Genomic DNA, 87,324 nt, shown 5'->3' with positions numbered 1-87,324 from the left:
TGCCAGCGCTGTCGGAGACAGTGTCGCTCTCGGCGCCGAGCACATATGTGTCGTTGCCGGCGCCGCCGTTCAGCATATCCTTGCCAGTTCCGCCGTCGAGGATGTCGTCTCCGTCGCCCCCGTAGAAACGATCAACCCCTTTGCCTCCGGCGAAGGTGTCTGCCTTGGTCCCGCCTGTCACGGTATTCCCGACTGCGGATGTCGTTACATGAATGCCGCGCTCACCTTCTAAGGCATCCGAAAAATCGATACTCCCGCTGCCTGAAACAATGACGCTTACCGTTTCTGTCTTGCCAATTGACCAGGTTATGATTCGCTCAAAACTGGAAAACTGAGCCGCGGTAGCAGTGATAGTGTCACCGTTGGTCTCGACTGCTTCTACGCCAGTAATCGAAAGGTTTGACATGTTTCCGTAGGCGAAAAGCGTGTCCCATCCGGTGCCGCCGATAACGGTGCTGGCTCGACCATTCGTAACGTCAAGCATTAGGTAATCGTCGCCGGCACCTCCGTTGAGGGTGTCGTTACCGTTCCAGGAAGTTATCTCGTCGTTTCCAGTGTCGCCGTTGAGGATGTCGTTATACGCGCCAAAGCTATCGTCTTCGATCGCGTCGTCTCCGCCACCCCCATTGAGAACGTCGGCACCCATGTTCCCGTACAGCTGGTCGTTCTGGTCTCCAGCGGTGATCGTGTTGCCTGCACTGGATGCGTGGATGTTAACCGGCCGGATTCCGCCAAGTGCTTTCGTCAAATCTACAGAGCCGGCCCCGGAAAGCCGCACGTTGGAGCCGTAGGTCTCCCAGTCGGCAAGCGGGATTGCGCCGAGCCACTCCAAATCAGACAACTGTTCAACAGTCAGTGTTATAGTTGTGCTGAAACCGGTCGCCAAAACCTCGATGCTTGAAATAGACACCCGGCTCACGTCGCCACTTGCGATCCATAAGTCGCGACCCTGGCCTCCATTCAATCTTGTGTTAGTCCCGCTATGGAATGTGTCGTCACCGTCGCCCCCATTCAACGTGTCGACTTCCGATGAGAGCGTCGTGCTGGAATAGAGCGTGTCATTTCCTTTCCCACCGTTCAGAATATCCGAGGCGCTGCCGCCATAGAGGATATCATCCTTATCACCGGCGGTGACGGTGTTGCCGTCAGCGGACGCATAGATCACAACTGCTCGAACACCCTCCAGCTGTAGGCTCAAATCCACCGTGCCTGAGCTAGCGATTTCGAGTGAAACCGAGTCGTTCAGATTTGCGGCTAGGTCGTATGTAACGATGCGATCGTATGAAGAGAACTGCGACGCAGTAAGCGAAATTTGTTCATTGAACGTTTCTAATGTGCGCGTCATCGCGGCTGCCCATCACTTGAATCTTAACAACAAATAATAATACCAGCACGTTCTCTGATACAATCGCAGCACATACACGAGCCGAACCCCTCCGCCTTGTCGTTGGACAAGGTTGTGGTAAGGGTGCGTATCTCAGTGGAAGGTCTCGAAGTCCAGCGCCCGCCCGGGACGCCACAACCTGACACGTCCGGACTGCAAGTCAAGGAGGCATGGAAGCAGCTTGTTAGGGTCTGCGCGAAACGACGCAGCTCGCTGTAATACGAGCGCGTTCTGATCTCAGGATAGTCAACCCAAATGGTGACTTTGAATAAGCGATCAGGACTTCCGTTTAAGGGCCTTCAGAGAGGCGTGTTGCCCTCTAACGGCTATTTTCTCTCGTGATTACAGCCAAAAAAAAGCGCCCCCCGCGATATCGCGGAGAGCGCTTTTGGGGAAAAACTGCTGATTAGCAGTTGGTGCCCTGGACGGTTGTGCCGGTGTTGTTCGGGAGGTTGCCCGAGTTGGCTGCGTCACCTGGCTGGCCGCCGTTGTTGCACTTCTTGCTGCCTTCGCCCATCGTGCTGCTGCTCGGCATGGTGCTGTTGGTAGCTGTCGAATCGACGGTGCCGGAAGCTGCTGGCTTCGGCGGGATGTTGCCACCTTCGCCTGCGGTGTTCTGCTGTACATTGCTGCGGTCTGCGGCGGTGCCGGACGTTGCCGTCTGGGCCATAGCCGACGTTGCGAGACCAGCGGAAAGGATCGTTACTGCGAGAAGCTTCATCATTATGGTGTTTCCTTGTATTCCCTACGGTGACTTAACCCGATGGCGGGCAAAAGGTTTCCTCACATTAGCAAAAGATCTGCATGCGGGCGGGCCGTGGGTTTTTGATGATTGGCAGCTTCGTCGGTTCGGTTGCGTCATTCGGGAGCACGGTTGCCGGCAACTTCTAGGCCACTCGCTAGCGACTGGTGGGCCACGAGGCGGCTGGGGGCGTTCTTGCATGGTCGGTTCGCTTCGTTCGCCATGCCGTAGCCCCGCTCTGTGGATAACCGCATCTCGGGCGAATTCCGGCTTTTGTCACCCCAGCAATTTTCTTGACCTTCGGCTTCAATTATAAGCAGCCTGCAGTTCAGGACCGCATGGGAGGCGAGACGGTTGCAGACGATTTTTAGCATCGGTATCGATGCGCTCGCCTATGGCATGATCCTGTTCGTGATTTCGATCGGGCTTTCAGTGACGATGGGGCTGATGCGGGTGGTCAATCTCGCCCACGGCGCCTTCGCGATGATCGGCGGCTATGTCGCTTCCTATATTTCGCGGGATCTCGGCCTCGGCTATGCGCCGGCCATTCTTGCAGCCGTGGTCGCCACGATCGTGATTGCGGTGCCGATCGAGCGGTTTCTCTATCGGCGCATCTATGGCGCGCCTGAATTGACGCAGGTGCTGATGACGATCGGCATCACCTTTTGCATCATCGGGCTTGCCAATTACCTGATGGGGCCGACGCTGAAGACCATTCCGCTTTCGGATGTGCTGCAGCAGCCGGTCGATCTCGGTTTCCGCAGCATTTCCGCGCATCGTCTGTTTGCAATCTTCTGCGGTCTTGCCGTGGCACTTTGCCTGTGGCTTGCAATCGAGAAGACCGGTTTCGGCATCAGGTTGCGGGCCTCGGTCGACAATGCGGCGATGGCCTCAGCGCTCGGGGTTCGCACGGAAATCATCTATGCGGTCAGCTTTGCGGTCGCGGTCGGTCTTGCGGCCTTCGGCGGCGTGGTCGGGGCCGAATTGCTGCCGGTCGAACCCTATTATGCGCTGCGCTATCTGGTCACTTTCCTGGTCGTCGTTTCCGTCGGCGGGGCAGGCTCGATCGGGGGCACGCTGCTGGCCTGCCTGCTGCTCGGCGCGGTCGATACGACGGGCCGCTATCTGCTGCCGGAGTTCGGCGAGTTCTTCTTCTACCTGGCAGTGATCGCCATCATCTGCGTGTTTCCGAACGGCCTCATGAAGGGGGCGAAATAGGATGGCGAGTGCTGTGAGTTCAAGGGATATGGGCGCGATGCGCCGACGGCGTTCGCTGATGCGTGATGTCGTGGGGTTCGGCGTGATCGTCCTTGCTGCGGCGATCGGCTATTTTGCCTTTCCAGATAATCTGGCGCTTCTGACGCGGATCATCGCCGTGGCGCTGCTCGTGCTTTCGCTTGATCTCGTCACCGGCTATTGCGGCGTGGCTACACTTGGCCATGCGGCGCTGTTTGGCAGTGGCGCCTATGCGGCCGGCATTCTCTCTGCCCATTACGGCATCAACGATCCGCTGCTGATGACTCTTGCGGGTCTTGTCGGCGGAACGCTTGCCGGGCTGCTCTCGGGGCTTGTCATGCTGCGTGCCCATGGGCTGCCGCAGCTCGTTCTGTCGATCGCGCTTATTCATCTGTTTCACGAGCTTGCCAACAAGATGTCGTCCTTTACCGGCGGCAGCGACGGTCTTTCGGGGATCGCGCCGGATCCGATCTTCGGCCGTTTCGAATTCGATCTGTTCGGCAATACGGCCTATGTTTTCGCGGTCGTGATGCTGCTCGTCGTGTTCGTTCTCCTGCGCATCCTCGTGCGGTCGCCGTTCGGCATGCTGTGCCGCGGTCTCAAGGAGGATCCGCTGCGGATCCGGGCGATGGGCGCCTCGCCGAAGCGGGCGATCGTCAAGATGTATGGCATTTCCGGCGCTGTCGCGGGGCTGGGCGGCGCGCTAAACGCCATCTCCACGCAGGTGGTCGGGCTCGATACGCTGTCGTTTACCCAGTCGGCGGAAGCGCTGGTCATGCTGGCACTCGGCGGCACGGGATCGCTGTTCGGCGCCCTTGCCGGCACCGTCGCCTTCATGATGTTCCAGGACTATGTCTCGTCAGTCAATCCGTTCCACTGGCTCACCATGGTCGGCGCGCTTTTGATTGCCGTGGTTCTGTTTGCGCCGAAGGGCATCTACGGAACGGTGGCGGCGTTTCTTGAAAAACGGCGGGAGGGACGGCCATGACCGCAGCTGTCGGAAACCCCGTGTTCGAAGTCGTCGCCCTCAAAAAGTCGTTCGGCGGGCTGGTGGTCACGAACGATGTGTCGCTGTCCATGGCGGCGGGCGATCGGGTGGCGTTGATCGGCCCGAACGGTGCCGGCAAGACGACCTTCGTCAATCTGGTGACGGGAACGCTAGCCCCAAGTTCCGGTGAGGTGCGGCTGGGTGGCGAGGTGATCACGGGGCTCGATGCAAGCGCTCGCGTCAAACGCGGGCTGGTGCGGTCCTTCCAGGTGACACGGCTGTTTCAGGATATGACGGCGGCCGAGCATCTGGGCCTTGCGGTCCTGCAGCGGGAAGGGCGGTCCGGCCGCATCTTCGGCAATTTCCTGACCATGCCTGACGTGATGCAGGAGGTGGAGCACCGTCTCGAGACGTTGCGGCTGACCGCCCTCATGCACCGCAAGGTCCGTGAGATCGCCTATGGTCAGCAGCGTCTTCTGGAAATCGCCATCGCGCTCGCCTTGAAGCCGAAAGTGCTGCTACTCGACGAACCTGCGGCCGGCGTGCCGCAGAGCGATGTCGGGCTGATCGAGCAGGCTCTCGACGAATTGCCGGCCGATCTGGCAGTGCTGATGATCGAGCATGACATGGATCTCGTCTTCCGGTTTGCCAAAAAGGTCGTGGTGCTTGCCGCAGGAGCCGTGATCTTCGACGGCGCGCCGGGCGACGCCACACGCGATCCCCGCGTCAGGGAAGCCTATCTGGGGAGCTATGCCGATGCCGGCCGCGTCGCTTGAGATCGAAAACCTGTCGGCGGGCTACGGCCCGACCAGGGTGCTGGAAGACATTACCATCACGGTTCCGGCCGGGCGGCGGCTGGCCGTTCTCGGCCGCAACGGCATGGGCAAGACGACGCTCCTTGCAAGCCTTGCCGGGCAGACCCGTCGTTACGGCGGACGGATTGCGCTTGACGGTGCCGATATCAGCACTGCCGCGAGCGCCGATCGGGCCCGTGCGGGACTTGGCTATGTGCCGCAGGAACGCTGTGTATTCCCGAGCCTGACGGTGGAGGAAAACCTGTTCGTCGGCTTGAAGGCGCGCCCGAAGGATGCGATCGAGGAGGCCTATGCCATGTTTCCGCGGCTGAAGGAGCGGCGCAGCAATCTGGGCAACCAGCTTTCCGGCGGCGAGCAGCAGATGCTGACGACGGCCCGCACCATTCTCGGCCGTCCCTCCGTGTTGCTTCTCGACGAACCGCTGGAGGGACTCGCCCCCGTCATCTGCGAGGAACTGATGATTGCATTCGCGGCACTTGCGACCTCAGGCGACATGACCATCCTTCTGGTGGAGCAGCGGATCCAGAGCGCGCTGGATTTCGCGGAAGATGTCATCATTCTGGAGCGCGGGCGCATTGCCTGGAGCGGCACGCCGGATGCGCTTTCCAAGGATCAGCAGACGGTGGACCGTCTGCTCGGTGTCGGCGGTCTGCATTGATGGACAGCCCGGCGCGGCTCGCCAGTTTGGCGATGTATGTCGGGCCGCCAGCGGTTGCACAGGCGACCGATGCGCTGTGGGCGTTTGTTGCCCGTAGGCTGACCGATGCCGGCATGGCCGGGGTTCCCGACAGGCTCGACCGATCGATCTCCCATGACGATGCCTGGCCGCTGCCGGATCTGCTGTTGTCGCAGACCTGCGGCTACCCTTACGTCAGCAGTCTGCGCGGAAACGTGCGGCTGGTGGCGACGCCCTGCTATGACTATCCCGGTTGCAGCGGGCCGGATATGTGCAGCTTCGTGATCGTTCGGAGGGATGCGGGGATATCCTCGCTTGAAGATCTGCGCGGGCGGACGGCGGCGATCAACAGTCCCGACAGCAATTCGGGCGCCAACCTGTTTCGCGCGGTGATCGCCCTGATTGCGCGCGGACCGCTCTTCTTCGGTAAGGTGATCGAGACTGGTGGGCATGCCGCCAGCATAGCTGCGGTTGCCGAGGGCAGGGCGGATTGCGCTGCGATAGACTGCATCACGTACGGTCATGTGGCGCGGTTCGCGCCTGACGATCTGGCTGATATCGTCGTGGTGGCAGAGACCCCATCCGGCCCCGGCCTGCCGTTGATCACCCGTGCATCTGCGTCCGATGACGAGGTGGCGCTTTTGCGAGAAGCGCTTGAGGCCGCCCTTGTCGAACCGTCGCTTGCGGATGTGCGTGACGTGCTGGCACTGTCCGGTTTCGCGGTTCTCGACGATTCCCGTTACGAGAGGCTGCTCGAGCTTGAGCGGCAGGCCGAAGCGCTTGGCTATCCTGCCGTCGCCTGACACATCGACGCCGCTGCCGGGACTTTGCCTTATCCCTTGAGACGCCTATCGTAGCGCCTTCGCCAACCCCGGCCTTTCAAGGGACGCTGCCCGTGACGATCCTTCTCGACAAGGCAATGACATGGCGCGATGTCGCGCGCGTGGCGGAGGGTGAGGATCTCTCTCTTTCGCAAGGGGCTTGGGACCGAATTGCTTATGCCCGCCGCATCGTTGAAGCGTTGGTAGAAAGCGGCGCGAGGGCGTATGGCATCACGACGGGTGTCGGCGCGCTGTCCGATACGGTCGTCGATCGCGACGCACAGAGCCGGCTTTCGCGCAATATCGTCATGAGCCATGCCTGCGGCGTCGGTCCGCTGCTTGCCCGGCGCGAGGTGCGGGCGGTGATCGCAGCGCAGATCGAGAATTTCGCCCATGGGCATTCGGGCGTGCGCCCTGACATCGTTCGATACCTGTGCAGGTTTCTGGAGGCCGATTGCGTTCCGGATATGCCGTCGAAGGGCTCGGCCGGGTATCTCATCCACAACGCCCATACGGCACTGGTGCTGATCGGTGAGGGGCATGCGTCCGTGGCGGGCGAGCGGATGACCGGGCGCGCGGCGCTTGCCGCAATCGGGCTCGAACCGCTGGTGCTCGGCGCCAAGGAGGGCCTCAGCCTCGTGAACGGCACCGCCTGCTCGACCGGGCTTGCCTGCGTGGCGCTCGCACGCGCCGATCGGTTGCTCGACTGGGCCGATGCGATTGCCGCTGTGACGCTGGAGGCTGCCGGTTGCCAGATGGCCGCTTTCGACGAGGATGTGTTGGCGCTGAGGCCTTCGGCCGGCATCGCTATGGTCGGAGCGGCATTGCGGTCGCGTCTTCAGGGAAGCGGTATCATCGCGGCCGCGGTCGGGCGTCGAACACAGGATGCGCTCAGTCTTCGCGCCATACCGCATGCGCATGGCGCCGCCCGCGACGTGTTTGCCCACGCGTGCGGAATTGTCGATCAGGAGCTTGCCTCCGTCACCGACAACCCTGCAATTGCCGGCACGCCGGGTGCGCCGCTCGTCTGGTCCGAAGCCCATGCGGTGGCGCCGGCGCTCGGGCATGCCGCCGATGCGCTTGCGAGTGCCATTGCCCAGGTTGCGGCCATGAGCGAACGTCGCATTGACCGGCTGGTCAATCCGCTGGTAAGCGGCCTGCCGCCGTTTCTTGCGACCGATGCGGGCAGCCATTCCGGCTTCATGATCGCGCAATACACGGCAGCAGCACTCGTCAACGACAACCGGCGGATGGCCGCGCCCGCCGCAACCGATGGCGGTCTGACCTCGGGGCTTCAGGAGGATTTCCTGGCGCATCCGACCGCGGCGGCCAACAAGCTGCTCGCCATACTCGACAATGCCGAACAGGTGCTTGCGATCGAACTGATGGCGGGCGTCCAGGCCCAGGACATTCTCAGCGCTACCGCATCTCCCGCAAACGGCACCCTAGATGTCCACGATATGGTGCGGCAGCATGTGGCCATCTACGCGGACGATCGCCCGCTGGGGCGCGATATGGAGGTGCTGCGCCAACTGATCGCCGGCAATCCGCCGCCGCCTGCTTGACCTCCCTCGCGCATCTTATAGTATGAGTTAGGTCATCATGTATGATGACATTGTGATAGGAAGCTGTCCTGGGGAGGATCAATGCTGAAGAGACTTTTGCTGACCGGCGCCGCCGGCGGGCTTGCGCGCGGAATTCGTCCGCTGCTGAGCGAGCTTGCAGAAGAAGTGGTGCTGTCGGATCTCACCGACATCGATGATCCCGGTGCGAACCAGCGTTTCGTGCGCTGCGATCTGTCCGATGCCGCAGCCGTCGCCAAACTGGTTGAAGGCGTCGACGGTATCATCCATCTCGGCGGTGTTTCGATCGAAAAACCGTTCGACATGATCCTGCAGGCCAATATCGTCGGCCTCTACAATCTGTATGAAGCCGCCCGCCACAGCGGCAAGCCGCGCATCGTATTTGCCAGTTCCAACCATGTCGTCGGCTATTACAGACGCGACGAATTCATCGACAACAGCGTCGCACCGAAGCCGGACTCGCTCTATGGTGTTTCCAAAGTGTTCGGCGAGGCGGTTGCCAGCATGTACTGGCAGAAGTTCGCCCAGGAGACGCTGTCGATGCGGATCGGATCCTGCTTCGACAAGCCGCTCACCCGACGTATGCTCGCGACATGGCTGAGCTACCAGGATTTCATTTCGCTTTGCGGGCGGGCCTTCTCCGCTCCACGGCTTGGCCATACGGTGGTCTACGGCGCTTCGGCAAACGACGAACAATGGTGGGACAACGGCAACGCGTCCTTCCTTGGCTGGAGACCGCAGGACACATCCGCCAAATGGCGCGTGGAAGTGGAGGCGGCGGCGGTTGACGATCCGGCCGATCCCGCGGTCATTTATCAAGGCGGTGCATTCACCACGGCCGGGCATCCGGACGATATCTGAGATAGGAATTTTGTAATGACGATCTACCAGAACCTGATTGCCGGCGAATGGGTCGGCTCGGATGCGTCCGAGAATATCAGCCCGTCCGACACGAAAGATGTCGTGGGGCTTTATGCAAGGGGGAGTGCCGAGGATACCAAGACCGCGATCGCGGCCGCCAAGGCTGCGTTTCCCGCATGGTCGCGTTCCGGCATTCTCGAGCGGCACGCGATCCTGAAAAAGACCGCGGACGAGATCCTTGCCCGCAAGGAAGAGCTCGGCAAGCTGCTGGCGCGCGAAGAAGGAAAGATCCTTCCCGAGGCGATCGGCGAAGTGACGCGCGCGGCGCAGATCTTCGATTTCTTCGCGGGCGAAGCGCTGCGCCTGACCGGCGAGATCGTGCCGTCGGCACGGCCGGGCATCACCGTCGAGATTACCCGCGAACCGCTCGGCGTCATCGGCATCATCACGCCGTGGAATTTTCCGATCGCCATTCCGGCGTGGAAGATCGCGCCGGCGCTTTGCTACGGCAACACGGTCGTGTTCAAGCCAGCCGAACTCGTGCCGGGCTGCGCCTGGGCGATCGTCGATATTCTCCACCGCGCCGGCCTGCCGAAGGGCGTGCTCAACCTGGTGATGGGAAGCGGCTCGGTGGTCGGTCAGGCCATGCTCGACAGCCGGGATCTCGGCGGTATCACGTTCACAGGCTCGACCGGCACCGGCAAGCGGGTGGCGCTTGCCTCGATCGAGCATAACCGCAAGTTCCAGCTGGAAATGGGCGGCAAGAACCCGATGGTGGTGCTTGACGATGCCGATCTTTCGGTCGCCGTGGAAGCCGCTGCCAATTCCGGCTTCTTCTCCACCGGCCAGCGCTGCACGGCATCGTCGCGGCTGATCGTGACGGAAGGTATTCACGACAGGTTCGTGGCTGCCATGACCGACAAGCTGAAGTCACTGACCGTTGACAACGCACTGAAGGCCGGCACGCATATCGGTCCCGTCGTCGACGAGAGGCAGCTCAAGCAGGATACCGACTACATCGAGATCGGCAAAAGCGAAGGCGCCAAGCTTGCCTTCGGCGGCGAGGTGGTGTCCCGCGATACTCCCGGCTTCTATCTTCAGCCGACGATGTTTACCGAAGCGACCAACCAGATGCGCATCAGCCAGGAAGAGATTTTCGGACCGGTCGTGTCGGTCATCCGGGTCAAGGATTACGACGAGGCGCTCTCCGTTGCCAACGATACCCCGTTCGGCCTTTCCGCCGGCATCGCGACGACCAGCCTGAAGCATGCGACGCATTTCAAGCGGAACTCCGAAGCCGGGATGGTGATGGTCAACCTGCCGACGGCGGGCGTCGACTTCCACGTTCCGTTCGGTGGCCGCAAGGCTTCGTCGTTCGGTTCACGCGAACAAGGCAAGTATGCAGCGGAATTCTTCACGATCGTGAAGACGGCCTATACGCTGCCGTAACCAGAACTTTGGCCCCGGCGTAGCGGATGTTACGCCGGGTCCAATCACCGTGATCCTCTGCAGCAGTCGGCCGCAATTGGCAGGGATTGATGCACGCGCTTAAACTTGATAACCAAAGCCAAGTTTAATGTGCCACGGTGACTTCATGACCTTCCAGCCTCGGATGCGAAACCAGATCGAAGGTTTTTCGGTCATCGGCGGCATGCGTCGGCGGCACTGGAATGGGATCACTGCAGATCTGTGGGATGTGGAATGCGGTCCGCATGCGGGTGGCTACTATGTAGCGCAGGATCCGCGGCTTTTCATCCTGCTGGAGCACCGGGGTGGCGGACGGCCGTCGGTGAAATGCAGTCCGCGGGCGGGTGGCTCGCCGCAGGACAGCTGCGAGAGCCCGATCTCCTATATCCCGGCCGAAATGGATCTCTGGGTCGACATCGAAGACGTCCAGTATGTGCGGCACCTCGACATTCATTTCGATGCGGATGGTTTGCGGCGCAGGCTGATGGACGAACTCGATCCGCGGCGTCTGACCGAGCCGCATCTTCTGTTTGCCGATCCGCGCGTGATGTCGCTGGCGCAGCTGATCGCGACGGAAGTTGCCAGTCCGGACCCGCTCCATGATCTCTACGGCGATGGCCTGACGGTCGCGCTGCTCGTCGATGTGCTGAAGATCGCCAAGCTGTCGGACGCTCGCAAGCGCAGCACGCTTGCCCCGTGGCAGTTGCGGCGCGCCGTGGAATTCATCGAGGCCAATTGCCTTCGCAGCATTCGGCTGCAGGAGATCGCGACCCTGACGGGGTTGTCGCAATCGCATTTCAGCCACTCGTTCAAGGCGTCGACCGGGTTTGCACCGCACGAGTGGCAGATGAATGCCCGTCTCGACCGTGCCAAGCAGATGCTGATTTCCGGCGCCCGGCCGTTGACGGAAGTTGCGGTGGAGAGCGGCTTTGCCGATCACGCGCATTTCAGCCGCGTGTTCCGCAAGCATGTGGGCACCACGCCGTCGAAATGGAAAAAGTCACACTCGATTTGAATCGGCGGTGACGAGGTTCCGTTGGCGAACTTTGCCCAAGATCGTTCAAATATCGCGGATGCGGGCAAGCGAGGGCGTTTAATTTGAGTTAAACACTCATCTATTGTGCCAGTAGTATGGCGGGCGTGAGTGGGGCGAATATGAGTGGAATTTTGGGGAAGAACAAGGTGAAGGCGGCGCTTGGGGCAGGGGTTGCCCTAATGGCGCTCAGCGCATCGTTTAGCGCGCGGGCGCAGGTGCAGAGCGAGGGGACAACGCTTGCACCAATCGTGATCGAGGGCCAAGGAACGGAAGGCGGCGGTACCGGCCCTGTTGAGGGTTACGTTGCCAAGCAGACGACCACGGGTTCCAAGACCGATACGCCGATCAATGAAATTCCGCAGTCCGTATCCGTCGTCGGACGCGAGGAGCTGGAGGACCGCGGCGTCGTCGATAAGGTCGATCAGGCGCTTCTCTATACGCCCGGCGTCTTTGCGCAGCCTTACGGTTCGGATCCCGATACCGACTGGATTTATGTGCGCGGCTTCAACGCTTCGCAGACGGGTCTCTTCTACGACAATCTGGCTCTGACCAGCCACGCCTTCGGCAATTTCCAGATCGATCCGTTCCTGCTGGAGCGCGTGGAGGTTCTCAAAGGCCCGGCATCGGTTCTGCTCGGGGGCGCCAATGCCGGCGGTGTCGTGAACCTGGTGCGCAAGCGCCCCACGGACGAGCCCTATTTCTACACCGAGCTCGGAGTGGACAGCAACGGCAGCGGTTATGCAGGCTTCGACTTCTCGGACAAGGCGCTCGGCAGCGATGTCGTCAGCTACCGCTTCACGGGCAAGCTTTCCGGCGGCCAGGGCTATTCGGATGAGCAGGATGATATCCGCGGCGTGTTCATGCCGCAGATCACATTCCAGCCGACCGACACGACCAGCCTCAATGTCTGGGCCTCCGTCAGCAAGCTCGATCAGACCCATACGTCCAACGGTCTGCTGCCCTATACCGGCACGGTGGAAAACAATCCCGTGTTCGGCAAGCTTGACCGAGACGTGTTTGTCGGCGACCCCGATTTCGATATCGGTCGCTCGACGCAGGCAATGGTCGGCTACGAGTTCGAGCATGAGTTCGATAGCGGCTGGAAGTTCACGCAGAACCTGCGCTACGCGCATCTCGACAAGCGCGAACGTCAGATCTACGCGTTCGACTTCCTCTCGCAAACCGATGGTCTGGTGCTGACCTACGCCGATGACGTGCGCTCGTCGGCCGACTCGTTCAATGTCGACAACCGCTTGGAGAACGAGTTCGAGCTTGGCGGCGCCAGCCACAAGGTCATGGTCGGCGTGGATTATCGCTATTACCGTCTCGATAACGACCAGCTGGCGACAGCGTTCGGAGCTTATCCGCCGCAATACGATCCGCTCAACCCGAGCAACGACCTGCCGAACCCGACGCTCGTGCCGTCGACGCATCAGATCTACACGATCAATCAGGTCGGTGCTTATGTGCAGGACCAGATCAAGTTTGGCGGAGGCTGGGTCGCCACCCTCAACGGTCGCTTCGATTATCTCGAAAGTGACGTTGACGACCGCCTCGGCACCGGTGATGCCGAGCTGAACGATACCGCCTGGAGCGGCCGTGCGGGTATCGCCTACGAATTCGAAAACGGTATGACGCCCTATGCGAGCGTCGCCACCTTCTTTAGCCCACTTGTCGGCACCGGTGCGGATGGCGCGCTGAAGCCCGAAGAAGGCGAGCAGTACGAGGCTGGCGTCAAGTACGAGCCGACCTGGCTCGACGGAAGTCTGACGGCGTCGGTGTTCCAGATCGACAAGCAGAACTATACGGTCAGTGTCCCGGCCATCGGTGACCGTCAGCTCGGCGAAGTCCGCTCACGCGGTGTTGAACTCGAAGGCAAGTTCAATCTGGATCGCAACTGGAAGCTCATCGCCGCCGCCTCCTACACGGATCTCGAGTTCACCGAAAACCCTGGCGATTCCTCGCTGGAGGGCAATACGCCGGCGGTGGTGCCGAACGCGCAGACATCGCTCTGGCTTGACTACACGGTTACGGACGGACCGCTCGCAGGCGTGGGTCTCGGGGCCGGTGTGCGCTACCGCGGCAAGTCCTGGGCTGACGACGCCAATACGCTTCGCGTGGAGGATGCGACCGTGTTCGATGCGGGTATCCGTTATGAAAAGAACGACTGGAAGGCTGCGCTCAACGTGACCAACCTGTTCGACAAGGAATATGTCGCGGGCTGCAACACGATGTATTTCTGCGGCTACGGCGAAGCGCGTACGCTGACCTTGAAGGTGAGCAAGGTCTGGTAACTTGACAGCGCCGGTAAAGTTTAGCAGGAAGGCCCTACGGGGCCTTTCTATTCGACCGGCTCATGAGACTGTTGACGAACGGGTGAGCGCAGAGGAGCGCGACGGGAATGTTGATGGACAGGTTTACGCTTTCCGGCCAGGCAATTCCGGTCGACCCGGAGCGCATGCTGTGCGAAATCTGCGAACATTTCGTCGAGCATAGCGAGGTCAAGCGCGACGGCGACCACGTCAATCTCGCAAGCGAGGTTGGCGAAGCCAATATCCGCAAGCAGGGCGGCTGCCTTTCGATCGATATTTCCTGCCCGTCGGCGCAGCTGCTGCAACTGGTGCGCAGCTCGATTGCCGAGCATCTCTTCATGTTTGCCGGCGAAGAGCCGCTGGAACTGAACTGGCATGACGAAGCGGTCCTGACGCCAATCCCGGGCCTTACCGAAATTCGCGTCGTTGCCGCGCGGCATGTAACGCCGCATATGCGCCGCCTGACGCTTGCCTGCGACGACGTTGCCCGGTTCGTCGGCGCCGACTACCACATTCGCCTGCTGATCCCGAAGAAGGGCCGCAAGCCCGTCTGGCCGGTTACCCGTGCGGATGGTCGCCTCGGCTGGCTGAACGGCGAAGACGAAATGGTGATCCGCATCTACACGATCCGCAGCGTCGATGTGGTCCGCGGCGAGATGGATATCGACTTCGTTCTACACGAAAGCGACGGCCGGCCCATGCCGGGTGCCGAGTTCGGCCGCCATGCCGAGCCGGGCGATGTCGCAGGTCTGCTGGGACCGGGCGGCGGCGGTTTGCCGGATGCCCGGCACATGATCCTTGCCGGCGACGATACGGCCTTGCCGGCGATTTCCCGAATCCTCGCCGAAGCGCCAGCCGATGCACGGCTGCAGGTGTTTATCGAGGTCGACGACGTTGCCGATCAGTTGCCACTCTGCTCCAGCGCATCTGTCGAGATCACTTGGCTGCATCGCAAGGGCATTGCGCCTGGCAAAGCCGGCATTCTTGGCCCGGTCGTTCTTCCCGTCATCGAGCAGGCCGGGGCTGAAGCCTTTATCTGGATCGGCTGCGAGAAGTCCGAAGCTCGGCCGATCCGCAACCATCTGAAGTCCCGCGGCCACGACAAGAAGCGCATGTGCGTGATCGGATACTGGGGCGAGAACAAGCACTGAGAGCGATTGCCGTGGGGCAAAGGCCCTAATCGTCGCGTGCGAGCGGCAACACGGTTGACGCCGGCAGGGCGAAGCAGATAGGACGCGATCGTTCCCTTTTAGGGAACAGTGCGGAGAGGTGGCCGAGTGGTCGAAGGCGCTCCCCTGCTAAGGGAGTATACCCGGAAGGGTATCGTGGGTTCGAATCCCATCTTCTCCGCCACTATCACAATGATATCAGTACCTTACATCCAAAAAAATAGCTTGGCCTAAGTTCTGGCATAACTGTGGAAAACCGCCCTGCGTTAACAGGGCGGCTCTGATTTCGATCGCTACGCTTTCGGCGCCGCGATCCGGCTGCACCCCCTTTCGGGCACTGTAGGTGTGGTAATGCAGCACAGTTGGCTGGTGAGGCCAGTTTGTAGTGGTGAGCACGGTCAGATTCGAACTGACCTTATCCAGCTACCGTAGTCGGGATAGAAGGCCCGAACGGATACGTGCCCGAAACTTTAATTCCATGTGACCGCACGGCTCTTGAACGGCTCATAGGATGGCATCCCCTTGCGTTCCCGGACTTCGTTCAGCCATTGCGTCGAGAGCTTGTCGAGCAGGTCTGAAAGTTCCTGCATACGGTCAGCGATCAACTCGCTAGTGCACTGCAAAGCCTCGCCAAGGTGGGTGTGCTCGTGCTGGCCGGCGGCAAGAGCCAAGAGGTCAACTGACTTGCGAAGATTGTGAAGCTCGATCGAGACCTGTTCGACGCCCTGAGGGCCTTCTGTGAAATTGAGGTTCATTCGCCCGACTCCTTGCTGTCGATAAGCTCATACGTCGCGTTACGAAGTGCGGCAGCTGCGTCAGCCACGCCGCCAAGGATGCGGCAAGCTGCGTTCACCTTGTCGCGTGGTAGGTGCCCCTCCTGCCGAAGCTTCACCAAAATTCCCGAAATGTATTCGAGCGCAATGTCTGCACTGTCCGCCATCTCGTTGGCAGGCTCCTCTAATGCCGCGATGACAGCATTGCGTGGGATCATGCGGTCCTGGTGTCTTGCCGTCTGCTGCATTGCGGCTGCTCCGTTGCTTGCTTTCGATGGATGCAAGTTGAACGAAGGACGAAACCAAGTCAACAGAAAATCGTTCTAACATATTGATTTTGTTTGACAAATTTGTAAGATTTGTCAAGATCAACCTCTTAGCCGTACTTAGCGATCAGGGCCGCCATCTCGTCCTTAGCCACGCCGCCGCCGCCGCCGCCTGCTGGTGCACCGTGGGCGAGGTTCCAACCTGCAATGACGCGTTCCCACTCCCAAACCGTGAGCGCGTCCACCTCGGCTGGCTTCAAGCCAATGGAGAACGCGGACTCGTAAACGTCGCCACGATCGAACTTTGAGGAAGAGCCGGCCGCCGATGTCGTGCCAGTGTTTTTCGAGTTGGCCCATGATGCGATGGAGGCGTCGAGGCATGCTCTGCGAATATCCTCGATGTCGTGCAATCGAAGGCCAGCGACCAGCTTGTGAGCGTCTAGCGGATCCATGCCGCCGCCGACGACCAAATGCTTGATGACGGCACGGATCTCTTTCAGGGTGAAGCTGCCGACTTGGATCCGTTTCATCGCATCGCCAATTCCGCCTTCGACCTCTTCCTCAACTCCGAAGCATGCGCCGACTGTGAGGCGAAGGGCGACGGGTTGCCCGCCGACCTCCCTGATTATGAGCCCGTGCATGGTCAACCCTTCCGCTTACTGAACTGGCCTTGCATCGTCCCGAAGCCGCCTCGCTCCTGTTTCTTATTGTATTGACCAAGGCCGTCACTGACACCTTGCTGAACTAGGGCCTGGATATGAGCGTCACCGCTGGCGCCGCTGATTTGCACCTGCAGAACGCCTGGCTGGTTGCCCTGGCTTGCCGGTGCCGAACGAGTGATTCCCTCGGCTGTTGGCACGCGGGGAACGATCCGGCCCGACACGGTAGGGACGAATAGCTCTGCTCGTTTCTCGCCGACCACATAGGGCTTACCGGCCGTGACGGGGTCACCGTTCTCTCGCTTTGCCACGCCTCCGAAGATTGAACTGATGAGGCTGCCGAAGACCCCGCCAGAATTGCCACCAGGGCCGCTGCCACCGCCAAAGAGTGAGTTCAACGCACTATCAAGCATCTTATCAGCGATGCTCGACAGGGCCCCCTTGAGAGCGTCTGCTGCCGTCTTGCCTCGGATGAGGTCGGAGACGAAACCCTTTGCAATGCCGCCAGCCGCTTGGCTGAAGTTTGCGGCGGCCTCTTTCGCTGCTTCCTGCGAGTCGGCGAGCGATCGTGTCCGCGTCTCCGCCTCTGCCATGTCCGCGGCCAGTTGCTTAAGGGCGCCGGTCTGTTCCGGGTTAAGCGTGACGCCGGCCTGGCGCGCCTCGTTTAGAAGCTGCTGCTCATAACGAAGGCGTGCCGCGGCCTGTGTGGTCATGTCGAGCGCGGACGCCTCTATGCCCTGTTCCGCAACGAAGTCGCGAGCCTTTGCGATGATGTCATCGTATGACTTGCCGCGTTCTTCGAGCTCTGCGGTCTTGTCGGCCATGTCCTTGCCGCGAGCCGATGCGTCCTCGATGTGCCAGTTCTCATTCGAGAGCGGGAAGGACAGCCCGTATTTAGAGGCGTTTTGGTGCGCCCAATCTTTCGCCGCGGACGAGCCATAGCCAAGGTCTGCAGCGTTGCCGGCGTTGTGCTGAGACTTGCCTGGAGGTGCTACCCATTTGCGAGCCTCCGCAACGCTGCCGTACTTGGCAAGGGCTTGCTGCCAGAGTTCCGCCTGGCGCTCGTTCGACCGAAAGCCGCTGTTGATTTTCAGCTGGCCGGCGAGTTCCTTTGGGAGATCTGCGAACATTTTCTCAAGCTTGCCCTCGAAGCTAGAGGACATACCGCTAACGTGGGAGGCATCCTTGCCAGCCGCCAGGAAGCTGGAGAGATCAGCCTTGCCCGTTGACGTCGACGTGCTGCCAAAGCCGCCAGGGGGTGCCACCGGGGGCGTCCATGTCCGCTCTGCCGACCGCGTCATGGTCTGGATACGATCGTGCAGAACGTCGACGATTTTGGCTTCTTCTTCTGCCAGCTGGCGAAGCTGTTCGTCTATCTTTCGCCTAGCCATTGTTTCGGTCTGAGGCGTCTGAATCTTCTGATTTTCAAGATCAATGCGACGAAGGCCAAGAGCTTTCTGCCGGTTGTCGAGCGTGCGAGACTGTTGGTTCTGGAAGTCTCGAAACCCGTCGATAAACTCCGACAGTGAGTCCGCTGCCGAGACGATCGCAGACTTGAGGGCCGTGCCAACGGTTGTCGCGATAGTATTAAACTTGCGGTCGATCTCCTCGGCCCGCTTGATGAGCTCCTCGTCCATGACGATGCCGAGATCGTTCGCGGCTTTGATCTGCGCTCTGATACCTGCCTCGCCTTGGCCTATCAGCTTGACGAATTGCTCGCCACCCGTGCCGCCGAATACCTCATCTGCGATGCGGATCTGTGCGGCCTTGTCGAACGCCTTGAGCCTGCCGATGATCTCGGCAAAGAGGTCCGACGGGTTCTTGAGCTTCCTCGCCAGCGTCTCCGAGTCATAACCCAAGCGTTGAAACGCTTCCGCCGAACTGCCGGCGCCCGTCGAGATGAACTCATCGGCGCGCAAGTTCATTTCCTTGAGGCCGTCGGTGAGCGAGTCAACGCCGATGCGAGACTGTTCGGCCAGGTACTTGAGCTCTTGGAACGCCTTGACGTTGACGCCTGCGATCTTGGCCTGGTCGCCGACTTCGGCGATTCCTTTCGCAATCGAGCCAATCCCCGCGACGATGCCCGCAATACCACCGGCCGCGATACCACCGAGACCTAGCTTGCCGAGCGCGCCGTTAACTTTCGTCACGGCATTGGTGATGTTGCCTTCCATTGAGGTCGCGAGGCTCTTCGTTCGAGCCTCCATCACGCTAGACTGTTTGGCGACTGTGCCGGCCGCTTTCGCCATGCCCTTTTCGAGCTTGTCGATGCGGGCGATGACGTCGACGGAAAGTTTCTTTTCTTCGTTGGCCACGGTGGCCTCCTACACTGCAAAGAGGGAAAGGTCGGTGAGGTCCGCGTCATCGTAGGACGAGCGACCAGAGGCGCCTTGTGCCGCGCGAGCAACGCTCATGATTGCGGCGACGGCTAAATCGATACGGTCTGCAGCCCTTGCTTTGTTCGGGCGCCGGTTGTCGTTCTGATCCCGCATCATGACGGTGTTGCCAATGCACCAGCGAAGGGCCGGGGAATCGTGAACAAGTCGGCGGTTCAGAAACATGTCCTCGAATGTATCCACCGGCTTGGCGAAGTTCATCAAGGTCTGAGGAAATGCCGCGACCGGGATGCCGTCGTTCTCAAGGGACTCCATCATCTCTCTTGCCAAAGCGACGTCGAAGACAACTTCGCGCACGTCAAAAAGCTCGACCAGGTACCTGATGTACCCCTCGACGGTCGCATAATCGACGATGTCGCCGTCGCATACCGTCATCCATCCTTGCTCTGCCCATAGCGGGTAGGGCGCGGAGTCGTTGTCGGCGCGCTTGCGCAGCTGTGCTTCCGGGGTGAAACCCATGCAATGAACTGCGAATTTCTCGTCGTCCAATTCGATCGTGCAGACAACGCCGCTAAGGTCGATCCGCTTGGATAGGTCAACTGCGATGTGAGCCTTGCGTCCGCGCAAAGACTCCAAGTCGATCTCGCCGTGGCCTTCGTCCCATATGCCGAGATCCCATTCGGGGTTTGCCGCTCCATCGAGATAGATCGATAGGTGCAAGCGACGGAAAGACTCGCGCTCGCTAGGGCTGTGCTCGCACTTGTCACGGTATCGCTTCACCTTCTTGAGGTTGGGATAGCCGTAAGGCAGGCCTGGGTTTGTCGCCTCGAGCCAACCGTCGTCGCGCCAGTCGCAATCGGCTGGCGCTTCAAACAGTACAGGCAGGAATGTCTCGTCCTCTAGACGGCCATCCGTGATTTTCCGAGCGTGCTCGTACTTCGCCCAGAATGGGCCGAGCCTGCCGATGCCAGCCGTTGATGCGGATAGCAGCAGTGTATTTGGCGACTTGTTCAAGCCGGTTTCCACCGCCTCTAGCAGGTCGTCTTTCTTCTCGGCATGGCCTTCATCCCAAAAGGCGGCAACGTCCGTGCGCCCATGGGCATTCTTGGCGTCGGATGACAGCGCCTCATAAGCGATATCGAGCTTGCGGTACGTGATCCGCTTCTCTGTATCTTGGATCCGCACGGCCTCAAGTATCCGCGGAGTAGCGCGGCAAATGCCCGCCATCTCTTTGAAGGTCAAAGCGGCCTGTTCGCGGCTGTTCGCGATGCTGGCGATCGTGCTGCCTGGCACGCGCTCCGTGCCACACAAGAACAGCATGAGGCAGGCGGCCATCAAACTCGTCTTTCGGTTGCCACGTCCGACCATAAGGAACAGTTCATTCACGCGCCGCATGCCGTCAGGCAGTGTGTCACCGAACACGCGCAACACGATGCGCTCCTGCCAGGGCGACAGGTCGAAGGCATTGCCGGGAAGTCGAGACTTAGGATGCTTTAGAGCTTTGATGAATTTGACCGCGGCGGCGCCTTTGCCTGCCGGGTCGGGGATGGGCGAGTTGTCAAATATCCACGCCAAATTCGGAAGCTTCACTTCCACCAGGTGCGCCTCCGCTGTTCTTGGTTCGAGATGCTGGGGTAAGGCCAAGCTCCGCGGCTAGCCTGCGGCTCGCTTCGACGGCTTCCTTGACCAGTGTGGTTGCGGGGTGACGCTTCAGCTCACCGGTTGGTGACACGTAGGTGATGCCATCTTTGGCGATCATAGCCTCGGCTTGCCGCATGTTGGCGACGGCTAGGCAGTACGCCTCGACCGTGCCGAGTTCGTGTGAGGCGATCTTGCGACCGGCGACGAGCTGCGGAACGACGCGACGCCACTCTGTCTTGGCATAAGAGGGCAGCCATGCAGGTGGGTTAGGTACGGTGGAAAGCGCGCCCTCTAGCGCTGTAACGGCAGCCTTCCGCCCTCTCATGCTCCCACCGCCACGCAACGAAGCTCTAGCCCTCGGCGCCGGCCGATCTCTTTTATCTGCTTCAAGTTATAGACCAGCCCCTCGTGGTGCACCGTCATCGCGAGAGTGACGGCATCGACGAACCGAGTGCGAAAGATCCGCAACCGCTCTGTACTTGCGCCATAATTTCGCATGAACTCGTCCGTCGACTCTTCGATGATTTGAGCTCGAAGGGTGGCGAAGTCGGTCTCGACGCTGACGCCGTTCCCGTATTCGTCTTCGACATATTCGACTGACTTGACGACAATCGTCTCGTTCAACTTTCCAGCCTTCATGGTGTTACCTCTCTGGCGCGAACCATGAAGGTGACAACGCCGTGTGATAGCTCGCCGCTCGGGTCGCGAAGATATTTAGCATCATCGAAATTGAAGCTTAGGCGGAACCCATCTTGCGTGCCGGCCAGCTGGTAGAGCGCACGGCGAACCTCTCCAGCAATGGACTTGCAAGCAACGAAGCCGGTCTCTTTCGTCCATAGGTGAAGCGTCAGATAAACCTCCGACGAGATGAGGCAGTCCGCTTCATCGCCGACAACCTGCGCCTCGCCTATGATGACGCATGGAAAGCTCTCTGGCCGCTCGTTACGGTCGAAGATATTCAAGGCTGGCACGATCGATGTCAGCGCCGACCTGGCACGCATGGTGACAACGGCCAGGCGCTGCGCTGCGAGGGATGCTTCACTCATTTCCACGCGTCCTTTATGGCCTTGCTGATGGCGCCATCGATGCGACGGCGAACACGCTTCTTGAGGCTGTTGACTGACGGCCAAAAGAACGAGTTACGCGCCATCTCTCTGGTCCCGTATTCCTGATAAAGAGCAGCGTCGTTCTCGGTCTCGATGGTCACTGAGAGCGGCACGTCGCCCGTCTTGCGGTGAATGCTAGCGGCCAGTTCCCCGGTGTCATCTGGCGCCAGATACCGCATGCGACCGACGATCTCGTCTGCCCCTTTGACGACAGCCGGCGCGACCTTGGCCCGAACCTCCCGCGGAATGCGGTTGAACCTGGCGATAATGTCAGCTGCATCCTTATTCATTGCCATGCGTAACTCCTCCTGTTGCGGATGACGTCGTCGACGCTAGCCGGTGATAGCGCGATGCTAACGCCTGACACGGTCGACTCTCGGTTCTCGAATAGATGCGCGGCCTGTTGCTTGACGCCTTCGACTAGATCCGCCGGCACGTCGTCTGGGAACGTGACCTCGATCGAGTAGCCAAGAAAGGACTCAAGCCATGCCTGCGCTGCAGCGATCTTGCCTTCGATAAGGGTGTCATCGGCATCGTCAAGGACGCCAAGATGTTGCTTCATGTCGGCAACTGAGACGATAGCCATAGGATGAAATTCCCATTTGAGGATTATTGCGAATTGTGGGGCGCGGGTGGTAGGGGCTCTGTAGGCGAAAATTGACGACCTACCCGGGGATGTGGCACTGCTGACTCACGGACAGGAGATCGATATGGACAACGACCAGATCCTCAGCGCACTGAATTCCATCCTTGAAGATGTCGAGTCGTTTGAGGCGGACATCACGAACGGCGATCGCGACGATCAAAGACAGAGACAGACAGACGTCAGGCACATCAAGGATGAAGTGAAGCGTCTGATCAAACGGATCGAGCAAGACTAACGCTTGCCCCATGCCTGACTCTGGTCACGTGCCGTGCGTCTGCTATGACATGGGCCACACATTGCCCTGAGGTTGCCCTCTGCGAGCCTCAGGTGCGGTGCCTCGCGGATGCTCTTGATGTGGTCGACGTGCGTGGCCTTGGCACCGCATACGCAACACGTTGGATGCGCCTTGAGGAAGGCGTGCCTTAACCTCCACCAGTCCTTGTCATAGCCGCGGCTTTCAGGTGTGCCTCGCACCTCGTCGTTGCGCTTCTGGGTGGGAACTACTCGCGCCTGCTCATGCGGGCACTTCGCACCCTTTGGCACGCTGCACCCGCATGGTGTGATACGGTTGGCCACGTCAGGGCTTACCCGTGCGCTTAGGCTTGGCAGGCGTGGCTTCCTCGACGAACGAGACGAGACCACGCTCTTGCAGTTCCTTTGCCTCGTAGCGAGACACGGTGAAGGGCTCGCTCTTAGCGGTCTTTAGACCAGAGCCGTTGTCGAAGGTCCGTAACGCCTGGACGGTAATAGTGTCGCTCATTTCCATCTCCTTGAAAGAAGGGGAGCTGAAGCTCCCCATCGTTGTTAAGCGGATGCAAGCGTGCCGACGACGAACGCCTCAGGGCGATAGACGGCGAGGGCGATGCGTTCCTCCACGCGGACTGTCAGAAGATTCTTCTCCCAGTCATCGGCGTTCTCACTCGAGATTTCGACGCGGGCCTGCCAACGGTCGAAGACCTGGGCGGCGATACCGAAGGCTCCCGTGAGGAACGTGCCGGCAGCCATCGCAGTCGTTTCAACAACCGGAATGCCCCAAAGGTTCTTGCCGTTGTTGATGCTCGGGTTCGAAACGATATACCGGCCTTCGTTGTCCTTGGTCAGGTCGATCGCTGCCCAGTCCGACGGATGCAGGATGATGCCGTCCGCCTCATATTCGGCCAAGCGAACCTGCAGCATAGCCAACCGGATTCGGTCGATATATGTCGCGTCCTGCGGGACGAATGCAGGGGCGAATGCGCTTGCCTGTGGGACGATACCGGCGATGTTCTGGCCGGTGCCGGAACCGTTGAGCAGCTGGTTCTCTTCAACCGTCTTCAGGCCATAGCGGCCCATGACGTCGATCTGGGACGAAAGCGCGGGGCTATCTTCCATGATCTGCTTCGACGCCTTGAACAGATGCGCCAGCGTGCGAACCGGAGCTGATACAAGGTCGAAGGTGAGGTCGGAGTACGGCTTGGCCGCGCCTTCCGCGACTGTTGCCGCTGCATTGGTGAAGCCAGTCTGCTTGACGTACTCGATGCTGGCTGCATCGGTAGAGCCTGGCGCGATGAGGTCGCGGAGCGTCATACTGCGCTGTGGTGGTGCAACGATGCCCGCAACCCGCATTGCTGGGGCAAGCGACGTACCAGCAGAGCGGCCGGCGCCGACAGAGGCGTTGGCAGACGTGATTGCCTTCAGGTCGATGTGTGCACGTCCCTTGGCGCGAGAATCAACTAGCGCCTTGAAGCCGTCGCTCTCGACGAGCAGTTCGCCGGCAGACTTGTATTCATCGGCATCCACGTCGCTACCGCGATTGAGCTTCGCCTCGATGCCGTCGAGACGTTCGACCAGCTTCTTTTCAGTCTCGGCCTTAGCTTTGACTTCGCTTGTCAGAGTGTCGAGAGCGGTCTTGACCTCGGCGGCCGGGTCGTTGTCGTTGGCGGCGGCAGCGGATTTTGTTTCCAGAACGAAAGCCCGTGCGGAATTGGTGTTGGTCATTTGGAATCCTTCATGGTGGCGACGGCAGCGTTGAGGCTTGCGGCAATGTCGCGGAGGGTGTCTTGTTCGTAGTGCTTGACGGATGAGACCGTCGCGGAGGGCAGCATGGGGAAAGTGACCACGCTGATTTCATGAAGCTCGATCTCGTCGAGCAGACGAACGCCTTTTTCGCGATCGATACGGTGCTGTTTGGCGCGATATCCGATCGACATGGAGTCCAGCGCGCCAGCCTTCATCAGGGCATGCGTCTCGCGGCCTTTGACCGTCTCAAGGATAAGCTTGCCGCTGACTTTAAGGCCTTTGGCGTCCTCGATGATCTCGGTCCAGATACCGATAGGTTCTGACTGGTTGTGGTCGCGTAGCATCTTGACGCGCGCGGCCGACTTGACCTCCAGAGACTTTCTAAAGGCGCCTGGCTGAACGCTATCCGATCCGAGATCCACCTCGTTGAAAACGGATGCGTAACCGCTGAAGGCGCCATCGTCGCCGACGGCTTTGATGTCGATTTCGATAGGTGCGAGTGTTTTAGTCTGCATTTGAGACCTCCTGTTCGGGCTCGGCTGTTTCGATAACCGTGCCGTCGTCAGGCGCACCGAAAAGGGCAGCTGCGGAGACAGCTAGCGCGATCGGAAGCGTCTCGGTGACAGGATGACGGTCGAAGTATGCGCTGACGAGCCGGTGAGCGTCCGCTGGACTTGTGCCACCACCGATGAGACCGAGCCGGATGGTTTCGCGGAGCTCGACAACACGGAACTTGCCATCGCGGAGCCGGCCAAAATAACTCATCACTGAGCCAACGGTCGTCTCCAGTTCGATCAGTAGTCGCCATTGGTCGTCGACCAAATCGAACGTCTTCTCGCCGTCGCCGAAGAACTCGACAACTGCTGTCTTGCTTGCACTATGCGGCAACGGCAGACTCCTTTTGTGGTGGTGGGTTGTCGTTGGCCGGCTTGGCAACGTCGATGGCGGGGTTGGTGTAGGTGTCACCGCCTGGGTACGGAGGCAGATCAATCCACGTCCTTGCTTCGTTCGGGCTCATTGCCCTTGATGAAACGAAGCCAGAGATTGCCGTCGCTCTGGAGACGAGATCGGCGCGGGTCAGGTCGTCGCGGTCGAAGAGGATGCGGTGCGTCTTCTGTTCGTCTTTAGTGAGCAGTGCACGCGAAAGCCCGCCTTCGAGCGATTTCAGCCAAGGCTCAAGGCTGTAGGACAGGAACTCACGGCCCATCATCTCCACGTTGTTGAACTTGCCGCTCTCCAGATCGAACAACATCGATGGCGGAACGCGGAATGCTCGGCAGATCTCAATAATCTGGAAGCGGCGGTTCTCCAGATATTGTGCGTCTGTGGAGTTGAGCGCCATCTGGGCATACGTGGCGCCTTCATAGAGCACTGCTGTTTTCCCGGAATTCTGCGAGCCGCCGAATGCCGCCTTCCAACCCACCAACATCGCCTTGACGCCATCGGTGCCGAGCTTGTTCGGGGTCTGGATAACGCCGCCAGGTCGAGCTCCGTTGAGGAACAGGTTGGCGCCGTGGTTCTCCATCTCCCACGCAAAACCGATTGCCTTGCGAGCGAGCGTCACGGGACTCTTCGAGAATGCTCCGCGGATATGGATCACGTCCGCCGACTTGATGGTCTTGCCGGCGCGGGTGTACGTTGGCTTGCCATCGCCATCCGCTCGGTACGATACGGAGATGGCACCGTTGCCGTACTTCAGGATTTCGAACGGCTTGCCCTGGACTCGGTTAACCCACGCGAAGCCGCCCTGGTCGTTAGTCAGTGCCTCGACGATCAGGGCCCGGATCAGTTCGAAGCCAGAAGTCCACTCGTTGGCGCTCTTGTTGAGAAGAGACCAAGCGGGATGCTCTTCATCGTCTTCCCAGTTGTTTCCCTTGCGCCGCTGCACCTTGATGTCCAGCGTGGCGGCGGCTTCCGACAGAAGGCGGATTGCCGACTGAACGGCCGGCACCGTAAGAGCCTTTGTTGTCGACACTCCGCAGTCGCCAGGATCCCCGCCATTCCAAAAGTTCGACAGCCAGTCCTCGGGGTTAACCAGGCCGGATGTCACGACTTCCTTGACCTCCTCGACGGGTGCGGTCTTGCTGAACCAACCCATCAATTAGCCTCCTCAAGATAAACAACCGCAGCACGTTCGATCAGGCCGACCGCGAGCGATCGAAGAGGTAGGATGGCGCCGCTGTCGGTCGTGAAGTCCGGATCGTTGATGATCTCAAAGCCATGGGAACCGGCACCGTGCCGAATGACCAGCCGCTCACCGTTCGGCAATGCCTCGTCCATCGCGTCGGCAATGTCGCGGGCCTCGTGCATGGCGCTGCGTACCGGCACGCCAAACCGGGTCATCTCCCTGACGAGCAGGAAAAAGTAAGCGTCCTGGCAGGATAGAAAGACGCGGTTCGCTTTCTTGATGCCGGTGAAGTCATTGAAGGGTACGCGAGCGAGCCAGGTCCGCAGTGTCATTTCAGGAACGCCGATCAGGTCGGCAGCCTCTGACACGGCAAAGCTTGCCCGCCTCCAGAAGGAGGGCAGGTTCATCTTTTAATTGTCCTTGTTGATTGCCGAAAACGGCGTTGGGTAAAAAAGCAGCCGCCCGACGCAGCGGAGGAGCGCGCGTCGGGCGGAGATCTACCGCCTCAAAGGGGACTAAGGGCGGGATGGTATCGTCGCCAGTTCATCCGTGGTCGACAATATGAATCCGCCGCGGGGCGTGCCGTCGGTTAGCGGCACGTTTTCACGTCATGCGGCGAGCCGCGGCGAAACTGGGAATTTGTGTTCTCACCCATAGGTGATCTGAAACGGCGTGGGGGTCCGTCCCTATAATAAAGGTCCGAAATTAGCACCGCGAGTCCGTACTCACCCATTGGGGCGCTGAAACGGCGTGGAGGTCCGCCATGCGACGGGCCGCGGCGAAACTGGGAATTAGAAAAGGTCTCTCACCTATTACGCACCTGAAGCCGTTTGGGAGGCGCTAATAGGCTGTTCTGTAGACGTCAGCGCTGAAAGCTAAATCAAATCAACAGAATTGCGCGTTGGGACACGAAGCGTGTTTCGTACCCCCTCATATATATACTCTGCGAAAAGGGGCTTTTTGGCCATTTTTGCGTAAACCATTGATGTTGGCTCATTTTATCCAATGATTGCGGTGGCTAGAATTTGGAAACCGTATTCAGGTGAGGCCTGTCAACGGCGGTGGACAACCTGCCAAAAAGCGAATGCTTCCAGTCACTAAGGTTGTTCAGAGCCTGTGGATAACTTTTTTATCGCACGAAAAAGCGCAATGTTTTCTGTGTGAAAAGCTGTGGAAATCGCAGCTTCCTCTTTCGCCAAAGGCTGTCTGGTGCGAAAACAAAAAACGGCTCCAGACGAATCGGGAGCCGTTGTAGACGGTCTTAGGCGGTTAGGCTTGCCGCGAACGACTCACCTACCGCTACGGACGTAGTCTGAGCAACTCGTTTATAGCGCCACTTTCCCACTCACGCAAGCCAAACGGAACTTCGTATGGACGACCTCCGGATGGTCGTGGTGATCACGGCTGGCCTTTTATCTATCGTTGTCTCGCTACTAAAGCTTCGTGCTTATTTGCGGCGACGATGACCTTTGAAATCGGACGCGGCGGGTTGCCTGCCGCGTCTCTCTACGCCGCATCCCAGTTCACCGACTTCGGTCGTTTCTCTCGGAATGGCACATTGATGTCTTTGAATCGTGCTGCCGCCCTAGTCTCCGCCCTAAGTAGCTCGACCTTCTTTTCAAGGTAGCCGATGCGTGCCGCTGCAGCCCGAAGTTCCTCCTGCAGCGCCTCGGCCGCATGGATGGCGCAGCATGCAGCGGATAGCCTTCCTGCCGCCCATGCGCGCTGCTGGGCCGCTGTCCCATATGGCCCCGATACTCCGGCGTCCTCCAGTGTCTCGCCGTCCACGAGGCAACGTCGGGCGATATCGAGCAGGTCGAGAGAGTCGAGGCCGGCGTGAAACATTTGCGCACCAGATTCCACCCACCGTGCTGCCGCCTGGGTAACTTCCCACTCCCGGCTGCCGAAGGTGATGACGGGGAATGCCTGCCGGATGTTCTTTCGTGCTTGGGCGTTCATGCTGTCCTCCTTGATGGGTGGTTGTCGTTGGCGGCTAACTGTCCACCGTGGAAAGATGCCAGTCTCCTAAGCTCCGCGACGATTTCGGACTTCTCTTCAAAATACCTGTGCGGATCTCGATGCGAAGGTGCCAACCGCTGCAGCCGATCGGCTAGGTCATGGAGTTCTGAGGCGACGGTCATGCCGCTTGCTTTTCACGAAACACGGTACGCTCGACGATGGGATATATTTCGCCATCGCCATCTGCGTCCTCAATGATCACGATGAAGCGCATGACCTCGTCGTCGTCATCGTACACGCCGACAACCTGCACCGGGCGGCCTTCATCGTTAAATGCGTCGAACGGGCGTATTGCCATCATGCGCGCAGGACGCTTCTTCTCTGCGGCAGCAACACCGTCGCGGACTGCCTCTGACATCAGTGTATAATCAATTTCCATATCGGAAATTCCTCAGGCGGCGCGCGCATAGGAGATGGCAAGCCGCCTGTCGACGCGGATCTCCATCGGTTTGTATAGAATCTCGTCGGTGTCGGTTATCTCGCCCAGGTCGAGAACAGCCGCGAATCGCTCGATGAATCCCTTGCCGCGTTCCTCGACCTTCGGGTCAGGGTGGCGGAAAAAGAACGTATGGGTAAAGTCGACTGGATAATTTGCGCCGGGGTTCTCACACTGAAGCGTGAGGACCACCCGTTGCGTATGTTCGTCATCATTGTAGACTTCAGCGTCAACCACCTGGCCGCGCCACTTACCGAAAGGCGAGAACGGACCTACATCACTGATTGGCTCGTATCGGCCATCGTCATCCTCCTCGACGTACTCCGGCGGCTGGTTATCATTAACTGCAGCCAATTCCTTAGCAGCCTTAGGCTTGGCATTCGCCTTGGCTTTCGCGATTGCGGCTCCTTTGGAATCGCCATGCACGATAGGGAGGTCTTCAAGCCAGCGCTTGCCGGCCAGCCAGTTCGCTGGCTCTGGGATCCATTTCCGGTCAACGTCATGCTTGGCGTAGTGGGCAGCCCACTCTGCCGCCACTTCGATGATGATGTCAACGTCATAAAGGATCTTTGCCCATTCCGCCTCGGCCTTCTTGATTCCATGCTTGCGGGGCCAAACTTTCCAGAACTCTTCGAATCCGTCTCCGCCTCCCGATGCCGGTCCCGCTACGGTGCCCGCAAGGGCATCCGTGGGCGGCGCCACCGGCGCGGCTTCGAACTTCTTTCCCACTACATGTAAGCCCGCCTGTAGGCGGCTTTCAGTAGGTGGGGACTCCGTGAAGTATGCTTCACCACTAAGGGGGTCTAGAGGTGAGCCGTGGTTCACTACTGTGGTGAACTCTGCTTCACTACTAGAGTTATCACTCCTAGTGGTGGTGGCGTCTTCACCTCTAGCGAAATTCAGCCCGTACCGGGTGCCTCTGGTTCCAGCCCCCAACTCAAGAACCGATATGTATCCAGCCTCGATCAGGCGGCGAGTGGAATCGATAGTGGCGCGGCGCGTGAGGCCAGACATTGCGCCTAGCAGCGCGTGGCCGGCAAGGGCAGGAGCGTCGGCGTCATACTTGCTTCCGTAGCGGTCGCAGAGCGCCATTAGGACAGCTATGTCACCTGTGCTGAGCCGCTTGTTATCACGCGCTGCTGCACGGACCAGCTTCCACTTCTGGAGGAAGCGGGACTCTTTCTTTTCGTCGCTCATACTTGAGCCTCGCGGCCAGCGCGCCATTCTACGCCTCGCTGGAGGCACGGAACGTACATCGCCCGGCCTTCCTCGGTGCGTCCGACTTCCTTGATGAAGCCGTTGTCAATCGCGCCGCGGATGGTGTTCCACATCGTCTTCCTGCCGACGCCGTACTTGTCTGCCAGGGTGTTCGTGCGGAGGATGGCGAAGCCCTGCTCATGCCACTGGTCGAGCACAAGAGCAGGGATGCGGAAGCCGTTGCGGGTCTTAAGGCAGTACGCGCCGGCTGACACGTAATCGGTGTATAGGCGGTATGTGTCTTCTGTTATTTCTTCGGTCATCTCGATCCTTAGGAGAGAGGGCGCAGGGGAGCATTCCCGCCGACTGATGCCGGCGGGTTGATCGTTCGGATGGTGGTGGAGAGGGCGTTAGGTCTGGTTGAATTCCCAGATCGCGGTGTCGATCTCTCCAAGAGTAAGGTCAGCAAAAGCCTTACCTGCGGCCTCCCTTACGTCGGACTTGGAAATTCCCGCATCCGCTGCCTTCGTCAGAAAGACCAGAAGGTCAGACCTTCTGTCATCAGTGTGCGGGATGCTCAATCTCCATCCTGACTCCCCAGCGATCAGATGCAGGCGCGGGCTGGTGATGCCCGCTGCTTCGGCTTTATTCTTAAGGCGCAAAGCTGCTTCGGTATCGGTCATCATCGCTTCAAGCTTTTCAAAGTTGCTCATGCTCATGCCCTCCCTGCGATCCGAGAATCGATCCAAGCCTCAACCTCGGCACGCACAAAGGCGATGCGACGGACACCGAGTTCAACGGGTTTTGGAAACTGACCTTCCGCGGCCATGAGCGCTAGCAGTGACCGAGAGAGGCTGGTAGCGGCAGCGGCTTCCTTGGGGGATATGAGGCGCGGGCGGTTATCGTTGGCGGCTTGCATTTGTTCTCCTCCTATTTGTTGATGGGCGTTTTTCGGGGCGCTCTGAATTATCCTCCGCCCCGACAGAATTGGTAAGGTTTATTCGCATTGACGCTATTGAGCGCAGTAGCTTTCCCATTCGTTCATCAGCACTCGGCGCTTCTCCAGCGCGTCCGAACGGCGGTAGGCTGCCTCTGTTCTGTCCTTTAGAGTATGCGCTAGCGCGGCCTCGATGACATCACGAGCGTGGCCCGTTTCATCCCCTGCCCAATCTCGGAAACTGCTCCGAAGACCATGCAACGTCGCCTTTTTGTCACCTGAAGCTGATCTCAATGACTTAGTCATCGCGGTATCGCTGATCGCGGTCCCTTCTTTGCCCCCCTCAAATACCAGTGCGCCGGTTCGCGCCTCTAGCCTTGTCGTGAGGATCTCGACGGCTCGCTTGGTGAGCGGGACTCGATGTTCTTTCCCGGCCTTCATCCGTTCCGCGGGCACTATCCAGAGGCCAATCTCTAAGTCGAACTCGGACCAGACGGCGCGCCTTACCTCCCCCGATCGTGCCGCCGTGAGGCAGGCGAACTCTACAGCGCTAGCTGAGACGGACGACGACTGCTGAATCTTCGTCATCATTGCCGGCACGTCACGAAAGGCCAGCGCAGCATGATGCCCTCGACTCAACGTCTGCCGCTCGGAGAGGAGATGCTCGAGAGCACCTCGCCACACGGCCGGATTGTCGCCCTTGTACAAGCCGCGGGCCTTCGCGTGGTTGATCACACTGGCAATCCGCATCCTCGTGCGATTTGCGGTCTCAGGGATTGTTTCCCATATGGGCTGCAGGACCCTAAGAACGTCGTCGACTGTAATCGACGCAATAGGCTTGGAATGCAGATCCGCAGCATATGTCGTCAGGGTCATTGACCACTGGTCGCGATGCTTTGCGTTCCGGAACGATTTGATCTTCACCGCGATTGTGTCGTCCATCATGTCTTTGAACGTCACAACTTTCTTCGTGCGGTCAGCCTTCGGATCCTCGCCCCTAGCGCGAACTTCGCGGATTGCTTCCGCTTTCTGCCTAGCCAGCGCCAGAGAGACAGGCTTGGTTCCCGATCCGTAACCGCCGAGACCCATCTCTTTCCGCTTGCCGGCATCTATGTACACGAACAAGAACTGTTTGGATCCGCCTGGACGAACCCGAAGCCACAGCCCGTCGCCATCGCCGTAGATCCCCGGCTGATCTAAAGCCTTGCATGTCTTTTCGGTGAGCTTGTGTCGCGCCATCGCTGCCTCTCTGCCATAAGATCTGGCCTAAAGGTATTAGTGAGAATGGCAAACACCAACCCAAGATGTAGTGTTTTTATCGCTGTTGGCACTAATGCTTGTGAAACAGCGGACATCTTCTCCGCCATTATTTTCCCAGATCGTTTCGTCTCGACATCTTTTCTGGGAACTTTTGCACCTTCAGAAAGATAAGTCAGGAACCACCTCGCGACGTACCCGTTGATAGTCATTCACCTATCAAGAAGGATACCCCATGGCTCGCGATATTTCCTCCGACATCGATCGTCTGTCCGATCAGCTCGCCGACCTGCGTTCGGCTCTCATGAAACAGGCCAGCTCTTCGGCAAGCGAGGCATCCAGCTATCTCGCGCCGCGTGCCCGCCAGGTGGCGCGGCAGTTGCAGCACGGCAGCCATGACATTTCGGAGGTCGTACGCCGCAACCCGGGTACCGCAACCGGCGCACTCGTCGGCGCGCTTGCGATTGGAGCCGCAATCGGCTTCCTTCTGTACACTGCCGCTGAGCGCGATTAATTAGACCTGAAACAGGCGCATGGATTTCTTCCATGCGCCTGTTTTCACATTTGGACCTTAGGCTCAGGCCGACGGCTGTTTCGTCTTGCGCAGATACGGAAGAACCGTGTCGAACGATCCAAAGCGCGCAAGCGCATCCTCATTCGAAACCCCTGCCGTAATGATCACATCGTCGCCCTGCTGCCAGTTGGCGGGCGTTGCGACCTGATGCTTTGACGTCAGCTGGATCGAATCGATCGCCCTCAAGATTTCATTGAAATTGCGACCTGTTGTCATCGGGTAAGTGAGGATCAGTTTGATCTTCTTGTCTGGACCGATGACGTAGACGGAACGTACCGTCGCGTTGTCTGCAGGTGTGCGGCCCTCAGACGATGACCCGGCGCTTGCCGGCAGCATGTCATAAAGTTTCGCGACGTTGAGATCCTTGTCGCCGATCAACGGATAATCGACATCGTAGCCAGTTGCCGTGCGAATATCGTCCTTCCACTTGCCGTGGCTTTCGACAGGATCGACCGAGATGCCGACGATCTTGACGCCGCGCTTGGTGAATTCGCCTTCGAGCCCCGCCATCGTGCCGAGTTCGGTGGTGCAGACGGGCGTGAAGTTCTTGGGGTGGGAAAAGAGAACCGCCCAGCCATCGCCGATCCAGTTGTGGAATTCAATCGTGCCTTGGGTTGTTTCGGCAGTAAAGTCCGGGGCGATGTCGTTGATACGCAGGCTCATGATGAAGTCCTCCAGTGCTTTTCGCATTGTGATCGGTGACGGCGACATATCCGGTCGGGCGCCGCCTTTGGGCCACCTTAGATATTAGCGGTCGGCCCACTGAATACCACCACGTTTGTTCCAAATTGCGAGCGAGATGGGGCGAAAAGTTGCGCATCGAGTAACGATATCGAAGTCGCATTGCGCGGTCTGAGTTCGTCGCCGATGACCGGCATCTGAATGCAAATCAGCCCCGCATTCCTTTCGGAAGGCGAGGCTGACGGGAAATCCTTCGTCCGCAATTAGCGGATGATCTGGACGACCTTACGGGTCTGCGGATCGACGATCACGCGTTCCTCGTTGACGACCGTGTAGGAATATTCCGGCGCTTCTGGGATCTGCGAGAGAACGACGGTTTCAGGAACCGCCTGGCCGACCACGATGCGCTCCTTGACGACGACGCGTTCGGTTGGCATCGGCTGCTGCTCGACATAGGTGACGACGCGCTGCGGCGGCGGATCGATTGCGCTGCCGACGATCGCGCCAGCGACGCCACCAACGGCTGCGCCGACTGGTCCGCCGACGATTGCGCCGGTAACCGCGCCGCCTGCTGCACCATTAACCGTGCCCTGCTGCGCCATAGCGACCGGCGCAATGCCGATGCTGAGAAGGGTAGAAAGAACGAGGATCTTCGTTTTCATAACGTTTACCTTTCGATGCCTGCGACGGGACCGGCCCGGCAGTTTTATGTTCCGCCAGATGCAACGGTCGTTTTCGACCCGTTCTGGATGAGTATGGCGATGTCCTGATACCCAAAAGGATAATGTGTTCAGCGCCTTGCTACGACCTGACAATGGCCGAGCGGATGGTTCGTTCCAGCCATTGGGCTTCAGTCCTGTGCGGTATGGGACCAAAGGCTGAGACATGGCGGATCTCGCCGAAGAGACGGAAAAAACGGAACAATTCCGGCGGCCGGTGGATTTCAAATACTCAGTGCACCTGCGCAGGCGGGAGGCTGACACCTCATGTGGCAAGAGGCCGCTAAGACGGGCATTGCGCCGGTTGTCACGGCATATTTGAAGAGCCAACAGATGATCACACGCCGAGACATACTCACCGCCGTCACCACCGCAGCATTCGTCACGGTGTTTCTGCCTGCGCAGCTTCGTTTCGATGTGGCGTCGGATGGAATGCTGATCGGGATCGCCCAGGCACAGGCGCAAGGCAATGGCGGTGCAGGGTCTGGGGGCGGAGCCGGCGGTAATGGTGGCAAGGGAGGCTCGGGTCAGGGTGGCTCGGGGCAAGGTGGTTCTGGCTCGGGTGGCTCTGGTCCCGGTGGCTCTGGCCCAGGTGGTTCAGGCCCAGGTGGTTCAGGCCAAGGCGGGTCAGGGCAGGCCGGCGGCTCAGCGGGTGACGGCGCGGATGGCGGATCGAAGGGTGACGGGGGCAAGGGCGGCTCTGGTAGCGGTGCGCCGGGAGAGGGCAATCGCGGGGACGCGCAAAATGCCGGAACGTCGGGGACACCCTCGGATGCTCCGGCGAATGGAGCCGTGACTGATGGACCGCAGAACACCGGCACCCAAAAGGACAATGCGATCGGAACGACACCCGAGACACCGGACGTCTCGGCCGAAGGACGGAAGAAGACCTCTAAGAATTCGCGCTCGCTGTTTGTTCGTCATGCGAACGGAACCACTGAGCGGATCTCAGGCGATCGGTACGAGATGCGGGATTCACGGCAAAGACCGATCGTGAACCGCGAGGCCACACGATCGGACCGAAAGAGACTTGAGACGCTAAGCCGCTAACGGATACCGCACTAGGCTGCTCCGCCCGTCCGACTTTCGGTCGCGTCGCGAAGGGCCAGCGCTGCTTCGGTGCGGTTGGAGACTTTGAGTTTCGACAGAATGCGCGTCATGTGGTGCTTGACCGTCTTCTCATGCAGATCGAGCAGTTGCGCCACCCGCTTGTTGCTGAGACCCGATGCCACGAGGTTGAGGACTTCCTGTTCGCGATCCGTCAATTCCGCCATCAGATCCTGCTTGGCGGCATTTTCCCGTTCCTTTGCCATGCCGGCGAGAAGCCGGGCGGAGAGGCTAGGGGCCAGGTAGGGTTCTCCAGAGGCAACGGTGCGGACGACATCGGCCAGTTCGCGGGATCCGATGCCTTTCAGAACATAGCCTTTGGCTCCAAGCTTCAGGGCACCTGCAATGTCCTCGTTGGCTTCCGATACGGTCAGCATGACGATCTTGATAGGGGGCCAGGCCTCGACGGCGCCGGCAACGGCCTGCAGTCCGTTTCCGGGCATCGAGATATCCATCAGCATCACGTCGGGGCGTATATGCTCGACGATATGAAGCGCCTCGTCCTTAGAGCCACCTTCCGCCACGATCTCGAAACCCTCCATTTCAGAGAGGCTGCGGATCACTCCCTCGCGAAACAGCGGGTGATCGTCGATGACGGCTATTCTGGTTGGGGCTTTCATACATGCTCCGATTCATGAACGTTCAGCGACATTCTGACCGTTGTTCCACGAGAAGACGTCGCGAGATCAAAGGTTCCCCCGAGGCTTTCAATCCGCTCCCTGAGACCAGCGATCCCTAATCCTTCCGGCCTCATAGTGGATTTGTCGAAGCCGGGTCCATCGTCGCTTACCTCGACAATGATCATGTTGCTTTCGTAGGTTTGGGTGACTGTCTGGTTTGCGCCAGCGGCGTGCCTGTATCCGTTGTTCAACGCTTCCTGGACAAAGCGGTAGATACAGATCTTGGCGGAAGGAAGAAGCGGTCTGGCGGGCGATGCGATCTTGAGGTCAACGGTCGCCGCAGTCCGCTCGCGGTGAGCGCCAACGACCTTTTCGAGGATTTCCGGCACAGCTGCCGTTTCGATCTGCGGCAGGACAAGCCCGCTGCAGATGCTGCGGATCTCATCCATCGCTTCCTGCAGGCGCGCCTTGATTGCAGCAATCTCCGCTTCCCGGACATCGCGGGGAGCTTCCGGATCGACCAGGAGCGCGCTGTCGACGCGCAGCGCCGCGTAGGCGACAAGCTGGGCCGGACCGTCGTGCAGGTCGGCACCCAGCCGCCGCAGGTAGCCTTCGTTCAACGCTGTTGCGCGTTGCGACGCGCGCTGTGCACGGCTGTGCAAGGTCCTGTTCTGGGTCAGCAGGCTCTGCAGGTCCACCACCCGCTCCGTGAGGCTGCGCTGCTGCGCCTCAATCATCCGGCTGCCCTTGAAGACGATCGCCGACAAAAGCAGGAAGAACGTCGTCGTGACCCCGGCGACGGCCAGCCAGCTCTGAAGGCGCGCCTGCGACAGGCTTTGCTGGAAATCATCGGCGATTTCGTAGAATTCCGTGACCGCGATCACCTCGCCGGACCACGGCTGCAGAATCGGATTGTAGATTTCGAGAAGCGGCTTTCCGAAACTGCGCTGATCGAAACTTTCGGCATCATCGACATAGTCGAACTGTGCGACCATCTTGCCGGAAAAGGCTGCGGTCAGATCCTTGCCCGGCGGGAAACGTTTGCCCTGGATCGTTTTGTCCGTCGCATAGAGAACGGTGCCGTCTGCGCGCCAGAGCCTGAAGGAGACGACCTGCTTCCCGAGAGCGCCCTGACCGAAGGTTTCGTCGAGAACCCGGTTGGTCACGTCGTCGAGCGTGTCCGTTGTCTTGAGATCCGGCAGGATCGGCGCAATGATGCTATCGACATAGAGTGCGGTGGTGGCCGCAGAATTGCGTGTGACCGCGTCCTCGATGAGGTTCGTCACGAAGGCGCCGACCAGCAGCATTGCAACGATGGACACGATGCCGCCGGCAAACAGGAATTGCCGCGCCAGCGTCTGTTGGTTCCAGCGTTCCAAAATTCCTGTCTTCAGCAATGCCCCGGGGCCTCGATTGATCGAGCCATACCTATGGCAGCCGAAAGCAGGATCAATTGTGGCCGTGACGCGAAAGGAGCGATGATGCCTCCACAAGACATTCTTTGTGCACCTTCTTTGCCTTCACGTCTCTCCTGCCTATCTGTTGCAGCAATGAAACCGACAACAACGTCGTCGCCATCGCGGCTGATGATGCAAACCCGGAGACGATGCCGTGCTGCAACGCCTGAGAACGATCATTGCCGAGCGGTTCATGACGTTTGAGCCTCTTGGCCTGATCATGTTCTCACTCCTGGCCGGTAGCCTCTTCCTGTTCATCAGCCTGACCGGTATCGTGATCGATGGCGAAACGCACGAATTCGACGAACGGATCCTGCTTGCTCTGCGCCAGGCAGGCGACCCTTCGGTGCCCATCGGGCCCTACTGGCTGACCCATGCCGTTGGTGACATCACCGCGCTTGGCGGCATTACCGTGCTATCGCTTATGACCGTGCTTGCCACGATCTATCTTCTGCTCGCGGGTCGCCGCTCGATCGCCGTCTTCATGTTTCTATCCATTCTCGGCGGTTGGCTGCTCAGCAACCTTCTCAAGCTGGGCGTGGCGCGGCCAAGGCCGGACATCGTACCGCATCTCGTCAATGTCCACGACCTGAGCTTCCCGAGCGGGCATGCGATGCTTTCGGCGGTGACCTATCTCACCCTTGCGGCGCTGCTGTCACGTGCCGAACAATATCGCTCGACCCGCATCTTTTTCCTCGCGACCGGCATCCTGCTGACCCTGCTGGTCGGTCTCAGCCGCCTCTATCTGGGCGTTCACTATCCAACAGACGTGATGGCGGGGTGGTGTGCGGGTGCAGCCTGGGCTGCCGGCTGCTGGATTGTCGCGCGACGGTATATTTCGTCACGCGCATCTTGAATGAAACGACCGCGTCGGGAATGAGTGGGCAAACGAAAAGGCAATAGCGATGGCGGACATGCAACTCGACCAACTGTGCGACCTTATCCTGAAGACGGAGGAGGGAAAGTCTCGCTCGCTCATCGCGGTCGCTGGACCACCCGGAGCGGGGAAGTCGACACTGGCCGACATTCTGGCATCCAAGCTCTCCGGACGCGGGGAGACAGCCGAAGTCCTGCCGATGGATGGTTTTCACATGGACAACGGCATTCTCGAGGAGCGCGGATTGCTCGCCCGCAAGGGGGCGCCCAATACGTTCGACCTGCGCGGTTTTATCGATGTCGTCCAGGCCGTGAAAGCGGCCGAAGATGAAGTGCTCGTGCCCGTGTTCGACAGGTCGCGCGAACTGGCGATCGCTGCGGCACGGGTCGTCTCGCCACGCCATCGGTTCATCGTGATCGAGGGCAACTATCTTCTGCTGGGCGAGGGTGGCTGGGAGCGTCTTGCACCGCTGTTCGACTACCGGATCCTGCTCGCCCCGCCGGTCGAGGAGCTGCAACGGCGTCTGGAGGCGCGATGGACGTTCTACGGTCTGTCCGGCCAGGCCTTCGAAGACAAGATCCACGGAAACGACATGCCGAATGTTCGGTTGGTGCTGGAAAAATCGAAGGGCGCCGATCTGGTTCTCGAAAGACTGGATCTCGAAGCCGCACGATAAGTGCTCCCGGGGGGCTACACAGATCGACTTCGTGATCCAAATATAACATGGTAACGATCACAGAGGACGGGTGAAAACCAATGCGATCACCCAACACGCTGCTATCCCTGTTGTCCGAGGACGACTACTCGCACGCGGAACGCTGCATGGAGGAGCTCGAATTGCCACAGGGCATGCTCCTTTCCGGACCGGACGAAGTCGACCGATACTGCTATTTCCCCTATTCGGGGATTGGGTCGACCGTCGCGATCTCTGCGCGCGGCAAGCAGTCCGAGATCGGACTGTTCGGGCGGGAAGGCATGTCTCCCGCGTCGGCGATACTGGGATCCGATCGCAACCCGTACAAGGTCATCATGCAGGTTCCGGGGCACGGCGCACGCATTGAGGTCGGGCAGCTGGTTGACCTCATCTGGAGCAGGCCGGAGATACGCCGGGTCTTTTTCCGGTGGGCGCATGTTTCTTCGGTGCAGGTTGCTCTGACTGCGCTGACCAATGCCACCCAGACGATTGAGCAGCGTCTGGCCCGATGGATCCTGATGTGTCACGACCGCACGGGCAGCGACGAAGTCAACCTCACACACGAATTCCTGGCAATCATGCTTGCCGTCCGGCGTCCGAGTGTAACGACCTCGCTGCATGTGCTCGAAGGTCGGCAAATGATCCATTCGTATCGGGGAACGATTGTCGTGCGAGACCGTCCGGCGCTGGAGAAACTCGCAGCCGACTGCTATGGCGGAGGTGAGGTTGAATATCAGCGCGTGATGGAGATGTCAGCGTCAGTCTAAGCTCTGGCTGAAACCGCGGCGAGCTTCTGCTCGACGACGGAAACGACGAACGCTGGATCGGCCGGCTTGTCAATCCAGACGCCATCGCTGAAGAGTTCGTTTTCCCAGTCCTGCGGCTTTTCACTGCCCGAGTAGACCACGAATGGGATGCGAGCGTCATGCAACACTTGGATGACCGCATAGCAATCACCATCGGTCAGATGAAGATCAAGAATGACAATGCTCGGAACATTCTTCTGCAGCCATTCCAGCGCAGCTTGTTTCGAGCGCAGATTGATAACGTTATTCAGCCCAGCAGCCCCGAGCGCGTCCTCGATATCCAACGAAATGAGCGGCTGATCTTCAAGCAATAAAATCATATGTTTCGACAAACCAGTTCCAAAGGGTCACTGTGTTGAAAGCGCGGATTCGTTCTAATCAATTTGCTTCGGACTTTGTCCGTTGGTCTGATAGCGTACCGACGTTGGGAAGCGGGTTGTCTCGCTTATTTTATGGACATAGATGGAATCATTCTATTCAGGCGGAGATATCTCCATAGGCCGAGCAGGCTGGTCTCTGCCTTCAAGGGTTGGCGATGGGTTACATTCAGAAAGATACGGTCCGGAATTCGCTTCTCCGGCTGATGCCCCGAGAAAGCTTCGAAGCAATTGCGCCGCATCTCGAACATGTCGATCTTCCGCGTGGAACCGAGCTATCGGCTCCGAACGAAACGCCCCTGCACGCCTATTTCCCGGAATCCGGTATCGCCTCGATTGTGGCGAGGTCTCCGCAAGGGCAGCATGCGGAGATCGGAATTTTTGGTCGCGACGGAATGACCCCCACGGCGATGGTCCTTGACGCGGAATCGGACCCCTATTCGATCTTTATGCAAGTGGAGGGCCGTGGTTACCGTCTGGCCTCAGATCAGTTGAAGCTGGCTCTGAAGGATCGCGCCTGTCTCAACCTTCTGACGCGCTACAGCCAGGCCCTGTCGGTCCAGGGGGCCTACACGTCACTGTCCAACGCCGTCCATCACATCGACGAACGTCTGGCCCGGTGGATCCTGATGTGTCACGATCGGACCGACGGCGACGAGATCAGCCTTACCCACGAATTCCTCTCGATCATGTTGGCTGTCCGCCGACCGAGCGTGACGACGGCACTGCATCTGCTCGAAGGTCGCAAGCTGATCTACTCCGAGCGTGGCATGATCATCGTCAGAGACCGTAGCGCACTCGAGGATTTCGCCAAAGATGCCTACGGGGAATGCGAGCGGGAATACGAGCGTCTGATCGGACCCTTGAGGTAGAAGTCGACCTCAGTTTGTCGCAGCCGGCAGGGAGAACTCCCCAACCTTCGTTCCCTTGTAGTCGCGAACTTCAATCATTGGTGAGACGGAAGGACGACCCTGTCGCAACCGGTCGGCCATGATTTCGCGCGCAGACGCCTCGGCCTCAGCCAGGGCGCTTGGAAGATCCGGAAGATCGTTGCCTTCTTCGTCTTCGATCAAATCTTTGCCGTCACGAACGTGGAAATAAAATCGGGGCATGTGGGTACCTAGCGAGCTTTTTATTCATACCCGCGAGGCTCGCTTAGGTTCCAGATCCGTGTTCATGTCGGCAAAGACTGTACGGTTGCGTACATAGGCTCAGGCGCGCTCTTCCCAGAGCTTGGCCAGTTCAACGATCGTGTCGACCGCCTTTTCCATATCCTGGCTGCTGACCCATTCCAGCGGGGAGTGGAATGCATGGCCGCCGGCAAAGATGTTGGGGCAGGGCAGGCCCATGAAGGACAGCCTTGAACCGTCAGTGCCGCCGCGGATGCTGCCGCGCTTCGGCGTCAGACCGGCCCGCTTGATCGCTTCGATCGCATTCTCGACGATCTCAGGATGACGGTCGAGCACCAGCTTCATGTTGCGATACTGCTCGATGACGGTGAACGTGTAGGTCGAACCGGGATAGTCGTGCATGACGTCCTTGACGATATCCTCGAGCAACGTCTCCTTGGTCTTCAAACCCTCGTCGGCGAAGTCCCTGATGATCAGGCTGATCTTTGCCTTTTCCATGCTGCCGCTCAGATCCGTCGGATGGATGAAGCCGTCCCGGCCTTTCGTCGTTTCCGGCGCCATGTGTTTTGGCAGGCGATCGACGATGGCGCCGGCGATGCGGATCGCGTTCTCCATCTTTCCGTAGGCGAAACCGGGGTGGATCGCGACGCCGGTGATGGCGATCTCGACCGCGTCGGCAGAAAACGTCTCATCCTCGATCGTGCCGACTGTTTCGCCATCCAGCGTATAGCCAAAATCGGCGCCGAGTTTTTGAATGTCGACCTTTTCCACACCGCGCGCGATCTCTTCGTCGGGCGTGAACAGGAGGCGGATCGCGCCGTGCTTGATGTCGGGGTTGTCGATCAGGTATTTCGCGGCCGTGACGATTTCGGCAAGGCCCGCCTTGTCGTCGGCCCCGAGAAGCGTCGTGCCGTCGGAGGTGATGATGTCGTGGCCGATCTGGTTCTTCAGTTCCCTGTGCTCGCTCTCGCGGATCACACGGGTCTCACGGCCGGGAAGCGCGATATCGCCGCCCTGGTAGTTACGGATTACCTGCGGCTTGACATCGGTGCCGCTGAAGTCTGGTGCCGTATCCATATGCGCGCAGAAGCAGACGACGGGCACGTTGTTCTTACCCGTATTGGACGGCACCGTTGCATAGACATAGCCGTGTTCGTCGAGATGCGCGTCTGAGAGGCCGATCTCCAGCAGTTCTTCGACCAGAACACGGCCGAGCGTCAGCTGTTTCGAGGTCGATGGCTGGGTGGGTGAGGAGGCATCCGACTGGGTATCGATGACGACGTATCGGAGGAAGCGGTCGGTAACGGTATCGGTCATGAGCAAATATCCGGATCAAATCAAAGTCGGACTGTAGCCTGACATCTCCAAAATGCAAAAGGTCCCGTGCTGGACGGGACCTTTGATTTCAGGAGCGATGACTATCCGACTTGAACAGCCTCGGCCTACTTGAACAGAGCCGGCAGCCAGAGCGACAGGCCGGGGATATAGGTGACCAGCAGCAGCACGAAGATGCTGGCGCCAAAGAACGGCCAGATGGTCTTCATAGCTTCGCGGATGGTGATGCCGCCCACCGCGCAGCTGACGAAGAGCACGGTTCCGACCGGAGGCGTGTTCAGTCCGATACCGGCGTTGAGGATCATTACCACGCCGAAATGGACGGGATCGATGCCGAACGCCTTGACGACCGGCAGCAGGATCGGCGTTGCGATGATCACCATCGGCGCCATGTCCATGAACGTGCCAAGCACCAGCAGGATGATATTGATCATCAAGAGCACGATGATCGGATTGTCAGAGATGGCCGAGATCGCGGCGATGATCAGCGTCTGCACCTGCAGGAAAGCCATCAGCCAGCCGAACGAGGCAGCCATGCCGATCACCAGCAAGACCATTGCCGTGGTGCGGACAGCACCCATAACCGCTTCGACGAAACCATCCCAGTTCAGTTCGCGATAGACGATCATCGCGACAAGGAAGGCGTAGAGTACCGCGATGCAGGAGCTTTCCGTTGCCGTGAACACGCCCGAGCGGACACCGCCGAAAATGATGGCGATCAGGAGGATGCCCGGGAGCGACGCCAGGAAGTAGTAACCCACACGCCTGAAGCCGGGGAACGGGTCCGCCGGGTAACCGCGCTTGACGGCAACCCACCAGGCCGTGACCATCAAGGCGGCGGCGAGAAGCAGTCCGGGAATGATGCCCGCGGTGAAGAGATCGGCGACGGAGACATTGCCGCCGGCTGCGATCGAATAAAGGATCATGTTGTGCGACGGCGGGATCATCAGCGCGATGATCGCAGCATTTGCCGTCACGTTGACAGCATAATCCCGGTCATAGCCGCGAGCTGCCATCTGCGGGATCATCAGGCCGCCGACCGCCGAAGCGTCGGCCACCGCAGAACCGGAAATGCCACCGAACAGGGTCGAAGCGACCACGTTGACCTGGCCGAGGCCACCCCGCATGTGGCCAACCAGGCCGGCCGCAAAGCGGATCAGCCGAGTGGCGATACCGCCGCGTACCATCAGGTCGCCTGCGAAGATGAAGAACGGGATCGCCATCATGGCAAACACGTTCATGCCGGAATTCATCTGCTGGAAGACGACGATCGGGGGCAGGCCGATATAGAGCACTGTCGCGAAGGATGCGATGCCGAGGCAAAATGCGATCGGCATCCCGATGATCATCAGAAAGGTGAAGGCGCCGAAAAGAATAGTATAGGCCATTATGCGGCCTCCTGCACAAGTACGTCCGCTGCGATTTCCTCGCCGATCGCGACGTCGATGAAACGTTCGAGTGAAAAGATCGATATCATTGCGCCACCGACGATCATCGGAAAGAAATCCGTACCGCCAGGCCATCCGAGAACGGGGATGCGCGCCGTCCATGTCCCGATCGCCAGAAGCGACGAGTAATAGGCCATGCCGATGCCAAACAGCACGATCAGTCCGAGGCTGAGCAGGTCCATGGCCCGCTGGATGGCCGGCGGCATGATGTAGCGAACAACGTCGAGCCCGAGATGGACGCTTTCGCGAACACCGACCGCAGCGCCAAGCATGATGAACCAGGACATCAGATAGAGCGACAACGGCTCCGACCAGCTGGGACTATCGTTGAGAATATAACGGCTGAAAACCTGCCAGCCGACGATCAGGGTCATCGAGACCATGCCGATACCGGCGATCCACAATGATGATCGGCTGATCATGCTAAGAACAGGTCTTATCGCCTGCATGAAATTTCGCATTGTCCCGTCCTCCAAAGCCCGACACGTTCCCCGATGTCGGAAAAGCACAGCCGACCCCGGTGTGGCGGGGCCGGCCGATCAGGGCTGTCAGTTGACGGCCTGGATTTCTTCCAACAGGCTCTTCATCTTCGCGTCGGTCACGAACTTGTCGTAGACTGGCTTCATCGCGGCCGAGAACTCGTCCTTGTTGACGGTAATGACCTTGACGCCGCCGGCGCGGACCTTTTCTTCCGAAGACTTTTCGCGGGCAGCCCACAGTTCGCGCATCTTGACGACACTGTCCTTCGCGGCCTGGCGGATGACCTTCTGGTCATCGGGCGTCAGCTTGTCCCAGGAGACTTTCGACATGACCAGAATTTCCGGGTTCATCGAATGCTGGGTCAGCGAATAGTTCTTGGCGACCTCGTAATGACGGGCCGATTCGTAGGACGGCCAGTTGTTTTCAGCACCGTCGACAACGCCGGTTTCCAGCGACGAGTAGACTTCGCCCATCGGCATTGGCGTCGGGTTGGCACCGAAGGCCTGCATCATCGCGATCCAGAGGTCGGACTGCTGGACGCGGATCTTCATGCCCTTGAGGTCGGCCAGTTTTTCGACCGGCTTCTTGGTAGTGTAGAAGGAGCGCGCGCCGCTGTCGTAGTAGGCCAGACCGATCAGGCCGTGCGGTTCGAAGGCGGCAAGGATCTTGTCGCCGATCGGGCCGTCTACGACCTTATGCATGTGGTCGGTCGAGCGGAACAGGAAGGGCAGGCCAAGAACGACCGTCTCGGGGATGAGGTTGTTGAACGGCGCGGCATTGACGCGGTTCATGTCGATGACGCCGAAACGGGTCTGCTCGATCGTGTCCTTCTCGCCGCCGAGAACCGAGTTGTTCATCACCTGCACGCCGATGCGGCCGCTGGTGCGTTCCTTGACGAGGTCTCCCATGTATTTGACTGCTTCGACAGTCGGATAGCCATCAGGATGGATATCGGCAGAGCGCAGGGTGATATCCTGCGCGCGGACGCTGGTATGGGCCGTGGTGGTGGCCAGCGCCAGGCAAAATGCGAGCCCGAGGGCTTTCGTCAGTTTCATGTCTTCCTCCTCCAAAAAGCCGTCGCCTCCACGCGCCGGCGGTGATTAAATTTATTTGGTCGATGCACTCCAGTCCGGAAGGCCAAACAGCTGTTCCGGGTTCTTCACGAGCGCCAGCTCAAGCGCTCCTTCGTCCGCCAGCCAGCTTAGAACCGTGTCGGTCAACGCGACGTCGTCCGGATAGTCCTTCTGCTCGCGTGCAAGGTTGTGCGGCCAGTTGCTGCCCCAGACGATGCGTTCAGGCGCATAGGCTGCGATGTCGCGCGAGAAGGCCGCGACATCGGCATAATCAGGTGCGCCGGACTTCGAGGACTCGTAGACGCCTGCGAACTTGAACCAGCATCTGCCGATATCCATCAGTCGCTTCAGCGCTGCGATCTCCGGGCCCTCTGGCGTTGCGCCGGAGAAGAACTTGCCGTGATGGTCGAACACCCAGCGGCTCTTGAGTTTGGCAAGGCGTGGCTCATGCTCGAGGATATTGCTGCCGTCGAACTGGACTGCGAGCATCCAGCCGCGGGCGGCAGCCTTGGCGTCGAGTGCTTCGAGCGCCGAAAGGTCCACGGCACCGCCGGGCAGATCCATGATGCGCAGGCCGACGATACCGGCCTCAGCGAGCTGGTCGAGTTCGCCATCGGAGGCATCACCCGCGACTGCAGCGACGCCACGGGCAACACCGCCCATTTCCTTCAGGCAGGCGACCAGGTTGGTGTTGTCGCGCTGGTGGGCATTGCCCTGCGTGATTACGACACGATCGATGCCGAGCCATGCCATGAACTGGCGATACTGCTCCGCATCGGGGAGAGTTCCGACTGGCAGGCCTGGGCCGCCGGGCTGCGATGGGAAACCCGGCAGGTACATATGCATCTGCGAGTCGACTGCGCCCGCCGGCAGTTTGGTCGTTGGCGCGTCTCCGGAGAGCGGACGAACAAGCATCAGACGTCTCCCGACTTCGGTTCAGGCATTTTGAATTCCTTGAGCGCATCGCGGTTGATCTCGATCCCGAGACCAGGGCCATCGGGGATCTGCACCACGCCGTGCCGATGTTCGATCGGTGTTTTGATCACTGCCTGGCGGAAAGGGTTGTCGGTGCGGTCGAATTCGAGAATGGGTTCGATCGGATTGACACGAACCGGGCTCGGGATCATCGCCGCCATGAACTGCAGGGCGGCGGCGATATGGACGGCCGTGCCCCAGACATGCGGTACAACGCGGATACCATGGAGCGCTGCGAGATCGGCAACGCGCTTGGCTTCTGTAAACCCGCCGACGCCGGCAAGATCCGGCTGGAGAATGTCAACGGCGCGGGTTTCCACCGGCTCGCGCATGCCCCATCGGCTGTGCCACGTTTCACCGCCGGCAACCGGGATCGGCTGGCGGGCGCGGACTTCGCGGTAGGCGGAGAGTTGTTCCGGCACGACGGGCTCTTCGAACCAGTCGATATCGTATTGTGCCGCCGCGTTGCCGAGTTTGACGGCTTCGATGGTGTCATAGCCGTGGTTGGCGTCGATCATCAGCCGCATTTCGGGACCGGCTGCTTCCCGCACGGCGCGGATGACGCGAAGGTCTTCCTCGACGCCGAAGCCGATCTTGATCTTCGTCGCGTGGAAACCTTCGTCGCGGTAGCGGGCCACATCGCGGGCATTGTCTTCGACGCGGTCGACGCCGTCGCGCTTGAAGCTGCCGGTGGCATAGGCCTTGACGCTTTCGCGAAAACGGCCTCCGAGCAGGATCGAGATCGGCACGCCGAAATGCTTGCCCTTGATGTCCCAGAGCGCGATGTCGATGCCCGAGAGAGCAGTCACGGCAAGGCCGCGCTGGCCCTGGTCACGCAATGCGTTATAGAGCTTCGCCCAGATCTTTTCGGTTTCCAGCGGATTTTCGCCGATCAGCCAGTTTGTATAGGCCGCCACCACAGCTGCGTTGGGCCGGGCCGGGCCGAGGCATTCGCCCCAGCCAATGGTTCCGTCGTCGCACTCGATCTCGACCAGGATATGGGCGCGGCGATCGAAGCGCATCGAGGCGCTTTCGAAGGCGACATCCAGCCTGTGTTCAAGAAGGTGGGTGCGGACCGCAGCGATCTTCATGGGTTCACCGCTTCTGATCGCCGATGAGCTTCAGCAGGATCTGCTCTTCTTCTTCCGTCAGGTCATCGAGCGGTGGGCGGACCTTGCCGGCATCGAAACCCTGCAGACGCACGCCGGCCTTGATGGCCGAGACGGCATAACCCTTGCGGCGGCCGCGAAGCGCCATGAAGGGGTAGAAGAATTGGGTGAGGATCTGTTCGCAGCGGGTGCGATTGCCGGCCCGCAGCGCCTTGTAGAACTCGACCGCAAGACCTGGGACGAAGTTGAAGACGGCAGACGAATAGGTGGTGAAACCGGCGCCGAGATAGGCTTCGGCGAACAGTTCCGCCGTCGGCATGCCGCCGAGATACATCAGCCGGTCGCCCATCGTGGCCGTGATCTGGCGCACGAGGCCGATATCGCCGGTGCCGTCCTTGAAGCCGATCAGGTTGGGGCATTCGTCGCAGAGACGCTGCAGCGTGTCGACCTGAAGCACGGAATTGTCGCGGTTATAGACCATGACGCCGATGCCGACCGACTGGCAGATCGCCTTCACATGCTTGTACAGGCCTTCCTGCGGCGCATCGATCATGTAGTGGGGAAGAAGCAGAATGCCGTCCGCGCCTGCTTTCTCGACCTTCTTTGCAAGATCGACGCCCACATGCGTGCCGAAGCCGCAGCCCGACACGATCGCGGTCTTGCCGGACGCTTCCTTGGCGGATTTCACGATGGCTGGAATTTCATCGGGGGCAAGCGAGAAAAACTCTCCGGTGCCGCCGGCGGCAAAGAGAACGGGCGCCTCGAAGCCGGAAAGCCACTCGATATGACGCTGATAACTTTCAGGCTGAAACTGGCCCTCGGCATCGAAATGGGTCACAGGGAACGACAGCAGGCCAGCGCCGAGCGCTGCCTTGATCTCTTCAGGCGTCATGTAGTGTTATCCTCTCAGTGTCTCCTCCAGACAATGTTGTCGTACATGTATGATGAATTTGTGTCAACACGTCATCTGACAGATTGGCGAACTTCGCGCAGGAGCGTCCGGTAGCGCAGTTGCGCGCCGCGCAGATGGCTGCGCATGGCCTGCCTTGCGCCTTCTTCGTCGCCTTCCGAAATTGCTACGACGATCGCGTCATGCTCCTTGTCGAGAAGGGCGATATAGGCCGCCTGATCGGATTCGGAATCGTCCGGACGCAGGGCCGCACGGGGGATCAGCCGCTTGCCGATCATGGTCAGGAACTCGCGGAAACGTGGGTTGTTGGTCGCTTCTGCAATGGCGAGATGCAGTGCAAAATCCGCCTCGCTGGTCGGCTTGTCTGCCTCGAGACAGGCGCGGACGGCGTGGTGGTGTTCGAAGATGCTTTCTTCCTGCGCGGGCGAGCGACGCACCGCTGCAAGGCCTGCAGCCTCCACTTCGACGGCGGTTCTGAGCTCCAGGAGCTCGATCATCGAGGACACCTGAGCAAGATCGATATTGTTGAGCGAGAGCATCGTGGGCTGGGTGTTTTGCCGTGGTTCCAGCACGAAGACGCCGGCACCCTGGCGTGCTTCCACAAGACGGTCGGCGCGCAATGCGGCGATCGCCTCGCGCACGACGGTTCGGCTGACGCCGTGGGTTTCGGTCAGCTGCGCCTCGCTCGGCAGCCGAGCGCCCACGGTAAACTGGCCGGCGGCGATCGCCTGGCGCAATGTATCCGTCAGCTGAGACACCAGCGTTCCTGCACCCTTTGCCGGCTCCAGCCGCGTCTCTCCAGCCATTCGTCTCTCCTTGCGCTCTCGTTATCTGCTCCCGTTAACCTGTATGATAAGTCGCCTTCGTTGTCACGGCTTTTGCTTATGGAGCCTTTGCGGCAGTTGAAAGCGGCCGCACTTGTCTCTAGGTTGCGGCATTGATTTCAGATGTCGGGTGATGAGTGCGCGAGAGAGTTCGGTGTATCGGTCTGTTGTGTGCTCTTAGTCTCTGGCCGGCGGCAGCCCAGGCGCAGTGGAAGCCGGTGGAGCAGGTGAAGACCTATCCGGTCAAAGGCACGTCCGGCATCGAGCTCTACTCCTCGATCGGCGAAAACGGCCCCAAGGTCGGCAGCCAGGTTCGGGCGATCGCCCATACGGATTTCAAGCTGACCTGGTCGCGCAAATACGAGCCGCAGCCCGACGGCGCCTGCACGCTGGTTTCGGCACGCCCCAACATCGTCATCATCTACACGCTGCCAAAGCTTGTCTCGAAACTGTCGCCAGCGCTTCAGCAGAAATGGGACGCGTTTACTGACGGCGTGCGCCGGCATGAGCGGGTCCACGGCGCGATGATCGAGGATCTCGTGCGCCAGATCGAGGCGGCCAGTATCGGGCTTTCGGTGCCTAGCGATCCGAAATGCACCAAGGTGCGGGCTGAACTGCAGAGCAAGATCGCCGTCATCTTTCCCGCCCATCAGCAACGCAACCGGGATTTCGACAAGGTGGAACTCGGCGATGGCGGCAATGTGCAGCAGCTGATCCTCCAGCTCGTCAACGAGCGCTAGAGACAGGCGAATTTTTCAAAGGAAGCTTTCAATGACGCAGGTTCTTTCCGCTGGTGATGTCGATGCCGAGGCTCTGATCGAGGAGCTGAAAGAGTGGGTGCGGATCGAGACACCCTCCGGCAATGCGGCGGCGGTGAACCGTCTGGTTGATCGCGTCGAAGCAATCGCGGAAAAGGCCGGGCTTTCCGTCGAACGGCTGCCGGGTACGCTAGGTTTCGGCGATATTCTGGCGGTCCGATCGCCCCGGCAGGCCGGGAGCAACGAGAAATCGGTTCTCGTTCTCGCCCATCTGGATACGGTCCATGCGATCGGCGTGATCGATAACCAGCTCCCACTCCGCCAGGACGGCGACAAGCTCTACGGACCCGGCATCTACGACATGAAGTCCGGTGCGCTGATGGCGCTGGAGGCGTTGAAGATCGCGGTTGCAAAGGGCAGCAGAATGCCGGTCGATCTCGTTTTCGTGCCGGACGAAGAGGTCGGAAGCTTTTCGTCGCGGGCCTTCATGGAGGAATGCGCGCGCAGCGCCGGTTATACGCTGGTGGTGGAACCGGCGCGCGACGGCGGCAAGATCGTCATCGCCCGCAAGGGTGTGGCGATGTACGATATCGTCGTGCGTGGCCGGGCCTCGCATGCGGGCACACGGCCACAGGACGGACGAAGCGCCGTGCGGGCGGCAGCAAGGCTTGTGCTCGATCTGGAGGCGCTGAACGACGCAGGGCGCGGCATCACCGTCACGGTCGGAACGATCAGCGGCGGCACCGGCCGCAATACGGTGCCGGCGGAATGCCGCATGCAGGTGGATGTGCGCGTGCCCGACGATGCGGCCGCCAATGAGGTCACCGCCAAGATCGCCGCCATTCAGCCGGTTGATGCGGATATTACGTTTGAGATCAATGGACAGATGAACCGGCCGCCATTCGCGCAGTCGGATGCGGGGCGGAGACTGTTCGATAGCGCAGCGAAGGTCGCAACGGATCTGGGCATCGCGCTGGAGGGCGTCACGACCGGCGGCGGTTCCGACGGCAATTTCACCGCAGCGCTTGGCGTGCCCACGCTCGATGGCCTGGGCGCTGATGGCGCAGGAGCGCATACGTTCGAAGAGTATATTTTGCTGTCGAGCGTTGCGCCGCGGACGGCCCTCTTGGCCAACCTGATGATTTCGCTCGAGACCGAAGCCTGACGGGTGCCGCTTTGTGAACGGTGCGGCACCGGCCGCACCCATCACGGCATCTTTTCATCGTCCAGAAATTGCGTCCATATGGCTGATATCGAAGACCAATCGGGAATTCCGACATGACCAGCGGCCTGCACCACATCACCGCCATCACCCGCAAGATACAGGCGAATGTCGACTTCTATGTCGGCTTCCTCGGATTGCGGCTGGTAAAGCGCACCGCCGGTTTCGAGGATGCGCAGCAGTTGCATCTGTTTTACGGCGACGGTGCCGCATCGCCCGGATCGATCGTGACGTTTCTCGCCTGGGAAGATGGATCGCTCGGTCGGGTCGGGCATGGGGCGCCGAGCGAGATCAGCCTGGAGATTTCGCCGGAAGCGATCGGCTTCTGGCTGACGAGGGCCCTCCAATATAACATCAAGCTATCCGGGCCTGCGCAGGAATTCGGCCAGCCCGTGCTGCGGCTGACGGATCCGGACGGTATCATCGTCAAGCTCGTCGGCGTCGAGGAGACGGGACCCTGGGTCTGGTGGCCGGATGGCGGTATCGCCGAAGAAAACGCAGTCCGCAGGCTTTACGGCGCGACGATTCTTTCCGAGAAGCCCCAGGAGACCGCTGAATTCCTTGTGGTTCATATGGGGTTGGCTGTCGGAAGCCGGGAAGGCAACATCCAGCGTCTGGTCTCGGATGCGCATGATATCGTCGATGTCCGCGATGCATCGGGTTTCTGGATGTCGGCGCCGGGCACGGGCGCGATCGATCATATCGCGTTTCGCGCCACCGATCGCGCGGCGGTCGAAGCGGTGCATGCAGAGCTTGCTGCTGCCGATGCGGGCGAGATGAACATCCACGACCGGCAGTATTTCCATTCGCTCTACGTGCGCGAGCCCGGAGGTTCGCTGATCGAATTTGCCTCGGACGGGCCGGGTTTTGCCACCGATGAAACTGTCGAGACGCTGGGACGCCAGCTGTTCATTCCGAACCATTTCAAGGGGGATCGCGAGGCGCTGAAGGTGATGCTGCCGCAGTTCGGTCTGCCGGGCGAGGAACGCGTCATCTACCGCGACCTGCCGTTCGTGCATCGGGTCCACATGCCTGACAACTGGGACGGCACGACGCTGGTGCTGATGCACGGCACCGGCGCCAACGAAACGGCGCTGCTGCCGCTCGGACGCAAGGTGGCACCCAACGCCCTGTTGATCGGTCTGCGCGGCCGCTCGCTGGACGAGGGCTATCCGCGCTTTTTCCGCAGGCTCAGCCAGACGACCTTCGACCAGAAGGAAATCGCATCGGAAGTGGAGGCTTTCGTCGGGTTCATCGAGGATATCGGTCCGGCCTATGGCGCGGATCCGGCGCGCACCGCGTTCCTCGGCTATTCCAACGGCGGCAACATGATTGGTGCGACGATGCAGCTTTACCCGGAGGTCATCCGCAGAGCGGTGCTGCTGCGCTCGATGAACGTGCTCGAAGACCGACCCGTCGTTGATCTTTCCGGGGCAGAGGTCCTGTCACTCAGCGCCACCAACGATTTTTACGGCCCACTTGCCGGCGAGATCGAGGACAGGCTACGGACGGCCGGGGCCGACGTGACGGCCCGGGTACTCGATGCCAATCATGGCCTCGACGCGGAAGACGAGGTCATCGTGCACGAATGGCTCAAGGAGCGGATTGGTTGACAGGTAACGTGTTCACGACCGGAAACGTCAAGCCGGTATTCTGTGCCGATATCGGCGGTTCGTTCATCAAGTTCGCGGTGTCGCCGAAGCCTGGCGTCATCGAGCCTCTGGAGCGGGTTCCAACACCCGCTTCCGACTGGGATGCGTTCGTGGCAGCGCTGTCTGACCTGATCGCGCGGCATGCCCATCGGGTTGAAGACAATGACTCGACGCCGCTGGCGTTGTCGATCACCGGGATCGTCGATCCCAAGACCGGCGTTTCGATTGCCGCCAACATTCCCTGCATCACAGGACGTCCCGTGGCGGCGAAACTTTCCGCGCGGCTCGGAAGGCCGGTCGTTGCGGCCAACGACGCCGATTGTCTGACGCTTGCAGAAGCCAGTGAAGGTGCCGGCAAGGGCCATGATGTCGTGTTCTGCGCCATCATCGGCACCGGGATCGGCGGTGGTCTGGCGATCGATGGCAAGCTGGTGCGCGGTGCGGGCGGCGTGACCGGCGAATGGGGCCATGGGCCGATCGTCAATACGACCGTCGAGATTGCCGGCGAGACGATCCACATTCCGCGCCTGGCCTGCGGTTGCGGCCAGTCCGGCTGTGCCGATACGGTCGGCGGCGCACGCGGGATAGAGCGTATCGACGGCCTGCTCCACGAGAGAGCCGAGACCAGTCACACGATCATTGAAGACTGGCAGGCCGGCGATGCGTTGGCGGAAAAGACGATCGCCGTCTGGCTGGAACTGATTGCCGATCCCCTGGCGCTCGCGGTCAACACGACAGGGGCGTCGGTCGTGCCCGTCGGAGGGGGACTGGCCTCCGTTCCGGCACTGATCGACCTGCTGGACGGAGCAGTGCGCAAACGCATCCTCAACCGGATAAGTCACCCATTGGTGATCCCGGCGCTTCGGCAGGCGGATGGTGGGCTGGTCGGGGCAGCGGTGCTCGGCCGGCAGGAGGGCTGATGGCGATGCGGATCACGCTCGAAGTCTGTGTCGATACGCCTGAGGGGTTCGAGGCGGCTGTGGCAGGCGGGGCCGACCGGATCGAACTCTGCGCGGCGCTCGATCTGGGCGGACTGACGCCGTCGCCGGGGCTGATGGCACTGGCGGCGAAAGCGTCGACCCCGGTCTATGCGATGATCCGACCGAGGGCAGGGAATTTCGTCTTCGGTCTCGGTGACGAGGCGGCCATGCTCGGCGATATCGACGCTGTGCGGTCCGCCGGGTTGGCGGGTGTGGTGATCGGTGCGAATCTGGCCGACGGCCGTCTCGATGTGGCGCTGCTCGAACGCCTGATGCGACGTGCTGACGGTCTCGGTGTGACTCTGCACCGTGCCTTCGATCTGGTGCCGGATCCGGTTGAGGCCCTCGACGTGGCGATGACGCTCGGCGTTGAGCGCATCCTGACGTCCGGGCTGGTTCCGCGCGCCATAGACGGCGTGAACCTGTTGAAGCAACTGGTCGATCAAGCCGGGACACGGTTGTCGATCATGCCGGGCAGCGGGGTCACGCCGGCAAACGTTTTCGAATTGTTGAACTGCACCGGTGCCCGCGAGGTCCACGGCTCCTGCCGCGCTGTTCTCAAGCGCGGTGACGGCAGGGCTGTCGAGTTCGGTTTTGAAGCTAACCAGTCATACCGGACAAGCGAAGTCATCGTGCGCAAGATGCGGACTATATTGGATGGTGTCGGCAGCTGAGGGTTCGCTCAGCCTCAGGCGCAGAGGCTGGCGAGGGCCTTGAAGTCCTGGATCTGCACGCAGCGGACGCTTTGCAGTTTGATCAGGTTGGATGCGCGCAGCTTTGCGAACACACGCGAAACGGTTTCGATCGTCAGGCCGAGATAATCCGCGATGTCGAGTCTCGACATCGGCAGGTCGAAATGGTCGAGATTGCCCTGGCGGTTGGCCATGTCCAGCAGGAAGCCGGCGATGCGCTCCACCGCGGTCTGGCGACCGATGACCGCCAGGTGCTCCTGGGCGCGCAGCATGCCGCGCAAGGCGAGCTTCAGAATGTCGTCGCCACTGCCGGGCTGGGAAAAGCTGCGCAGTCCCGTCGGAACGATCGCTTCCGCGAAAAAGGCATGCGTGCGGTCGGCTTCAAACCCAAAGGTCTCGCCGGCAAGGTAGAAGCCGATGACCTGACGGCGGCCATCGGACAGCAGCCGATGGAGGCGGACGGCGCCGAATTCGACCTCGTAGAACGTGCCGGATTTCTCGCCGGGCGTGTAGATTTCCTTGCCGCCGGCATAGGTCTGGACCTGGGTAACCCGGGTGACTGGTGCGGAGGAACACGGAAACGCGATCGGCGTTGCGTTTAGCATCTTTGCCTGGGCGTTCGCGACCGGAGCGTTCACGGCTCTTCCTCCAAGTGATCAGAGCTAGGATGCCGCAAGCCACTCGTCGGCGATATTGAGGTGTCTCCCTACGGAGTTCTACGTAGCAACCGGTGCTGGCGTGGCGTGGCTCAGATGGGCGAAATCCCTCACCATCCGCAGGAGTTCGGCACCATCGAACGGCTTTATCAGGATGCGCGCCGTGTTTTTGGATGGGATCGGCGTCATTCCGTCTGCCAGCATGATGAAACGGCTGGGAGAGTCGAGAAGCTTGTGCTGGGCGTCGAGGTTGCCGTGGACTTCGTGGGAGTCGATGATCGTGCACGCTGACGAGGCTGCCGAAGCGTGGCCCGCGCACCAGCTTTCATAGGAGAGGACCTGAAAACCTTCGACCTCCAGCGCGAACGCCAGCGACTGTCTAAGCCCGGCATCCGGAGCGATCACTGCAATAGTGGTCGAGGGTGACAACACGTGGACTATCCAGGATCCGGGGGGCGCTAGGGCGACATTGGACGCCGATTGTAATATGCGCGCCACGCCCCAAGCGGACTTTGCGTTAGATCAAGAAGTTGCAATTAAATCGCGGATTGTCCGTTTGTTCAGGTTCGGCGTCACTCCTGGTCGAATCCGGCCGCCATGGTCATCCGAACCAACTGCGGCAGGCTGCGCGCCCGCATCTTGGCCATCACGTTGGCGCGGTGGACTTCAACCGTCCGGGGGCTGATGTCGAGATCGTAGGCGATCGACTTGTTCGGCAAGCCGGCAACGACTGCCAGAAGGACCTGGCGCTCGCGATCGCTAAGCGACTGGAGGCGGCTCAACACTTCCTGCACCTCGGTCACTTCCGTCGGCTTTTCGACGAGAAGCTTGGCAGCCCGCTCGATTGCTTCGATGATGGTCGTATCGTCGAACGGTTTTTCGATGAAATCGACAGCGCCAGCCTTCATTGCTTCCACTGCCATCGCCACGTCGCCGTGGCCGGTTATGAAGATCACAGGCATCCGTATCTTCTGGGCGGCGAGCGACCTGATCAGCTCGAGTCCCCCGATATCGGGCATCCTGAGGTCGCTGATGAGCAGGGCGTTGCGAGTTCCGGGCGCAAATTTCAGGAAGGCCGTCGCGCTTTCATGCACGCGCACGGCAAATCCGTTCATCGTCAGCATGAAGGCGAGCGACTTGCGCACCGGCTCCTCATCGTCGACGATATGCACCACGTAGTCAGCGGTCGGCATTCTCTTCGTCCTCCTTGTACAACGGCAGCGTGAACCGGAACGTGGCACCTCCGGCGACATTTCGGGTGACCACCATCTCACCGTCATGGGCTTCGATAATACGTTTGCATATCGAAAGTCCGATTCCCATACCACCCGCCTTGGTCGTCACGAATGGCTTGAACAATTGGGCCTCGATCTCCTCCGCAATCCCGGGGCCTGTGTCTTCGACGACCACGGCCACGTGCTCGTCGTCCTGGACCAGCGTGCGGATCGTGAGCTCTCTCCGCTCACTGTCGCGCATCGCTTCGATTGCGTTGCGCATCAGATTGGTCAGGACCTGCTGGATCTGGATCTTGTCAGCGACGACGATTTCCGGGCCGTCGTTGAATTCGAACATCGTCCGCACGCCGTTTTCCCGAGAGCCGACCAAGGCCAGAGCCGCGGCTTCTTCAATCAGCCGGCGGATGTTGTGGGGTGCTTTTTCCGTTTCGCCCTTCGTCACGAATTCGCGCAGGTGCTTGATGATCTGCCCGGCGCGGAGCGATTGGTTGCCGGCTTCCTTCAGCGCGTCTCGCAATCGCGACGCCATGTCGTCGTCCATGTCCCGCAGGAGTCTTGCGCAGCCGTGGACATAATTCGCGATGGCCGAAAGCGGTTGGTTCAGTTCATGGGCAAGGGTCGAGGCCATTTCACCCATCTCGTTCAGTCGCGCGAGACGGGCAACTTCACCCTGCATTTCCTGCAATCGTGCCGCCGATTCGGCGCGTTCGGTGAGATCTCGCACGAAGCCGGTATAGAAGGTCTCGCCACCCGACCGGGTTTCGCCAACGGCAAGCTTCATCGGGAAGGTGGAGCCATCCTTGCGGCGGCCGACCACGACGCGATCCCGTCCGATAATCCGCTTCTCGCCGGTGCGCGCGTAGCGCTCGAGATAGCCGTCATGCTCCCTGTGGTAGGGCTCCGGCATGAGGATACGCAGGTTGCGTCCGACGACCTCGTCTTCCGTATATCCGAACTGGCGAACGGCCGCGGAATTGAAGGAGACGATGATGCCCTCCTTGGTAATGACGATGGTGGCATCGAGCACGGTGTCGAGGATCGATCGCAGATGCGCCTCGCGAACCTCGGCCTTGGCCTGGGTCTTTGCGATGATGATCCGGGCGATATGCAGGACCTTGCCGGTGACGGCGATTGCCAGGCTGGTCAGAGCGACCACTCTCAGTTCCGCCGAGGTCGCGCTGACGGGTGACAGTTCCTTCAACGCCCAGACACCGATTACGGAGAGGACTGCAGCGACCACACCCGGTCTCAAGCCTCCGATGACGGAGGCGAAGATGATCGACGGCACGAAAAAGAAGTAGATTCCCTTGCCGTTCATGGGAACGGACAGAGCCAGACGAATTGCAAAGCCGACCAGGAAGCCGACCACAGCAAGGAGATAGACCTCACCGCGGGTGAAATCACGTTTCTGAATGAACTGTACGAAGCGTTCGGTGCGCCCGGTCATTTCGCTTAGGATCATCGCTCATCCTACTGAAAAGGCGATCGACAGGCGCGCGGAGAGACGGGCGCGGATGTCTTGAACGCGTTGTAGCACAGGCTTAAATGCAGCGTCCAACGGGCAAATCGGGGAGGGGTCTTCATACACATGCTTTTCACCATATGTCAGAGAAACCGCGCATTCGCTCCGGAACCCTGTTCATCCCGGCGTGCAATTGGTCGGCAAACCCGATAAGGCTGGGCCTTGGCCTAAACATTCCGCTAGGTTATCAACCAGAATCAGACTGGTAACACACACGCAGCCATGGCTGCTGCCGGAGAATTTGATATGTCGACCGTAGCCGCCGAAGCAAATGAAGGGCGCGCCGCACCGATCAAGGTTTTGTTCGTAGAAGACGAAGCCCTGATCCGCATCTCTACAGCCGATTTCCTGCAGGACGCCGGCATGGGCGTCGTCGAAGCCGGCACAGCGGGTGAGGCGCTAGGCCTTGCCTCCGAGCAGCCGGTCGATATCCTGGTTACCGACGTGCATCTGCCCGACATGACAGGCCTGCAACTGACCATCAAACTCCGCGCGCAATTTCCGGATCTCCCGGTCATCTTCGCGACGGGCGATCGCAATGTCGAAGGCGCCGAAGGCCTGTCGCGTTCGGGCCTGGTGACCAAGCCCTATGACTACGACAGCCTGGTTTCGCTGATCCGCTCGATGGTCGCTGGCGGCTGACTGTCAGAACCGGCCGTCAGATCCGGCCGTCCGCCTCCACAATCATCTTCGTCAGGCTGCCATCCGCCGGGAACAGCGGGATGAGGCACGCCTGCAGCGCGTGATAGATATCGCCCTTGCCGGGAAACAGGGTGTTCGCCGGGACGAGATCTTCCGTGAGCTCCTCGTGCCAGCCGCCGTTCTTGTGGTCGATGAACTTGTTGGCGATTGTGCCCCAGATCAGCCTGTAGCTGTCTTCGTAGAAGCTATCTGCCGGCAGATGCTGGTTGATGAAATGCGCAGCAGCTGCGCCCTCGCACATCGGCCACCACAGCTTGTTCGTCTTGGCGGGCTTGTCGTCCCAATCCAGCGTGTAGAAGAAGCCGCCTTTTTCCTTGTCCCAGCCGAGTGACATGGCCTGCACGAACAGGTTCTTTGCCGCATCCGGCATCCAGGCGTGCTTCTTGTCGCCGAGCGTCCACAGTTGCAGCGTCAGTCTTGCCCATTCCAGCCAGTGGCCGGGCGTCGTGCCGGCCGGGCGGAACATCTCGTCACGGTGATAGTAATCCTTGTCGATCTGCCAGTCGGTATCGAAATGCTCGGCGACGCGGAAGCCGACGCTGCCGGCAAGGCGCCGGATGACGAGGTCTGCAATGCTTTCGGCCTTGTCGAGATAATGCCGTTCGCCGGTTGCCTCGAAGGCCGCCATCAGCGCTTCGGTCAGGTGCATGTTCGAGTTCTGGCCACGATAGCTGCCACCGTCGATCGGTGACCAGTCGGCCGCAAATTCTTCAGTAATGGCGCCGTGTTCGCTATCCCAGAATCGGGTTTCCAGCACGTCGGTGACGTCTGCCAGCATCGCGTCGGCAAGCGGATGGCCAACGACTTTTGCGGAGGATGCGGCGAGCAGCACAAACGCGTGGCCGTAACCCTGCTTGTTGCCATCCGCCGGGCCATCGTCGTTCATCGACCAGGCATAGCCTCCATGTGTCTGGTCGCGGTGACCGTTCCAGAGAAAATTCATGCCGTGATCGATCAGGTCGCCTGACCCCGGACGACCGAGCAGATAGGCGATCGAATAGCAGTGCACCATGCGGGCCGAGGCGTGAATGCCGCGAACGGGATTGTCCAGGGGGAGCGGGTTTCCGGTGGGGTCGAGATCGAAGAAGCCGCCCTTGGGGTTGATGGCTCGATGCTGGAAGAAGTCGAACAGGCCGTCAGCCTGTTGCAGCAGCCAGCGCCGGTGGTAAGGCAGATCGCTCCAGAATTTCGATACCTGGCCCACGTCGCTCATGCTTCTCTCCCTTTTGCTTTCGGCTTCAAGGCTATACCGTCAGGAGTATGGCCTGTCATCGACAATTCGTTTATTGCTCACGGCACAGAGGCTGGACATCATATAAACGCATCTTTATATGATTATGAATACGGTTTGATGCTGTTCAGGAGTGTGTCCCTTGTTTGATGAACTCTTCGGTCCCGAAGGCGACCGCCGCGACGGCGCGGAAATCCTTGCAGCCCTGAAAGCGGCCGCACGCGAACGCATTCTCGTGATAGATGGCGCCATGGGCACCCAGATCCAGGGGCTCGGCTTCAACGAAGACCATTTTCGTGGCGAACGCTTCATCGGTTGTGCCTGCCACCAGCAGGGCAATAACGACCTTCTGATTCTATCGCAGCCGCAGGCGATCGAGGATATTCACTATCGTTACGCCAAGGCCGGCGCCGATATTCTCGAAACCAACACGTTTTCCTCTACCCGTATCGCCCAGGCGGATTACGAGATGGAAGGCGCCGTCTACGATCTCAACCGCGATGGGGCACGCCTTGCCCGCCGCGCTGCGATCCGCGCCGAAAAGGAAGACGGCCGCCGGCGTTTTGTTGCCGGCGCCATCGGCCCGACCAACCGGACGGCCTCTATTTCCCCCGATGTCAACAATCCAGGCTACCGCGCTGTCTCCTTCGACGACCTGCGGATTGCCTATGGCGAGCAGATCAACGGTCTGATCGACGGCGGTGCCGACATCATCCTGATCGAAACGATCTTCGATACACTCAACGCCAAGGCGGCGATCTTTGCCTGCGAGGAGCGATTCGAGGCCAAGGGCATTCGCCTGCCGGTGATGATCTCGGGCACGATTACCGACTTGTCCGGCCGCACGCTGTCCGGCCAGACGCCGTCGGCGTTCTGGAACTCGGTGCGCCATTCCAACCCGTTCACGATCGGCCTCAATTGCGCGCTCGGTGCAGATGCGATGCGGCCGCATCTGCAGGAACTGTCGGGCGTTTCCGACACGTTCATCTGCGCCTATCCGAATGCCGGCCTGCCCAACGAGTTTGGCCAGTATGACGAGACGCCTGAGATGATGGCGAAGCAGGTCGAGGAATTCGCCCGCGAAGGTCTGGTCAACGTCGTCGGCGGCTGCTGCGGCTCGACGCCGGAGCATATCCGCGCGATTGCCGATGCCGTCTCCAAGCACAAGCCGCGCGAGATCCCGGAGCACTCGCCGTTCATGTCGCTGTCGGGCCTCGAGCCCTTCACGCTGACCAAGGACATTCCGTTCGTGAATGTCGGCGAACGCACCAACGTCACCGGTTCGGCCAAATTCCGCAAGCTGATCACTGCCGGCGATTATGCGGCAGCGCTGGTCGTTGCCCGCGACCAGGTCGAGAACGGCGCGCAGGTCATCGACATCAACATGGACGAGGGCCTGATCGATTCGGGCCAGGCGATGATCGAGTTCCTCAACCTGATCGCCGCCGAGCCGGATATCGCCCGCGTTCCCGTCATGATCGACAGCTCGAAGTTCGAGATCATCGAAGGCGGACTGAAATGCGTTCAGGGCAAGCCGATCGTTAACTCGATCTCGCTGAAGGAAGGCGAGGAAAAGTTCCTGGCGCAGGCCAAGCTGATCCGCAATTACGGCGCAGCCGTCGTGGTGATGGCGTTCGACGAGACGGGGCAGGCGGATACCTATGACCGCAAGGTCGAGATCTGCAGCCGCGCCTACAAGATCCTGACCGAGCAGGCGGGCTTTCCGCCCGAGGATATCATCTTCGATCCGAACGTGTTTGCGGTGGCGACCGGGATCGAGGAACACAACAATTACGGCGTCGATTTCATCGAGGCGACGCGGACGATCCGCGAGCGCATGCCGCTGGTGCATATTTCCGGCGGCGTTTCGAACCTGTCCTTCTCGTTCCGCGGCAACGAGCCGGTGCGCGAGGCGATGCATGCCGTGTTCCTGTACCACGCCATCCAGGCGGGCATGGACATGGGCATCGTCAATGCCGGTCAGCTGGCGATCTACGAGAACATCGATCCGGAACTGCGCGAGGCCTGCGAGGACGTGGTGCTGAACCGCCGCGCCGACGGGACAGAGCGGCTGCTGGAAGTGGCCGAAAAGTATCGTGGCGGCCCCGGCAAGGAAGCAAGGGTCCAGGATCTGGCTTGGCGCGAACGCTCGGTGGAAGAGCGGCTGTCGCATGCGCTGGTCAACGGCATTACCGAATTTATCGACGCCGATACGGAAGAGGCGCGGCTGCAAGCCGCGCGTCCGCTGCACGTCATCGAGGGGCCGCTGATGGCCGGCATGAATGTGGTCGGCGATCTGTTCGGTTCGGGCAAGATGTTCCTGCCGCAGGTGGTGAAGTCCGCCCGCGTGATGAAACAGGCGGTTGCGGTGCTGCTGCCTTACATGGAAGAGGAAAAGCGCCTCAACGGCGGCGACCAGCGCAAGACCGCCGGCAAGATCCTGATGGCGACCGTCAAGGGCGACGTCCACGACATCGGCAAGAACATTGTCGGCGTCGTGCTCGCCTGCAACAATTACGAGATCGTCGATCTCGGCGTGATGGTACCGGCGACGAAGATCCTCGAAACGGCGATTGCCGAGCAGGTCGATATCATCGGTCTGTCGGGCCTGATCACGCCGTCGCTCGACGAAATGGTGCATGTGGCAGCCGAAATGGAGCGGCAGGGCTTCAACGTTCCGCTGCTGATCGGCGGTGCCACGACCAGCCGGGTTCATACGGCCGTCAAGATCCATCCGCGGTATGAGCGGGGCCAGGCCGTCTATGTTACGGATGCCTCGCGCGCCGTCGGCGTCGTCTCGGCGCTTCTGTCGCCGGACGCGAAGGATGGCTATGTCGAGACGATCCGCGGTGAATATGCCAAGGTTGCATCGGCGCATGCCCGTTCGGAAGCGGATAAGAAGCGGCTGCCGATCGAGCGCGCCCGTGCCAATGCCGAGAAGGTCGACTGGACATCCTACGATCCGAAGCCACCGCAGTTCTTCGGCACGAAAGTGTTCGAAGGCTATGATCTTGCGGAACTCGCGACCTATATCGACTGGACGCCGTTTTTCCAGACCTGGGAACTGAAGGGTCGCTATCCGGCCATTCTCGAAGACGAGAAGCAGGGCGAGGCCGCGCGTCATCTGTTTGCGGATGCGCAGGCGATGCTGGAGAAGATCATCGCGGAGAAGTGGTTCCGGCCCCAGGCCGTGATCGGCTTCTGGCCGGCCAACGCTGTTGGCGATGACATCAAGCTGTATACCGACGAGACGCGCAGCACGGAGCTCGAGACGCTGTTCACGCTGCGCCAGCAGCTTTCCAAGCGCGATGGCCGGCCGAATGTGGCGCTGTCGGATTTCGTCGCACCGGTTTCGAGCGGCAAGGCCGATTATGTCGGCGGCTTCGTTGTCACGGCCGGCATCGAGGAAGTGGCGATTGCCGAACGGTTCGAGCGGGCGAACGACGACTATTCGTCGATCCTGGTCAAAGCGCTCGCCGACCGGTTTGCGGAAGCGTTTGCCGAACGCATGCACCAGCGCGTGCGTCAGGAATACTGGGGCTATGCGCCGGATGAGACGCTCACGAGCGACGAGTTGATCCACGAGCAGTATGCCGGCATCCGTCCGGCACCCGGCTATCCGGCGCAACCCGACCATACGGAAAAGGAAACGCTGTTCAGACTGCTCGATGCCACCAAGGCGACGGGCGTGACGCTGACCGAGAGCTACGCGATGTGGCCGGGATCATCCGTCTCGGGCTTCTACATCGGCCATCCCGCCAGCTACTATTTCGGCGTTGCCAAGGTGGAACGGGACCAAGTCGAGGATTATGCATCCCGCAAGGGCATGCCGATCGAGGAAGTCGAGCGCTGGCTCGGGCCTGTGCTCAACTATATTCCGACCAATGTGGCGGCGGTGGAAGACGCCGCATAGGCGGTCTGCCGCCATGTTCACAGATTGAATCAAGAAGCCGGCAAGTTGAATCACTTGCCGGCTTCTTCCGTTTGATATTGCGGTCTTGTTAGCGATCAAGCATTCGCCACTCGCGGCGCGCTGCGCCTATTCCTTGACCACCAGCAGGTCGCTTGCGGCGAAACGCAGGGTCACTGTTTCGCCGGGCTGCGGCAGGACCTTGTCCGGTGCGTTGAACATGTCGAACGAGATCTGGTTGCCGCCCGCGGTGAACCTGGTGCGCACGACGGACCCTAGGAAATGTGTCGAGACGACGGTGCCGGTCAAAGCCGTATCGCCCGTGGCGCTCTTCGAAAGCGAACCAGCTTCAGGACGCAGCGCGATCGAAACGGTGTCGCCTTGGTTCAAGGCGCCGATCGGTTCGCGCAGCGTGATGATGTTGTCGCCGATGCGGATGGTGTTGGCGGCCGGATCTACGACGATCGCATCGATGATGTTGAGCGTGCCGACAAACGAGGCGACGAAACGGGTGGCCGGGCGGTTGTAGATCTCCGACGGCGTGCCGATCTGATCAGCGCGACCGGCGTTCATGACGACGATCCGATCCGAGATGGACAGTGCTTCCTCCTGATCGTGGGTGACGAACACTGTGGTGATGCCGAGCTTCCTCTGGATCTGACGGATTTCCTCACGCAGGGATACGCGGATCTTTGCGTCGAGGGCCGACAGCGGTTCATCCAGCAGCAGGACCTGCGGTTTCGGCGCGAGCGCACGCGCCAGCGCGACGCGCTGCTGCTGGCCGCCGGACATCTGGTACGGGTAGCGGTCGGCCAAATGTTCGAGGCCGATCAGCTTCAGCATTTCCTTCACGCGGGCGTCGATATCCGCCTTCGACATGCCGGCGACCTTGAGGCCGAAGGCGACGTTGTCGAACACGCTCATGTTGGGAAACAGGGCATAGGCCTGGAACACCATGCCGATATTGCGCTGGCTGGTTTTCAGGCCCGACTGGTTGCGGCCGTTGATGAAGATCGTGCCGTCGCTCGGGTTCTCGAACCCGGCGATCATCCTCAGAACCGTGGTCTTGCCGCAACCGGACGGTCCGAGAAAGGAGACGAATTCCCCTTTCTCGATCGCCATATGGAAGTCCTTGACGACCTGCGTCTGGCCGAAGCTTTTCTTGATACCGTCGAGAACGAGAAACGACATGAGGTGAAAATCCTTGAGGCGCAGTCCCTAAGCCCGGGAGGGTGCCATCTTGCTGAAACGGGAAACGAGCTGGAGCAGGCCCATCGAAAGCCAGGTGATTGCAAAGGCGATCACGGCGAGCGCCGAAGGCTCATAGGCCTTGTTGGCGCCCACGAGCTGGAGATAGGGACCGAATGCGGGTCGGTTGAGGAGGGCGGCCATGGTGAACTCGCCCATCACGATCGCGAAGGTGATGAAGGCGCCCGACAGCACGCCCGACATCACGTTCGGGAAGATGCAGCGAAACAGGATCGTCGGCCATTTGGCGCCAAGGATTTCCGCCGCTTCCGTGAGGGTTCGAACGTCGATGGTGCGCATCGCCGTATCGACCGAGCGATACATGTAGGGCAGCGACAGGGTGATGTAGGACATGACCAGAAGCACGTTGGTGCCGAAGGTAGAGCCGGTGAAGGGGATGTAGGACGACGAATTGTAGAGCCGGAGATATCCGAAGACGATGACGATTGCCGGGATGACCAGCGGCATCAACGTGATGAACTCCATCACCGGACGCATCTGCGGGACGCGTAGCCTGACCCAGTAGGCCGTCGGCACGATGAGCAGCATGCCGAAGATGATGGTGAGCAGCGCCATCAGCATGGAGAAGCCGAAGGTCGCGCGGAAGGCTGCATCCGAGAAGACCGAGTCGTAGGCATCGAACGAGTATTCGCCGCGCCGCATGCGCAGCGAGAATTCGAACGTGCCGAGCAGCGGCACGAAAAAGTAGATGACGCCTACGGCGATGGCGAGCCAGGCGAAGAACTTGGTCATCTTCATCTCGCGCATCCTCACTTCTGCCAGCGTTCGGCGCGCATGCGCAGCCAGATGTACAAGACGTTGGAGGCGCCGGTGATGACGATCATGCCGAGTGCCAGCGCATAGCCGAGGTTCGGATTGTGCAGTACGTCGCCGCGGATTTGCGCATAAAGCAGGATCGGCACGATGTTGAGCGAGGAGCCGGTCAGCGCATAGGCCGTGGCGATCGCGCCGAAGGCGTTGGCGAACAGAAGCAGGCTGGTGCCGAGGAGGCTTGGCCACAGGATCGGCATCGCCACCATGCGCCAGTACTGCCAGGTGGATGCGCCGAGGATCTCGGAGGCTTCACGCCACTCCTTCTTCAGACCGTCGAGTGCCGGGGTCAGGATCAGCACCATCAGCGGGATCTGGAAGAACATGTAGGTGAGGGTCAAGCCCACGAAGGAGAGGAGATTGAAGCCGGTCGAATAGAGATTGAAGCCGAACCAGTCGCGCATGAAGACGGTCACGAGCCCTGTGCGGCCGAGCGTGGCGATAAAGGCGAAGGCGAGGGGCACGCCGGCAAAGTTCGAGGCGACACCGGAGAAAGTCAGGAGGCTCGATCGGATCCAGGACGGCAGGCCACCAAGAACGATTGCCCAGGCGAGCGCAAAGCCGATGATCGCGCCACCGAGCGATGAGGCGAAGGAGACCTTGATCGAGATCCAGTAGGCCGAAAGGATTGTCGGCGTGAACAGGTCTGCGATATTCTTGAAGGTGAACGTTCCCTCGGGCGTGAAGAAGGCGCCGACGACGAGATAGAAAGTCGGGACGATCAGAAACATCAACGCGAAGATCATGAACGGCGCGACGCCGAGCCAATCGACGACGGTACGGCGGTCGATGAAGGACGATGATGCGGTGGACATGAATCCGGTGTTTCTGTCGGAGGAGGAAAAAGGCCTCCCCGCGCCCATGAAAGCGGAGCGGGAAGGCCGTCTAGGCTAGATTACTTGACGTTGGCGCCGACCACGGAATCCCACTTCGTGGTGATCGCGGTCTTGCCGGCAGCCTGCTCTTCGAGTGTCGGGAATACGGCCTTCTCATAGGACGCGGCCGGCGGCAGGGCGTCGAGCAGTGCCTTCGGGATCTTGTTGTTCTTGGCAAGATCGTTGAACCGGATCGGGTGGCAATAGCCCTTCAGCCAACCGAGCTGACCTTCGTCGGAATAGAGGTATTCCATCCACAGCTTGGCAGCGTTCGGATGCGGTGCGAAAGCGGAGATCGCCTGCACATAGACGCCCGCGACGACGCCCGACTGCGGAACGACGACTTCGTAAGGCGGGTTGCCCTTCAGGCTTTCGCCCCAGGACAGAGCGTTGTAGTCCCAGGCGATGATGATCGGGGTGGAGCCCTGTGCGAACGGGGCAGCCTTGCCGATGACCGGAACGAAGTTGCCGGCCTTGTTGAGTTCTGCGAAGAACTTCAGGCCTTCTTCGCCAGCCTTGGCGGCATCGCCCTTAGCGGCGGAGAGACCGGCAGCATAGACGCCCTGGACAGCCTGGTTGGCAGAGCGCGGGTCGCCGGCGAGTGCGACGGCGTTCGCGTAGTCGGACTTCAGAAGATCCTTCCAGTCCTTCGGCGATTCCTTGACGAGATCCTTGTTCACCATGAACGCGAGAACGCCGTAATAGTCGCCGTACCAGTAGCCTTCAGCATCCTTGGCTTCGGCCGGGATCGAGTCCCAGGTGGAAACCTTGTAAGGCTGGATCAGGCCTTCGGCCTTGGCGGACGGGCCGAAGGACAGACCAACGTCGATCACGTCAGGAGCCTGCGGGCCCTTGTTGCCCTTGTTGGCCTTGATGGCTTCGATTTCGTCGCCCGAGCTCGCGTCCGGGTTCAGTTCGTTGACTTCGATTCCGTACTTTGCCTTGAAGCCGGCGATCACGTCGCCGTAGCCGCACCAGCTGTGGGGCAGGGCGATGGTGGTCAGCGCGCCTTCCTTCTTGGCGGCGGCGATCAGTTCCGCGCTCGGCTCGGCTGCTGCAAGGCTGGTGGAAGCGATGAGGACTGCTGTCGTCAGAGACAGCAGACGATGGGCGTTCTTGAGCACGGGTGTCCTCCTGGGGTTGAGCGTCTCGGCGCGACTCGTAGAGCCATTGTGTGTATCGTATGTGACAGCGCGCATTCCAAGCGCATGCTAGAAATCAGGCCTGTATTTCAGGAATTTAGAAGATATCCTTCACCAATTGAATCCGTTTGTCCGGAGGGAACTGCGCTCGGACACGGCAATCGTGTTTGCCCTGTCATCACTGGTCAATCCTGCCGGTCATACGAAAGCCGTTCCCTCCGGTCTGCGCCGGTTTGTGACAGGATTAACCTTCGTTTCCAGGACCGAGTCAACGGGGCCTGTGGAGGAGATTTGAGATTACCGTTGACGACGCGGCGGAAGTGAAGAATTCTCGTCGTGGTTAACGCGTGTTCATACTTCACGAAATCGCTTCAAGACCGATGTCGGCGGGATCAAAGGACAGTCATCGCGTCCGGCACTGACTTCACGACCTAGACTATGAACGAGTTTATTCGAAACGAAGCCGCCTACGGTCGAGGCAGGCTTTCGACGGGCCGGTGTGGGAACTCTTCAGCCGGTTTACTGAAAGACCAGGGGAACAGCCAGAGCTGCGGGATACCGACACCGACAAAAGCGGGCGGATCCGGAATGGACGGGGACGGCGGGCCGGACGGCCTCGCTGCCTATTTCTTTGATCAGGAGAGAAGGCATGGAAAGTTCATCAGCGGGCGTCAGCTACAAGAAGGCGGATGCTGCCTATTTCGAAAAGCGCGGGCTTTCGCGCTATGCAGGGGTCTGGTCGCTTTGGGCGCTCGGCGTCGGCGCCGTTATCTCAGGGCATTTCTCGGGCTGGAATTTCGGTTTCGCGACCGGCGGATGGGGAGGGATGCTGGTTGCCGGCATCATCATCGCCGTCATGTATCTCGGCCTGACGTTCTCGATCGCCGAGATGAGCCCGGCGCTGCCGCACACGGGTGCTGCCTATTCCTTTGCGCGAACGGGGATGGGACCCTGGGGCGGCTTCATTACAGGGCTTTGCGAGAACGTCGAATACGTGCTCACGCCCGCCGTCATCGTTACCTTCATTACGGCCTATGTGAATTCGATCCTCGGCCTCGATCCCGTCTACTCGCCGATCCTGTGGATCCTGTTCTACATCATCTTCCTAGCGCTCAACGTGTTCGGCCTCGAACTGTCGTTCAAGGTGACGCTGGTCATAACGATCGTTTCGCTGGCGGTGCTGGTGTTCTTCTGGGTCAGCGCCATCCCCAACATGGACTTTTCCCGCTGGGCGCTGAACATCGGCGTCGGACCTGATGGTGCAGCGATCGAACTGCCTGAAGGCAATGGCGACTGGTTCCCGTTCGGGATCACAGGCGTGCTTGCAACGCTTCCCTTCGCGGTCTGGCTGTTCCTTGCCATCGAACAGTTGCCGCTGGCGGCAGAAGAATCGGTCGATCCGAAGCGTGACATGCCGAAGGGCATCATCCTTGGCATGATGACGCTGATGCTGTCGGCCTTCATGATCGTGCTCCTCAATCCATCTCTGCCCGGTGTCGGCGCCTTTCATCTGAGTACGGCGCTGGAGCCGCTTCTCGACGGGTTCAAGTCCGTTTATGGCGACGGCGGCGTCGTTATCCTCGGTCTGGTGGCGCTGACGGGTCTGATCGCCAGCTTCCATACGATCCTCTATGCACAGGGTCGCCAGATCTACTCGCTGTCGCGGGCCGGCTATTTCCCGACGGCGCTCTCGGTCACGCATCCGACCCACAAGACGCCCTACGTCGCGATGCTGGCGGGAGCGCTGGTCGGTCTTGCCGTGATGCTGGTCATCTGGTTCTCGCTCGGTGCGGAAGCAGGCGGCAGCGCCATCGGCAGCGTGTTGCTCAACATGGCGGTGTTCGGCGCGATGTTCTCCTACATCATGCAGGCGATCTCGTTCATCATCCTGCGCAAAAAACTGCCCAATATCGAGCGGCCGTTCCGGTCTCCACTGGGCATCCCGGGTGCCGTCCTGACGATCGTCATCGCAGTGGTGACGCTTCTCTATCAGGTTCAGGATCCCAACTTCTTCAAGGGCGTCGTCTGGGTGGTGATCTGGTTTGCAGTCGCGATCGCCTATTTCGCGCTTGTTGGCCGCCATCGTCTGATCCTTTCGCCGGAAGAAGAGTTCGCGATGGAGCACAAGCAGGCGGCGGCGCTGGTCTGATCCCTAGACATCCGTGATCAACACGTGGCCCGCGATCGCTTCGCGGGCCACATTTGCGTTCTCAGCCTTTTTAGGTCGGCATGCTGAAATGTGACAGGCAATATGCGTTAACCCTTAATTTACGTCTCGTTAACCAAGTTCATGAAGAATATGTTAACTGCGCATGAAGCGGCGTGGTGGTGAGCGATGCGGCTCTATTTCATCAAGGACCGAGAATGCCCGTAATTTCATTTGCCAATGCCAAGGGCGGTGCCGGCAAGACGACTGCAGCCCTGCTGCTTGCCACGGAACTCGCCCACCAGGGATTTCGCATCACGATCATCGATGCCGATCCGCAGAAGTGGATCAGCCAGTGGTGCGAGATCTCCGGCCCCGTGCCCAACCTCTCGGTGATTTCAGAAGTCACGACGGCGTCGCTTCCATGCCACCTGCGCGAGATGGCATCTTCGACCGACTACTTCATCATCGATCTTGCCGGCGCGCGAGACGCGCTGGTAACCACTGCAATCGGGCTTTCCAACCACGTCATCATCCCGGTCCAAGGCTCGGCGATGGATGCGAAGGGCGCAGCACAGATTCTCGATCTGCTCGCGCAGATGAAGGACAAGGCCAAGCTCGACATTCCCCATTCCGTCGTCCTTACCCGTGTCACCTCGATGGTAACGACGCGAGCCATGCTGGCGATCAAGGGGTTGCTGGCGGCCAAGGGCGTCAATGTGCTGGAGACGTCGATCGGCGAACGGGTCGCGTTCAAGGAATTGTTCGAGACCGGCGGAACCCTGCACACGCTCGACGCGACAAAGGTCAGCAATGTCGACAAGGCAAAAGACAATGCGCGCAGTTTCGCTCAGGAAGTGATGCGCATGATGCCTGTCCGCGTCGTGCGCTCGATGGGATCGAAACTGTTTCCGTTTCGCCGCAACGCCGCCTGAAGCCAATTTAACGTAGCCAAAAAAAAGCCTCTCCGGTTTGCCGGAGAGGCTTTTTGCGTTGTTAAGTCTGGCAAAACCTACTCGAGGAATTCGACGGTCGTGCCGGGTTTGACCATCTTGGCAAGTTCCGTCGCATCCCAATTGGTGAGGCGCACGCAGCCGTGGCTGTTGGTCTTGCCGATCTTGGAAGGCTCCGGCGTGCCGTGAATGCCGTAGGTGGGTTTCGACAAGGCGATCCAGACCGTGCCAACCGGGCCGTTCGGACCCGGAGGGATCTGCAGGATCTGGGTGTTGTTGCCCTGTGTGAAGTTGATCTTCGGATTGTAGGTGTAGCCCGGATCGAGCGCGATGCGCTGGACCGTATGGTTGCCCGACGGCGATGGCGTATCGCTCGAACCGATCGTGGCCGGATAAGCCGAAATCAGCACACCGTCTTCACCGTAGGCGAAGACCTGCTTGCGATACTTGTCCGCGACGATGCGTGTCACCTGACCGCTCTTCGGCGTGCCGGGGTTGATCACCTTGATCGTCATGCCGGGAATGGTGAAGTCGACATTCGGGTTGAGCGACTTCAGGTAGTTCTCGTCCATGTGGAACTGCTCTGCGAGCTTTTCGGTCACGGATGTGTAGGACATAGCCGGCAGAGTGGCCTTGTGAGCGTAGTCTTCCGGGATAGACGCAACATATGGTCCGGCAGCGTCCGCGGCCGTGATCGTATAATCGATGATCGGCAGGCCGCCCGAATAGGTCAGGCGCTGCATGATGTCTTCGGAATTGTTCGGATCAAGCGTCTCGCCGGTCATTTCCTGCCAGGCGGCGATCGCCTTGTTGACGTTGTCGCCAAGATGGCCGTCGATCACACCCGGCGAAATGCCCTCGCGGTCAAGAAACACCTGGAGTGCGGCGATCTCGGCCTGCGGCTTCTTAGTGACGGTGATGACCGGTTTGGCATCATGCTGCGGTGCTGGAAGCTGCGAGCCCGCATTTGGGTCGATCGAGGCTTCTTCGGGCTCGGAATAGTTCTCGTCGATGCCGGGAAGTGCATCGTTGGCAAGAGGCTCGCGGGTAATCGAACCGGGGCCGGCAATCGACCCGGTCACCGCACCCGGTTCTTCGCCGGGACGATACTGGCGGTAATCCTGATATCCGCCCTGGTCTTGCGGATACTGATCCTGCGGCTGATAGACAGTGTCGCGACGGTTGCGGTAGCCACTCGGTGCCGGCGGATATTCCGCCTGCTGGGGACGGTAGGCATCCTGGCGCGTTTCGGTCGCAACGATGTTTCCGCGGCGATCGAGATAGACGCGGCGGCCCATACCGTCGCGGCTGATCACCACGTCGCGCGGATCCGGCATGTAGTCGAGTATGGCGCCGTCAGGTGCCACGAGGGTCGTCTGCTGCTGATAGCGATATCCGCTCTGAGCCTGCGCCGACGATGGCCCGAAGGCTGCTGATATTGCCATTAGGCCGATACTTGCGAGAATGAGACGCTTCACGTTTCCACCGAAAGAAATTATTCCGTCTACGGTAAGCGGGGAAATGCGCATATGGTTCCCGACTCCGTATCTGGTGCCATAGACAACGTAATTTCGACTTTACCGTGAGAAAAGTGAATTCGTTATGAACCGATGGTTAAATTCGATCACGATCCGGCGAGAGGCGCCGTGAGGGAGGTTTTATGAAAGCGTTTTCAGCAGGAAACGGGCCGAAGCTCACTCTGGACGAGGGATCGGTGCTGGATATCGGCGCCTGTTTCGTCGGCGGCATCGACATCGCGCCCGGCCGGGCCATTCCTGACGATGGCGATCCGCGAATCGACCATTCGCTGAAAGGGTTTTTGTTTACCTGCGGTCCCGACCACATCCGTCATCCCGAACCCATACCCGGTCGTCCCGATGGCGCGAAGTTTGCGCTGCACGGCTCCTACTCGTCGCACCCGGCCGAGATCGTGTTCTGGGATATGCAGGAGGATGCCGAATGCCGGGCGCGCGTTCCGGTCACGACAGCCGAGGGGGAATCGGCGCTTCTGGAACGCCACTGGCGGATTGATGGTGTGACCGGAGAAGTCTGCCTGTCCGACAGGGTGACGAACACCGGAACGAAAGCCATCGCCCGGGTGCATATGTACCATATGAATATCGGGGCCTGGCTGCTGGACGACAACGTCCGTCTTTCGAGCGCGATGTTCGAGCAAAAAGAGATGCCCTGGAATTTCGGGCCCGAGCCAGGGAGCGTGTTCTGCGTGCCGGCAGCGGGCGGCGATCCCTGGGCGGAACTGGCACTGGGACCGATCGCGGCGCTCGGTGGTCTCACGCTCAAAGTGCGCTTTAAGAGCGACACGCTTCCATACCTGCAGATGTGGCGCAACCAGAAGCAGCCGGCGCATGTGCTGGGGATCGAGCCGGTCTCGCACCGGCTGGCCACCCGCGGCGAACTGGAGGCGTCAGGCGAGCTGAAATGGCTTCAACCCGGCGAAAGCGTCGACTACGGCCTGCGCTTCGTGTTTGCGTAAAAGGCCGCTTGGCGATTGACGCTCCCCGGGGTGCATCGTAAAGCTTGCCCCCTATCGAGAATGGAGGCTCTGCCATGGATATCCGCGAGATCAACGACGAATACTCGGTCTCAGGCCAGATCACGGTCGAAGACCTCGACCAGATCAAGGCGCTCGGCTTCAAGTCCATCGTCTGCAACCGCCCCGACGAGGAAGAGCCCGGCCAGCCGGATTTCGCCGCGATCGAGGCACGCGCCAAGGAGCTCGGTCTCGACATCCGCCATATCCCGGTCGGCCGCATGGGCCTGACACCGGAAGGCGTGACCGAGATGGTCGACGTGCTCGAAGATTTTCCCAAGCCGCTGCTTGGCTATTGCCGCTCGGGCGCACGCTCCACGGCGATCTACGAACAGAGCCTGCGCCTGCGCGGCTGATCGGTTCGAAAGCCTTTCCACGCAAGGGCGCGGTATGCCACGCCCTTAATTTCCGAAGCTCAGCATTCAGGAGCATTTTATGAGCATTCAGCGTATCGAGCCCGGCGCCCGCATGAGCGGCGCCGTCGTCCATGGCAACACCGTCTATCTGGCCGGCCAGGTTGGCGAAGGCGACAGCGTCACCGACCAGTGCAAGGACGCGCTTGCCGAAGTCGATCGTCTGCTGGCTGCTGTCGGTTCCGACAAGTCGAAGATCCTGCAGACCCTGATCTATCTCTCCGACATTGCTGATTTCGCCGAAATGAACGCAGCCTGGGAAGCATGGGTCGACCCGGCCAATACACCGGCCCGCGCTACCAGCGAAGCCAAGCTTGCTGCGCCGAAGTACAAGGTCGAATTCATCGTTACCGCAGCGATCTGATCGGCCGGTTCATACTGACATGAAAAGGGGGCCGGTGAAAACCGGCCCCCTTTTTGTATCGACGATCCCTTGGGATCACGGCTCGCCCGGCGTCATGCCGATGAAGTAGTAAGCCGCGAGTGCGAGACCGATAAAAAAGATGACGGCGACGAAGGTCGTCATGCCGCCCAGTGCTTTGCGTTTTGTGTCATTTGCCATGCGCCATCAACGGCATGGCCGGCGAAATGTTCCACCCGTCGACTGCTCAGATGCCGCCGTTTCAGTTCCTGTTGCGGATCTGCGTCAGCGTTTTGGCCGGCGTGATCGCTTCCGGATCGAGCCTGATTTCGATGATGGCTGGCTTGCCGCTTGCGCGGGCCCGAAGGTAGGCGGGACCGAAATCCTCCGTCTTCTCGACCAGTTCGCCATGCCCGCCGAAGGCTTGCGCATAGGCGACGAAATCCGGATTGACGAGATCCGTCGCCGACACGCGGCCGGGATATTCCCGTTCCTGATGCATGCGGATCGTGCCGTAGATGCCGTTGTTGACGAGGACGGTGATGATCGGCAATCCGTAGCGGACGGCGGTGATGAATTCCTGTCCATGCATCATGAAGCAGCCATCGCCGGCAAAGCAGACGACTTCGCGTTCCGCAAACAGCTGCTTTGCCGCGACCGCCGCCGGAAGGCCGTAGCCCATCGATCCTGATGTCGGTGCCGACTGCGTGTTGTATTTCCGGAACCGGTGGTACCGGTGCACCCAGGTGGCATAGTTGCCGGCGCCATTGGTGAAGATCGCGTCGGTCGGAACGTTTTCCTCGATCCAGGCCATGATCGGTCCCATTTGGACGTCGCCGGGGCCGCTTTTCGGGGGCGTCGACCACTTCAGATAGGAATCATGCATCGACGATTTGCGCTCGGTCCAGAGCGGCAGTGCCGGCGGTTGGAGATCCTTGATGGCTGCGACGAATTCCGCCGGTGCCGCGCAGATCGCCAGATCCGGGCGGTACATCCGCCCAAGCTCTTCCGGATCCGGGTAGACATGGACCAGGGTCTGCTTGGGGTAGGGAATGTCGAGCAGGGTGTAGGAGGAGGACGGCATTTCCGACATGCGGGCGCCGATGAGGATCAGGAGATCGCTATCCTTGATCTCGTAAGCGAGGGCCGGGTTGATGCCGATGCCGACATCGCCGGCATACGACGGGTGAAGGTGATCAAACAGCATCTGGCGACGGAATGAGCAGCCGACCGGCAGCTTGAAGCGGCTGGCGAAATCCTGGAAGTCCGAGACCGTCTTCTCGTCCCAGCGGGTGCCGCCAAGGATCACCATCGGCCGGCGGGCATTGCGCAGCATCTCGTCGAAGGTCGCGATCTGGCTCTTGCCGGGATGGCTTTCGACCGGGGTATAGGGGCGGGCCTGAACCGCCTCGACGGCTTCCGTCAGCATGTCCTCGGGCAGTGTCAGCACGACCGGGCCGGGGCGACCGGAGGTGGCGACGGCAAAGGCGCGGGTAACGAATTCCGGAATGCGGCGGGCATCGTCGATCTCGCCGACCCATTTGGCGAACTCGGTAAAGGCGCGGCGGTATTCGACTTCCTGGAAGGCTTCGCGTTCCTTCATGTCGCGGCCGATCTGGCCGATGAACAGGATCATCGGGATCGAATCCTGCTTGGCGATGTGAAGGCCCGCAGAGGCGTTGGTGGCGCCTGGGCCACGGGTGACCATGCAGATGCCGGGTTCGCCCGTCAGACGCCCCCAGCTGTCCGCCATCATCGCCGCGCCGCCTTCCTGGCGGCAGACGAGAACCTCGATACCGCTTTCATAGAGCGCGTCGAGCACGGCAAGATAGCTCTCGCCCGGGACGCAGGACACTCTGCTCACCCCGTTTGCCTTCAGTGCCTCGACGATCAGTTCTCCACCCGTTTTCATCGATTGCGCTCCTTTTCGATCATGTTCAGTTCGGCAAGAATTTCGGCCGTGTGCTCGCCCACGTTCGGGCTCGGCCGGTGATAGGCAAGCGGCGTCTCCGATAGCACGATCGGGCTGCGGACGCCGGGGATGACAGTGCCGTCGGCTGCCTCGAGATCCACACGCAGACCGCGCGCCTTGACCTGGGGATCCTCGAACATTTCACCGATCGAATTGATCGGTCCGACAGGCACGGCATTGTCGCCGCAGGCGGACAGGAGATCAGCCTTGGTCCACTTGATCGTCTCGGCGATCAGCAGACCGCGAACCTCGATCCGGTGCGCCACTCGCGCCTTGTTGGTGGAAAACCGCCCGTCATCTGCCACATGCTCGATGCCGAGGATACGGCAGAAGCGGCGGAACTGGCCGTCATTGCCAACAGCGAGGATGATGTAGCCGTCCTGGACGTTGATCACCTCATAAGGAGAGATGTTCGGATGGGCGTTTCCGAGGCGGACCGGCGAGATGCCTGATATCAGGTAGTTCATGTTCTGGTTGGCAAGGACCGCCGACATGACATCGAGCAGCGCCATGTCGATATGCTGGCCTTCGCCGGTTTTCATCACATGGATCAGCGCGCTCTGGATGGCGGTGACGGAATAGATGCCGGTAAAGATGTCGGCGATGGCGACGCCCGATTTCATCGGCTGGCCGTCCGGTTCGCCCGTGATCGACATGAAGCCCGACATGCCCTGGACGATATAGTCGTAGCCGGCAAGGCTCGCATAGGGCCCGTCCTGGCCGAAACCGGTAATCGAGCAATAGACCAGTTTCGGATTGATCGCCTTCAGGCTCTCGTAGTCGAGCCCGTATTTGTTAAGACCGCCGACCTTGAAGTTCTCGATCAGGACGTCCGACTGCGCGGCGAGGCGGCGGACGATGTCCTGGCCTTCTTCGGTCTTGAGATCGACCGCGATCGACCGCTTTCCCCGGTTGGTCGAATGGTAATAGGCGGCAGAGAGGTTTTCGCCGTCGACGCTTTCGACGAAGGGAGGGCCCCAGGCGCGGGTATCGTCGCCGCCGTCAGGGTTTTCGACCTTGACCACATCGGCACCCATATCGGCCAGCATCTGGCCGGCCCAGGGGCCTGCGAGCACGCGGGCCAGTTCGAGAACGCGAATGCCGGCAAGCGGCGGCTTTTTCTTGGGCTCATCCATGATCAGGGGCTTACCACTGTGTTTTCGCTGTTGGTGACGGGCTTGAGCGAGGCGGCGCGGCGTTCGCGCCAGATGATGTAGAGGCCTGACCCGATGATGATGGAGATGCCGAGCCATTTGACCGGATCCGGGAAATCACCGAACACCAGCCAGCCCAGCAAAGTCGCCGAGACGATCTCGAAATACTGAAGCGGCGCAATGACGGAGGCGGGCGCGGCGCGATAGGCATAGACGGCAAGCAGGCCGGAGAGGGCAGCGACCGTGCCGACGCCGACCATCCATGTGGTCGTCGTCAAATCGGGGATCGACGGGGCCATGAATTCGATGCCGCTGACATGACCGATCAGGAGGAGGGCACCTGATATCGGAATTCCCCAGAGCGACATCTGAAACTGCATCGACCATGGGTTTTCGCGATGGGCGAGCGCCCGCGTCATCAGGGCGAAGACGGCGACGCCGAAAGCTGTGACCACGGGCAATACCGCGATATAGCCAATTTCCTGGAAGCTCGGGCGGATGACGATCATCGCGCCCAGGAAGCCGACGCCGCAAGCCGTGTAGCGCCGCCAGCCGATGATTTCCTTGAGGAAGATCGACGACATGACGGTGAGGATAATCGGCTCGACGAAGAAGATCGCGACGGCATCGGCAACTTCCATGACGGCGAGCGTTGCGACGAAGCAGATCATCGAGAGCGTGATCACGGCCGCGCGGATGGCGTGATAGAAACTGAGCTCCCAGGAGAAATTGCGCCATGACCCGGTCCACAGCACGATCGGCAGCATGCAAAGGCCCTGGACGATGAAGCGCACCATCGTGATGAGCGTCGGGGAGGCGTTGGCAGTTGCAAGCTTGGAAAACACGTCGATCAGCGGCGTGATCAGCATGGCAAGCAGCATCAGGCCCATGCCGGCGGAAATGCCGGACGCTTGCAGAGCAGGTCTCGTATGCGCATGCGGTGACGTCATGGCAAAGCTATACCTTCGGCATTCTCCGAGCGCACTTGAGGAAATGTCATGAACTCATTCCGTTTGCGTGCGGATATCGCGCGACGGATCTGAGCGACGCGAGGTGAGCGTTTTCGCCCATTCGGCGAAGGCGTTGGTCGCGCGGTCCCGGAAGCGATCGTTCAGGGTCTCGTGGCGGGTTTGCGGGTAGATGATCGTCTCGACATTGTGCATGCCGCGTTTCTGGAACCTGTCCGCGAGCCAGCGGATGGCGCGCCCTCCATCCGTCGCCGGATCGTCCGTGCCACCGACCAGATTGACCGGCAAGTCGGCGGGCAGGCGGTCCAGAAGCGCGGGTCCCCGGTAGGACATCTCGAAGATGTCGAGCCAGAGCGAGACGCTGGCATCGAAACCGCAGAGCGGGTCGGCAACATAGGCATCGACTTCGGTTTGGTCGTGGCTCAGCCAGTCGAAATCCGTGCGATGGCCGGGGATCGATTTTCCCCATGCCCCGAAAGTGAGTTTCGGCAGATGCGTGCTTGGAACATCAGACCCTTTCAGCGCGCGCTCGACAAGCAGAATTGCCTGGGCACCGCGCCCGGCAAGGCCTGGATTGAAGTTGGAGTTCCAGACGGCAATCCCGTCGAAGGCCTGCGGATAATCGATCGCGGCATTGAGGGCGATCAGGCCGCCCATCGAATGCCCGACGAGAATGATCGGCAGGTCCGGATGGGCATCAGCCGCGAGATCGCGAATCGCTTTCACATCCGCAGTTACAAGCCTTTCACCGTCCCGCAAAGCAAAGCGGCCTAGCGGTATGCCGGGTGCCGTGGTCTCGCCATGGCCGCGATGGTCGGGGGCGTAGACGTGGAAACCATGGGCCGCCATCGCCTCGGCAAACCGCCGGTAACGGCGGGAATGGTCGGCGAGACCGTGCAAGACGAGGATGACGCCACGGCCGTCCGATGTCGCGGGTTGATGATGAAATGCTATGCGTGCGCCCGTCGAACTATTGAGCCAGTTGGTTGTGTCAAACATCGCTATTCCTGCGGCACCGACGCTGTCAGTCGCTTGTCCTGCCCGGCCGCTTCTCCCGTTCGATCTTTCGCAGAGGCAATCCGGTAGCGCAATGTTAATTCAAGCTAGGTAAGCCGGTGCTGAAGGGCAAAACGCAGGTGGCTTCGAGGATGGCTGGCGCGAGGAGAGGCGAGGCAGGCGCGTCATCGACGCGGCAGGAAGGATCGCTTCTGCGGATCTTTTTCGTTGTCTACCTGACGGCAATCGTTTTGCTGCTACTCGACCTTTCCGATGGACGGCTGTTCTTCGCGGATGTGGATGATGTTCTCCGGGGCGTTCAGATTCGCCATCTGTTATCCGCATCCGGGTCCTTCTGGGACCTGACATTGCCGATGATCGACAGCCCAGGGATCTACGTCTCGCCCTGGTCTCGTCTCGTCGACCTTCCCTATGCCGGCCTTTCGCTTCTGCTGACGCCGCTGCTCGGCCGCGACGGCGCCATCTCCGCATCCCTGCTGATCTGGCCGCCGATGCTGCTTTCGGTCTATGGGCTGTTTGTTGCCATGATCTGGAAACGCATTGCTCCGATCACCGAGGGTATTCATTATCTCCGGCTGGCGGCTGGGACGTTTGCGATGCTGTATGCGGTCTTCGAATTTGTGCCCGGTCGGATCGACCATCACAATGTCCAGATCGTTGCTTTGATGGCCGTCGCCTACGGTCTTGTCCGCTTCGATCGTATCGGCGGTATCGTTGTCGGGGTAGGCACCGTCATGTCGGTCGCCATCGCACTCGAAGGTCTGCCGTTCCTGGTCATCATGTTCGGCGGACTTGTTGTGGCATTCGTCGCAGGGGCGACCAGGGCGGCCGAAACGCTCTCGGCGGCGTCGGCCACAATATGTATCGCCACTGTTCCAACAGCTTTGGCACTGCTTGGTGCCTCGGGTACGATGTCGACGCAGTGCGATGCGTTTTCTGCACTCTATATCGTTCTTCTTGTCGGTCTGTCCGGCACATCCTGGATTGCCTGCAGATGTTTCGCCGATGCATCCGGCTGGGTAAAACTCGCCGTTCTTGCCGCTGCCTCGATCGGCGTCATCGTTGCAACCGGAATCTTTTTTCCTGAATGCCTTGCGGGCCCCTATGCCGGGATGGATCCGCTCGCCAAGCAGCTATGGTTCGACCGGGTGCCGCAGGAGCAGGGACTGCTCCATTATGCAGGCGGCTCGCCGTTGCCGGGCATCATGTTGATCGGCATTTTCGTCACCATATTGGCGCTCGCGGCGCCACGGGTCTTGAGTGAGGTTCGCGCCGGTAATCCTGCCCTTGCGATCCTGTTCGTCACCGCACTCGTCAGTGTGCTTCTGGCAACCGGTCTGCTTCGCTATATCCGCTTTCCATTCGTCTTCGCCGCACTTTTCGTGCCGCTGGCGCTCCGCCATATCGATCAGACATCAAGGCAGTCCGGCCGAGTATCAAGGACCTTGTTCAGCGTCGGGACCGGCGTCTTTCTGCTCATGGTCGGTCTCTGGAGCCTTTCGCGGCCACAAACGATACACGGCGATGCCGTTCAGGCGATGACCATCGACGACTGCAAGGCCGGCGACATGTCCGCTCTCACAAATCTCGGACAAGGGCATCTTCTAGCACCCCCGACACTTGCCATGTCGGTGCTGAGGAACCCGATGCCTTCAGGACTAACAGTCGGGCCGATCCCGTTTCACCGGGCCTCACGCGGGATGGCGAACGCCTATACAGCCTTCATCACAACCGACCCAGAGACGCGTCGCGAAGCGCTTGCACCGTTCGATTATGTGGCGGTCTGCCGTTTCCCTGCGCAGGCTGAGCCTGGATCGGCGCCGCTCTACGATGCATTGTCCGCGGGCAAGGACTGGCCCGGTCTCGCACGGCTCGAGACCGGTCGCGCAAATCCGTTTCAGCTTTTCCGGATCGACCACGCAAACCTGCGCTAGAAAGCCTCCGGTGCCACGATTCCGTTCGGAAAGCGCATGGTTTGCGCCTCGTATGCGTTGCTCCCAGGCCCGTCTTCGCCTACATAGCGGGCAAACAAATTCCCCGGAGCACAATTATCCATGGCACGTCAGTTCATCTATCACATGTCGGGGCTGAACAAGTCCTACGGCGCCAAGAAGATCCTCGAGAACGTCAACCTGTCCTTCTATCCGGATGCCAAGATCGGTATCCTCGGTCCGAACGGTGCGGGTAAGTCGACGGTTCTGCGCATCATCGCCGGACAGGACAAGGAGTTCACCGGTGAGGCCTGGCTCGCTGAAGGTGCGACCGTCGGCTATCTTGAGCAGGAACCGCATCTCGACCCGACAAAGACCGCTTTCGAGAACGTCATGGTCGGCGTCGCTGCCAAGACCGCGGTGCTTGAGCGCTACAACGAACTGATGATGAACTATTCTGACGAGACCGCCGACGAAGGCGCCAAGCTCCAGGACGTCATCGACGCACAGAACCTCTGGGATCTCGACAAGCAGGTCGAAATGGCAATGGAAGCCCTGCGCTGCCCGCCGAAGGATTCGGACGTCACGCTGCTTTCGGGTGGTGAACGTCGCCGTATCGCGCTCTGCCGCCTGCTTCTGTCGCAGCCGGACCTGCTGCTGCTCGACGAACCGACCAACCACCTTGACGCCGAGACCATCGCCTGGCTCGAAAAGCACCTGCGCGACTATCCCGGCGCCGTGATGATGATCACCCACGATCGCTACTTCCTCGACAACGTCACCGGCTGGATCCTCGAGCTCGACCGCGGCCGCGGGATTCCATACGAAGGCAACTACTCGGCTTACCTGCTGGCGAAGGCCAAGCGCATGCAGCAGGAGTCCCGCGAAGATGCCGGCCGCCAGAAGGCGATTTCGCGCGAACAGGAATGGATCGCCTCCAGCCCGAAGGCCCGTCAGGCCAAGTCGAAGGCCCGTATCAAGGCCTACGAACAGCTGGTCGATGCTGCCGACGGCATCCGTCCCGGCGATGCGCAGATCATCATCCCCGTGTCCGAGCGTCTCGGCCAGGTGGTGATCGAGATGGAAGGCATCAACAAGGGCTTTGAAGGCCGCACGCTGATCAACGACCTGTCGATTAAGCTGCCACCGGGCGGTATCGTCGGCATTATCGGCCCGAACGGCGCCGGCAAGACGACCCTGTTCAAGATGATCACCGGACAGGAAAAGCCGGATGCCGGTTCTGTCCGCATCGGTGAAACCGTACATCTCGGCTATGTCGACCAGAGCCGCGACGCTCTCGACGGCAACAAGACGGTGTGGGAAGAAATCTCGGGCGGTGCCGAAGTCATCAAGCTTGGCAAGTTCGACATGAACTCCCGCGCCTATTGCGGCGCCTTCAACTTCAAGGGCGGCGATCAGCAGCAGAAGGTCGGCAACCTGTCGGGTGGTCAGCGTAACCGCGTTCACCTCGCCAAGATGCTGAAGGCCGGCGGCAACGTTCTGCTGCTCGACGAACCGACCAACGACCTTGATACGGAAACGCTGGGCGCTCTTGAAAGCGCGCTCGAAGCGTTTGCCGGCTGCGCGATCATCATCAGCCATGATCGCATGTTCCTCGACCGGTTGGCGACGCATATCCTCGCGTTCGAAGGTGATGGCCATGTGGAATGGTTCGAAGGCAACTTCGAGGATTACGAAGAGGACAAGATCCGTCGTCTCGGCCCTGATGCTCTCAATCCCGGCAGCCAGGCCCACAAGCGCCTGACGCGCTAACTGCGACCGACGCAGTTTTGAAGCTTACAAAACCCGGGGTCGTCCCCGGGTTTTTTTGTAGGAATGCAGGCTGAAATCCCGTTGCGTCTTGCATGACAATTTGAAATCACATAAACATATCTTTATATGTTGATTGTGAAGGCGTGTTGTATGGGGTTGGTCCTCGATGAACTGGTGGATGTGCTGAAGACGGCAGGGGAGCCCACCCGGTTCCGTTTGCTGGTGCTTCTGGCCGCGGGCGATCTGACCGTCACGGATCTGACCGAAATTCTAGGTCAGTCCCAGCCGCGGATCTCGCGTCATCTCAAGCTGTTGACCGAAGAAGCGCTGATCGAGCGATACCAGGAAGGCGCCTGGGCTTACTTTCGGCTGCGCCAGGAAGGGAACGGCGCTGCACTGGTCCAGACCTTGCTCGCCTCCGCTTCGCAGGATGATCCGGTGCTTGTGCGCGACCGCGAGCGTCTGACAACTGTGAAAAACCAGCGCTCGGCGAAGGCGCAGGAATATTTCAGCCGCAACGCTTCGCAGTGGGACGAGCTTCGTCGCCTGCATGCGAGCGACGAGACGGTCGAAGAGGCGCTGCTGCGGCTGATCGGCCCATCGCCAGTTGATTCGCTGCTCGATCTCGGCACGGGAACGGGCTGGATCCTGCAGTTGCTGGCAAGCCGCTATCGCCGCGCGATCGGTGTCGATGCCAGCCGCGACATGCTGTCTGTCGCCCGGTCCAATCTCGACGATGCAGGCATCGTCAAGGCATCGGTCCGGCACGGCGACATTCTCAATCCGCCTGTCGAAGGCCAGGATTTCGATCTCATCACCATTCACCAGGTGCTGCATTTCCTCGACCGGCCGGATCTTGCGATCGCCGAAGCCGCCCGCATGCTGCGGCCCGGCGGGCGATTGCTGATCGTCGATTTTGCGCCGCATGCGCTGGAGCATCTGCGTGACGAGCACGCGCATCTGCGCCTCGGTTTCTCCCATCAGGCGATGAACGAGTGGCTGAACAGAGTGGGCCTGGACGTCCAGAAGGTGATCGACCTCAGCCCGGGCCGCGAAGGCGCCCTCACAGTGACAGTGTGGCTTGCCGGCGACCGTCGCCTGCTGATGGCGAAAGCCGACACACCCGCTCTCGCCGAAACCGTTATCTAGGAGCCTGATCATGGATACACCCGCAGCCAAGGCCCCGTTCAAGCTCTCCTACGAGTTCTTTCCGCCGAAGTCCGATGAGATGCAGACGCAGCTCTGGGAAACGGTCGATGCGCTTGCAGCCTTCAAGCCGGAATTCGTCACGATGACCTATGGCGCCGGAGGCTCCACGCGCGAGCCGACGCTCGCAGCGGTTCAGCGTATGATCAACGATGCCAAACTCCAGACCGCTGCGCATCTGACCTGCGTCGATGCCGCGCGCGAGGAGGTCAAGTCTGTTGTCGAGGAGTACCGGGCAGCGGGCGTTCGTCGCATCGTCGCGCTGCGCGGAGATTCGAGCGCAGGCGTCGGCGCGGCCTATACGCCGCATCCGGACGGGTTCTCCGACACGGCCGATCTCGTTCGCATGCTGGTCGAGTATGGCGACATGGATATTTCCGTCTCTGCCTATCCGGAAATGCATCCGGAAAGCCCGAGCATGGCCGCCGATATCGATACGCTCAAGCGCAAGGCAGATGCAGGTGCCAACCGTGCCCTGACGCAGTTCTTCTTCGACAACGAAGTGTTCGAGCGCTATCTCGAGGCCGTTCATGCGGCGGGCATCACCATCCCGATCGTGCCCGGTATCATGCCGATCCAGAACCTGACTCAGCTGAAGCGTTTTGCGGGCCGCTGCGGCGCCACCGTTCCGGCGTTTCTCGATGCCCGCTTCGAAGGTCTGGACGACAAGCCTGATGATCGTGCCAAGGTGGCGGCCGATGTCGCGGCCGAGCAGATCGCAGACCTGATGCGCCGCGGTCACGATCACTTCCATCTCTACACGATGAACCGCGTCCCGCTGGTCTCAGGTGTGCTGGAACGGCTTGGCCGGCATCCTGACAAGAATGCAAACGTCGGTAACGCTGCGTAGCGCCGACAATGGAAAAAGCGCATGTCCCATGCGGGAACATGCGCTTTTGTAATGCTGCCGATTATCAAACGGTCAGTCCGAGGTATCACCGGTCACCGGTTGCATGCGTTGTTTTGGAATGCGTCTAGATGAATAACATCGAAGCGACGAACACAAACGCAATACCAACCACCAGGACATTGAGAGGGTAGGTTCTTCCCATGTCTGCCTCCTTGCGTTGACTGACAGAGTTTATGTCTGTTTCATGGCCAATGGAAAGAGGGAAACTGTGCTGCGGCGCATCAAGATGCGGCCGAAACCGACCGATCATTTTCCATCTTATTGATTTGACAACGGAAAGCCCCGTTAACGGAAGTTTTCAAAGTGTTAAATATCGCGATCAGACGGTTAACAGTACCGTTTCCAGCGAGGACTACGTCGCTGTTGTGCGGGTGCGAAGGATTCGCCCATCCAGCAGAAGGAGCCCTGCACAGATGACCGCCATGCCGGCAATATCATTCCATTCCAGTCGTTCGCCGAGGAAGAATACTCCCAGAAGAATGGCGCTCGGAGGGATGAGCAGCGTGACGAGGGAAGCGTTGGTTGCGCCGGCCAGTGCCAGGACCCTGAAGAAGATCAGGTAGGCGAGCGCGGTCGAGAGTAACGCCAACGCTACGATAGCCATGACGACGTGAGGAGACGGTGCAGCAAGCGTCCAGGGTTGGTCCGCAACCAGCGAGACCGGCAGTATCATCAGGCTCGACGCCGTGAGCTGTCCCGTGGCCGTCACCGGGGCCGGTATGCCGCGGAAGCGTTTTCCGTAGGTGCCGGCGATACCATAGGAGATCGCGGCGCCGATCGGCAGGAGCAGCGCCCAGAGCGGTGCTGCCGTATCTGTAATCGTGCTCGGGCCGATCAGGATGCAGGTGCCGACAAGGCCTGCAGCGCATCCTGCGAGCTTTGCCCCGGTCAGCTTTTCGTCCGACGTCCACTGGTTGGCGATGATGACGGTCCAGATCGGCGTCGTCGCGTTGAGGATCGAGGCAAGGCCTGCGCCGATCTCCGTCTGGCCGAAGAAGATCAGCGTGTGCGGCAGAGCGTTGTTGAGGAAGCCCATTGCGACAAAGGCGCGCCAGTGGGTGGCAAGGATGGAGTAGGTTCCGTTGCGGCCGTGCAGGTAGATGTGGAGAGCGAGCGCCGCAAGACCGAGGCGCAGAAACACCAGCGTGAACGGCGGTACTTCCTGGACGGCGATGCGGGCGAAGAAGAACGAGCCGCCCCAGAGAAGGCCGAGCACGAACAGCAATGCCCAGGCGACGGGGGTCAGTCTGGCTGCGGCGGATGACATGGAATGCCTTTATTGATGCTGCTCGAAGATAAAACGGGCGGCGGTCAGCCCGCCACCCGTTTCATGTCATGTGATGCAAGGCCCGCTGATCAAAGCGCGGACAGCAAAGCCTGGGTCGGCCAGCCGTCGGCCGGCATGCCGAGGCGTGCCTGTTCCTTCTGGACGGCAACGCGCGTGCCGGAGCCCAGAATGCCATCGATCTTGCCGACGTCATAGCCATGCGCCTGAAGCTTGGTCTGCAGTGCCTTCATGCCCGTATCGTCGAGACCCGGTTCAGGAGTGCCCTTCAGGTAAGGCGGGGCGCCGGAGAGGCGGGTGGCGAAATAGGCGGCAGACGTCGTGTAGATGAACGACTGGTTCC

Annotated in this window: 91 protein-coding genes and 1 tRNA gene (1 of these 92 cut by a window edge); 35 read left to right on the top strand and 57 right to left on the bottom strand. The window is 60.2% G+C overall.

The genetic code is table 11. The annotated features are described in order from the left end of the window. On the bottom strand, nt 1-1,345 hold a 1,345-nt coding region (locus IFT66_RS07055; RefSeq protein WP_446737867.1), incomplete at its 3' end, for a calcium-binding protein. A 445-nt stretch (nt 1,346-1,790) separates the two neighbouring features. Further along, a complete protein-coding gene (locus tag IFT66_RS07050; RefSeq protein WP_062455952.1) occupies nt 1,791-2,108 on the bottom strand; it encodes a hypothetical protein in 318 nt (105 codons plus the stop codon). Between the two features lie 372 nt (nt 2,109-2,480). On the opposite strand from IFT66_RS07050, the gene IFT66_RS07045 reads away from it, so the two are divergent. The 12 genes from IFT66_RS07045 to IFT66_RS06990 all read left to right on the top strand — a co-directional run bounded on the left by IFT66_RS07045 (nt 2,481) and on the right by IFT66_RS06990 (nt 15,274). Further along, entirely contained in the window at nt 2,481-3,344 is an 864-nt protein-coding gene (locus tag IFT66_RS07045; RefSeq protein WP_062455955.1) for a branched-chain amino acid ABC transporter permease, read from the top strand. A 1-nt stretch (nt 3,345) separates the two neighbouring features. Further along, on the top strand, nt 3,346-4,350 hold the full coding sequence (locus IFT66_RS07040) for a branched-chain amino acid ABC transporter permease (protein ID WP_192077091.1): 1,005 nt from the start codon (nt 3,346-3,348) through the stop codon (nt 4,348-4,350). Next, complete coding sequence (locus IFT66_RS07035) at nt 4,347-5,126, top strand: ABC transporter ATP-binding protein (protein ID WP_192077090.1); 780 nt, start codon at nt 4,347-4,349, stop codon at nt 5,124-5,126. Before IFT66_RS07040 ends, IFT66_RS07035 begins: the two co-directional genes overlap by 4 nt. Continuing rightward, a complete protein-coding gene (locus tag IFT66_RS07030) occupies nt 5,107-5,823 on the top strand; it encodes an ABC transporter ATP-binding protein (RefSeq protein WP_192077089.1) in 717 nt (238 codons plus the stop codon). The genes IFT66_RS07035 and IFT66_RS07030 overlap by 20 nt, the downstream gene beginning before the upstream one ends. Continuing rightward, nucleotides 5,823-6,644: a phosphate/phosphite/phosphonate ABC transporter substrate-binding protein gene (locus IFT66_RS07025; protein WP_192077166.1), complete on the top strand. Its 822-nt coding sequence runs from the start codon at nt 5,823-5,825 to the stop codon at nt 6,642-6,644. The genes IFT66_RS07030 and IFT66_RS07025 overlap by 1 nt, the downstream gene beginning before the upstream one ends. A gap of 92 nt (nt 6,645-6,736) precedes the next feature. Beyond that, a complete protein-coding gene (locus tag IFT66_RS07020; protein WP_192077088.1) occupies nt 6,737-8,227 on the top strand; it encodes an aromatic amino acid lyase in 1,491 nt (496 codons plus the stop codon). 81 nt (nt 8,228-8,308) lie between these two features. Next, nucleotides 8,309-9,106 (top strand): NAD-dependent epimerase/dehydratase family protein, encoded by a 798-nt coding sequence (locus tag IFT66_RS07015; protein ID WP_192077087.1) that lies wholly within the window; start codon nt 8,309-8,311, stop codon nt 9,104-9,106. A gap of 15 nt (nt 9,107-9,121) precedes the next feature. Next, nucleotides 9,122-10,555, top strand: a complete 1,434-nt coding sequence (locus IFT66_RS07010) for an aldehyde dehydrogenase family protein (RefSeq protein WP_192077086.1) — start codon at nt 9,122-9,124, stop codon at nt 10,553-10,555. Nucleotides 10,556-10,700: 145 nt separating this feature from the next. Continuing rightward, nucleotides 10,701-11,588 carry a helix-turn-helix domain-containing protein gene (locus tag IFT66_RS07005; RefSeq protein ID WP_192077085.1) on the top strand — a complete coding sequence of 296 codons (888 nt, stop codon included), beginning with the start codon at nt 10,701-10,703 and terminating at the stop codon, nt 11,586-11,588. A gap of 140 nt (nt 11,589-11,728) precedes the next feature. Further along, complete coding sequence (locus IFT66_RS07000) at nt 11,729-13,903, top strand: TonB-dependent siderophore receptor (RefSeq protein WP_192077084.1); 2,175 nt, start codon at nt 11,729-11,731, stop codon at nt 13,901-13,903. Between the two features lie 113 nt (nt 13,904-14,016). Beyond that, nucleotides 14,017-15,072: a siderophore-interacting protein gene (locus tag IFT66_RS06995; RefSeq protein WP_244474057.1), complete on the top strand. Its 1,056-nt coding sequence runs from the start codon at nt 14,017-14,019 to the stop codon at nt 15,070-15,072. A 112-nt stretch (nt 15,073-15,184) separates the two neighbouring features. Continuing rightward, nucleotides 15,185-15,274: transfer RNA gene (locus IFT66_RS06990), tRNA-Ser, on the top strand. A 286-nt stretch (nt 15,275-15,560) separates the two neighbouring features. Here IFT66_RS06990 and IFT66_RS06985 read toward each other — a convergent pair. The 10 genes from IFT66_RS06985 to IFT66_RS06940 form a co-directional block, all read right to left on the bottom strand. Continuing rightward, the gene (locus IFT66_RS06985; protein ID WP_192077083.1) at nt 15,561-15,845 is read right to left on the bottom strand and encodes a hypothetical protein; all 285 of its coding nucleotides are present in this window, start codon (nt 15,843-15,845) and stop codon (nt 15,561-15,563) included. Then, complete coding sequence (locus IFT66_RS06980) at nt 15,842-16,111, bottom strand: hypothetical protein (protein WP_192077082.1); 270 nt, start codon at nt 16,109-16,111, stop codon at nt 15,842-15,844. The genes IFT66_RS06985 and IFT66_RS06980 overlap by 4 nt, the downstream gene beginning before the upstream one ends. Before the next feature lie 128 nt (nt 16,112-16,239). Next, a complete protein-coding gene (locus tag IFT66_RS06975; protein ID WP_249406392.1) occupies nt 16,240-16,770 on the bottom strand; it encodes a gene transfer agent family protein in 531 nt (176 codons plus the stop codon). A gap of 2 nt (nt 16,771-16,772) precedes the next feature. After that, entirely contained in the window at nt 16,773-19,103 is a 2,331-nt protein-coding gene (locus IFT66_RS06970; protein WP_192077080.1) for a D-alanyl-D-alanine carboxypeptidase family protein, read from the bottom strand. A 9-nt stretch (nt 19,104-19,112) separates the two neighbouring features. Continuing rightward, nucleotides 19,113-20,720, bottom strand: coding sequence for a terminase TerL endonuclease subunit (locus IFT66_RS06965; protein ID WP_192077079.1), 1,608 nt, complete (start codon nt 20,718-20,720; stop codon nt 19,113-19,115). Continuing rightward, nucleotides 20,683-21,090 (bottom strand): phage terminase small subunit P27 family, encoded by a 408-nt coding sequence (locus IFT66_RS06960; protein ID WP_192077078.1) that lies wholly within the window; start codon nt 21,088-21,090, stop codon nt 20,683-20,685. Before IFT66_RS06960 ends, IFT66_RS06965 begins: the two co-directional genes overlap by 38 nt. Next, complete coding sequence (locus tag IFT66_RS06955) at nt 21,087-21,404, bottom strand: phage head closure protein (RefSeq protein ID WP_192077077.1); 318 nt, start codon at nt 21,402-21,404, stop codon at nt 21,087-21,089. Before IFT66_RS06955 ends, IFT66_RS06960 begins: the two co-directional genes overlap by 4 nt. Beyond that, a complete protein-coding gene (locus IFT66_RS06950) occupies nt 21,401-21,811 on the bottom strand; it encodes a DUF3168 domain-containing protein (RefSeq protein WP_192077076.1) in 411 nt (136 codons plus the stop codon). The genes IFT66_RS06955 and IFT66_RS06950 overlap by 4 nt, the downstream gene beginning before the upstream one ends. Continuing rightward, nucleotides 21,808-22,167 carry an HK97-gp10 family putative phage morphogenesis protein gene (locus tag IFT66_RS06945; RefSeq protein WP_192077075.1) on the bottom strand — a complete coding sequence of 120 codons (360 nt, stop codon included), beginning with the start codon at nt 22,165-22,167 and terminating at the stop codon, nt 21,808-21,810. Before IFT66_RS06945 ends, IFT66_RS06950 begins: the two co-directional genes overlap by 4 nt. Then, nucleotides 22,158-22,457 carry a head-tail connector protein gene (locus IFT66_RS06940; RefSeq protein ID WP_192077074.1) on the bottom strand — a complete coding sequence of 100 codons (300 nt, stop codon included), beginning with the start codon at nt 22,455-22,457 and terminating at the stop codon, nt 22,158-22,160. The genes IFT66_RS06945 and IFT66_RS06940 overlap by 10 nt, the downstream gene beginning before the upstream one ends. A 124-nt stretch (nt 22,458-22,581) precedes the next feature. On the opposite strand from IFT66_RS06940, the gene IFT66_RS06935 reads away from it, so the two are divergent. Next, nucleotides 22,582-22,752 carry a hypothetical protein gene (locus tag IFT66_RS06935; RefSeq protein WP_192077073.1) on the top strand — a complete coding sequence of 57 codons (171 nt, stop codon included), beginning with the start codon at nt 22,582-22,584 and terminating at the stop codon, nt 22,750-22,752. On the opposite strand, the gene IFT66_RS23825 is transcribed toward IFT66_RS06935, so the two are convergent. The 14 genes from IFT66_RS23825 to IFT66_RS06865 form a co-directional block, all read right to left on the bottom strand. Further along, the gene (locus IFT66_RS23825) at nt 22,749-22,991 is read right to left on the bottom strand and encodes an HNH endonuclease (protein ID WP_342344756.1); all 243 of its coding nucleotides are present in this window, start codon (nt 22,989-22,991) and stop codon (nt 22,749-22,751) included. The two genes, IFT66_RS06935 and IFT66_RS23825, sit on opposite strands and share 4 nt — an antisense overlap. A 103-nt stretch (nt 22,992-23,094) precedes the next feature. Then, a complete protein-coding gene (locus tag IFT66_RS06925; protein WP_192077072.1) occupies nt 23,095-23,277 on the bottom strand; it encodes a hypothetical protein in 183 nt (60 codons plus the stop codon). A gap of 44 nt (nt 23,278-23,321) precedes the next feature. After that, entirely contained in the window at nt 23,322-24,494 is a 1,173-nt protein-coding gene (locus IFT66_RS06920) for a phage major capsid protein (RefSeq protein WP_192077071.1), read from the bottom strand. Beyond that, the gene (locus IFT66_RS06915; protein ID WP_192077070.1) at nt 24,491-25,030 is read right to left on the bottom strand and encodes an HK97 family phage prohead protease; all 540 of its coding nucleotides are present in this window, start codon (nt 25,028-25,030) and stop codon (nt 24,491-24,493) included. Before IFT66_RS06915 ends, IFT66_RS06920 begins: the two co-directional genes overlap by 4 nt. Then, entirely contained in the window at nt 25,020-25,403 is a 384-nt protein-coding gene (locus IFT66_RS06910) for a gene transfer agent family protein (protein ID WP_192077069.1), read from the bottom strand. The genes IFT66_RS06915 and IFT66_RS06910 overlap by 11 nt, the downstream gene beginning before the upstream one ends. After that, nucleotides 25,393-26,613 (bottom strand): phage portal protein, encoded by a 1,221-nt coding sequence (locus IFT66_RS06905; protein ID WP_192077068.1) that lies wholly within the window; start codon nt 26,611-26,613, stop codon nt 25,393-25,395. The genes IFT66_RS06910 and IFT66_RS06905 overlap by 11 nt, the downstream gene beginning before the upstream one ends. Then, nucleotides 26,613-27,011 carry a hypothetical protein gene (locus IFT66_RS06900; RefSeq protein WP_192077067.1) on the bottom strand — a complete coding sequence of 133 codons (399 nt, stop codon included), beginning with the start codon at nt 27,009-27,011 and terminating at the stop codon, nt 26,613-26,615. The genes IFT66_RS06905 and IFT66_RS06900 overlap by 1 nt, the downstream gene beginning before the upstream one ends. A gap of 1,138 nt (nt 27,012-28,149) precedes the next feature. Then, the gene (locus IFT66_RS06895; RefSeq protein ID WP_192077066.1) at nt 28,150-28,602 is read right to left on the bottom strand and encodes a hypothetical protein; all 453 of its coding nucleotides are present in this window, start codon (nt 28,600-28,602) and stop codon (nt 28,150-28,152) included. Between the two features lie 178 nt (nt 28,603-28,780). Then, nucleotides 28,781-29,041: a hypothetical protein gene (locus tag IFT66_RS06890; RefSeq protein ID WP_192077065.1), complete on the bottom strand. Its 261-nt coding sequence runs from the start codon at nt 29,039-29,041 to the stop codon at nt 28,781-28,783. A gap of 12 nt (nt 29,042-29,053) precedes the next feature. After that, complete coding sequence (locus IFT66_RS06885; RefSeq protein WP_192077064.1) at nt 29,054-30,295, bottom strand: hypothetical protein; 1,242 nt, start codon at nt 30,293-30,295, stop codon at nt 29,054-29,056. After that, on the bottom strand, nt 30,292-30,618 hold the full coding sequence (locus IFT66_RS06880) for a hypothetical protein (protein ID WP_192077063.1): 327 nt from the start codon (nt 30,616-30,618) through the stop codon (nt 30,292-30,294). Before IFT66_RS06880 ends, IFT66_RS06885 begins: the two co-directional genes overlap by 4 nt. An 87-nt stretch (nt 30,619-30,705) precedes the next feature. Further along, nucleotides 30,706-31,008: a hypothetical protein gene (locus tag IFT66_RS06875; RefSeq protein WP_192077062.1), complete on the bottom strand. Its 303-nt coding sequence runs from the start codon at nt 31,006-31,008 to the stop codon at nt 30,706-30,708. Nucleotides 31,009-31,010: 2 nt separating this feature from the next. Further along, a complete protein-coding gene (locus IFT66_RS06870) occupies nt 31,011-31,214 on the bottom strand; it encodes a helix-turn-helix transcriptional regulator (RefSeq protein ID WP_192077061.1) in 204 nt (67 codons plus the stop codon). 93 nt (nt 31,215-31,307) lie between these two features. Continuing rightward, nucleotides 31,308-32,471 (bottom strand): tyrosine-type recombinase/integrase, encoded by a 1,164-nt coding sequence (locus IFT66_RS06865; RefSeq protein ID WP_192077060.1) that lies wholly within the window; start codon nt 32,469-32,471, stop codon nt 31,308-31,310. 253 nt (nt 32,472-32,724) lie between these two features. On the opposite strand from IFT66_RS06865, the gene IFT66_RS06860 reads away from it, so the two are divergent. Next, a complete protein-coding gene (locus IFT66_RS06860) occupies nt 32,725-33,003 on the top strand; it encodes a hypothetical protein (RefSeq protein ID WP_092660549.1) in 279 nt (92 codons plus the stop codon). Nucleotides 33,004-33,066: 63 nt separating this feature from the next. On the opposite strand, the gene IFT66_RS06855 is transcribed toward IFT66_RS06860, so the two are convergent. Together IFT66_RS06855 and IFT66_RS06850 are read right to left on the bottom strand one after the other, a co-directional pair. After that, a complete protein-coding gene (locus IFT66_RS06855) occupies nt 33,067-33,726 on the bottom strand; it encodes a peroxiredoxin (protein ID WP_092660551.1) in 660 nt (219 codons plus the stop codon). A 281-nt stretch (nt 33,727-34,007) separates the two neighbouring features. Beyond that, nucleotides 34,008-34,406, bottom strand: a complete 399-nt coding sequence (locus IFT66_RS06850) for a DUF1236 domain-containing protein (protein WP_062455989.1) — start codon at nt 34,404-34,406, stop codon at nt 34,008-34,010. A gap of 390 nt (nt 34,407-34,796) precedes the next feature. Between IFT66_RS06850 and IFT66_RS06845 the strand changes: the two genes are divergently transcribed. After that, on the top strand, nt 34,797-35,513 hold the full coding sequence (locus IFT66_RS06845; RefSeq protein ID WP_192077059.1) for a hypothetical protein: 717 nt from the start codon (nt 34,797-34,799) through the stop codon (nt 35,511-35,513). 11 nt (nt 35,514-35,524) lie between these two features. Here the strand turns inward: IFT66_RS06845 and IFT66_RS06840 are convergent, their stop codons facing one another. Together IFT66_RS06840 and IFT66_RS06835 are read right to left on the bottom strand one after the other, a co-directional pair. Beyond that, nucleotides 35,525-36,190: a response regulator gene (locus IFT66_RS06840; protein ID WP_062455995.1), complete on the bottom strand. Its 666-nt coding sequence runs from the start codon at nt 36,188-36,190 to the stop codon at nt 35,525-35,527. After that, nucleotides 36,187-37,569, bottom strand: coding sequence for a sensor histidine kinase (locus IFT66_RS06835; protein WP_342344752.1), 1,383 nt, complete (start codon nt 37,567-37,569; stop codon nt 36,187-36,189). The genes IFT66_RS06840 and IFT66_RS06835 overlap by 4 nt, the downstream gene beginning before the upstream one ends. A 271-nt stretch (nt 37,570-37,840) precedes the next feature. On the opposite strand from IFT66_RS06835, the gene IFT66_RS06830 reads away from it, so the two are divergent. From IFT66_RS06830 to IFT66_RS06820, 3 genes are all read left to right on the top strand, one after another. After that, entirely contained in the window at nt 37,841-38,503 is a 663-nt protein-coding gene (locus IFT66_RS06830; RefSeq protein WP_062457946.1) for a phosphatase PAP2 family protein, read from the top strand. A 49-nt stretch (nt 38,504-38,552) separates the two neighbouring features. Next, nucleotides 38,553-39,200: a nucleoside triphosphate hydrolase gene (locus tag IFT66_RS06825; protein ID WP_430254192.1), complete on the top strand. Its 648-nt coding sequence runs from the start codon at nt 38,553-38,555 to the stop codon at nt 39,198-39,200. 146 nt (nt 39,201-39,346) lie between these two features. Next, a complete protein-coding gene (locus IFT66_RS06820) occupies nt 39,347-39,985 on the top strand; it encodes a Crp/Fnr family transcriptional regulator (protein ID WP_249406353.1) in 639 nt (212 codons plus the stop codon). Here the strand turns inward: IFT66_RS06820 and IFT66_RS06815 are convergent. Continuing rightward, nucleotides 39,982-40,356 (bottom strand): response regulator, encoded by a 375-nt coding sequence (locus IFT66_RS06815; protein ID WP_192077058.1) that lies wholly within the window; start codon nt 40,354-40,356, stop codon nt 39,982-39,984. The two genes, IFT66_RS06820 and IFT66_RS06815, sit on opposite strands and share 4 nt — an antisense overlap. 203 nt (nt 40,357-40,559) lie before the next feature. Here IFT66_RS06815 and IFT66_RS06810 point away from each other — a divergent pair, with 203 nt between their 5' ends. Next, nucleotides 40,560-41,273 (top strand): Crp/Fnr family transcriptional regulator, encoded by a 714-nt coding sequence (locus tag IFT66_RS06810; protein ID WP_192077057.1) that lies wholly within the window; start codon nt 40,560-40,562, stop codon nt 41,271-41,273. Nucleotides 41,274-41,282: 9 nt separating this feature from the next. Here the strand turns inward: IFT66_RS06810 and IFT66_RS06805 are convergent, their stop codons facing one another. The 9 genes from IFT66_RS06805 to IFT66_RS06765 form a co-directional block, all read right to left on the bottom strand. Beyond that, the gene (locus IFT66_RS06805) at nt 41,283-41,513 is read right to left on the bottom strand and encodes a DUF6894 family protein (protein ID WP_062456007.1); all 231 of its coding nucleotides are present in this window, start codon (nt 41,511-41,513) and stop codon (nt 41,283-41,285) included. A gap of 99 nt (nt 41,514-41,612) precedes the next feature. Then, nucleotides 41,613-42,848: a peptidase T gene (pepT, locus tag IFT66_RS06800; protein ID WP_192077056.1), complete on the bottom strand. Its 1,236-nt coding sequence runs from the start codon at nt 42,846-42,848 to the stop codon at nt 41,613-41,615. 125 nt (nt 42,849-42,973) lie between these two features. Beyond that, nucleotides 42,974-44,254: a TRAP transporter large permease gene (locus IFT66_RS06795; RefSeq protein WP_062456012.1), complete on the bottom strand. Its 1,281-nt coding sequence runs from the start codon at nt 44,252-44,254 to the stop codon at nt 42,974-42,976. Beyond that, entirely contained in the window at nt 44,254-44,775 is a 522-nt protein-coding gene (locus IFT66_RS06790; protein WP_062456015.1) for a TRAP transporter small permease, read from the bottom strand. The genes IFT66_RS06795 and IFT66_RS06790 overlap by 1 nt, the downstream gene beginning before the upstream one ends. Nucleotides 44,776-44,862: 87 nt before the next feature. Continuing rightward, nucleotides 44,863-45,849 carry a TRAP transporter substrate-binding protein gene (locus IFT66_RS06785; protein WP_192077055.1) on the bottom strand — a complete coding sequence of 329 codons (987 nt, stop codon included), beginning with the start codon at nt 45,847-45,849 and terminating at the stop codon, nt 44,863-44,865. 51 nt (nt 45,850-45,900) lie between these two features. Continuing rightward, a complete protein-coding gene (locus IFT66_RS06780) occupies nt 45,901-46,782 on the bottom strand; it encodes an amidohydrolase family protein (RefSeq protein ID WP_192077054.1) in 882 nt (293 codons plus the stop codon). Further along, nucleotides 46,782-47,933, bottom strand: coding sequence for a mandelate racemase/muconate lactonizing enzyme family protein (locus tag IFT66_RS06775; protein WP_192077053.1), 1,152 nt, complete (start codon nt 47,931-47,933; stop codon nt 46,782-46,784). The genes IFT66_RS06780 and IFT66_RS06775 overlap by 1 nt, the downstream gene beginning before the upstream one ends. Before the next feature lie 4 nt (nt 47,934-47,937). Then, nucleotides 47,938-48,843 (bottom strand): 5-dehydro-4-deoxyglucarate dehydratase, encoded by a 906-nt coding sequence (gene kdgD / locus IFT66_RS06770; RefSeq protein WP_192077052.1) that lies wholly within the window; start codon nt 48,841-48,843, stop codon nt 47,938-47,940. A 71-nt stretch (nt 48,844-48,914) separates the two neighbouring features. Next, complete coding sequence (locus tag IFT66_RS06765; RefSeq protein ID WP_192077051.1) at nt 48,915-49,667, bottom strand: FadR/GntR family transcriptional regulator; 753 nt, start codon at nt 49,665-49,667, stop codon at nt 48,915-48,917. Between the two features lie 185 nt (nt 49,668-49,852). On the opposite strand from IFT66_RS06765, the gene IFT66_RS06760 reads away from it, so the two are divergent. From IFT66_RS06760 to IFT66_RS06740, 5 genes are all read left to right on the top strand, one after another. Further along, nucleotides 49,853-50,425 (top strand): DUF922 domain-containing Zn-dependent protease, encoded by a 573-nt coding sequence (locus IFT66_RS06760; protein ID WP_180215476.1) that lies wholly within the window; start codon nt 49,853-49,855, stop codon nt 50,423-50,425. 31 nt (nt 50,426-50,456) lie between these two features. After that, nucleotides 50,457-51,608: a M20 family metallopeptidase gene (locus IFT66_RS06755; RefSeq protein ID WP_192077050.1), complete on the top strand. Its 1,152-nt coding sequence runs from the start codon at nt 50,457-50,459 to the stop codon at nt 51,606-51,608. A gap of 113 nt (nt 51,609-51,721) precedes the next feature. Next, on the top strand, nt 51,722-53,278 hold the full coding sequence (locus IFT66_RS06750; protein WP_192077049.1) for a VOC family protein: 1,557 nt from the start codon (nt 51,722-51,724) through the stop codon (nt 53,276-53,278). Then, complete coding sequence (locus IFT66_RS06745) at nt 53,275-54,237, top strand: ROK family protein (RefSeq protein ID WP_249406352.1); 963 nt, start codon at nt 53,275-53,277, stop codon at nt 54,235-54,237. Before IFT66_RS06750 ends, IFT66_RS06745 begins: the two co-directional genes overlap by 4 nt. A 5-nt stretch (nt 54,238-54,242) precedes the next feature. Then, nucleotides 54,243-54,971, top strand: coding sequence for a copper homeostasis protein CutC (locus tag IFT66_RS06740; protein ID WP_192077162.1), 729 nt, complete (start codon nt 54,243-54,245; stop codon nt 54,969-54,971). Between the two features lie 14 nt (nt 54,972-54,985). Here the strand turns inward: IFT66_RS06740 and IFT66_RS06735 are convergent, their stop codons facing one another. The 4 genes from IFT66_RS06735 to IFT66_RS06720 all read right to left on the bottom strand — a co-directional run bounded on the left by IFT66_RS06735 (nt 54,986) and on the right by IFT66_RS06720 (nt 58,342). Next, the gene (locus tag IFT66_RS06735) at nt 54,986-55,627 is read right to left on the bottom strand and encodes a helix-turn-helix domain-containing protein (RefSeq protein ID WP_244508750.1); all 642 of its coding nucleotides are present in this window, start codon (nt 55,625-55,627) and stop codon (nt 54,986-54,988) included. A gap of 78 nt (nt 55,628-55,705) precedes the next feature. After that, nucleotides 55,706-56,077 (bottom strand): transcriptional regulator, encoded by a 372-nt coding sequence (locus IFT66_RS06730; protein WP_139283807.1) that lies wholly within the window; start codon nt 56,075-56,077, stop codon nt 55,706-55,708. Nucleotides 56,078-56,217: 140 nt separating this feature from the next. Then, complete coding sequence (gene fixJ / locus IFT66_RS06725) at nt 56,218-56,838, bottom strand: response regulator FixJ (RefSeq protein ID WP_062456050.1); 621 nt, start codon at nt 56,836-56,838, stop codon at nt 56,218-56,220. Next, the gene (locus IFT66_RS06720) at nt 56,825-58,342 is read right to left on the bottom strand and encodes a PAS domain-containing sensor histidine kinase (protein WP_274598251.1); all 1,518 of its coding nucleotides are present in this window, start codon (nt 58,340-58,342) and stop codon (nt 56,825-56,827) included. The genes fixJ and IFT66_RS06720 overlap by 14 nt, the downstream gene beginning before the upstream one ends. 306 nt (nt 58,343-58,648) lie before the next feature. Here IFT66_RS06720 and IFT66_RS06715 point away from each other — a divergent pair, with 306 nt between their 5' ends. Next, nucleotides 58,649-59,044: a response regulator gene (locus tag IFT66_RS06715; RefSeq protein ID WP_192077047.1), complete on the top strand. Its 396-nt coding sequence runs from the start codon at nt 58,649-58,651 to the stop codon at nt 59,042-59,044. Between the two features lie 16 nt (nt 59,045-59,060). Here the strand turns inward: IFT66_RS06715 and IFT66_RS06710 are convergent, their stop codons facing one another. Further along, nucleotides 59,061-60,317 (bottom strand): AGE family epimerase/isomerase, encoded by a 1,257-nt coding sequence (locus tag IFT66_RS06710; protein ID WP_192077046.1) that lies wholly within the window; start codon nt 60,315-60,317, stop codon nt 59,061-59,063. A 160-nt stretch (nt 60,318-60,477) separates the two neighbouring features. Between IFT66_RS06710 and metH the strand changes: the two genes are divergently transcribed. Further along, on the top strand, nt 60,478-64,248 hold the full coding sequence (gene metH, locus IFT66_RS06705; RefSeq protein WP_192077045.1) for a methionine synthase: 3,771 nt from the start codon (nt 60,478-60,480) through the stop codon (nt 64,246-64,248). Between the two features lie 126 nt (nt 64,249-64,374). Here metH and IFT66_RS06700 read toward each other — a convergent pair whose 3' ends face one another. From IFT66_RS06700 to IFT66_RS06685, 4 genes are all read right to left on the bottom strand, one after another. Further along, nucleotides 64,375-65,436, bottom strand: a complete 1,062-nt coding sequence (locus tag IFT66_RS06700) for an ABC transporter ATP-binding protein (RefSeq protein WP_192077044.1) — start codon at nt 65,434-65,436, stop codon at nt 64,375-64,377. Nucleotides 65,437-65,463: 27 nt separating this feature from the next. Then, on the bottom strand, nt 65,464-66,252 hold the full coding sequence (locus IFT66_RS06695) for an ABC transporter permease (RefSeq protein WP_174196494.1): 789 nt from the start codon (nt 66,250-66,252) through the stop codon (nt 65,464-65,466). An 11-nt stretch (nt 66,253-66,263) separates the two neighbouring features. Next, complete coding sequence (locus IFT66_RS06690) at nt 66,264-67,139, bottom strand: ABC transporter permease (RefSeq protein WP_113110683.1); 876 nt, start codon at nt 67,137-67,139, stop codon at nt 66,264-66,266. Between the two features lie 80 nt (nt 67,140-67,219). Next, the gene (locus tag IFT66_RS06685; protein WP_062581155.1) at nt 67,220-68,323 is read right to left on the bottom strand and encodes an ABC transporter substrate-binding protein; all 1,104 of its coding nucleotides are present in this window, start codon (nt 68,321-68,323) and stop codon (nt 67,220-67,222) included. Nucleotides 68,324-68,990: 667 nt separating this feature from the next. On the opposite strand from IFT66_RS06685, the gene IFT66_RS06680 reads away from it, so the two are divergent. Then, a complete protein-coding gene (locus IFT66_RS06680) occupies nt 68,991-70,490 on the top strand; it encodes an amino acid permease (protein ID WP_192077043.1) in 1,500 nt (499 codons plus the stop codon). 215 nt (nt 70,491-70,705) lie between these two features. Continuing rightward, nucleotides 70,706-71,422: a ParA family protein gene (locus tag IFT66_RS06675; RefSeq protein WP_062456077.1), complete on the top strand. Its 717-nt coding sequence runs from the start codon at nt 70,706-70,708 to the stop codon at nt 71,420-71,422. A 77-nt stretch (nt 71,423-71,499) separates the two neighbouring features. Here IFT66_RS06675 and IFT66_RS06670 read toward each other — a convergent pair whose 3' ends face one another. Continuing rightward, nucleotides 71,500-72,918, bottom strand: coding sequence for a L,D-transpeptidase family protein (locus IFT66_RS06670; protein ID WP_192077042.1), 1,419 nt, complete (start codon nt 72,916-72,918; stop codon nt 71,500-71,502). Between the two features lie 182 nt (nt 72,919-73,100). Here IFT66_RS06670 and IFT66_RS06665 point away from each other — a divergent pair, with 182 nt between their 5' ends. The 3 genes from IFT66_RS06665 to IFT66_RS06655 all read left to right on the top strand — a co-directional run bounded on the left by IFT66_RS06665 (nt 73,101) and on the right by IFT66_RS06655 (nt 74,768). Continuing rightward, nucleotides 73,101-73,934: a DUF4432 family protein gene (locus tag IFT66_RS06665; protein ID WP_192077041.1), complete on the top strand. Its 834-nt coding sequence runs from the start codon at nt 73,101-73,103 to the stop codon at nt 73,932-73,934. Nucleotides 73,935-74,008: 74 nt separating this feature from the next. Beyond that, nucleotides 74,009-74,347 (top strand): TIGR01244 family sulfur transferase, encoded by a 339-nt coding sequence (locus tag IFT66_RS06660; protein WP_062456086.1) that lies wholly within the window; start codon nt 74,009-74,011, stop codon nt 74,345-74,347. Nucleotides 74,348-74,426: 79 nt separating this feature from the next. After that, on the top strand, nt 74,427-74,768 hold the full coding sequence (locus tag IFT66_RS06655) for a RidA family protein (protein WP_062581144.1): 342 nt from the start codon (nt 74,427-74,429) through the stop codon (nt 74,766-74,768). 75 nt (nt 74,769-74,843) lie between these two features. On the opposite strand, the gene IFT66_RS23705 is transcribed toward IFT66_RS06655, so the two are convergent. From IFT66_RS23705 to IFT66_RS06635, 5 genes are all read right to left on the bottom strand, one after another. Beyond that, a complete protein-coding gene (locus tag IFT66_RS23705; RefSeq protein WP_256413794.1) occupies nt 74,844-74,966 on the bottom strand; it encodes a hypothetical protein in 123 nt (40 codons plus the stop codon). Nucleotides 74,967-75,027: 61 nt separating this feature from the next. Continuing rightward, complete coding sequence (locus IFT66_RS06650) at nt 75,028-76,677, bottom strand: thiamine pyrophosphate-binding protein (RefSeq protein WP_192077040.1); 1,650 nt, start codon at nt 76,675-76,677, stop codon at nt 75,028-75,030. After that, nucleotides 76,674-77,873, bottom strand: a complete 1,200-nt coding sequence (locus tag IFT66_RS06645; RefSeq protein WP_192077039.1) for a CaiB/BaiF CoA transferase family protein — start codon at nt 77,871-77,873, stop codon at nt 76,674-76,676. Before IFT66_RS06645 ends, IFT66_RS06650 begins: the two co-directional genes overlap by 4 nt. Before the next feature lie 2 nt (nt 77,874-77,875). Further along, a complete protein-coding gene (locus tag IFT66_RS06640; RefSeq protein WP_062456098.1) occupies nt 77,876-78,841 on the bottom strand; it encodes a DMT family transporter in 966 nt (321 codons plus the stop codon). Between the two features lie 54 nt (nt 78,842-78,895). Then, nucleotides 78,896-79,858 (bottom strand): alpha/beta fold hydrolase, encoded by a 963-nt coding sequence (locus tag IFT66_RS06635; protein ID WP_192077038.1) that lies wholly within the window; start codon nt 79,856-79,858, stop codon nt 78,896-78,898. Nucleotides 79,859-80,007: 149 nt separating this feature from the next. Here IFT66_RS06635 and IFT66_RS06630 point away from each other — a divergent pair, with 149 nt between their 5' ends. The 4 genes from IFT66_RS06630 (at nt 80,008) to metF (ending at nt 85,636) form a co-directional block, all read left to right on the top strand. Further along, nucleotides 80,008-81,810 carry a hypothetical protein gene (locus IFT66_RS06630; protein WP_192077037.1) on the top strand — a complete coding sequence of 601 codons (1,803 nt, stop codon included), beginning with the start codon at nt 80,008-80,010 and terminating at the stop codon, nt 81,808-81,810. A 120-nt stretch (nt 81,811-81,930) separates the two neighbouring features. Beyond that, nucleotides 81,931-83,580, top strand: coding sequence for an energy-dependent translational throttle protein EttA (gene ettA, locus IFT66_RS06625; RefSeq protein ID WP_062456108.1), 1,650 nt, complete (start codon nt 81,931-81,933; stop codon nt 83,578-83,580). Between the two features lie 150 nt (nt 83,581-83,730). After that, a complete protein-coding gene (locus IFT66_RS06620) occupies nt 83,731-84,729 on the top strand; it encodes an ArsR/SmtB family transcription factor (protein ID WP_062581130.1) in 999 nt (332 codons plus the stop codon). Nucleotides 84,730-84,739: 10 nt separating this feature from the next. Further along, complete coding sequence (metF, locus tag IFT66_RS06615) at nt 84,740-85,636, top strand: methylenetetrahydrofolate reductase [NAD(P)H] (RefSeq protein WP_184653441.1); 897 nt, start codon at nt 84,740-84,742, stop codon at nt 85,634-85,636. A gap of 412 nt (nt 85,637-86,048) precedes the next feature. Here metF and IFT66_RS06610 read toward each other — a convergent pair whose 3' ends face one another. Next, complete coding sequence (locus IFT66_RS06610; RefSeq protein WP_092660598.1) at nt 86,049-86,963, bottom strand: DMT family transporter; 915 nt, start codon at nt 86,961-86,963, stop codon at nt 86,049-86,051. An 89-nt stretch (nt 86,964-87,052) separates the two neighbouring features. Continuing rightward, nucleotides 87,053-87,324, bottom strand: partial view of a lytic murein transglycosylase gene (locus tag IFT66_RS06605; RefSeq protein ID WP_113110674.1) — the 3' portion only. It continues 958 nt past the right edge of the window; the window shows 272 of its 1,230 coding nt (coding positions 959-1,230); its start codon lies beyond the right edge, outside the window; the stop codon is at nt 87,053-87,055.

The organism is Rhizobium sp. CFBP 13726 (assembly GCF_014841925.1).
Lineage (GTDB): Bacteria > Pseudomonadota > Alphaproteobacteria > Rhizobiales > Rhizobiaceae > Neorhizobium > Neorhizobium soli.
The sequence above is the reverse complement of the archived record's forward strand: the minus strand, read 5'-3'. Positions and strand labels throughout refer to the sequence as shown.

Coding starts and splice junctions, on each gene's coding strand:
- IFT66_RS07050 (WP_062455952.1), bottom strand. CDS start 2,108: ATGATGAAGCTTCTCGCAGTAACGATCCTTTCCGCTGGTCTCGCAACG.
- IFT66_RS07040 (WP_192077091.1), top strand. CDS start 3,346: ATGGCGAGTGCTGTGAGTTCAAGGGATATGGGCGCGATGCGCCGACGG.
- IFT66_RS07035 (WP_192077090.1), top strand. CDS start 4,347: ATGACCGCAGCTGTCGGAAACCCCGTGTTCGAAGTCGTCGCCCTCAAA.
- IFT66_RS07030 (WP_192077089.1), top strand. CDS start 5,107: ATGCCGGCCGCGTCGCTTGAGATCGAAAACCTGTCGGCGGGCTACGGC.
- IFT66_RS07025 (WP_192077166.1), top strand. CDS start 5,823: ATGGACAGCCCGGCGCGGCTCGCCAGTTTGGCGATGTATGTCGGGCCG.
- IFT66_RS07015 (WP_192077087.1), top strand. CDS start 8,309: ATGCTGAAGAGACTTTTGCTGACCGGCGCCGCCGGCGGGCTTGCGCGC.
- IFT66_RS07010 (WP_192077086.1), top strand. CDS start 9,122: ATGACGATCTACCAGAACCTGATTGCCGGCGAATGGGTCGGCTCGGAT.
- IFT66_RS07005 (WP_192077085.1), top strand. CDS start 10,701: ATGACCTTCCAGCCTCGGATGCGAAACCAGATCGAAGGTTTTTCGGTC.
- IFT66_RS07000 (WP_192077084.1), top strand. CDS start 11,729: ATGAGTGGAATTTTGGGGAAGAACAAGGTGAAGGCGGCGCTTGGGGCA.
- IFT66_RS06995 (WP_244474057.1), top strand. CDS start 14,017: ATGGACAGGTTTACGCTTTCCGGCCAGGCAATTCCGGTCGACCCGGAG.
- IFT66_RS06985 (WP_192077083.1), bottom strand. CDS start 15,845: ATGAACCTCAATTTCACAGAAGGCCCTCAGGGCGTCGAACAGGTCTCG.
- IFT66_RS06980 (WP_192077082.1), bottom strand. CDS start 16,111: ATGCAGCAGACGGCAAGACACCAGGACCGCATGATCCCACGCAATGCT.
- IFT66_RS06975 (WP_249406392.1), bottom strand. CDS start 16,770: ATGCACGGGCTCATAATCAGGGAGGTCGGCGGGCAACCCGTCGCCCTT.
- IFT66_RS06960 (WP_192077078.1), bottom strand. CDS start 21,090: ATGAGAGGGCGGAAGGCTGCCGTTACAGCGCTAGAGGGCGCGCTTTCC.
- IFT66_RS06955 (WP_192077077.1), bottom strand. CDS start 21,404: ATGAAGGCTGGAAAGTTGAACGAGACGATTGTCGTCAAGTCAGTCGAA.
- IFT66_RS06950 (WP_192077076.1), bottom strand. CDS start 21,811: ATGAGTGAAGCATCCCTCGCAGCGCAGCGCCTGGCCGTTGTCACCATG.
- IFT66_RS06945 (WP_192077075.1), bottom strand. CDS start 22,167: ATGGCAATGAATAAGGATGCAGCTGACATTATCGCCAGGTTCAACCGC.
- IFT66_RS06940 (WP_192077074.1), bottom strand. CDS start 22,457: ATGGCTATCGTCTCAGTTGCCGACATGAAGCAACATCTTGGCGTCCTT.
- IFT66_RS06935 (WP_192077073.1), top strand. CDS start 22,582: ATGGACAACGACCAGATCCTCAGCGCACTGAATTCCATCCTTGAAGAT.
- IFT66_RS06925 (WP_192077072.1), bottom strand. CDS start 23,277: ATGAGCGACACTATTACCGTCCAGGCGTTACGGACCTTCGACAACGGC.
- IFT66_RS06920 (WP_192077071.1), bottom strand. CDS start 24,494: ATGACCAACACCAATTCCGCACGGGCTTTCGTTCTGGAAACAAAATCC.
- IFT66_RS06915 (WP_192077070.1), bottom strand. CDS start 25,030: ATGCAGACTAAAACACTCGCACCTATCGAAATCGACATCAAAGCCGTC.
- IFT66_RS06905 (WP_192077068.1), bottom strand. CDS start 26,613: ATGGGTTGGTTCAGCAAGACCGCACCCGTCGAGGAGGTCAAGGAAGTC.
- IFT66_RS06895 (WP_192077066.1), bottom strand. CDS start 28,602: ATGAACGCCCAAGCACGAAAGAACATCCGGCAGGCATTCCCCGTCATC.
- IFT66_RS06890 (WP_192077065.1), bottom strand. CDS start 29,041: ATGGAAATTGATTATACACTGATGTCAGAGGCAGTCCGCGACGGTGTT.
- IFT66_RS06885 (WP_192077064.1), bottom strand. CDS start 30,295: ATGAGCGACGAAAAGAAAGAGTCCCGCTTCCTCCAGAAGTGGAAGCTG.
- IFT66_RS06880 (WP_192077063.1), bottom strand. CDS start 30,618: ATGACCGAAGAAATAACAGAAGACACATACCGCCTATACACCGATTAC.
- IFT66_RS06875 (WP_192077062.1), bottom strand. CDS start 31,008: ATGAGCAACTTTGAAAAGCTTGAAGCGATGATGACCGATACCGAAGCA.
- IFT66_RS06870 (WP_192077061.1), bottom strand. CDS start 31,214: ATGCAAGCCGCCAACGATAACCGCCCGCGCCTCATATCCCCCAAGGAA.
- IFT66_RS06865 (WP_192077060.1), bottom strand. CDS start 32,471: ATGGCGCGACACAAGCTCACCGAAAAGACATGCAAGGCTTTAGATCAG.
- IFT66_RS06860 (WP_092660549.1), top strand. CDS start 32,725: ATGGCTCGCGATATTTCCTCCGACATCGATCGTCTGTCCGATCAGCTC.
- IFT66_RS06855 (WP_092660551.1), bottom strand. CDS start 33,726: ATGAGCCTGCGTATCAACGACATCGCCCCGGACTTTACTGCCGAAACA.
- IFT66_RS06850 (WP_062455989.1), bottom strand. CDS start 34,406: ATGAAAACGAAGATCCTCGTTCTTTCTACCCTTCTCAGCATCGGCATT.
- IFT66_RS06845 (WP_192077059.1), top strand. CDS start 34,797: ATGATCACACGCCGAGACATACTCACCGCCGTCACCACCGCAGCATTC.
- IFT66_RS06840 (WP_062455995.1), bottom strand. CDS start 36,190: ATGAAAGCCCCAACCAGAATAGCCGTCATCGACGATCACCCGCTGTTT.
- IFT66_RS06830 (WP_062457946.1), top strand. CDS start 37,841: ATGACGTTTGAGCCTCTTGGCCTGATCATGTTCTCACTCCTGGCCGGT.
- IFT66_RS06825 (WP_430254192.1), top strand. CDS start 38,553: ATGGCGGACATGCAACTCGACCAACTGTGCGACCTTATCCTGAAGACG.
- IFT66_RS06820 (WP_249406353.1), top strand. CDS start 39,347: ATGGAGGAGCTCGAATTGCCACAGGGCATGCTCCTTTCCGGACCGGAC.
- IFT66_RS06810 (WP_192077057.1), top strand. CDS start 40,560: ATGGGTTACATTCAGAAAGATACGGTCCGGAATTCGCTTCTCCGGCTG.
- IFT66_RS06805 (WP_062456007.1), bottom strand. CDS start 41,513: ATGCCCCGATTTTATTTCCACGTTCGTGACGGCAAAGATTTGATCGAA.
- pepT (WP_192077056.1), bottom strand. CDS start 42,848: ATGACCGATACCGTTACCGACCGCTTCCTCCGATACGTCGTCATCGAT.
- IFT66_RS06795 (WP_062456012.1), bottom strand. CDS start 44,254: ATGGCCTATACTATTCTTTTCGGCGCCTTCACCTTTCTGATGATCATC.
- IFT66_RS06790 (WP_062456015.1), bottom strand. CDS start 44,775: ATGCGAAATTTCATGCAGGCGATAAGACCTGTTCTTAGCATGATCAGC.
- IFT66_RS06785 (WP_192077055.1), bottom strand. CDS start 45,849: ATGAAACTGACGAAAGCCCTCGGGCTCGCATTTTGCCTGGCGCTGGCC.
- IFT66_RS06780 (WP_192077054.1), bottom strand. CDS start 46,782: ATGCTTGTTCGTCCGCTCTCCGGAGACGCGCCAACGACCAAACTGCCG.
- IFT66_RS06775 (WP_192077053.1), bottom strand. CDS start 47,933: ATGAAGATCGCTGCGGTCCGCACCCACCTTCTTGAACACAGGCTGGAT.
- kdgD (WP_192077052.1), bottom strand. CDS start 48,843: ATGACGCCTGAAGAGATCAAGGCAGCGCTCGGCGCTGGCCTGCTGTCG.
- IFT66_RS06765 (WP_192077051.1), bottom strand. CDS start 49,667: ATGGCTGGAGAGACGCGGCTGGAGCCGGCAAAGGGTGCAGGAACGCTG.
- IFT66_RS06755 (WP_192077050.1), top strand. CDS start 50,457: ATGACGCAGGTTCTTTCCGCTGGTGATGTCGATGCCGAGGCTCTGATC.
- IFT66_RS06750 (WP_192077049.1), top strand. CDS start 51,722: ATGACCAGCGGCCTGCACCACATCACCGCCATCACCCGCAAGATACAG.
- IFT66_RS06740 (WP_192077162.1), top strand. CDS start 54,243: ATGCGGATCACGCTCGAAGTCTGTGTCGATACGCCTGAGGGGTTCGAG.
- fixJ (WP_062456050.1), bottom strand. CDS start 56,838: ATGCCGACCGCTGACTACGTGGTGCATATCGTCGACGATGAGGAGCCG.
- IFT66_RS06720 (WP_274598251.1), bottom strand. CDS start 58,342: ATGATCCTAAGCGAAATGACCGGGCGCACCGAACGCTTCGTACAGTTC.
- IFT66_RS06715 (WP_192077047.1), top strand. CDS start 58,649: ATGTCGACCGTAGCCGCCGAAGCAAATGAAGGGCGCGCCGCACCGATC.
- IFT66_RS06710 (WP_192077046.1), bottom strand. CDS start 60,317: ATGAGCGACGTGGGCCAGGTATCGAAATTCTGGAGCGATCTGCCTTAC.
- IFT66_RS06700 (WP_192077044.1), bottom strand. CDS start 65,436: ATGTCGTTTCTCGTTCTCGACGGTATCAAGAAAAGCTTCGGCCAGACG.
- IFT66_RS06695 (WP_174196494.1), bottom strand. CDS start 66,252: ATGAAGATGACCAAGTTCTTCGCCTGGCTCGCCATCGCCGTAGGCGTC.
- IFT66_RS06690 (WP_113110683.1), bottom strand. CDS start 67,139: ATGTCCACCGCATCATCGTCCTTCATCGACCGCCGTACCGTCGTCGAT.
- IFT66_RS06680 (WP_192077043.1), top strand. CDS start 68,991: ATGGAAAGTTCATCAGCGGGCGTCAGCTACAAGAAGGCGGATGCTGCC.
- IFT66_RS06675 (WP_062456077.1), top strand. CDS start 70,706: ATGCCCGTAATTTCATTTGCCAATGCCAAGGGCGGTGCCGGCAAGACG.
- IFT66_RS06665 (WP_192077041.1), top strand. CDS start 73,101: ATGAAAGCGTTTTCAGCAGGAAACGGGCCGAAGCTCACTCTGGACGAG.
- IFT66_RS06660 (WP_062456086.1), top strand. CDS start 74,009: ATGGATATCCGCGAGATCAACGACGAATACTCGGTCTCAGGCCAGATC.
- IFT66_RS06655 (WP_062581144.1), top strand. CDS start 74,427: ATGAGCATTCAGCGTATCGAGCCCGGCGCCCGCATGAGCGGCGCCGTC.
- IFT66_RS23705 (WP_256413794.1), bottom strand. CDS start 74,966: ATGGCAAATGACACAAAACGCAAAGCACTGGGCGGCATGACGACCTTC.
- IFT66_RS06650 (WP_192077040.1), bottom strand. CDS start 76,677: ATGAAAACGGGTGGAGAACTGATCGTCGAGGCACTGAAGGCAAACGGG.
- IFT66_RS06645 (WP_192077039.1), bottom strand. CDS start 77,873: ATGGATGAGCCCAAGAAAAAGCCGCCGCTTGCCGGCATTCGCGTTCTC.
- IFT66_RS06640 (WP_062456098.1), bottom strand. CDS start 78,841: ATGACGTCACCGCATGCGCATACGAGACCTGCTCTGCAAGCGTCCGGC.
- IFT66_RS06635 (WP_192077038.1), bottom strand. CDS start 79,858: ATGTTTGACACAACCAACTGGCTCAATAGTTCGACGGGCGCACGCATA.
- IFT66_RS06630 (WP_192077037.1), top strand. CDS start 80,008: ATGGCTGGCGCGAGGAGAGGCGAGGCAGGCGCGTCATCGACGCGGCAG.
- ettA (WP_062456108.1), top strand. CDS start 81,931: ATGGCACGTCAGTTCATCTATCACATGTCGGGGCTGAACAAGTCCTAC.
- IFT66_RS06620 (WP_062581130.1), top strand. CDS start 83,731: ATGGGGTTGGTCCTCGATGAACTGGTGGATGTGCTGAAGACGGCAGGG.
- metF (WP_184653441.1), top strand. CDS start 84,740: ATGGATACACCCGCAGCCAAGGCCCCGTTCAAGCTCTCCTACGAGTTC.
- IFT66_RS06610 (WP_092660598.1), bottom strand. CDS start 86,963: ATGTCATCCGCCGCAGCCAGACTGACCCCCGTCGCCTGGGCATTGCTG.